This is a genomic window from Pseudomonas sp. CCI3.1 (genome assembly GCF_034313985.1).
Lineage (GTDB): Bacteria > Pseudomonadota > Gammaproteobacteria > Pseudomonadales > Pseudomonadaceae > Aquipseudomonas > Aquipseudomonas psychrophila.
Map to the genome: position 1 here is coordinate 4329521 of NZ_JAVIWO010000001.1, position 115343 is coordinate 4444863.

Sequence of the window (115343 nt, forward strand, 5' to 3'; positions counted from 1 at the left end):
CACCAGTATTTTGCGCAGTTCGTTGCTCAGTACTTGGGGGTAATGAATGTCGTAGTCGCTGATGCTGGTCTGGGCGTTAGGTTGATCACGTACGAACGCAGCGCTCGGGTCGTCAGGGTTGTCGTTCCAGGCCACCAGCCAGTTGCCGTGGGCAGTGGTTTTCGGAACGGGCAGGGCACAGCCCGGCTCTTCGAGCTTGAAGCCCACCGACACGGCTTGTGCCTTGTCGTTTGTTTGCTCGGCCAGCCAGCGCCAGGCCAGGGTTGCCCCCGGACCGATGCCGCTGACCAGCGTCGCAGGACCCTTGAGTTGTTGCAGAGCGCTTTGCAGGGCTTGCTGCTGCAGGGTGCAAGCCTCCTTGGGCAGTATCACTTGCACCAGCTGCGCTTTGCCGCCACGGCTCAAGGCCAGTAGCTGCTTGTCGTTGAGCGCTTCTTCGGCCGGGGTGGCGATCACCACCCGGGCCTGGGCTTTTTGGCCGGGAGTGACTCTGGTCAGGGTCGAGCCATCAGTTTGGCTCAGGTGTTCAATTGTTGGCTCAGGCGCGGGGCGATTCCAGAACCAATAGCCGCCTGCTGCCAGTGCGACCAAAACTATCAAGGCAAGCAACAAAAACCGCCAGGAACGATGTTTCATTAACGTTTCACCAATCCAGTCAAGCCGCCTGCAATCAGGGCGGCGGTATCAGCCAGGGCTACGAGCGGATCAAGTCCGGCTGGCACGGCCATATAACGAGGTTCCCAGTCGGGCTGGAATTTATCTTTAAAGCGGCGCAAACCCTGAAAGTTGTACAGGTGCTCGCCGCGCTGGAACAGCATCGACCCTAAACGCTGGGTCAACGGTGCGCCGCGACGGGGTTGCAGGCCGGACAGAGGTACCATTCCCAGGCTAAAACGTGCGTATCCATGCTTTTTATAATGCTGAATCAAACCCACCATCATGAATTCCATGGTCAGTTTTGGCGCTTGCGGGTGGGCGCGCATCAAGTCGAGGCTCGACAGTTCGTGGCTGTGGGTCTCAAGCAGGTTGGCGAAGGCCACCGGTTTGCCTTCGAAGCGAATGATCGCCACGCGGAAGTGTTTGATGTAGTCCTCGCTGAAACGACCCAGCGAGAAGCCTTTTTCACGCACGTTTTTACCGGTAAGCCAGGCATCCGAAATGACCTTTAGCTCGTCCATCGGGGCTTCACCCGGTTCGTGGATCTCCAGTGACAAACCGTCACGGGTGCCGCGGTTCCAGGTGTAGCGCAGGTCTTTCATCTCCTTGCCCTTGGCTTCGAGATCAAAGCGGTGCAAGTCCACTCGGGCTTCTTCGCCAAGCTTGATCGCGGTCAGGCCAATGTCCATGTAGAACGGCAAGTTCTCGGCACGAACCTGATAGAACACGGGGCGGGCGTGGACGGTGTCGCACAGGTCACGAAACTGCCAGATCAACTCGGCCCGCTGCTGGGGTGGGCCGATCGGGTCGTAGAGCGCCACCAGGCTGCGCCCGCGCCGGGCGTACATCAGGAAGGCGTTCTCGTCCGGATGAAACAGCAGGGCCTTGTCACCTGTGAGCGCCAGGCCGCCGTCGGGCTGATCGGAGGCCAGGATGATTTTCCCGGCTCTTTGCAGCTCGGTGGCATCGGGTAAATGGATCACCGGACGTGCGGTTCGCAGCAGCCAGGTCAGCGACACGATCACCAGCAGCACGGCAGCGCCCAGCAATGAACGCAGGCCCCGTGGGGCGTCCGAGTCGAGGGTGAACTGCCACCACAGTTGATGGCTGTAAGGGACGTCTTGATAGGCAAACAGCAATAACCAGATCGAGGCGCCCAGCACGCAGACACTGGCCACCAGATAGAGCGGCGAAAACGGCAACTCGGTCAGACGGCTAGGGCGGTAGAACGAGCGCCGGAACAGGCCCAGCAGGCTGGCGGTCATGACCAGGACAGTTGCTTCCTCCCAGTCAAAGCCTTTAAGCAGGGAAAGCACGGCGCCAACCAGCAGCAGAATCGTGGTTAGCATCCAGGCAGCAGACAGGCGTCGGCGCAGGCCTTGTGCGAGCAATAAGCACAGCACGCCGATCAGGCTGGCGCCAAAGTGCGATGCGTCAATCAGGCGATGGGGGATCAGAAAACCAATGTGCTCGAGGCGCGTGTCAATCTCAGGGGTGGCCCCGGAAAACAGCAGGACCACGCCGGACATAAACACCAGTATCGCCAGAACCGGAGCGGCCAGCCCGGAGGCAACCCGCAGGCTTTGTCGCGTGTGAATCAGGCGCTGGGCTTCGTTGATCAACAGCATCAGGCAGGCAATCAGCAGCGGCACAATCACATAAATCATGCGATACAGCAGCAGGGCAGCAGCCAAGGGGGCTGCGCCGAGTTTGTCGGCAAAGGCGGCCAGCAAGATGGCTTCAAAAACCCCTACGCCGCCGGGCACATGGCTGAGTACGCCCGCAGCCAGTGCCAACAGATAAACCAGCATAAAGGCGCCCAAGGGCGGTGCTTCGGGCAACAACAAATACAGCACGGTGGCCGCAGCCGCGACGTCCAGGGCTGTAATGACCAATTGCAGGAAGGTCAGGCGCGGACTTGGCAGGCGTAACGTACGACGCCCGGCCTTTACCAGCAGGTTGTCCGGTATGGGTTGTTCAGGCAGGCGTCGACGATAGATGCCCAGCGCCAGTAACCCGAACAGCGCCAGAACCGCAAAAGCAATCGCGCCCAATAGATAGGTGGGGATATGCAGGGCCGCGGAGGCGGCAGGTAAATTACTCAACGTGGCCAGCGCTGCCAGCGGTGGCAGTGCACAACCCAGTGACAGGCTGGCGAACAACGTCATATGGGCAACTTCTGATGCGCCTACGCCATGTCGTGCATACAGGCGATATCGCACCGAGCCGCCGGAGAGCAGCGACAGGCCGATAGCATTGCCGATGGCAAAGGCGGTGAAGCCGCCCAGCGCCAGGGTTTTGGGTGGCAGCTTGACCCCGGCATACCGGCTGGCGGACCACTCATACCCAAGCAGGATCACAAAGCCCACGGCAGTCGCGGCCAATGCGCCGAAGAGGGCTGGCTTGGGGACTTCCAGGATCGAGTCTTGCAGGGCGTACAGGTCAAGTTCGCTGAGTAGGTGGCGACACGCAATCAGTGCTATCGCAAACAGCAGCAGCGTAAGTGCCAGGCCAATGGGTTGACGATACTTGCTCAGCAAATCCAGCCAGCGCAATCGAGTTGCGGCAATGGGGTGGGCTGCTGTGACGGCTTCTTTAGGTTCTGGCGAGTTATCGGGCATCAATCACCTCGTGGATCGTGCGCGATAGGATGGCGGCATAGGCTCAAGTTACCAATCCTTTTGGTGAAAATATTTCTAAATGTGTGCAATCGTTTGCCTGAGGTTCAGGTTTGGCCCTGACAAAAAGGGTAATTGTTGCCAGAGAGCATAGACGACGGGGCTTTCGGAAATATGACGCTCGGGGTCGATAAGCGCTTGGCGCAGACTTTTCGAGCGCGCACAAAAAAGGCCACTCTTTCGAGTAGCCTTTTTTGATGTTTGGTTGCGGGAGCCGGATTTGAACCGACGACCTTCGGGTTATGAGCCCGACGAGCTACCAGACTGCTCCATCCCGCGTCTGTGTGGGCGCATTCTACAGAGGAACGCGCAGGTGTCAACCTTAAATGTCGTAAGCGGTTGAAATAACCGGCTTTAATTCCTTTGGTGCCTGAATGTCAGGAGGAGGGGAAAACACTCAGGCACAAAAAAGGCCACTCTTTCGAGTAGCCTTTTAATGTTTGGTTGCGGGAGCCGGATTTGAACCGACGACCTTCGGGTTATGAGCCCGACGAGCTACCAGACTGCTCCATCCCGCGTCTGTGGAGCGCACTCTACAGTGATGCGGGAGCGAGTCAACCTTTAATGTATAAATGACCCGAATAAGATCAAAACAGGCCTTTTTTTGGGTTGGGGTAGTTCGGTCTGTAGCAGCTGCCGATGAACGAAGGCTGCGTTCGGCGGCGAAGCCGTCGCAAGTCAGGCGCCTTGGTGTGTCAGGTTTGTTGGGTGCTCAGGTTTACGGCAGCTTCGCCGCCGAACGCCGCCTCGTTCCTTCGGCAGCGGCTACAAGTAAGGCGAGCTACAAAACAGGCGCGCACAAAAAAGGCCACTCTTTCGAGTAGCCTTTTAATGTTTGGTTGCGGGAGCCGGATTTGAACCGACGACCTTCGGGTTATGAGCCCGACGAGCTACCAGACTGCTCCATCCCGCGTCTGTGGGGTGGATTCTACAGCGATACGCGGGGCTGTCAAACGTTAATTTAGAAAAAAACGTTCTGCTTCAACTGCTTAGATAGAAGAAGCAGTTGTAAAAGTGGCTGCAGGCCATGTTCTATAAGGGGTGTGGCTCTATTGGTAGGTTGGATTCGATTGAAAAAAACAATTCAGCATCAAAAATGCCCACGCCTGTCGGGCAAAAACCAGAGTACTGGTGCTATATACAGTTCGCAGTGACATACTGGCGATCCGCATTGCCTACTCCCTTGAAGAACGTCGCCTTACATGACGCAGCGCAAAATCATCCACGTCGATTGTGACTGTTTCTATGCCGCTATTGAGATGCGCGATGACCCGAGCCTGGCAAACAAGCCGATGGCGGTCGGCGGCTCCGCCGACCGGCGAGGGGTGATTTCGACCTGTAACTATGAAGCGCGGGCTTATGGTGTGCGTTCGGCGATGGCGTCCCGGCATGCGCTCAAGCTGTGCCCGGACCTGATCATCGTTAACGGCAGGATGGACGCTTATAAAGAAGCGTCGAAAGAAATCCACGGCATCCTGCGCGATTACACCGACTTGATAGAGCCGCTGTCATTGGATGAGGCGTATCTGGACGTATCTGAAAGCCCGCATTTTTCGGGCAGTGCCACGCGCATTGCCCAGGAGATTCGGCGCAGGGTCTCCAATCAGCTGCACATCACCGTATCGGCGGGCGTGGCCCCTAACAAGTTTCTGGCCAAGATCGCCAGTGACTGGAAGAAACCCAATGGGCTGTTCGTCATTACTCCGGATCAAGTCGAAGACTTCGTGTCCGCGTTGCCCGTCAACAAGTTGCACGGAGTGGGCAAAGTGACTGCGGACAGGCTCGGGCGATTGGGAATTGAGACCTGCCTGCAATTGCGTGACTGGAACAAATTGGCACTTGTGCGTGAGTTCGGCAGTTTTGGTGAGCGCTTATGGGGTTTGGCTCGAGGGATTGATGACCGTTTGGTGCAGAGCGACAGTCGACGTCAGTCTGTTAGCGTGGAAAACACCTACGATACCGACTTGCCGGATCTGGCCAGTTGCCTTGAAAAAGTCCCTGAATTGCTTGAGACGCTGACTCGCCGCATTGCGCGTATAGACAGCAGTTATCGGCCAGGCAAGCCGTTCGTCAAAGTAAAATTCCACGACTTTACCCAGACCACGCTGGAGCAGTCCGGTGCCGGGCGTGATCTAGAGAGTTATGAGGGGTTGTTGAGCCAGGCGTTTGCCCGCGGCGCCAAACCCGTTCGATTGCTCGGGCTTGGCGTACGTTTGCAGGATTTGAACAGCGGGTTTGAGCAACTGGAGCTGTTCAAGGGGTAGGGCATGCCTTTTGTGGACGTTATGTCAGCTAACGCCCGGATCTGCCACCAGTCGTCCGGCATTCTTGGTCAGGGAATGAAGGAACTCGCGTTGCAGCTCGGGATCGTTGCGGGTGAGTTCGATCAGGCTTTGTTCCAGTTCGCTGGCTTCTTCTTCCAGTCCCAGTTCCGACAAGCGCTTGACTCGATGTACCCATTGGTTGACGTCGTCACCCTCTAGGTCGTCGTAGATCAGGTTGTGGGCTTCGAGCAACTTGCCGCGCAGGTTACTGCTGATCGACAGGGTTGTGTTCGAATGGGTTTCGTCCTGAGCGTCTTCAACCATGATGGTCAGTTTGCCGATGTGATTGAGGTCTTGCTCGGCAAAAGGACTGTCCAGCAGGTTGAGGCGCAGTACGCCGTGGCGATCAGTGGTCAGCTCATGCGTCTGTTTACCAGCCTTGACCACAACCGGGCGTTCGGCCCAAGGCAAGCTTGAATACTCCAGGCGCTTGTCGCGCTGAATATCATCAATACCTGCCAGGTTCTGTTCGGCGCGGCCATGGGACTGCACGTTCATCGCTGGGTTTACACCGGCAAAGCCGTAGTTGATCCAGTCTTTGGTCACGCTGTCAGGAAGCTGCCCGAACATGAACACGTTAAGCACATTGGCACCCACCCCCGCGACGATAGCCACCGCACCCAGCGGAATCTCATAGACTTCGCGCCAGGGTTGGTAAGGGGTGTAGCGGTCGTAATGTCGTGTGACATCGAACTCGGTGACCTCGAAGGTCTTTTGTTCATTGATGCGTACACGGCGTTGCGGCAACTCAAGCACTGCTGGCGAGCCAACATCGATCAGAAGGCTATGGGCGAGAAGTTTTCGCTCGATGCGTTCCTCGTGCTCGCTGCGTTGCGACATGTGGTTGGCACAGCCGCTCAGCAGCAAGGCGCCGCTCATGGCGGCACCTGCGAGGGTTAAGGTACTTCGCTTGAACATGACGCCTCTATCTGGTTTCAGCGAGCGATACGGGCTTGAAGGAAGGCAAGCACATCAGCAACGGGCAGGGCTTGTGGCTCTGCTTCGGTGCGGCTCTTGTATTCCAGATTGCCTTCTGCAAGGCCACGGTCACTGACTACGATCCGGTGAGGGATGCCGATCAGTTCCATGTCGGCGAACTTGATACCTGGGCTGGTTTTCTTGTCGCGATCGTCCAGCAACACTTCAAAGCCTGCGGCCGTCAGTTCGGCGTAGAGCTTGTCGGTGGCTTCACGTACGGCTTCGGTTTCGTAGCGCAGAGGTACAAGTGCCACCTGGAACGGAGCCAGAGCGTCACTCCAGATAATGCCGCGCTCGTCGTTGTTCTGCTCGATGGCTGCTGCCACGACGCGGGAAACACCGATGCCGTAGCAACCCATTGCCAGCGTTACCGGCTTGCCGTTTTCGCCCAGCACTTGGCACTTCATCGCTTCGCTGTATTTGGTGCCCAGCTGGAAGATGTGACCCACTTCGATACCACGCTTGATTTCCAGCGTGCCCTTGCCATCCGGGCTTGGGTCGCCAGCGACTACGTTGCGCAGGTCGGCAACGGCAGGAACCGGCAGATCGCGCTCCCAGTTCACGCCGAAGTAGTGCTTGTCATCGATGTTGGCACCCACGCCGAAGTCGCTCATCAATTCGACCGAACGGTCGATGATGCACGGCAGTGGCAGGTTCAGCGGGCCCAGGGAGCCCGCGCCGGCGCCGATGGCGTCACGCAGTTCTGCATCCGAAGCCATGACCAGCGGACTTGCTACCAATGGGTGGTTGCCGGCCTTGATTTCGTTGAGTTCGTGATCACCGCGAATAACCAGTGCGATCAGCTTGCCTTCTTCGGCGGCGTGAACGATCAGGGTCTTGACGGTTTTTTCGATGGGCAGGTCATAGCCTTCGACCAGTTGGGCGATGGTTTTGGCATCTGGCGTGTCGACCAGGCGTAGTTCCTGGGTGGCCGCAGGGCGCGACGTTTCGACAGGAACTGCTTCGGCTTTTTCGATGTTGGCTGCGTAGTCGGAACCATTGCTGAACACGATGTCGTCTTCGCCAGACTCTGCCAGAACGTGGAACTCGTGGGAGCCGGCACCGCCGATGGAGCCGTTGTCCGCTTCAACCGGGCGGAAGTTCAGGCCCAGACGGGTGAATATCTTGCAGTAGGCTTCGTGCATGCGGTCATAAGTGACCTGCAGCGAAGCGTTGTCGACGTGGAACGAATAGGCGTCCTTCATGATGAACTCGCGGCCGCGCATCAAACCGAAGCGCGGGCGTGTTTCGTCACGGAATTTGGTCTGGATCTGATACAGATTGATCGGCAACTGCTTGTAGCTGTTCAGCTCGTTGCGGCACAGATCGGTGATGACTTCTTCGTGGGTCGGGCCTACGCAGAACTCGCGACCGTGGCGATCTTTCAGGCGCAGCAGTTCGGCGCCGTACTCTTCCCAGCGACCGGACTCTTGCCACAGCTCAGCCGGCTGGATGCTCGGCATCAGCACTTCCAGAGCGCCAGCAGCGTTCATTTCTTCGCGAACAATGGCTTCAGCCTTGCGCATGATCCGCAGGCCCATGGGCAGCCAGGTGTACAGGCCGGAAGCAAGTTTGCGAATCATGCCGGCGCGCAGCATCAGCTGGTGGCTGATAACGACCGCATCGGAAGGCGTTTCTTTCTGTGTGGCGAGCAAATATTGGCTGGTGCGCATGGTTAGTCGTTGCCGTTGCTGATGACTAGAAATGACTGGGCATTGTACGGGCGAGACGTGGCTGCGTACAGGGTGGGAGGGGGAGGTGGGCTCCCCCTGGGTTTTACGGAGTTTTTTCGAGGTTTACTGGCGGGTTGAGGCGTGCCCGGCGGCTTTCCTGAAACCAGTGCAGGCTGATCAGCAGCAAAGTGGGGATGCCCATCAGAGCCGTAATTATAAAGAAGTTGTGGTAGCCGAACTTCTCGACCAGCACCCCTGAATAGCCGCCCATCAAACGTGGCAGCAACAGCATGATGGAACTGAGCAGAGCGTACTGGGTAGCGGAAAACTTGAGGTTGGTCAGGCTGGACAGGTAGGCAACGAACGCAGAGGTGGCGAGGCCGGAGCTGAAGTTGTCGAGTGAAATAGTGACAATCAGCATGTCCAGGTTCGGGCCCATGTCCGCCAGCAACATAAACAGCAGGTTGGTACTTGCCGATGCCGCCCCGCCAATCAGCAGGATCGGCAAAATGCCGAAGCGCACGATGAGCAAGCCGCCCATGCCGGCGCCGACAAGGGTCATGATCAAGCCGAAGATCTTGCTGACACCGGCGATCTGATCCTTGGTGAAACCCTGGTCGATGTAGAACACGTTGGCCATGACACCCATGACCGTGTCAGACATGCGATAGGTGGCAATCAGGCCAAGCAGTAGAAGGGCTTGCCAGCGATAACGCAGGATAAAGTCATTAACCGGTGTCAGTACTGGGGCCAGCCCGCGTCGCCCAATGGTCGACAGGCACAACACCGTAAGCAGGGTGTACAGGATGGCCCGCAGAAAGGCCCGATCCTCCAGCACCAGTGTCATTGGGCTGACGCCTTCAAACAGCACACCTGCAAAATCGGTGTTGTAGAGCTGGGTGAACATGGCCGGAACTGAAACCAGCAATACGATCAGTACAAATACAGACGCCAACTGGTGACCAAAGCTGTAGCGACCGGCCGACAGTTGGGTACGCAGCGGTACCGGCGGCTCACGCATGAACAAGGTGGTCAGCAGCGCAGGCACCATCAGCAGGCCGAACAGCACATAGGTGCCGGTCCAGGCCGAGTGCTTATAGTTAAAGCCTGTCGAGCCGAAGCCTTCGGCAAAAAACAGGGCACCCGCGGTGGCCAGCAGGGCAGCCACGCGATACCCGGACATATAACTGGCCGCAAGCGCGGCCTGGCGATTGTCTTCTGCAATTTCCAGGCGATAGGCATCGACAGCAATGTCCTGGGTCGCCGAAGCGAAAGACACAACAACCGCAATGGCAATCAGCCAGGAAAGGTGTTTTTGCGGGTCGCAAAAGCCCATGCCGATCAGGCCCAGGATCACCAGCGACTGCGACAGCACCAGCCATGAACGACGCCTGCCCAGTTTTCCGAGCAGCGGTAAACGCCATTGGTCCAGGAGCGGGGACCACACCCATTTAAAGGCGTAGGCCAACCCGATCAAGCTCGCATAGCCAATGGTTTCACGAGCCACACCGGCTTCGCGCAGCCACACGGAGAGCGTTGAAAAAACCAGCATGTACGGTAAACCGGCGGCAAAACCGAGCAGTAACAGCACAAGGGTTGAGGGGCTGGAATAGGCAGCTAGCGCTTCGCGCCAGGTTTTACGGGGCATGGACTGGAGTCTGCCTCTGGTTGCGGAAACAAAGGGCGCACTCTAACCGCAGTGCTCTATCGGGCGCCAGCCATGACGTCGCATATCCACACGATTATTCATGATGCTCAAGCCTTCGGCCCGTAAACGTGCGCGCTGTTCGTCACCGGACGGGCTGCCTGCCGGTAAGCTGATACGTCCACCCGCGGCGAGAACCCTGTGCCAGGGCAGGCGCGTGCCTTCGGGGAGTTGGCTGAGCGTTCGCCCGACCCAGCGTGCAGCCCGGCCCAGTCCGGCAAATTCGGCAAGCTGGCCGTAGGACACCACGTAACCTTCGGGCACCATCATTAACGTTGAATACAGTGCAGTACGGCGAATGTCGGCTGGGGTTTGAGGGGCGTCGATAGGTGTGCTCACGGCGGACTTCTGGTCATAGGGTGGGGGGCTTGTTCTGTTAACTGAACTATAGAAGGAACTCCAGCACAATGAGCCGGTCTTTCTTTCTCAAGGGCGTGTCCATGGGGATAATGCCGGCATCCTTTCGCAATCCTGAGTTTCGCATTTGCTTATGCTGTCCAAAACCCTGTTGTGCCTTGCTGTCCTGAGTGTTTCCGCGCCCGTGCTTGCCGATACGGTGTGGTTGAAAAATGGCGACCGTCTGACTGGCAAGATCAAAGTATTCGATGGTGGCAAGTTACTGATCCAGACCGAATACGCCGGTGCCGTCCCCATTGACTGGAAACAGGTCAAAACCCTTGAAAGCGATCAGGAGTTGTTGGTCAAGCAGGATGCCTACACCGGAGAAAAAGCCAAGTCATTGCAGGCAGCCGAAGATGGCAGCGTGACCTTGGCCAATGGTGAAGCGCCGAAAACCGTAGAACTGGCTAGCATCCAGCAAATCCTCAAGCCCAAGCCGGTGATCGAAGACCTGGTCTGGAAGGGCAATGTCGATGTTGCGCTGGACTACAAGCGGGCCGACAAGGATACCGACGATTACGACATCGATTTCAAAACCACCGCTCGTCATGGGGCCTGGCGTCATAACGCCGAAGGCGAATACAACCGCGAGTTTCAGAACGATGTAGTAACCACGGACAACTGGACCGCCGAATACGCACTTGACCACTTCATCGATGACAAGTGGTATTGGCAAGGTCGACTGGCCTATAACCGTGACAAGGTCGAAGACGTTTCCCGCCAGCGCACCATCGGTACGGGGCCGGGCTATCAGTTTTGGGATGACGAACTGGGTGCATTCTCCCTGGGTTCGCTGATCAACCGCACGGACTATGAGTATTCAGACGGCAAGAAAGATAACTTCTACTCGCTGGCCATGAAGTGGGATTACAACCGCTACTTGATGGGCAAGACCGTTTCGATCTTCACCAACGGTGAGTTGGGCAAATCACTGGAGAGTACGTCGGACTACAGCCTCGATTCCGAAATCGGCTTGCGTTACAAGGTGACGGAATGGGCATCGCTCAATCTCAAGGCCGAGAAAGACCTGATTGGTGGTTCAAGCGGCTCTGATAACTCCCTCAACAAGACTCGCTACACCATGGGGTTTGGCGTGACCTGGTAATAGCTCATACATCTGTAGCCGCTGCGCCGCCCATCGCAGCCTGCGGCAGCGGCTACAGTGTTTGGGCCTAGATCCGCAAGCCGCCATCAAGCTCCAAAATCCGCCCGGTGTAGTAGTCGTTCTCAAAAATGTAGGCCGCGGAATGGGCGATTTCTTCAACTTTGCCCATGCGCTTCAACGGGATGCCGGAAGTCATCTTTTCGAGGGCTTCGGGTTTCATGCCCAGGGTCATTTCGGTTTCGATAAAACCCGGGGCAATCCCGGCCACTCGAATGCCGTAGCGTGACAACTCTTTGGCCCAGGTCACCGTGGCTGCGGCAACGCCGGCCTTGGCTGCCGAGTAGTTGGTCTGGCCGACGTTACCTGCGCGCGAGATCGACGAAATGTTGATAATCGCGCCCTGACTGTTGAGCTCGATCATTTTCGCCGCGACCTCACGGGTGCACAGGAAAACGCCGGTCAGGTTGACGTCGATTACCGCCTGCCATTGCGCCAGGCTCATCTTGGTCATCACCCCGTCCTTGACCTTGAGCAGCAGCCCGTCACGCAAAATACCGGCGTTGTTTACGAGACCGTTAATCGCACCAAAATCTTCTGCAATCTGGGCAACGGTTTGCGTAACCTGTTCTTCGTCAGCAACGTTACACAGGTAGGCTCGGGCTTCGACACCGTGCGCCTGACAGGCTGCGACTGCCAATTCGAGCTTTTCCGGATTGAGGTCGACCAGTGCCAGCCTGGCGCCCTTGGCAGCCAGATACTCAGCCATGGCACGACCCAGCCCTTGGCAGCCGCCAGTGATAATGATTATTTTGTCTTTAAGTTGCATGAGTGCCCTGATCTCGACCGTTATCGACGGATTTTTTATTAAGGAGTCATAAGTTGAGCGTTGAAGCTGCCAAGCATGCCCGAGAATTACTGCTCAAGGAATACCGTGGCGCCCTGTCGACCCAGTCAAAGGCCATGCCGGGTTTTCCGTTTGGCTCCGTGGTGCCTTACTGCCTGGATGACCAGGGGCGGCCGCTGATTTTGATCAGCCGTATTGCCCAGCACACCCATAATCTGCGCAAGGATCCCAAGTGCTCCTTGATGGTCGGCGAGCGTGGGGCTGAAGATGTCCAGGCCGTTGGGCGCCTGACGTACCTGGCCGAAGCCGAGCAGTTGACCGAGGCTGCAGCCATTACAGCTGCCGCTGAGCGTTACTACCGCTACTTCCCTGAAGCCAGGGGCTATGACACTGCCCATGATTTCGATTTTTGGGTGCTTAACCCGGTCAGGCACCGTTATATAGGTGGCTTCGGGGCGATTCACTGGCTGGATCAAGTCACGCTGGCCAATCCCTTTGCCGGGCAGGTCGAGGTGCGCATGGTGGACCACATGAACAGCGACCACGCCAACGCCATCGAGCATTACGTCACATTGACCGGGCTACCGCATACAGCGCCAGCTACGCTGGTGGGTATCGACAGCGAAGGCATGCATTTGCGTATAGGTGAAGGCCTGCATTGGTTGGGCTTTCCCGAGCCATGCAATACTTCGACACAGGTGCGCGAAGCATTGGTTTTATTGGCACGTGCAAGCGAGTGGCCGAAAAAACAGACGGCATAGCCTTGAATTTGGCGAGGCGCGCCGTCATCTATATTGGGTTGGAAGATATTCTTCCGGAGAGGAATCATTTGATGCGCGCTTTTCTATTGCTCTTTCTGTTGTTTCCAGTGCTAGAGCTGTACGTCTTTTTCAAGGTCAGCACCGCTATCGGGTTTTTCCCTGCGTTGCTGCTGATCATTGCCGGCTCGATGCTGGGTGTTCTGGTGGTTCGTGTTGCAGGTCTGGCCACGGCGCTTCGAGCGCGTGAAAGCCTCAATCGCGGCGAACTGCCTGCTCAGCAAATGCTTGAAGGCCTGATGCTGGCCTTGGGTGGCGGTCTTCTGGTACTTCCGGGCTTTATTAGCGATGCAGCCGGTCTGCTGTTGCTATTTCCGCCGGTTCGTCGTTTTCTGGTCAACCGTCTGCGCAAGCGTGCAGAAGAACAAGCCATTCGCCAGCGTGCGTTTGCGGATGATTTCGAGGCCGCAGCCCGTCCACGCTCCCAGCAGCCTTTGGGGCGTGAGCCCAATGTGATCGAAGGCGAGTTCGAACACCGCGACAAATAAGGCATTGGCGTTATCAACACGGCACCTTGGGTGCCGTGTTTGTTTTTGGGCCAGGCAACAGTTTAAAAATTTCATGGGTGTGCCCTTGTAATAAGTGGATGCGCCCTTATGTAACGGACACCGCAGGGTTTTACTGGCAACAGCACAACCCCTTCAGCGAATCGCACCCGGCATTTCCGGACTTGCAAACCCCGCCGGTATTGACACCGGCCGATGAACACCACAATTAGGAGAGATCGACAATGAAGCTTCGTCCTCTGCATGACCGCGTCGTAATCCGTCGCAGCGAAGAAGAAAAGAAAACCGCTGGCGGTATCGTTCTGCCGGGTTCTGCTGCCGAAAAAGCCAACAGCGGTGAGATTCTCGCTGTCGGTACTGGCCGAGTTCTGGACAACGGTGAAGTACGTGCGCTGGCCGTGAAAGTGGGTGACAAGGTTGTGTTCGGCCCTTACTCCGGCAGCAACACTGTGAAAGTCGACGGCGAAGACCTGCTGGTTATGGCTGAGAACGAGATTCTCGCTGTAATCGAAGGCTGATCTCCCGCTCCTTTTCCCGTTACTACAAAGTATTTAAGGAAGAACGAACATGGCTGCTAAAGAAGTTAAATTCGGCGACTCCGCCCGTAAAAAAATGCTGGCCGGTGTTAACGTCCTGGCTGACGCAGTAAAAGCGACCCTGGGCCCTAAAGGCCGTAACGTGATCATCGAGAAGAGCTTCGGCGCTCCGACCATCACCAAGGACGGCGTCTCCGTTGCTAAAGAAATCGAGCTGAAAGATCGCTTCGAAAACATGGGCGCGCAGCTGGTTAAAGACGTTGCCTCCCGTGCCAACGATGACGCTGGTGACGGTACTACCACTGCAACCGTTCTGGCTCAATCGATCGTCAACGAAGGCCTGAAAGCCGTCGCTGCCGGCATGAACCCGATGGACCTGAAGCGCGGTATCGACAAAGCGACCATCGCCATTGTCAAAGAGCTGAAATCCCTGGCCAAGCCATGCGCTGACAGCAAGGCAATCGCTCAGGTAGGTACCATCTCTGCCAACTCCGACAGCTCCATCGGCGACATCATTGCCGAAGCCATGGAAAAAGTCGGTAAAGAAGGCGTGATCACCGTTGAAGAAGGCTCGGGCCTGGAAAACGAACTGTCGGTTGTTGAAGGCATGCAGTTTGACCGTGGCTACCTGTCCCCGTACTTCGTCAACAAACCAGAAACCATGACTGCCGAACTCGACGGTCCGCTGATCCTTCTGGTCGACAAAAAGATTTCCAACATCCGTGAACTGCTGCCAGTTCTGGAAGCTGTTGCCAAGGCCGGTCGCCCACTGCTGATCGTATCCGAAGACGTTGAAGGCGAAGCCCTGGCGACTCTGGTTGTGAACAACATGCGCGGTATCGTGAAAGTCGTTGCTGTTAAAGCACCTGGTTTTGGCGATCGTCGCAAGGCAATGCTGCAGGACATCGCTGTTCTGACTGGCGGTACCGTTATCTCCGAAGAGATCGGTCTGAGCCTGGAAAGCGCTACCCTGGAACACCTGGGTAATGCCAAACGCGTCACCGTAACCAAAGAAAACACCACCGTTATCGACGGTGCTGGCGTTGAAGCTGACATCCAGGCTCGTGTGACTCAGATCCGTGCCCAGGTAGCTGATACCACTTCGGACTACGACCGTGAAAAACTGCAAGAGCGTCTGGCCAAGCTGTCTGGCGGCGTTGCAGTGATCAAGGTGGGTGCTGGTTCCGAAGTAGAAATGAAAGAGAAGAAAGCCCGCGTTGAAGACGCCCTGCACGCAACCCGTGCAGCCGTTGAAGAAGGCGTGGTACCTGGCGGTGGCGTGGCACTGGTTCGCGCTCTGCAAGCAATCGCTGATCTGAAAGGCGACAACGCTGATCAGAACGTGGGTATCGCATTGCTGCGTCGTGCTGTTGAAGCACCTCTGCGCCAGATCGTTGCCAACTCCGGCGACGAGCCAAGCGTAGTTGTCGACAAAGTGAAGCAGGGTTCGGGTAACTACGGTTACAACGCAGCCACTGGCGAATACGGCGACATGATCGAAATGGGTATCCTTGACCCGGCTAAAGTGACTCGTTCGGCTCTGCAAGCGGCTTCGTCGATTGCCAGCCTGATGATCACCACTGAGGCGATGATCGCTGAGATCCAGGACGACAAGGCAGCTGGCGGCGGTATGCCAGACATGGGCGGCATGGGTGGTATGGGCGGCATGATGTAAGCCAGCCTTACCCCGATACGCAAAAGCCCCGCCTGAGTAATCAGGCGGGGCTTTTTTGTGCGGGCTAACCGCGTTTGGCTATTTGTCTCAACGGCTACGAAATGCCTTCACCGTGAAGCCGCTGCCGAGCGGGGAGAGGCTGCGATCGGCGACGTAGCCGTCGTGAAATCACGGATCACGGGTATTCAATCAAATCACCTTGGCTGATTCAGCGATCGCTTCGCAATCGATCTCAGCCTTCGGCAGGCGGCTACAGCATTATTGCGCCGGCTTCCAGCCCAGCAATTGCTTTTTATAGTCATGACTGGCGGCCTGGTAGTAAGTGATCGCCCGCTCAATCAACGGATCGGTCGCCGTTACGCGGGACTCAATACTGGTTGTCAGCGCTTCGTCGTGGCGGCGCAGCCCCTCACGCGGGCTGAGAATGGCCAGGTCTTTACCGTCAAACAAACCCAGGTGCTGATAGTTGCCCACGACCACGCGCGGCGGTAGCGGATTGTCCTGCAGCAGGTTGCGACCAAAGAAGGTCGACTGGTAATCCAGGTTCAGCAAACCGAGCAAGGTTGGCGCCAGATCGATCTGGCTGGCCAGTTGCGAGTTCTCCCGCGCTTCGATCAGTTTGGGCGCATAGATAAACAGCGGGATCTGATAGTTGGTGATCGGCAAGTCTTCCTTACCGGCACTACCCGCCGTGTGATCGGCCACGAACACAAAGATCGTGTTGTCGAACCAGGGTTTTTTCGCGCATGCTCAAGGAACTGGCCGATAGCGTAGTCGGTGTACTTCACTGCGCCGTCACGGCCATTGCCCGACTTGATGTCGATCCGGCCTTCAGGGTAGGTGTAGGGGCGGTGGTTCGAGGTGGTCATCAGTTGCAGTAAAAACGGTTTTTGTTGCGCGTAATTGATATCGGCCAGCTTCAGCGTTTCACGGTACAGATCTTCGTCGGCCATGCCCCACGCGTTTTTGAAATGGATATCGGCTTCATTCACGCTGCTTTGGTCAACGACGCGGTAACCGTTGCCGCTGAAAAAGGCGTTCATGTTGTCAAAGTAACCGCGTCCGCCATAGACGAACACGCTGTCATAACCCACGGCGTTCAGCTGCTGGCCCAGGCTGGCAAAGCCGCTTTCACGGCCGATGCGCTTGACGATGGAGCGCCCCGGCGTCGGCGGAATGGCCAGGGTTATGGCTTCCAGGCCACGGTCGGTACGGGTCCCGGTGGCATAAAAGTTATTGAAGTACAGGCTCTCCTTGCGCAGTTGATCCAGGTGTGGCGTGAGATTGCGGCCATCACCGTTGCTGCCCAAATATTTGGCGCTGAAGCTTTCAATTGTCACCAGCACAATGTTGGGCTGACGCGAAGTTCCAGGGTTGTCGATATTGCGACGAATATCCAGCGGGTCCTGGCCTACAAAAGTCGCGTTGGGCTCAGTCAACTCCTTGCGCAATTGTTTGGCCACCACGTCGGTCGGCAGGCTGGTGTAGAACTGCTGGTAATCCAGCTCGTTATTACGGAACGCGGCAAAGAACTGATACGGGCCGTTGCTTGCCAGTTCATGCTGATAGGCATTGCCTCCTTGACCACGAGGCCCGTCCTGATCGAGCAGTTGCAGGCTCAGGCCGGCTACCAGCAACAGGCCGGCAAAGGTGGCGATACGTGTGCCAAAGGTCGGCAAAGGAGCATTCATGGCAGCGTTGAACGGTTTGCGCAGAACAAGGCTCAACACAATGGCACTCAGGGCTATGCCGCTGAGCAGTATGCCAATGGGGTAGGATTCCAGTACGTTATTTAGTACTTCATCGGAATAGACCAAGTAGTCCACGGCGATAAAGTTAAAGCGCACGCCGAATTCATCCCAGAACAGCCACTCGGCGACGCCCGTGAACAACATGGCAAACAGACTGAGGGTCAACAGGCCCTGCAAAAACCACTGATGACCACGACGACGCCACAGGCCGGGCGGACACAGGAGCAGGTACAGGCCCAGCGGCAGGGCTGCATAGGCCAGAAAACCGAGGTCGTACAGCAAGCCAATGCCAAACACCGGTAGCCAGTTGTGACCCGCCTCACCCAGATGGGTGACCAGCAGAACGCCCCGGGTAATGAGAAAGGTCGCCAGCCAACAGCCAGTCAACAGCAGGAGATAGCGCATTGGCGCAGTGTGCAGCAGACGCATCGTTGTTTTCCTTGAACGCGAGGGTGCGCGAGTGTGCGGGTGCCTCTGTATTGACTGTGTGAACCGAGAGTAAAAAAAGTGTCATTTTGGCAAGAGCTGCAACTAAATCGTTGATGCGCCCTGCGGTGCTGGCCCTGTACGGTTCTTGGCCTTAAGCTGCGCGGGCCAAGACGGCTGTAACTGTGAGCGGAGAGAGGACCCATGCGAATTCTATTGGTTGAAGACAACCGCGATATCCTCGCCAACCTGGCGGATTATTTGGGGCTCAAGGGCTATACCGTTGACTGCGCACAGGATGGTTTGTCAGGTCTGCACCTGGCGGCCACCGAGCACTACGACCTGATTGTGCTCGACATCATGTTGCCCGGTATCGACGGCTACACCTTGTGCAAACGCCTGCGTGAAGACGCCCGTCGAGATACGCCGGTGATCATGCTGACTGCCCGCGACCAACTGGACGATCGCCTGCAAGGTTTCAAGTCCGGCGCTGATGACTACCTGCTCAAGCCGTTTGCCCTCTCGGAACTGGCGGCGCGGATCGAGGCCGTGTTGCGTCGCGCACAAGGCGGAGGCCGACGCGAGTTGCAGGTTGCCGAGCTGCGTTACGACCTAGATACCCTCGAAGTTACCCGCGAAGGGCGTTTGCTCAAGCTCAACCCGGTGGGCCTCAAGCTGCTCGCGGTATTGATGCAAAAAAGCCCGCACGTACTGCGCCGCGAAGTTCTGGAAGAGGCCCTTTGGGGCGACGATTGCCCGGACAGCGACAGCCTGCGCAGCCATGTGCACCAACTACGTCAGGTGATCGACAAGCCGTTCGACAAGCCTCTGTTGCAAACCGTACATGGTGTTGGCTACCGCCTCGCCGAGCTTCGCGATGGAGTTTAAGCAAAGCCTTTCCCAGCGGATCATCATTGCCTTTGCCCTGATGAGCGCGTTAGTGGCCGGTACATTCGCCGTGGGCATTATTGCCACCGTGCACTTGGTCGAAGAAAAGCTCATCTCGGCAGGCCTGGGCGGTGATTTGCAACGTCTGTTGCTGATGGACAACGGTGCCGACTGGAACCATCGGCCCAAGCCCAGCCAGTTGTTTTACTTCAGCGGCGGGCGAGGTGACTTTGCCCTGCCCAAGGACCTGCGCCACCTGGATCCGGGTTTTCATGAAGTGTTTCGTGACCAGCTGTCGTATCACGCGATGGTTGAAGTGGTCGATGGACGGCGTTATGTCCTGCTGCAAGACCAGAGCGATTTTGAAGAGCGTGAGCGCGTGCTGTTTGCCGTGGTCGTGGTCGGTTTTGTACTGGCCCTGGCTTTGGCCGTCTTTTTAGGCTGGACCCTGGCTCGTCGCGTAATGGCTCCCGTGGTGCGTCTGGCGCGTCAAGTTCGTCATCGCGATCAGTTGCTGGGGTTGGCACCGCCCCTGGCGCCGGACTACGCGGCCGATGAAGTGGGTGAGCTGGCAGTGGCGTTCGATGCCACGTTGGGCCGTTTACGCGACACCCTGACCCGCGAACGGCTGTTTACCAGTGATGTAAGCCACGAGTTGCGAACGCCGTTGATGGTGCTTGCCAGTTCCTGCGAGCTCCTGCTGGAAAACCCATCGCTTGATCAGCGCAGCCGTTCACAGGTCGAGCGCATTTCCCGCGCTTGTGAAGAGATGCGTGAACTGGTGCAAACCTTCCTGATGTTGGCCCGTGCGCAGCATGAAGATGCCAGCATGTCGCCTACGGTCACCCTTACCACTGTGGCCGAAGGCCTGATCAGCCTGTGGCGTGAGCCCATTGAAAACAAAGGCCTTGAGCTGATTTATGAGCCGGGTAGCCCGCTGGATACCCGCTATAACGCGACCTTCCTGCACGCGGTCATGGGCAACTTGCTTCGCAATGCGTTGCACTACACCGACAAGGGCTTTATCCGACTGACCCTTGAGCCCAGCGGCTTTGTGGTGGAAGACAGCGGCGTCGGCATCCCGGAAGAAAAACGCCAGGCTATGTTCCAACCCTTCGTTCGCGGCAGTGAAAAACGAGGTGAAGGGCTGGGCCTGGGGTTGTCGCTGGTGCAGCGAATCTGTGAAAGCCAGGGTTGGCGCGTGACCCTCACCACCATGGAGCCCAATGGTTGTCGTTTTCGCGTAGAGCTTGGTCCGACCGACGTGTGAAGCTCCTCCCGCGGCCTGCCTTCAGCAGGCCGCTTTATATGAAAGTTGATCCGTAAGTGGCCCTGCGCCAGCATTTCCGCGATGTAAAACCCTGCAACATTTGTGTAGGACGCATAGACGGAATTTTCACCTGTTGATGACCTGACGCTTACGTTCTCCTGACTAAGGTGGCGGTTATATGCTTCAGGAGCACCGTCATGAATCCCATCATCAAACTCAAGTTCTCAGAAAAGTACGACCAGCAGCACGCTACCCAGTACCTGGCCAAACACCAGGACGGGCTGGCTCGCCGCCTCTCGCACAAGCGCGACGAGCAACTGGCGCGCCGCGCGTTGCAGTTAGCCGGTGAGCCTCAGGTGGTTCTGGATTTACCATGTGGTGCAGGGCGTTTTTGGCCGTTATTGGCGCAAATGCCAAACCGCGAAATCATTGGCGCCGACAATTCTGCGTCCATGTTGGAGGTGGCGGCGCTGGCGCAACCGGCCGAAGTGGTGAAACGGGTACGGCGCTTGCAGACCTCAGCATTTGAAATAGATATGCCCGATAACTCCGTTGACAGTGTTTTTTGCATGCGCCTCCTGCACCACATTGGTGATGCAAGTCACCGGATGGCTCTACTGCGGGAGCTTCATCGCGTCAGCCGGGACAGTTTGATCATCTCCCTCTGGGTAGATGGCAATTTTAAAGCCTGGAAACGCAAGCGTCTTGAGCGTGAACGTATTGTAGAAAGAGAGCAAATAGGTTACCAAAACCGCTTCGTGTTACCAGCTGTTACAGTGGAGTCGGAGTTTAAAAAGGCTGGTTTCGTCATTCAGGATCATTTGGACTTTATTCCGCTTTACGCGATGTGGCGGGTTTACGTACTAAGAAAGAGATAACTCATGACCGTTGATTTTGTACAGCAATCCCCCTCTGCGACTGAAGACCGATTTGAATTTTACTGGAATCAAAAAGGTGAATGGGTTGAAGAGCCCAATCAGCGTCGTGGTGGAGAGAGTGGTGTACAACGCATTCACGATGCCAACGAGCGTTTGCTCTATGTAAAGCGTCAAGTGGGGCATACCTACCGCAGCTGGCGCTACCCATTGGGTCGCCCGACGGTGTTGCGTGAGCGCGATGCATTGGTTGCGATGAACCGGTTATCGGTTGGCGTGCCAGAGCTGGTGTACTGCGGGGCCCGGCAAGGGGCAGACAAGCAATGGCGAGCACTGCTGGTGACAGTCGCCCTGGACGGCTTTGTTGAAATCGACAACTGGTATGCCGCTGGCGAACGTGAGCGTTGGGGTGAGGCGGTGCATGACCGTGTACTCGAGGCGATTGGCCAAACCCTTGCGCGCATGCACCTGGGGCGCTGGCAACATGGCTGTCTGTACGCCAAGCATGTGTTTGTCCGCGTTGCAGGGCAGGGTGAGAACGTAGACGTAAACGTGGCTTTGCTGGACCTTGAAAAAAGCCGGCAACGCCTGACGACCCATAAAGCAGCCTCGCACGACCTGAAGCAGCTACGCCGCCATTCGTCGTGGAACGCCACGGAATGGGACAGACTGATCTACTTTTATAAGACGGTGTTTGGCAGCGCCATCAAAGGTTTACGGTGATGAAGCGAGAAATAGCACGAAGTTTGTTTCTGCTGGGAGCTCTGGTCATTGCTGGTGTGGCTCTGGCCGCGTGGGAACAGCCTGTGACTCAAGTGTTAAGTGGGCCCCCGGCTGGGGCTCATTGCCCACTGCCGCGGGTAGTGAAAGTGGCAGTAGCGACAAAGCCCGATCACGACCTGCTGTTGTTCATGTTTGGAATGAGCCAAGGGATGAAGAAGTAGGACGGCGGATAAAATCCCTGTAGCAGCTGCCGAAGGAACGAGGCTGCTGCTACACAGATTTTTGTCATCTGCTACATCACATGCAGATGGTTATCCCATAGCCCCGACGGTAGATCTAATGGCTTGGCGTTCAGATCGCTCTGACGGCAGTCATAGAATCGGCAACGGCCCTGGCCGGACGTAACCACAAACCCATCCTTTACCGCACCCACCCCTGCACAATCCGGCAATGGCGCATCCAGACGCAAAGCCCCGCTGTCCAGATCCCACACAAAGAATCGATTGCCCCGTGGAGCGGTCAGCGCGACAAGCCTTAACTCACTGTGTACCGCGACACTGGCCGTGTAATGACCCATGGCACGCAGCTGTGGCTCGGCCACCGGGAAGGGCTCAAATGGCTGGCCAGGTCGCTTGATGGCCAACAATTCGGAAAGCTCATGGGCGTCACCCATGAATTGCTGACAGGCCAGGATCGTGCCATCGCTGGCGATACCCAAGTGGCGAACGCTGTTCATTTGCTGGCTCAGGGTTTCCTTGCTGAGCAAGGTGCCATCGCGTTGCATCAGTACCAGGCTGGGCTCCATCGCATTCAGGTTCATCTCGACCCGGCTTTCGGCCTCTGTCCGAATGCCGCCGTTAGCTACCACCAGGGTTTCGCCATCAGGCATCCACGAGACTTGATGCGGGCCTACGCCGTGGGTAGGGATTTCGCCACTGTGGATCAGGCGCTCGCCCTCAAAGCGGTAAACCCCCAACAAGCCACGGCCCGGGTCAGTGATGTCGTTTTCGGTGGTGTACAGCCACTCGCCGTCTTTATGGATGACTGCGTGACCATAAAAATGGCGGTTGGGCAGGGAGGTCAGTGTTTGCAGCAACTGCCCGTCTGCAAGGTTGATCAGGTAGCTTTCGGTACCGGGACGCCGAGCTACAAACAGTGCAATGGGTAGCGTGGGGTGGTTGATGATGTCGTGGCAGCGCTGGCCTACCTGCGTGCTGAATACCCGAGTGCCATCCAGGCGATAACCGACAGCAAAGTGATTGCCGTCCACATCGTCACGGGCACTCATCAGCAGTGGGCTACGGTCTTTTTGCTTGAACAGTGACCAACCACCCAACGTGACGGCGCTAAGCAGTAAACCGCCGAGCTTGAGAGCTTGCCTGCGCATCATCGAACCCCCTTCATCAATCGCCGTCGTTGGCGTTAAAGCCCAGCTGGACGCCCAGCGCTTTGGCCAGTTCGCCTTCATGCAGACGGTGAACGACGTTCAGGCTGTCGTAGATAGCGTTCAACTGGGTGCGGCCGGCGTCGTCTGCCAGCAGCTCATTAAGTGTGCGTTGGTTGTCATTGAACAGCTTGAGCGAAGCTGCATAGGCCGCATCGATCTTGTCAGCCAATGGTTTTTGCTCGGCAGGCAACAGGCTGCGCAATCCTTTGTTATCGACACCTGCCCATACGCTCTGAGCAGCAGAAAGGCTGGCAGCCAGGCTTTTGAGCGACGACTCGCTGCGCCATGCATCAGCCTGGAATGGCTGTGGGATGCCCTTGCTCTGACGGCCCATGGGGGTGCCGAGTTTTTTCTTCAGGGTGTCGAGTGCCGTGACCTGCACGCGCAGCACGTCAGCGATGGCTTCGTGGGAGTCGGCATAACGCTGGTTCGGGAACTTGCTCATCTGCGCGAGCATGCCGTCTGTGCTGTTCCAGCTGGCCAGGATTTCTTCAGCCAGTTGCTTCTGACGTTCGCCGATGGCGGTCAGCAGCGGGCAGTAACGGGCTTTTTGCGAATCGTCAGCGAGGTTGATGTTGCTGTCGAACAGAATGTATTCGTAAGCAGACAGGCCTTGCACCACAACGCTGGATTTGGTCAGGGCGGCTGCATCGATCTGTGGCTGGGCAACCACCAGTTGCTCAACCTGACGGCCGACCAGGTTCTTCTTGTCTGGCCAGAACTGTACCTGCCACGAGCGATTGCCTTCGGCCAATGGCCCGATCAGCAGCGGTTGCAGCTCGGCCCAGGCTTTTTGCGCGTGCAGGAAGTCAGCTCTGGCAGTCTCCAGGTTTTCCTTGCCTTGGCAGTACGCCAGAGCGCTGACGGCCAATTGGCGGTCGGCTTCAACCCAGCGGCTGTAGGTCGGCAAGATCACTTGCTTGGCGATGGCTGCCGAGGTGACGGCCTGCGGGTCTTGTGGCGAGCATGCGGCCAGGGCGATAGCCGCGAGGCTGGTGAACAACAGCTTGGGTCGAAACATGTCGGGGTCCCCGATCTTGTAAAGCGTTAAAGAGAGTTCAGGAACGCCAGCAACGCAGCGCGCTGCTCGGCATTAAAGCGTAAAACCTGCTGCTTGGCCGGTTCGGCTTCGCCACCATGCCAGAGCACGGCTTCAAGCAAATTGCGAGCACGTCCATCGTGCAAAAACTGAGTGTGACCGCTCACTTCCTGAGTCAAGCCGATGCCCCACAGCGGTGGCGTGCGCCAGTCTCGGCCGGTGGCAGCGAACTCGGTACGGTTGTCGGCAAGGCCAGGGCCCATATCGTGGAGCAACAAGTCGCTGTACGGGCGAATGACCTGATTGGCCAGTTCGGGCTCGGCGGCATTGGCGGATGTAGTGAACGCAGGCGTATGACATGAGGCGCAGCCTGCCTGGTGGAACAGGTTTTTACCGGCCAGCACCTGGGGGGCGCCGACATCACGTCGGGCAGGTACGGCCAGGTTGCGGGTGTAGAACTCCACCAGGCGCAGAATGTTGTCGCTGACCTCGGGTTCGCCATCAGGGCCGTTGCCGTTGGGCGCTTCGAGGCAGGCAGTTTGAGCCTTGGTGCAATCATCGAAGGGTCTCAGGGAGGTAGTGAGCCCCATATCACCAGAAAAGGCGTGAACATTTTGTTGATTGAGATTGGGTTGGCCGGCTTTCCAGCCAAATCGACCCAAAACCGTCTTTTGCTGGGCGTCATCCCACACCCAGTTGGGACGTCCGGCGATGCCGTCACGGTTTTTGCCCTGAGCATCGGCATTGGCCAGAATCGCCTCGTTCGGGATGGCTTCGAGCAGTCCCAGGCCAATCATCGGCGGCGCGATACGAGCCGAAAAACGTGTGTCGGGGTGCATCGGGCCATAACCCAGCTGGGTTATTTGTAGCGTGGGTTTGCGCAATTCGACTTCAGTGCCGTCTTTGAATCGTACGGTCACGGGTTCGTAGTCGACCCGTACCTTGCCCTCGGGGGCAACGCCAGGTACGGACATGTCCTGCAACTGGCCGCCATAGACTGGCTCGGGCACGATGCCGGCTTGTTCTATCAGCGTGGTGTAAGCGGGGTCGTTGGGGATCGATAACCGAACCAGCATCGACACGGAGTTCTTGGCGTCGGGAGCTGGCGGATGGCCACGGCCGTCCTTGATATGGCAGTTCTGACAGCCATTGGTATTGAACAGCGGGCCCAGGCCATCGCGCGCGGTGGTGGTGGACGGGGCAATGACCCACGGGCTGCGAAAGAAACTGTTACCGACGCTGAAATCCAGTCGCCGGGTGGGCGAAAGGTTGGCTGAGGGCATGGAAAACGCATTTTTATCGGTTTTGCGCACTGTTGTAGCCCCGCCGGAGCGGGCTTCGCCGGGTTCGGGTTTGGTGAAACGCGGGGCATCATCACAACCGCCAAGGCTCATGGCCAACAGCAGCAGGGACAGGCGAAGAGGCAACGAAGGCATCAAACGTCCAGATCAGTGAGCTAAATCGAGGGCGCAAAGTTTATCAGGGAAGGTGAATTGAAATAAGAGGGATTAGCGTTTGCTGTGACTTGTGGCAGCAGATCTGTGGGGAATCATATGGGAGTGGGCAGGGTGGGCCCACAAAAAAGGCGACCCGAAGGCCGCCTTATTGTTCATTCAAACGCTACAGATCAAAATTCGTGATCGGCGGTGTCCGGGTTCAGGTCGCTGATGCCCAGCTTGCCAGCGGCTTGCTCGATGGCACCGGTCTGCTTGACCAGAGCGGCGATGGCATCACGTACTACCTGATTGCCTGCAGCGTTATCTGCTGCGATCAACTGATCGTAGTGCTCGCCCTTGTTGGCGCGGTCAACCATGACCTGGATCTTGGCTTCTGTGTCGGCCAGATCGGATTTCAGGGTGGCGTCTGCAGCCGGATCAATCACGACCACCAACGACGACAGGCTAGGACCGGTCATTTTGGTGCCATCAGCACGCAGGTACTCGCCCAGGTACACGTTACGAATGCCCTTGGCATCGTAGAAGTGCGAGTAGTGGGTGTTGTCGCTGAAGCAGTCCTGCTCGTCTTCAGGCGAGTTGGCTTCCAGTGACACTTTCATGCGCTCGCCGGCCAGTTCGCCCAGCGACAGGCTGCCCATGCCGAACAGCATTTTGCGCAGGCCGTTTTGTACCGGCTCGGCTTCAAGCGTCGCGCGGTAGTTGTCGGCCACGTTTGGTGCCCAGTTGCCGACCATTTCGTCGAGGTCGTTAACCAGCAGTTGGGTCACGGCTTTCAAGTAAGCGCGACGGCGATCGTTGTGACCTCCGGTAGCACCTTCGCCTTCCAGGTAATCAGAAGCAGGACGGTTGCCAGCTCCAGGGCCTGTACCGTTGAGGTCCTGGCCCCACAGCAGGAATTCGATGGCGTGATAACCGGTAGCCACGTTGGCTTCGGAACCGCCCAGCTCGTTCAGGCTGGCCAGAGTTTCCGGAGTGATTTCGGTGACGTCGACCTTGTCTTCGCCGATCTGAATCTGGGTGTTGGCGATGATGTTGGCGTTGGCACCCGGGTTGCCCAGTGCGCCTGCATAGTTGGCGTCAACGTAGTCGATCAGGCCTTCGTCCAGCGGCCAGGCGTTAACTTGGCCTTCCCAGTCATCAATGATGGTGTTGCCGAAGCGGAATACTTCGCTCTGCAGGTAAGGTACGCGGGCTTCAACCCAGGCAGCGCGAGCGGCTTTCAGGGTGTCGTCGTTCGGCTTGGCCAGGAACGCATCGATAGCGGTTTGCAGCTTTAAAGCAGTGCTTTGAGCATCGCTGTAAACGGCGTGAACCATGTCGGCGTAATGCGCAACGACGGCCTTGGCGGCAGCTTCGTCGACTTTTGCCGCGGTGATGTCAGTGGCTGGCGTCGCAGTGCTGGTGGCGGCTGCTGGAGCAGGAGTTGCAGCGGTTTTTTCCTTGTCCTTGTCGCCACAACCGGCGAGTGAGATAGCAATGGCCAGCAGACTGGCGGTTGCCAGAGGCATACGAATCATGGCGAAAATCCTGCTTCGAGAGGTGGGACAAGCGTGCGGCTGCACGCGAAACTGCCACATAATGCGAAAGATATGCATTTTGTGTAAAGAGTTACTGTTGGAAATATTTCTTATTTACCACCGGCCTGTACCGGATCTTTCCCGAATCTCGAAATATGGATTTACATATTGACGGTCTCGTCACGTTTGGCCTGCTTGAGATAAGCGACCAACTCCCGCGAGCCAAGGGGTTTGCTGTACAGATAGCCCTGGCCCTCATGGCAGCCCTCGCCAATGACGTAGGCTTCCTGATCAACGGTTTCAACACCTTCGGCAATAACCTGCATGCCCAGACTTTTGCCCAGCTGGATGATGGCGCGCACGATAGTGGCGTCGTCGCCGTCGTCAATCAGGTCCTGAACAAAGCTTTTATCGATCTTGATTTTGTCCAACGGCAAGCTTTTGAGGTAACTCAATGACGAATAGCCGGTACCGAAATCATCAATCGCAATCAACGCGCCGGAGCGGCGAAGGCTCAGCAAGTGCTGGGCGGCGGTGCTGATGTCTTTCATCAGGCTGGTTTCGGTGACTTCCAGTTCCAGGCTGCGCGGCGGCAAGCGGTAACGCTGCAGCAGGTTGTTAACCACACGCGGCAGTTCGACGTGGTGCAACTGCACCGTGGACAGATTGACCGCCATGCGCAGCTCACTGAAGCCTTGATCATGCCATTCGCGCAACTGGCGGCAGGCTTCGTCCATTGCCCATTCGCCAATGGCAATGATGCTGCCGTTTTTCTCGGCCAGCGGGATAAACAGATCGGGCGGGACCATGCCGTGGACCGGGTGCTGCCAGCGCAACAGGGCTTCGACACCGACCACGCGATGGTCGCTGTAACGGATCTGGGGCTGATAGACGAGGTAGAGCTGATTGCATAGCAGGGCATCACGCAGGTCTTTTTCCAGCTCTCGCATCCGCCGCATTTCGCGGTCCACGCTGGCGATATAAAACTGATAACGGCTGCGCGAGTAACTCTTGGCCAGGGTCATGGTTTGCTCGGCTTTTTGTAGCAACTGCTCGGTGGTGTCTCCATCCTCGGGAAACAGCGTGATGCCGATAGTGGCGCGCAAGCGGATGTTTTGCTGGTCAAGGCAAAACGGTGATTCCAGGTCATCCAGAATGCTCTGGGCCAGCTCGGCAGCTTCGTAGGGCTGATCGATCTGGGCCTGAATCAGCGCAAACTGATCGCCACCCAGGCGCCCCAACGCGCCGAGGCTTCCGCTGTGGGCGCGCAAGCGATCGGCCAGAGCCTGCAGCAACTGGTCGCCGGTCTGATAGCCAAACTGCTCGTTGATGCCTTTGAAGTCGTCCAGCCCCACGCAGAGCACCGCCACGCGGCGCTGCAAGCGGCCAGCATCGGTAAGGATCTTGTCCAGTTGACCCTGCAGTTGCTGGCGATTGGGCAGGCCGGTCAGGAAGTCATACTGAGCCATGCGCAGCAAGGAGCTTTCTGCCTCGTGACGCAAACGGTTATTGCGTTCAATCGAAGCGAGCAACTGATTGGAAGTATTGACCCATACGCCCAGCTCGTTGTGCTCGTGACCTTTGAGCAGAGGGATTACATGCTCGCTGGGACGGTCCGGGTTAATGCTGGTCAAGTGCCCGATGACTTTGGACAGCGGCTTGGTCAGCAACCATTGATACACCGAGTACAGCACCAGCCCCATGAGCAGGGCGCGCAACAGTCCCGAGAGCAGCATGACGGCTGAGTCGGCCAATAAACCTTCACCGTAGCTGGCGGTGTCGAGGGTAATGCTCAGGTCGCCGTAGTACTCGCTGTACGGACCCTTGCCCACCAAAGGAATACTGTAAGTGTGCTCTTTGCCCAAGATCAGATCGGTCACCCAGCGGCTCGATGAGTCTTGCAGCGGCCGTGATTTTTCGGCGAGGGCGGGTTCATTGGGATGGCCGATAGAAGCCTTGCGCACGGCCCCATCCTGGAACATGCCTTCGATGACCTGCAAGGCCATTTCACGGTCCAGGCTATACAGCGCCTGGGTCGAAGGGTCGCGAAACATGTCGAGGATACGTTCGGCATCTAGTGTGACAGCCTGCCGGACTCTGTAGGCGTCAAAGACAATTTGCGCGCAGCTCAGTACCCCTCCTACGACGACTGCCGACAGCAGTGCGATGCGGAGCAACTTCAGTGACAAGCTGTTCTTGAATTGCAGCTTCAAAGCACTTTTCCCTGTTCCTTGCCGATGTTGCCTGTGGCCTTGTAGATGGACGATTTATTACAGGTGTAGAAGCAATAAATACGCAGTGCTCACGATCGCTACTGTGTCGGTATTTTCACTTCGAACTTGAGGTGCTCATTTAAAAAACACAACGCTTTCATACTAGCTGGCCCGAACTCGGCGGGCGGCTCTTTTGGAACTTTAAATCGGACCAAAAAAAACCCGGCAATGCCGGGTTTTTTTACCTGGAGTCAGGCTTAGGCAGTGAAGGCTTTACCTTCGAACTGCTCAGCAACAAACTTCCAGTTAACGAGGTTCCAGAACGCTTCAACATACTTCGGACGTACGTTGCGGTAGTCGATGTAGTAAGCGTGTTCCCAAACGTCGCAGGTCAGCAGCGGGGTGTCGCCGCTGGTCAGCGGGTTGCCGGCGCCGATGGTGCTGGCCAGGGCCAGGGAACCGTCTGCTTTCTTCACCAGCCAGCCCCAGCCGGAGCCGAAGGTGCCGATGGAGGTTTTGCTGAATTCTTCCTTGAACTTGTCGAACGAGCCAAAGGCAGCGTTGATGGCATCAGCCAGCGCGCCGGTTGGTTCGCCGCCGGCGTTTGGCGCCAGGCAGTTCCAGTAGAACGTGTGGTTCCAGACCTGAGCGGCGTTGTTGAAGATACCGCCCGAAGAGGTTTTAACGATCTCTTCCAGTGTTTTGCCTTCGAACTCGGTGCCTGGCACCAGGTTGTTCAGGTTCACGACGTAGGTGTTGTGGTGCTTGTCGTGGTGAAACTCCAGGGTTTCTTTGGAGATGTGCGGCTGCAGGGCATCGTGTGCGTACGGCAGCGGCGGCAATTCGAAAGCCATGATGATTCTCCTAATCAGGTCAGTTGCGATGAGCGCAAGGCCGATCACGGGCGGCCAAACACGCGCCGATGAGTTTTTACTCTTTGCGGCGCAGGGGCTGGATCATAGCACCGGGGTGAAGGCATAACCACGCGACAACTGTGTGGGATAGACGTTTCAGCACTTCTGGCGATTTTTTTGTGACCTGCGCAAGCCCGGCTCCCGCAGGTTCTTGTCTTAGCCCGAAACGATCAATTGCACCGCCACGGCATACATCATCACCGCCACCAGCAGGTCCAGTACGCGCCAGGTATTTGGCCGTGCCAGCCACGGCGCAAGCCATGCGGCGCCCAGAGCCAAGGTGAAAAACCACATCAGCGAAGCACTGGCCGCGCCCACCACATAGGCACCGGGCACACTCTGCTGTGCGCCGAGTGAGCCAATCAGCAAAACGGTATCGAGGTAGACGTGAGGATTGAGCAGTGTGACAGCCAGTGCGCTGAGCATCACCGCCTTGAGTGAGCGGGCGGTCTGGCCGGCGGACTGTTCAAGGCTGGATTTGGAGAACGCACGACGCAATGCTTGCGTGCCGTACCACAGCAAAAACACCGCGCCACCCCATCGTGCAACGCCGAGCAACACCGGGTTTTGCGCCAGAAGGGTCGCCAGACCAAAGACCCCGGCCGCCACCAGCAAGGCATCGCACACCACACAAAACGCCGCCACGGGCAGATGGTGTTCACGACGCAGGCTTTGTGCGAGCACGAAGGCATTTTGGGTGCCAATGGCCATGATCAGGCCGAACGCGACCAACAGGCCATTGAGGTAGCTTTGCCACATAAGGATTACTCGTCGAATTGCAGGCGGGGGGAAGGTTGCTGCTGGCTATTGTCCGGCCCTTGGATGTATAAGAAAAACCAATATTGCTGATCGCTCATTAGGAAAACTGATGTTCGACTATAAATTGCTCTCGGCCCTGGCCGCGGTAGTAGAACAAGCCGGATTTGAACGGGCCGCGCAGGTACTGGGTTTGTCACAATCGGCCATTTCCCAGCGCATCAAGTTGCTGGAAGCGCGCATCGGTCAGCCGGTGCTGATCCGCGCCACGCCGCCGACTCCGACCGAGATTGGCCGGCGCTTGCTCAACCATGTGCAGCAAGTACGCTTGCTGGAGCGTGACCTGCAAAGTGCCGTGCCGGCGCTGGACGATGAAGGCTTGCCCGAACGCCTGCGCATCGCCTTGAATGCCGACAGCCTGGCCACCTGGTGGGCACCGGCGGTGGGTGATTTTTGTGCCGAGCAGCACCTCTTGCTGGACCTGGTGGTTGAGGATCAGACCGTTGGCCTCAAACGCATGCGCGCCGGTGAAGTGGCTGCCTGCCTGTGTGCCAGTGAACGGCCGGTGGCCGGAGCCCGCAGCGTACTGCTGGGGGCCATGCGCTATCGGGCATTGGCGAGCCCGGCTTTTATTGCACGGCATTTTCCTGATGGCGTGAGTGCAGCGTTGCTGTCAAAAACCCCCGCGCTGGTGTTCGGCCCGGATGACTTTCTGCAGCATCGTTACCTGGCCGCACTGGGCGTAGACGGTGGATTTGAGCACCATTTGTGCCCGTCCTCCGAAGGATTTATCCGCCTGGCCGAGGCAGGTCTGGGGTGGGGGCTGGTGCCTGAGCTGCAGGTACGCGAACAGCTTGAACGTGGAATGCTGGTAGAGCTTTTGCCAGATAAACCCATCGACGTGCCACTGTACTGGCATCATTGGCGTAATGGCGGACAACTGCTGAGTCAACTGACTGAACATTTATCTCGTTCGGCGTCCCGCTGGTTAGGGCCTGTTGACGTTTCATTGCGGCCGCGACGCTAGTCCACGTGGTGCAGGGCAAGGCGCGAGTAGCGTAGTTTGGTTGTTCCAAATAAGCTGCGAGCAACGCTGCCCTGCGCCACGTGGAGTAGCGTCCCTTCGGGTCGCGTGTCAAATTTCGCCAGGCTGCGTTGCAGGGCTTGAGAAGGGAACAACCATTCTCGGCGCCCTGCGCCTTGCCTGGCAAAATTTTACCCAGCGACGCGGTTCGCAATGAAACGTCAACAGGCCCTATGCCTTTGGCCTGATAACCGACGTTTAAAGAGCAAGCAGCAAGAATTACAGCATTTGGAGTGATTGATGAAGATTCTGGTCACCGGCGCGAGCGGCTTTATCGGCGGGCGCTTTGCGCGTTTTGCCCTGGAGCAGGGCTTTGACGTACGGGTCAGCGGGCGACGGGCTGAGGGTGTTGAACACCTGGTGCGGCGTGGGGCTGAATTTATCCCGGGTGATTTGACCGATGGCTTGCTGGTGCGTGACCTGTGCGTCGATGTCGACGCTGTGGTGCATTGTGCGGGCCATATGGGCGCTTGGGGGCGTTATCAGGACTTCCACCGCGACAACGTGCTGGTGACCGAGAACGTAGTCGAGGCCTGCTTGAAGCAGCGGGTGCGGCGCTTGGTGCATTTATCCTCTGCGTCCCTGTACTTCGATGGCCGTTCCCGCACCGACCTCACTGAAGAGCAGTTGCCCCGGCGTTTTCGGCACCCTTATGCCGCGACCAAAAATCTGGCGGAGCAAAAGGTATTTGGTGCCCAGGAGTTCGGTCTTGAAGTGATTGCCCTGCGGCCGCGCTTTGTCACGGGGGCAGGGGATATGAGCCTGTTCCCGCGCTTGTTGAAGCTGCAACGTAAAGGTCGCCTGGCCATCGTGGGCAACGGACTGAACAAGGTCGACTTCACCAGTGTGCAAAACCTCAACGAGGCGTTGATGAGCAGTTTGCTGAACACGGGATCGGCATTGGGCAGGGCTTACAACATCAGTAACGGCACGCCAATTCCGTTTTGGGATGTGGTCAATTATGTGATGCGCCAGATGAACGTGCCGCAAGTCACCCGTTATCGCGGCTACGGCCTGGCCTACAGTCTGGGAGCCCTTAACGAAGTCGGCTGCAAGCTGTGGCCGGGTCAGCCCGCACCATCACGTTCGCGTTTGGGCGTGCAGATCATGGACAAAGACTTTACCCTCGACATCAGCCGTGCCCGGCATTACCTCGACTACGACCCCAAGGTCAGTCTGTGGGCCGCACTGGATGAGTTCTGCGGCTGGTGGAAAGCTCAGGAATCGCCGTACCGATAAATGCTTGTAACTGAGCGCTATTTTTGAAGGTTTACCATGCGTAACGATGCCCGCGACGACTTTGAACATGTCCCGACCTTGCGCGCTGAAGCCCATGATCATGATGAGCTGGCGCCCACTGACGGTGCTCGTGAGCGCACCACGGTTTATTCACGAAATACCCCGGTGATCAAGGTCAAAGGCCCGAGTACCGGGCCTTTGTGGACGTTGATCTGTGCCTTGCTGTTTGCCGTGGGCGGGCTTGCCTGGTGGAGCTTTCAGCAGATCTCACTGATGGAGCAGCAACTGGTGGCGACCCAGGAAAGTTTTGCCCGCATCAGTGAAGATGCGGCGGGGCGGTTACAGGCGATTTCCGGCAAGGTGGTGGCCAGCGAGTCGAGCATCAACAATGGCAGTGAAGCCTTGAAGTTGCAGATCAAGCAGCTTGAAGAGCAGCTCCTTGAGCAGAGCAAGCGTCAGCAGGGCGTTGTGGCGGGCCAGCAGGGCGAGCTGGATCAGCGCTTTGAGCAGATCAATGCGGCGATGGTGCTTCAGGTGACGGCGCAGAAAGAAACCCAGGCCAGACTCGAAGCCGAGTTGAAAGGTTTAGGTACTGAATTGTCGACGCTTAAAGCAAGTGTCGCGCAACAGGCTGTGGACGTGGCAGCCCTGAAAAAACAAGGCAACCCGAGCGCTGCGGTAGAGCGCCTTGAACAAGACATGATCGTGCTCAAAAGTGAGCTGGAAAACCGACCAGCACCTGCCCAGGGCGCCAATGCCGCTGAGTTTGATGTGTTCCGTGCCCAGATGACGCGCAACATCAATACCCTGCAAAGCCAGATTCAGAACTTGCAGAAGCAGATCAGCGCGCGGCCGTAAGTTTCCACACGCCCCCTACAGCGCCTTGTCTTCACGCCCGCGCAGTATCTGATTGGGCATCGCCAGCGCCGCTGTCAGCCCCAGCAGTGAAACCGCTGCGCTGATGGTCAGCAGGTGGCGGAAGGTCACCAGCAGTTCTGCTCGCAGGTCATCCAGGGCCGGGCCTTGTACGGCGTTCAAGCCGTCCAGCAACACATTGCCCGAGCTGCCTTCTCCCAGTAGTGGCTGGCCCCCAGCAGGTGCCAGCAGTGAGTCATGCAGCAACGCCAGCAGCAGGGCCGACATCAAGGCTACCCCCATCGCACCGCCCAGCGCGCGAAACAGGTTGGTGGTGCTGGTCGCCACGCCAATGTCGTGTTGTTGCACCGAGTTCTGCGCCCCCACCAGCGAGGTCGGAAATTGCATGCCACCAGCGATCCCGCTCAAAAGCATGAACACGCCACTCAACAACTCGGCGCTCGGCGGGCTGAAAGCCATCCCGAGGATGGACAGGGGCATCAGCACCGCACCGCTTAAAATCATCGGTTTGTAGCGCCCGGTTACCGAGGTCATGCGTCCTGCAAAATACGCTCCCATCGGCAAACCTATGGCCAGAGGCAGCAGGTGCAGGGCCGCGCTGTCGGCACCCGCGCCGGTGATGCTCTGATAACGCAACGGCATCAGCACAATCAGGGAAATGGCCTGGAAACTGGTGAAAAACACTGTGCACCAGCACAGCACTGCATTGCGATTGGCAAACAGGTGCATGGGCAACAAGGGTTCTTTCGTGCGGCGTTCGTGCCACACAAACAGCCCAAGCGCGATCAGCGCAACGGCCAGAAACCCGGCCACCTGATCATCGCGCCAGCTGTGTCCCTGGCCGATAAACGTGATGCTCAGCAACAATGACGTCAGGCCTACGATCATCAGCATCGTGCCCAGGTAGTCAATAATCGGTTTGCGTTGCGGGACAGGCAACCCAACCAGCGTGCGATGGGAGATCCACAAGGCCGCCAGCCCCAGTGGCAAATTGATTAAAAATACCCAGCGCCATGACAGATACTCGGTCATGTAGCCGCCCAGCACGGGGCCGGCAACGCTGGCCAGCGCATACATGCTGCTGAAATAACCCTGATAGCGTCCGCGTTCGCGAGGGGGCACGATATCGCCAATGATCGCCTGGCTCACCGAGATCATCCCGCCAGCACCAATGCCCTGAATGATCCGCGCCAGTACCAGTTGCTCCATGTTCTGCGCGAGCCCGCAAAACAGCGAGGCCAGGGTAAACAGTCCCATGCCAAACAGCATCAGGCGCCTGCGGCCGTACAAGTCACCGAGTTTGCCGTAGATCGGCACGGCCACGGTCATAGCCACCATATAGCCCGAGATCACCCACGCGAGTTGGCTGACATCCTTGAATTGGGCGGAAATGGCGGGCATGGAGACGGCGACAATGGTTTGATCCAGCGCCCCCAGGAAAATCGCCAGCATCAGGGCGATCAGAATGCTACGAATGGCGGGCTTTGTCTGAGGGGGAGGATTCAGGCTGGTCACGAAAACACCTTTGGGCGGCAAACCTGTGGCGGAGTGCCGCTAGTCTACTCGATAGCCTGCTATTCGATAGCCTCGTAAGGGAGTCCCACGTAATTTTCTGCAATGGTGGTACGCCCCGCCTCGGAGTCGACGAAATACGCCAGTTCACTGTCAGCAATACGCTGGCTAAATCCGTCGTTGTCGGGAAAACGGTGCAGCATTGACGTCATCCACCACGAGAACCGTTCAGCCTTCCAGATGCGCCGCAGGCACACCTCGGAATAGCGTTCCAGCAGATCGGTACGACCCTCGCCGTAGACCTTGAGCAAGATATTGAACAGTGTGCTGACATCGCTGGCTGCCAGGTTCAAACCTTTGGCCCCGGTCGGCGGCACGATATGCGCGGCGTCGCCCACCAGAAACAGGCGCCCGAACTGCATCGGCTCGACCACAAAACTGCGTAGAGGCGCGATGCTTTTTTCGATGGAAGGCCCGGTGATCAAACGCTCAGCCAGCGCCTTGGGCAGGCGGGTTTTCAGTTCGTCCCAAAACCGCTGATCAGACCAGTCCTCGACCTTTTCCTGTACCGGGACCTGCAGGTAATAACGGCTTCGGGTAGCCGAGCGCTGGCTGCACAGGGCAAAGCCACGCTCGTGTTTGGCATAGACCAGTTCGTCGTTGACCGGCGGTGTATCGGCCAGTACGCCGAGCCAGCCGAAGGGATAAACACGTTCGAAGATATTCAGGGCATCACTGGGAATCGACTGACGCGCCACGCCGTGAAAACCATCGCAGCCGGCAATGTAATCGCAGTCCAGGCGCCAGCTTTCGCCATCTTTGTCGAACGTGACGTAAGGCGCATCGGTTTTCATTCCGTGGGGCTGAACGTTGCTGGCGCTGTACAGGGTCTGTGCCCCGGCTTCTTCGCGCGCGGCCATCAGATCGCGTGTCACTTCGGTCTGGCCGTAGACCATCACCGTTCTGCCGCCGGTCAGACCCTTGAGGTCGATATGCACCTGGCGGTCATCCAGAGCCAGTTCAAAACCATCATGGACAAGCCCTTCAGCGTCCATACGCTGACTTACCCCAGCCTGGCGCAGCAGATCGACCATGCCTTGCTCCAGTACCCCGGCGCGAATCCGCCCCAGGACGTATTCACCGGTCTGGCGCTCGATGATGACGTTGTCGATTCCGGCGTTATGCAACAGTTGACCCAGCAGCAGGCCCGAAGGTCCAGCGCCGATAATAGCGACTTGAGTTCTCATTATTGTTCTCTCGAGCAGCCTCGACCCTGTGGGACGAGAGGGTTCTTATTCATTTGTGCCTGTATTTTTCGCTTGCGAGAGAAGCAATAGAAGGTGATAACCACGTCATTACCGGTACTTTTCGCTAATCGGTGCGATTATCGGCTTTCAGAAAGAACTTCAGACCTGGCGCCCATGAATCCTTCAATTCCGGTGTTCAAACTCTACGGCGAGCAGCAAGACTGGCTTGGCCCCGACCTGTTGCACTGCGAAACCATCTCGCTGCGCAGCCGCGTCCACGACTGGGAAATCCGCCCTCATCGGCATGCCGATCTGTGCCAGTTACTCTATGTACACACGGGTCGTGCGCAGGTTGAGGTCGAAGGTCAGCGTCATATCCTGGAGCAATCGGCCATTCAGATAATCCCGCCACTGTCCGTGCACGGGTTTCAGTTTTCGCCGAACGTCGAAGGGTTTGTACTGACGCTGGCGGCTCCGTTGGTGGCTCAACTGCAAGCGCAGCTGGGAGGCTCAGTCAGCTTGTTGCAACGAGTCGCCAGTTACCCGGCAGGCAAGGATCGTGATTACCTCAATAATCTGTTCAGCGAACTGCAAAGCGAGTACGTCGGCGCACAGCCCGCCCGCGACATGCTTTTGCAATCGCTGATCAGCGTGCTGCTGGTGTGGGTCGCCCGTCAGGTGATTCAGCGCCGTGAAGCCCAGCAGCTGCCATCACGGGGGCGTGAGTACCTGAGCGTGTTCAACCAACGGGTCGAGGCACTGTTTCGCGAGCAACCGAGTGTTGAGCAACTGGCGCATCAGGTGGGTATTTCTGTGGCGCACTTGAACAGCATCTGTCGCGAACTGGCGGGGCAGTCGGCATTGCAGATCATCCATCAACGCATTTTATTGGAAGCCAAGCGGCATTTGATTTACACGCCAATGACCATCAGCGAGGTGGCTGACAGTCTGGGGTTTGTTGATCCGGCCTATTTTGCGCGGTTTTTCCGGCGTCTGAGCGGAACTTCCCCTAGTGCCTTTCGAACAGGTCGGGCTGACGGCATCAGCCCGACCTGATGCTCCGGGGCTTCCTTACCTCAGAGCGCTGAACAGAGCATTGCAGTGCGCGCCATTGCAACTGGCGATCAATCCGGATGCTTGCCGGGTTTGCTCAGCGCGGTAACAAGCGCCTGCAAACAGTACAGCGGCAGCAAAAACGACAAACACGGTCATACATCTTGTTTTTGTTTTAGTAGTCATGGCATTGGCTCCCTGACGTCATAGCTTTGAGGCTAGTTCAGACCTAGGTTCTTGCCATGTCAGTTGTACGAGTGGTTCTCCTCGGCTTCATCCCTCAAATGGACTAGGCGACTGATGTTTGCACTCCCGCAGCTACAGATCCCGGTCCCACGCGGGTTCGTCGCTAAAACGTTCAGCGAGAAAGTCGAGCATGCTGCGCAATGTGGCCGGCATGTGTTTGCGCGAGGCATACACCGCGTAAATGTTCATCAGGCGCGGTTCTGCGTCAGGCAGCAAGCGCACCAGTTCACCCCGTTGCACATACACCCCGGCCTGGTAGCTGGGCAGCAACGAAATCCCTGCGCCAGACAGTGTGGCGCTCAATAAAGTGCTGGCTTCGTTGGCGCTGATATTGCCTTGTACGGGTACTGAGACCTCCTCACCGAGGCAGGTAAAATGCCACAGGCTTTTGCCGTAATAAGTATGGGTCAGGCAGTTATGCCGGCTTAGCTCGTCGACCAGCTGCGGCGCCGGGTGTTCGCGTAAATACGTCGGGGATGCACAGAGCACCGAACGACAAACGGTCAGCTTGCGGGCGATCAGGCTCGGGTCCAGATCATTGCTGGTGCGAATTGCCAGGTCGATGCGCTCGTCCACCAGGTTTACGGTGCGGTCGAGCATTTGCAGGTCAATGCTGACCTGCGGATAAAGCCGCACATAGTCAGTCACTGCCGCCGCCAGTTGCGCCTGTCCGAACGACGTACTGACGCTGATGCGCAGCAGCCCCCGGGGGGCGTCGGTGGGTACATCCACCGCGGCCTGCATGTCATCAGCCAGCTCCAGCAGTTGTCGGCAGCGGGGCAGGGTCTCATTGCCCGCAGCGGTCAGGCTCAACTTGCGCGTGGTGCGGTGCATCAAGCGTGCGCCCACCCATTCTTCCAGCTCCGCCAGATAGCGCGACACCACCGGGCGTGACAGATCCAGGTGATCGGCCGCCGCCGACTGGCTGCCGAGGTCGACGACAGTCACAAACACCCGCATTGCAATAAGACGATCCATGATCTGCCCGATATCTGAAACAAACTATGTTCAAGCATCGCATTTTTAGTTAGCGATCGTGCAACTAAGCTCTGTCCATTGCCGACCTTGGCCACTGACTCAGGAATTACCCATGACTGGATTTTCGACCCTTCGCCGTTTTGTCCTCAGCGCTGTCGTGCTGGGCTTTGCAGCCCATGCCGCGGCTCAGGCTCCGTTGACCCTGGACGTCTACAACCCTGGAGAGGCGGCGATTTTCCCGGTGTCTTCGGTGCTGATCAGCGGTGACAAAGACGCCATTCTGGTTGACGCCCAGTTCGGCAAGGCCCAGGCACAGCAGGTGGTCGACAAGGTTCGCGCCAGCGGCAAAAACCTCACCACTATCTACATCAGCCACGGCGACCCTGATTACTACTTTGGCCTTGAAACCCTGACCCAGGCATTTCCCGACGCCAAGGTCGTGGCCTCGGCGCCGACCGTTGCACATATCAACGAAACCAAAGACGCCAAGCTGGCGTTCTGGGGCCCGAAAATGGGCACCGATGTACCGGGCAACGTGATCGTGCCGCAGGTCCTCAAGGGCAATACTCTGGACCTAGAAGGGCGTGAACTGGATGTGGTTGGCCTCACCGGGCGCCAGCCAGATCGCACTTTCGTATGGATTCCATCGCTTAAAGCCGTGGTTGGTGGCGTTGTAGTGGCCGACAACCTCCACGTGTGGATGGCCGACACCCAGACCCCGCAATCGCACAAGCAGTGGTTGGCCACCCTCAAGCGTATCGACAGCCTGCAGCCGAAAATCGTGGTGCCGGGTCATTATCTGGGCGAAAGCGATCGTTCGTTGAAGGCCGTGCATTTCACCCGTGACTACATCAAGGCGTTTGACGAAGAGACTCTCAAGGCCAAGAACTCGGGCGAGTTGATTGCGGCAATGAAAAAACGCTTCCCGGATCTGGGCGAAGAATCGTCGCTGGAACTCAGTGCCAAAGTGGCCAAAGGCGAAATGAAGTGGTGAAACTGCTTGCGTGTCCAACGGTAAAACCTACTCACTGGAGAGCGTCATGAGCAAAATTGCAATTATTGGAGCGACGGGGCGTGCCGGCAGCCAACTGTTGGAAGAGGCCCTGCGTCGCGGTCACAGCGTGACGGCCATTGCCCGCAACGCTACCAAATTGGGTGAGCGCGCCGGTGTCGCTACCCAAAATGTCGACCTCAACAACGCCCAGGCCCTGCAAGACGCAGTGGCGGGGCATGACGTGGTGCTCAGCGCAGCGCATTTTTCGACTCAGCCAGCTTCGGTGATTATCGAGCCGGTGAAAAAAGCCGGCGTCAAACGCCTGCTGTTTGTGGGCGGGGCGGGCTCCTTGCTGTTGCCAGATGGCAGCAAAGTCATCGACAGCCCTGGCTTTCCCGAGGAGTACCGTCCTGAAGCCTCGGCGGGCTGTGTTTACCTCGACACCCTGCGTGCCGAAAAAGATCTGGACTGGAGCTTCCTGTCACCGTCTGCCGAGTTTGTCGATGGTGAACGCACAGGCAAGTTCCGCTTGGGTGCAGACCACCTGCTGATCAGCGCTGAAGGCAAAAGCTGGATCAGCTTTGCTGACTTCGCCATCGCCATGCTGGATGAAGTCGAACAACCCAAGCATTCCCGCCAGCGGTTTACGGTGGGGTATTGATCTACGGCTGATCAGCATCCCCTGCCTGTTTCACCAGCCAATCCAGCAATTCGCGCAACGGCGCGGACGGTTCGTTGCGCGATGAACACACCAGCCGGTAGACGGCGCCGGTCCGTACTTTGAAGTCAAAGGGCATGGCCAGTCGGCCAGCCTTCAGATCATCCCCGATCAGTGACCAGTCTCCGATGGCGACTCCGTTGCCTTGAGCGGCAACGGTCATGGCCAGGTCCAGGGTGTCGAAGTACTGGCTCTTGCGAATCATCGACACATCTCCCCCCGCCGCAGCCAGCCAGTTGATCCAGTCCTGTTGATCGCGACTGGGGTGCAGCAGGGTGTGTTGTGCAAGGTCGTTCAAGTGGTTGATGGCGTTATTGCCGTCCAGCAGGTGCGGGGCGCAGACCGGGGTCAACTGTTCGTCAAACAGGTGCCGGCCTTCGCGCTTTGGCCCTGGCTGCGGGCTGTAGACCACGGCGGCATCGAAAGCCTCGCGCCGAAAATCCACACCGTGTTGCACGCTGCTGGTCAGTTCTACCGGCACGTCCGGACGCAGTTTTTGCCACTGGAGCAACTTGGGCAGCAGCCAGCGCAGCATGCAGGTAGGCGCCTTGATTTGCAGCGGGGTACGACGAATGCTGGCGTGCTCGACCGCCTCGCCGATCATGTCGAAGACCTGCTCAATGCGGGGGTAAAACGCCTGGCCTTGCTCGGTCAGACTCAGGCCGCGAGCCTGGCGATGGAACAGCGCATACCCCAGATGCTCCTCAAGCCCGGCAATTTGCCGACTCACCGCCCCCTGGGTGATGTGCAACTGCTCACCGGCACGGGTGAAGTTGCAACATTGAGCCGTGATCAGAAAAGTATGCAGCGCAGGCAGTGGCGGTAGGCGTTTCATCAGTGGTCAGCCATGAGTCAAGGACATGGCTAGTATGAGCACGTTTGCGTTGTGCGCACCACAGCCGACCGCTTCAATGGTTCATTCCCGAACAAGAAGAGGAGCAGGACACATGGCGACGTGCGGCGAAGTATTGGTCAAGTTGCTGGAGGCGTATGGGGTCGAGCAGGTGTTCGGCATCCCCGGTGTACACACCGTTGAGCTGTATCGCGGGTTGGCAGGTTCCAGGATCAACCATGTAACCCCGCGTCACGAGCAAGGCGCAGGGTTTATGGCTGATGGCTATGCCCGCACCAGCGGTAAGCCGGGCGTGTGCTTCATCATCACCGGCCCCGGCATGACCAATATCACCACTGCGATGGGCCAGGCGTATGCGGACTCGATTCCGATGCTGGTGATTTCCAGTGTGCAGTCGCGCAGCCAATTGGGTGGTGGGCGTGGCAAGTTGCATGAGTTGCCGAATCAGGGGGCCTTGGTCGCTGGCGTGGCGGCGTTTTCCCACACCCTGATGTCGGCGGCGGAGTTGCCGGGCGTGTTGGCGCGGGCATTTGCGCTGTTTCAGGCCGGGCGGCCACGGCCCGTACACATCGAGATCCCCTTGGACGTGCTGGTGGAAAACGCCGATGCACTGCTTGCCAGTCTCCCCGTCAGTATTGCCCGGCCGGGGGCCTCACCGGCTGCCATCGAACAGATGAGCCAGCGGTTGGCCCACGCTAAACGGCCGTTGATTCTGGCGGGTGGTGGCGCGATAGAGGCGGCGCCCGCGTTGCAGAAGCTGGCTGAGCGACTGTGCGCGCCAGTGGCTCTGACTATAAATGCCAAGGGCATGCTGCCTTCTGATCACCCGCTGTTGATTGGCTCGACCCAATCGCTGGTTGCGACGCGGGCCCTGGTGGCCGAAGCCGACGTAGTGCTGGCCATTGGCACCGAGCTGGCCGAAACCGATTACGACGTGACCTTTGCTGGCGGCTTTGAGATCCCCGGTGCCTTGTTGCGCATCGATATCGACCCGGATCAGACCGTGCGCAACTACTCGCCGACCCTCGCTCTGGTGGCGGATGCGAGCCTGGCAGCCCAGGCTTTGCTGTCGAGCCTTGCTCAAGTGCCGTCCCGGGAGACGGGCTGGGGTACAGAGCGGGTCAGTCGCCTGAAGGCCCGGCTGGAAACTGAATGGGATGCGCCGACCCGGGCGCAAACCCATTTTTTGCAGGCGGTGTTTGATGTGCTGCCAGATGCGGTGTGCGTAGGCGATTCGACCCAGCCGGTGTACACCGGCAACCTGACTTTCAACCCCGTGCAGCCGCGTCGCTGGTTTAACTCATCAACCGGCTACGGCACCCTCGGCTATGCACTGCCAGCGGCAATCGGGGCCTGGCTGGGGCGCCGGGCAGAGGGGAGCGGGGGTGGCCCGGTGCTGTGTCTGATCGGGGACGGGGGGTTGCAATTCACCCTGGCTGAACTGGCCAGTGCGGTTGAAGCTCGCACACCGATCATCGTGTTGCTGTGGAATAACCAGGGTTACGGCGAAATCAAAAAGTACATGCTTAATCGCGCCATCGAGCCGGTGGGTGTCGACATTTATACCCCGGACTTTATCGGTGTAGCCAAGGCGTTGGGGTGCACCGCGCAGGCGGTGGATGGCGAGGCGCAATTGCGCGCTGCCCTGGCCAGTGCCGCCGACCGCAAGGGGCCCAGCGTGATTGAAATCGATGAGCTGCGCTGGCAGCAATCCCTCGGGCTATAGGCTCATTCGCAGGCGCGCCAGATCCCGCACCGGTGGCGCGCCAAACTGACGGCTGTACTCGCGGCTGAATTGCGAGGGGCTCTCGTAGCCCACGCGATAGCCGGCGGCCGATGCATCCAGGCCCTCGCTGAGCATCAGCCGTCGCGCTTCGTTGAGGCGCAATTGCTTTTGGTACTGCAGTGGGCTCATGGCGGTCATGGCCTTGAACCGATGGTGCAATGTCGACACGCTAAGATTGGCCTCCCGCGCGAGGCTATCGATGCGCAGCGGTTGTTCGAAGTTGCCGTTAAGCCAGGAAATCGCCCGGCTGACGCGATGGTTTTGACTGTTCTCGCTGGCGATTTCATACAGTCTGTGGCCAAGAGGGCTACGCAATAGTCGGTACAAAATCTCCCGGCGAATCAGTGGCGCCAGCATTGCGATATCTTTGGGTGTGTCGAGCAAGCGTGTCAGGCGCAGCAACGCGTCGAGCATTGGCTGGTCAATGGGCTCGACGTACAACCCGCGCCCGGTTGGTCTCGATGGCACGCCCATGGGCCCCGCATCGCTGATCAGCGTGGTGATCTCCGCCGGGTCAATATCCAGACGCAAGGCCAGCACCGGCCGCTCGGAGGATATCTCCAGCACCCGGCCGCTAATCGGCATCGACACAGAAACCACCAGGTAATTGAGCGGGTCGTAGGCGAAGTACTCATCCGCCAGGCGCACCTCTTTACGGCCTTGAGCCATGATGCATAGCGCTGGTTTTGGCAGGCTGGGGGCAAAATCGCTGGGTTGGCTGTATCGGGACACAAACAGCGCCTCGACGCCCGTGTTGAACGAGCCGTCTTCAGGGGTGTGGCGCAAAATCAGGTCAGCCAGTTCCGCGCGCTGAGTTTCAAGCGCGGGGTCGAGCGCCGGGCGCGGCGGTTCCAGCAGTGACATAGGTTGCATCCTCATTAAAGCAACAGGGCAGGCACAGCTTAAGTTTGTGCAAGGCCAAGGGGTAGCTGATTTCTGTCGTTGTCTTGCCTGATCCTGTCATTACTCTGCATAAAGCACCTGTCAAACCCGTTGCAGACGCTCAACCTTGCTCGAAAGGCCTATGACGAAGCAGGTGATTCACTTGTGTAATCAGGAGGGTAGCAGGCGAGGTTTTGCAGAATCGTGCAAGCCAGGGGCAGGAATCGACTAACGGTCACGGGTGCTGGCCTTTAAGCTTTGAACCTCTCCCTAACACCACTTTCCTTTGTGGAGGCCAGCATGCCCCAGTCCAATGCCGTCAGTCACATGACCCTGGTTCGCGCCCGCGCAGGGTGCTCGGTTCAGGTCGAGGCGTGCCTGAGCCAACTGATCGAACCGACGCTCAAGACGCCCGGTTGCCTGCACTTTGTCTTGCAGCATTGTCAGACCGACCCGCTACTGTGGCAGGTCGCGGGTTATTGGCAGGATGAACCCTCGATGCAGGCGTATTTCAACTCATCGCTCATGGATGTTTACGGCGTGCTGGTTCACCAGCAAGTGGTAGATAGTCTTGATTTTCAGACCTTCAACGATGCGAACGGGCTGAACAGGTAGAATGCCGGTTTTTCCATTGGCCGGGAGTTGAAGCATGGCGCGTAAAGAGTTTGCACAGTTTGAAGCGGTATCAGCCGTGGTTCCGGTTGAACCCGGGATTTACCATGCCGCGATTGCAGTCAAAGCCTTGTACGAAGGTGGAGCGCCGCGCTTTCACAAAGTACTGATCGAGCAAACCTTCAAAACAGCCACGGCCGCCGATGCCGCTGCTGCTGAGCAACTTGAAGCCCTGCAAGGCGTCACCGAAGACGCCGAGCTGGTTTGGTAGTTGTAGGGTCTGTTGACGTTTGGGTGTGGCTCACAACTAAGCGTCAACAGGCCTTAACGCGGGCGATGCATTTTGAACAGTGCTTCGGGGCCCAGCTGGAAGTAATCCGCCGGGCCGCCACCGCGTAAGATCGGTTCGGCGGCTGCGGTGTCGTAAATCCCGTCTTTAAGCAGGTGTCTGGCGATATGTACGGCCACCACCTCGCCCAGAATCAGCCAGCTTGGCACCAACGCCTTGTCTGCACGTTGCAGCTGGATGATTTGCGTGACCTTGCATTCAAACGATACCGGCGTTTCGGCCACTCTCGGCACACTGATCACCCGCGAGGGTGCAGTCGTCAGGCCTGCCAACTCGAACTCATTCACCTCGGGGCCGACCATGGCGCAGCTTTGGTTCATCGCTTCGGCCAAGGGGCGTGTGGCCAGGTTCCAGACGAATTCGCCGGTTTGCTCGATGTTATTGAGGCTGTCTTTGCGGCCCACACTGCAAAACCCGATGATCGGCGGGATGTAGTTAAAGGCATTGAAAAAGCTGTAGGGCGCAAGGTTCAGTCGGCCTTGGGTATCCTGAGACGAAATCCAGCCAATCGGACGCGGACCGACGATGGCGTTGAACGGATCGTGGGGCAGGCCGTGGCCTTGGGAGGGTTCATAAAAATGAATATCGTCATGCATGGGAGTAGTCCGCAAACGGCTGATATAGAGCCCCTATAGTGCAAGGCATTGGGGGTGATTACAAAAGCGGCTACGGGTTCGCGCAATTTCCGTTCCCCCAAAAACGACTAAGCCCGGCCAGGGCCGGGCTGAAGTGCCTCCCTTCAGGTGTTAGCTGAAAAGGGCGCCATTGGTGCGATCGTAACCATCCGAGGCAAAGGTATCCGAATGGGTACGGCTGAAGCCGTCTTCTGCGAAGGTGGCCGAGTTAGTTTTGTCGAAGCCGTCTTCAGCGAAGGTAGCCGAGTTGGTTTTGTCGAAACCGTCTTCGGCGAAGGTGGCCGAGTTGGTTTTATCGAAGCCGTCTTCAGCGAAGGTAGCCGAGTTGGTTTTGTCGAAACCGTCTTCAGCGAAGGTAGCCGAGTTGGTTTTATCGAAGCCGTCTTCAGCAAAAGTGGCCGAGCCTGTGCGGTCAAAACCGTCAGCGGCAATTGCGGCGGAGCCTGTGCGGCTGAAACCATCTTCAGCAAAGCTCGACGAGTGAGTACGGTCGAAACCATCAGCGGCAAAAGCGTTGAAGGCCAGGGCGGAGAAGGCTGCTGCAATGATCAATTTGGTTTTCATGTTTAAGTTCCTTGTTTCGTGTCTGGGATGTTCAGTGGCTATGGGTTTAATGCTACGCCGATTAATTTGATTAAAAAGCGCAAAAAATAGCGTTAAACAATCGATTATTTCGATCCATTGGCCCGCGCAAAAATTGCGTCACGCGTGTCTGCTCTTCCATTGGGTGGCTGATCGCTACAGCCAGCGTTTGATTTCTTGCTGAGATTGATAGTGCACTAACAGAATTAACTGACTATTAAGTCAGATTAATCTGGTGCTCTGAAAGAAGGGGGCTTCGAAGGGGGTAGTGCGGGAGGGTGTGGCGGGTACAACCAGCCCCGTGCGGGGCTGGTTGGGGGCGAGGGGTTAGTCTGTTTCGATCCGCGAGTGCTTGCGGGTGTCTTTCATGGTGGCGTACACCGCCAACGAGCAGGCGATGCAGGCCGTCACATACCAGTAGTAACCGGTCTCCATACCTGCACTCTTGAACCACAGGGCAATGTATTCAGCCGTACCGCCGAAGATCGAAACGGTCAGCGCGTAAGGCAAGCCTACGCCCAATGCGCGGATCTCTGTCGGGAACAGTTCAGCCTTCACCACAGCGTTGATTGAGGTGTAGCCGCTGACAATAATCAGTGCTGCCATGATCAGGAAGAACGCGCCCCACCAGGTGGTGATGGTGTGCAAGGTGGTGAGGATCGGGACAGTGAACAGGGTGCCCAGAACGCCGAAGGCGATCAGGATTGGGCGACGCCCGATCTTGTCAGACAGTGCACCTACCAGCGGCTGGATACACATGAACAGGAACAGTGTGGCGGCCGAAATGGTGGTGGAGTCCGAGATGCTCATGCCCACCGTGTTCACCAGGTATTTCTGCATGTACGTGGTGTAGGTGTAGAACGCCAGCGTACCGCCCATGGTCAGGCCGACGACGGTCATCAGCTCTTTAGGGTGGCGCATCAAGGTGCGCATGGCGCTTTCTTTAGGCTTGACCTTGGCCTTTTTGAACGACTCGGTTTCTTCCATGCCGCGACGCAAATACAGCGCGACCACGGCGCACAGGGCACCGATTACAAACGGAACGCGCCAGCCCCAGCTGTACAGCTGTTCTTCGGTCAGGGTTTGTTGCAGAACGATCAATACGCCCAAAGCGATGAGCTGACCCGAGATCAGGGTCACGTACTGGAAGCTCGAGAAAAAGCCGCGACGTTCCTTGGTTGCCATCTCGCTCAGGTAAGTGGCCGAGGTGCCGTACTCGCCACCCACGGACAAGCCTTGCAGCAGGCGGGCGAAGACCAGCAGGACGGGCGCCCACACGCCAATGGTTTCATAACCTGGCGACAGGGCGATGACCAGCGAGCCGAAGCACATCAGTAGCACGGAGGCCATCAGTGCGGCTTTACGGCCCTTGCGGTCAGCGTACAGGCCCATTAGCCAGCCACCGATCGGGCGCATCAAAAAGCCCACGGCGAAAATGGCGGCGGTGTTGAGCAGTTGTGCGGTGGTGTCGCCTTTCGGGAAGAAGGCCTTGGCGAAGTACAGCGAGAACGCGGCGTAGACGTACCAGTCGTACCACTCGACCATGTTGCCGACGGAGCCACTGAAAATTGATTTGATACGGCTGGAGGTGGTCTTTTCTTTAGGGGCCGCAGACACGGACCCGGCAGGCAGAGTGCTGGAGTTATCCATTGAATGGATCCTTCTTTCATTGTTTTTTTATAGCGCGTCAAAACGCGAGCTTGCAGGGCTATAGCAGGAGTTGTGCCAAGGCTGGAGAGCCCGGTTTACAAGGGGAGGAGGCTGGTAGTGAGCGGAAATCCGCTGGTTTTCGGGTGCGTCATAGGCAAGAATCCGCCTATCTGACAAGCGTTGCAGGCCCTGACTCTTGTGGGAGCGGGCTTGCTCGCGATGGCATCACCCCGGTTTACCTGAACAACCGCGCCGTCCGAATCGCGAGCAAGCCCGCTCCCACAGAGGCAGGAATCGCTTAACTGCTCCCCAAAAACACTTCGCGCACCAACCCGTGGCGTTGCATTTTTTCATTCAGGGTACGGCGCGGCAGCTGCAATTCGTTCAGCACCGCCTTGATGTCGCCTTTATGCCGGGTCAGCGCGGCACGCAGGCATTGCGCCTCAAAGGCTTCCTGTTGCGCCACCAGCGATTGCCCAGCGCCGGGGTCGTCCAGTTGTGGTTCGCTCAAGCCCAGTACGTCCCGTTCGGCAACGTTGGCCAGCTCGCGCACGTTGCCCGGCCAGTCGTGGCTCAGCAGATGCGACAGTTGTGGCCCGCTTAGCGGCTGTGCGTTGCGCCCCAGGCGTTCACCGGCATTGCGTGAAAAGGCGTCGTACAGCAAAGGAATATCTTCCCGCCGCTCGCGCAGGGGGGCCAGGCGCAGTTCCGCCACGGTCAGGCGGTAGGCCAGGTCTTCGCGAAAACGCCCGGCCCGGGCTTCATCGAGCAAGTCGGGTTTGGTGGCGGCAATCACCCGCAGGTTCACGCTGATGCTCTGGTTGGAGCCCAGGCGCTCCAGCTTTTGTTCCTGCAGCACTCTAAGCAATTTGGCTTGCTGGGCGAGTGGCATGCTTTCGATTTCATCCAGAAACAAGGTCCCGCCATCGGCGTACTCAAGCTTGCCGATACGCTTGCCCATGGCCCCGGTAAATGCACCGCTTTCGTGGCCGAACAGCTCGGCTTCAAATAACTGCTCCGGGATCGCTGCACAGTTCAGTGCCACGAAAGGTTTGTCGGCGCGCGGGCCAAAATCATGCAGGCAGCGGGCGACCAGTTCCTTGCCGCTGCCGGTCTCGCCCCGGATCAATACATTGACCGGTAATGGCGCCAGTTCCAGCACCTGGCGGCGCAAGGTCTGCAAGCTTCGCGACACACCCAGCAATCGCCCGTCGATCAGCTCGCGCAGATCGGCCTGTTCGTGCAAACGGCGGTTTTCCAGTACCAGTTGGCGTTTTTCCAGGGCTCGGCGCAGGCTGCTGAGCAGTGCTTCGGGGCTGAAGGGTTTTTCGAGAAAGTCGTAGGCGCCATCCCGCATGGCTTCGACGGCCATCGGCACATCACCGTGACCTGTCAGCAAAATCACCGGCAGATCCGCATCCAGTTGTTGCAGGCGGGTCAGCAAGGCCAGGCCGCCCATGCCCGGCATACGCACATCACTGACAATCACCCCGGCAAAATGCGCGGGCAATTGACTCAGGCAGTCTTCGGCGCAGCTGAACAACTGCACCTCAAAGCCGCTCAGGCTTAGCCATTGCTCCACGGCATTACGAATACTGGCCTCATCATCGACCACGATCACCGAGTTGAGCATGTTTCACATTTCCTGTGCGATGGGCAGCGTCAGCGTGAATTGCGCGCCATCGGCCTGATTGCAGGCGGTCAAGCGACCGCCGATTTCGTGAACAATGGCGTAAGACACCGCCAGGCCCAAGCCTAATCCGTCACCCACAGGTTTGGTGGTGAAGAACGGATCAAAGATTTTACCCAGATGTTCTTCCTTGATGCCGCCTGCGCTGTCGCTCACCGTCAAGTGCCAGAGTTGTTGATTGGCCTCGATGCGGATTTCCAGACGCTTGCGCGGTTTGTCGCGCAGGGCGTCAAGGGCGTTGCGCAGCAGGTTGATCAAGACTTGCTCCAGACGGATCGCATCGCCGCGTACCCAGGCGGGGCGAACCAGATTGATAGTCAGGTCGACCGTTTCTTCCTGCAGGCGTGGTTCCAGCAGTTGCAGGGCCTGATCGACAACACGTGCCAGATCCAGACGTTCGCGCAAACCGCTGGGGCTTTGGCGAGCGTAGGTTTTTAGATGGCCAGTGAGTGCGGCCATGCGCGTCAGCATCTGCTCAAGCGGGTCAAGGGCTTTGTAAGCGTCGTCGATACGGCCGTGATCGAGCAACAGGCGCAAGGTTGCCAGTTGCATGCGCTGGGCAGTCAGGGGCTGGTTGATCTCGTGAGCCAGCGCCGCCGACATTTGCCCCAGTGCCGCGAGCTTGGCTGACTGCACCAGGCCATCTTGAGCGGTGCGCAAGTCCCGGGTGCGGGCCTCGACCAGTTGCTCAAGTTCTTCGCGATTGCGCTGGCGCATGCGCGCCAGGCGCCAGCGCTGGAATAGAAACAACCCCAAAAATACCAGCGTCAACCACAGCCCAATCGCCGCCAGCGCGGCATTGCGGCTGTCTTCAGTAGACGCCAGCGGGCGGCGCAACAGGTGTAGCGTCCAGCCTTCGGCATTGAGGGGTAAGGTGCCCCACAGGTAATCCGCCGGGCCATCGGGGCCGTCGACGCGGCTCAGGTAGCTGTTTTCACCAAAGCTTTGTAGCGTGCGGGTTTTTATGAGCGTCAGCGGTTGGTTGTGGTACTGGCGGGTGGTGGAAATTTCGCTTCGATCGCTGTCATTCAAAGGGAGGAGCATGCGATAGCGCCAGTTGGGCTGGTTGGCAATAAATACAATGCCCCGCGCATCGCTGACGAGCAGCGTGTCTTTGCCCTGGCTCCATTCGCGTTCCAGTTGCGGGAACTCCAGCTTGACCACCATCGCGCCCAAAAACTGGCCTTCGGGGCCGAGTACCGCGCTGGATAAAAAGTAGCCCGGGATACCGCTGGTCACGCCCACCGCATAGAAACTGCCGGCACCCTGGCTACGGGTCTGCTTGAAGTACGGCCTGAAGCCATAGTTGTGGCCAACGTAACTGTTGGAGGTATTCCAGTTACTGGCGGCGACGGCCAGCCCGGTGCTGTCGAGCAACTCCAGGGTGGAGGATTGCGCTGCGCCGTTGATGCGTTCCAGTTTCAGGTTGAGCTCGGCTTGTACCTGAGGCGTGACGGGGCTGCTCAGGGCGTTCACCAGTTCGGAGTCCAGCGCCAGCACGGCGGGCAGTGCGCGATAGCGTTCGATTAACGTGTGCAGTGAGTTGGCATACAGATTGAGCTGCTCAGGCCCGCGTTTGGCGCTTTCTTCCAGCGCATGGCGATCGGCCTGAAGCATCGCCCAGCTCCCCGCAACGACGGCTCCTGCCAAAATCAACACGCAATACAGCGCCAATCGCAGATGGCGAGAAGTCATGGCCATGTTTACAGGCTGCTCTATAAAGGACAAAAACCCTAGCATGGTGCCACTGGGGGCCCATAAAGCCCATGTGATTCGGGTATTTATCTACAGCATGCCGAGGTTTGCCCATGGCTATGTTGGGGCTATTACTCAACGGAATCATGAAGATGACAACCCTGTCCCCCCCAGTGAGCGGTAGAGCACCTGTACTCCTGAGCAAAACCCAATGGGCGCAAAATGAAGCGCTGTCTTTTATCGCCTCCATCGTGCAGTCCAACTTTGCCCTTCTTGATGATGAGCAGAAAAACAGCTATCCCCAACTCCATCGCAAGGCCCAGGCAGACCTCGAAGCGGTCGAAACGGAGATCAAACGGATCAAGGACACCTTTAAATCCAGCCAGATCGCCGCGCTCAAACGAGAACTGAAAACCCTGACGGGCGTTGATATCAACCCCGAGCAAGCCCGCATCTACACGCGCTATCGTGAAAATATCCACGAAGACCTCAATGAATACCTCTCACGCATCAGTGGCGACAAACCTGCACGCGAACCCCGGTTCACCTTCAGCCCCCCTCGCACGACTCGCGCGCTGGATAAATCAAGATTTATCGAGCGCGTTCACTCGGTCACGCTGTGGGACGCCGCTTGCGAGAACTTCAGCTATCGAACCGATTCCAGGCTGCTCAAGCCCTACAGCTATGAGCAGGCCAGTCACATCGATTATGCCGAGGGCTTGAATGGGCAAGCGGCAGGGCCGTTTATCGCGATCGCGCGCAGACTGGATTTTGGCGTGCAGTTGAACCGCTTGCTGGAGCAGGCAGCCGGGCCGGCTGGATCCTTGATGCGGCTGGCAGTAGACGCAGCCAAATCCAGCATTGAATTCGAGTTGTTGGAGGCATTGCGAAATAACACCGTCTCGAAAGTTCAGCGCAGGGACCATGAGTTATTGCTCGGCATGTTGAAGGGGGACTCGACACCCCACCTATGGCCCGTCTCGATGGGGCTTGCCAGGAAGCACAGGTTTATCCATCCGCCTGTGGACACGGGTGCCGACGGCAGGCTGCTGTTCGGTTCGCAAAGTGGCTATGACTTCATCGGAAAAGGCAGCGTGGCGCTGCCGCTTTTCATCATCAAGGTGCCCGAAGTCATGGGTGTCTTCAGCTACTTTCCTAATCGGCTGGGGGGTGCAGTTTTATGGCATACGAACGTAGGTGCCGTGTTCCAGCAGTTCGTGCAACAACTCAAGCAGGATCACAGCAAGGGGCAGCTGGGCTGGTTTGTCAGGCAACTGGCGCTCAAAGACCTGGGGTTCTTTAACAAACTGTTGGGGGCTGAGCCAAGGCCCGAAGGGCTGTCGTGGCTGGCGGGGGTGTTGTATGACAGTTTTCGCAGCACGTTCCCCGAACCTGACCTGGACAGTTTGCAACTGTCTGTCGAAATGTCTGCGGCTGGATCGCCACTGATGGCGCACGCAATGGCCGAGCGGCACATGCAGCGCTACCGCTCCAACCTGAACATGCTGGCCACCCCCAAGTCCGAACAGGACTGGCAGGCGTTCAAGGAGGCATTGACCGATATCGGCAGTGAGGTGTTGAGCCTGCTCACCACTCCCATGCCCGGAGGCGTGTTGGGGCTCAATAAAATCATGCAGGGTGCCATCTTCGGATCGCTGGCCTACAGCGTTGTGCAGGGGGTCAAAGAAGCCGGAAAAGGGGAGGCCAGCACCTTCGCCGGGGCATTGGCGGACTCGATGGATATGCTCATCAGCGGGCGGTTGACTGGCGTTGCAAGCAAGGCTCATCGACAACGCATGAACGCACTCTGGAACCATGTGGGGCAGCCGATCAAGGTCATTCACCAGGACGGCAGGACCGAGTTGTGGGATCGGCAGTTAAGTCCCTATTCGCAAGTGGACGCCACCCTGCTGGACACGTTGACGCCCAACCATGAAGGTATTTATCCGCACATGGGCAAGGCGTATGCCAAGGTCCAGGAGGGCGACAAGACCCTGGCCATCGAAGTCATCCTTGACCCCGTCCACAAGCATTACGTGCTCAAGGCCGTTGATGCTCAGGTGTACCGGCCGCCTGTGGTATTCGATACCGTGACCAAGGTCTGGCGTCTGGCGCTCGATGATGTTCAGAGCCTGAGCGACGTTCAGTTGTTGCAGCGCATGCTGGTGGTCGATACCCAGAGCGCTGCGCGTGGGGATATCGAGCGGATGCTGAGCATTACCGCGACTTCTCGCCAGCAGTTGCAGGACACCTGGCAAGGCCAGCCCATACCGGGCCCGCTGGCCGACGGGGTACGTCGGCTGATGGCTGATCGACTCATCGAGCACATCGTTACCGACTTGCCACTGCGCGTGGCATTACCGGTCAGCGCCCACCGCGCGGTACTGAGTGTCTTGACCCAATTGGACCACTGGCCGGTGGAGGCAGTGCTGGATGTACTCGATCCACAAGGGACGGTGATTGAATCCTACGGCAAGGATTACCGCCCTGGAACGCCGTTGAATCGTATTCAGGTCAAGCGTCTGGATCATGGTGCCTATGCGGCCAAGGACGATCTCGGCCAAGGCAGTACGCAGGTGCATCAATTGCTCGCCTTGGTGCTCGACCAATTACCCGAAACATCAATGCTGGGGCGCGAAGACAGTCCTGGTCGTGACAGGGCCACGCGGATTACAGCCATTGGCGAGCAAGTTTGCGATCTGGCCCGAGAGGACAAAACGCTTTTATTCAAGGCCCTCACCGGGCTCGAAGGGCATGCGCGCAACGACCCGATTGCCAGCGCAGATGCAGGCCGCAAGTACTTGCCGCTGGTGTGCCCGCCGATCTCGGAAAGCACTACGCCACTGCTCGCCAAACTTCATGAGCTAAACCCCTCGTTGTCTATCGAGAGTCTGGAGTCACTGCTGGTTGCGCATCCATTCAATACGTACCAGGTGAGCCGTGCCCTTGAGCACAACGCCCAGCCCTTGCCGTTTGCCAGCGCGGTGGATCAACTGGAGATAAAACTGCGTGTCGATCAGGCTCTGGATGGTATTTATCACCCGCGGGCCCATACCCGGGATATGGATGGCTGGGCGCGGGAGTTTGCGCGCGGTGCCCTGCACGACAAGCTCAATCGCAGGCTGGTGGTCACCGATGCTGCGAGCGCCTATAGAGCCACCGGGGCTGACGACACCAGTGTCGTGCTGCGTCATCACGGCAATGGCTCTTACGGAGCGTTTGATTACCGTCGTCAAGAGAACATCACGTTCAGCTCAACCCCTGACAGTTTTTATCTGGCGCTGGGTTGGTTGCTCAAGCCTCACGAACGCTCACAGCTGGGCATGCAGGGCATCAGCATCACGGGTCTGCGCAAGACCTTGGGCGATGCAATGCTGGCCAGTCGTCAGGCAGATGGGCGCGTCAGCCTTTGGGACAAATCCACGGCCCAATACCAGAGGGCGGTGGCGTTACCCCTTGATCAGCCGCCGGGGGAGTTGGGGCTTTACGAGATAGAGGGTAAACACCATCTGTCGCTTTACGGCGTGGTGTATCAGGTTGAACTCGATGCCACGCTGCACAAGTGGCGACTCAAGCATCCGGATAAAGTCGGGGTCAATACGCCGCTGCTGGAGCACAACGGCGATGGCGCATGGCGACTGAAAAGCGAGAATCCGCTGCACTGGTCCAGGCTCCAGCTCTTGCGAAGACTGCGCGCCGAGCCTCAGTCCGTGAGCGATGAGACAGCGCAGGCAATCATGGCCGTGAGCAACACCGATGAAGGGGTGTTGCGCCAGGTACACATGAACAACCTGACCCCGCCACCCTTGCTGATCGACACCTGGAAACGCTTCGGGATTGAACGGGACATCCGCGGTTTTGTGAAAAAAATGCAGGCAGCTCACACCCTGCCGGATGCCCGTACCGACCTGCAGCTGTTATTGATGCAAAGTATGCCCGGCTGGCCACGGGACAAAGTACTGCAAGTGGTGGACGCGCAAGGTAATACCCTGCAGCAGTACGGCACTGATCTTGGGAGTCACGTGCCACGCATCAGAATCTTGCGCGATGACACCCACAACGGAAGCTTTTTGCGTGCCTTGCTTTCGCAGATGAATGAGGGCGATACCCGGGTTTTACTGGGGGATTACACCCCGGTGATCGAAGCGCGAATGCTGGTATTGGCTAAAAAAATCGCCGCTCATGCCCTGGAGCGCGAAGTTGATGTGTTCAACACGCTGTACCAGAGCCTGGAGCAGAGCACTGATACCCATGTAGTTGTGGTTCAATACAAATACCCGCAGCTCCCCAAAAGCGTCATCAACAATCTGCTCAGGCACACCACAGGCCGCGAAAAAGCTCACTTCCTTGATCAAGGGCTAATCCCGCCACGGCTGGCCGAGCAAATTACCTGGACCTCCAGAGAGGTACGCCTGGCCCGGGCTTATGAGGGCTTGTTCATGGAGGCTACGGCAACTCCCGACAGCGAAAGGCTCATGTTGCATATGCTTGAGTCCCTGTCGGGCTGGCCCGCAAATGTGAGAATCGAGGTGCGCCGCAATGACGTGAACGGTCAGTTGCTCGACAGCATTGGATCAGCCGGTGGGCGCTCACCCCGCAGGCTGGTCAGGCGTGACGGTCGCTACCGGGCTTATGATCAGGATGGCCAGGCACTCAATGCCCCATCAACGACGGATAACAATCTGCTCGCGTCGATCTTGCATGTGTTGAACGAGGCCGAGCGTGGGGGCATCGCGATCAAGGATGTAAACGATACCCGGGTCCTGGCCAAAAAAATCAGCGACCTGGCCATCGCCCACAGAAGCCAGGTCAAGACCCTGTTGGGGCTGGAGCCGCCTAACCACCGGATTGAGCCGCCGATGAAAGTCGATACCTCGTTTGTCGCCTATCCCTTCTTTCTCAATCAAGGGCAGTCAAACCATCCTCTGGACCTGGTCCGTCAGGTGAGAAGCCTGTACCCGCGGATGAATTACGTTGAAAACCTGCGTTTTCTGGACGCGCTGGGCGGCACCGATGCGAGCAGGCGGGCAGAGGTCGAGCGGTTGCGGGTGGAACTTGAGACGCTGCTAGGGCAATTGGCGAGTTGGGAGCGCATCCAGCTTTACCCTACGGCGGGAACCCATGTTGCAATGGCACTTCCCGGGGAGCGGCGTAGGGTGTGTGAGCTGATCGAACGCGCCTGGCGCAGAGATACAGAGACTGTTTCGGCGCAAGCAAGCCTTGATGGCGGCTACTTACTGGTGTTCAACGGTATTCAGGCTGGCGACCTGCCGGCGCTGACAGGAGATTTCAGCCATATCAGGGGGCTGCACATGGATAACATGAACCTGCACCGAGGATCGAATGAGTTTTTGAACAGTTTCAGCCAACTGCATGTGCTGACGATGTCTGACAATCGATTGAGAAGCCTGCCACCTGCGATTGCCAACATGCCCCGGCTGACGACGCTCAACCTGTCCTACAACAACATTGTGCTGAGCCCTGAAAGTGCGCAACAGCTGGCGGGTTGCACAGCGCTTCAAGCGCTTCGCCTTGATAACAACTCGTTAGGCATCACGCCGGACGTAAGCCGGATGACGGCGTTACGCTATTTGAACTTATCGCATACCGGAATTACGAGCTGGCCTGCAGGGTTGCAGGGGCTGACGCACCTTGAAGAAGTCAATCTGCGGCATAACAATATTGTCACTATCGAGCAGACGCTGTTTGAGGCCCCCGGTGCCAACGCGGTCAACAGCGTGACCCGGATTCACGGTAACCCTATATCCGCCGAGAGCCGTGACCGATTGATCGACTACTGGGGCAGAACCGGCATCCATATGGGCTACATCCCGGCGGTTGACCATGCCCATGCCTTTCACGAGGCCCGCTACCCGACAGGTGACATCAGTCCGTGGTTATCCTCGGGCCTGAGCGCTGTGCAACGGCAGCAAAAACTCCAGCAGTGGGCCTTGCTCAAGGGATTTGAGGGCAAGGCAAACGACTTGCTCAAATTGCTGTCGGGTCTGGCGCAGGCTCAAGCGGATATGTCGGCTCATAGCCGGTTGGCGCTGCACGACCGTGTGTGGACATTGATCGATCGCCTGCTGGCGGACACAGCCTTGCGCGACCTGCTGTTTCAGGGCGTTCACTATGATGCAACGTGCCGGGACGGTGTCATGGTGCTCCTCGACAACCTGGAGGTGCAGGTGCTCATTCATCAGGCTGAAAACCTGATCGGTGCGAACGTGCGCGAGACACAGCATTTAAATCTGGCCAAGGGGTTGTTTCGTCTCAGGCAAGTCGACCAGATCGCAGACGCCGTTATCGCCGAGCGCTTAAGGCTGGGAGGCCATCCCGATGTGGCTGAAATACAGCTGTTTTACCGAATCCAACTGGCCGAAGCCCTTGGCTTGCCGATTCAGACCCGGTCGATGTTTTCTGCGCCGATAGCAGGTATTTCTGCGGCGCAAATCACCGAGGCCAAAGACAGCATTCTGGCCATGGACGCTGGCCCCGCGCTCAAACACTCGATCATGCAGGAGGTTTTGTGGCGCAACTTTCTTCACGCCAAGCATACCGCCCGGTTCGAGGCCATTGAGGAGCAATACCAGAAGGACTACACAAAGCTCTCAGAGGACAGCGAACTGTCTGACGACTTGCAGTTACTCCGGGGGGCAGAACTGACCGATAGCAGAGATCAGAAGCTCAATCTATTGGTTGAAGAACTGACAGACGCGGCACTCCAGGGCGCTGATCAAACCCCTGGCGGGCCTCTGTAACCCGTTGGGGATCAGGGAGCCGCAGGCGTCTGAGCCTTGATCGCCACCACACTCAATACTTGATTTTCAAGCAGGCAAAACTGCGCATCCAGCTCGCGGCCGTGTTGCCATTCAGGCGACAGGTCGGTGAGCAGGCGCAGGCGCACATGGCCGTCCGTTGTCCAGTCGAGCACTTCGGCGTGTTCAAAATAAAAGCGTTTGTGCACCAAGGGAAACAGGGCCTTGAACAGGCTTTCCTTGACCGAGAAGGTCAGGGTGACCAGCAGCGCTATCTGCTCTTCAGGCCCGGCAGCCATGCGTTGCAATTCATCGGGGGTGAGGATTTCATTGGCCAGGCGCTTGGCGCGCTCGGTGCTGAGCAGATTCTCCAGATCCATGCCCAGCCCTTGCCATTCACTTTTCAGTGCCACCAGCGCTGCAGCGCGCCCATTGCTGTGGGTGATGGTTCCGCTGATATGAGCTGGCCATACGGGGGCGCGGTCTTTACCCATGGTGGGAACGTTACAGGTGCCGTCCAGTTGCAGCAGGGCGGCGCGGGCGCACAGGCGGCCGGCCAAAAATTCGGCTTGGCGTTTGGCCACTGAGCGTTGAATACTCGCAGGCATCTCAATGGCGCTTTGGGCAAAATCATCCACTGCAAGCTGTGCGGGGATAAAGTCGGTGCTGAACCACACACTGGCGGGCAGTTGTTGCGGCAGGGGCCAGTCAGTACGCAACGGCGTGCAGCAGGCAGGCAGGGCGGGGAGTCGGTTCATGGCGGGCATTGTGCAGGGGCTTGGCCCGGCTGTGCAATTGTTCAGAGTCTGTTCAGGGCGCACGACTTACTGTGTGTGGCTAGGCTGTAGGGGACACACGTCCTTCGAGACGCGGATTTTGCTTGGGAGAGCGCGATGAAATTGTTGGTGGTTGAAGATGAGGCGTTGCTGCGCCATCACTTGCAAACCCGACTGAGCGAAAACGGCCATGTGGTCGAGGCCGTCGCCAATGCCGAAGAGGCGTTGTATCAGAGCGAACAGTTCAACCATGACTTGGCCATGATTGATCTGGGTTTGCCGGGAATGAGCGGGCTGGAACTGATTCGTCAGTTGCGCGCGCGGGGCAAGACGTTTCCGATCCTGATTCTGACGGCTCGTGGCAACTGGCAGGACAAGGTCGAAGGGCTGGCTGCCGGCGCCGACGATTATGTGGTCAAGCCGTTTCAGTTCGAAGAGCTGGAGGCGCGGCTCAATGCGTTGCTGCGCCGTTCCTGTGGTTTTACCCAGTCGACGATCGTGGCGGGAGCGCTGGTGCTGGACATCAATCGCAAGCAAGCGCTGCTCGATGATGAGCCGCTGGCGTTGACAGCGTATGAGTACCGTATTCTTGAGTACCTGATGCGCCATCACCAGCAAGTGGTGGCCAAGGACCGCCTGATGGAACAGTTGTACCCGGATGACGAGGAGCGTGATCCGAATGTGATCGAGGTGCTGGTAGGGCGCCTGCGTCGCAAGCTTGAGGGGGCAAATGGCTTTAAACCGATCGATACCGTGCGTGGGCTGGGTTACCTGTTCACTGAGCGCTGTCGATGATTCGTTCGCTTCGCGTTCGATTGATGTTAGCGGCCACGTTGTTGGCCGTGCTGTTTATGCTGGCGCTGTTACCGGCCATGCAGGGGGCGTTCAGTCTGGCCCTCAAGGACGCCATCGAGCAGCGCCTGGCGTCTGATGTCACCACGTTGATTTCGGCGGCCAAGGTCGAAAAAAACCATCTCAAAATGCCCGTCCTGTTACCGGACGAGCAGTTTGACCTGCCGGACAGTCGCGTTCTCGGCTATGTCTTTGACCGCGAGGGCCATCTGGTGTGGCGCTCGCGGGCTACGCAAGAAGAAACCATCAACTACAAACCGCGCTATGACGGGCGTGGCAACGAATTTGCGAGTATTCGCGAAGACAACGGCGAAGAGTTTTTTGTCTACGACGTCGAGGTGAAGTTGCTCGGCGGCAAGAATGCGGCCTTCAGCTTTGTTGCCTTGCAACCGATGCGTGAATACAACCTGACGTTGGCAGGCTTGCGCGAAAACCTTTACCTGGGGTTTGGCGCGGCGTTGATTGTGCTGCTGGCATTGCTATGGATTGGTCTGACGTGGGGGTTACGCGCCTTGCGACGTTTGAGTCAGGAACTGGATGAAATTGAAACCGGCGAGCGGGAAAGCCTCAGCGAGCAGCACCCTCGGGAGTTGCTGCGTCTGACCGGCTCGTTGAACCGTTTGCTGCAAAGCGAGCGCGAGCAGCGTACGCGTTATCGCGATTCACTTGATGACCTGGCCCACAGCCTGAAAACCCCCTTGGCGGTGTTGCAGGGTGTGAGTGAAAGCATGGCCCAGCGCCCTGCAGAGCGCGAGCAGGCCTGGGTGCTGCAAAGCCAGATTGAGCGCATGAACCAGCAAATTGGCTATCAGTTGCAGCGTGCCAGTTTGCGCAAAAGCGGCCTGGTCCGCCATCAGGTCGAACTGCTGCCGGTGGTGCGCAGCCTGTGTGACACGCTGGACAAGGTGTACCGGGATAAAGGGGTGAAGGTCAGCTACGACATTCCGGAGTTGAGCCATGTACCGATCGAGCAGAACGCCTTGCTGGAATTGCTCGGCAACCTGTTGGAAAACGCCTACCGGCTGTGTCTGAGTCAGGTACGCATCAGCCTGCATCGCAATGTGCATGGCATTGAGGTCTGCGTTGAAGACGATGGCCCGGGCGTGCCGGCCGATCAACGCGCAAGAATTCTGCAACGCGGGGAGCGCCTGGACCGTCAGCATCCGGGGCAGGGCATTGGCCTGGCAGTGGTCAAGGACATCATCGAAAGCTATGACGCCACCCTGACGCTGGACGACTCGTCACTGGGCGGGGCCGCCTTCCGGATTCACTTCCCGGCGTAGTGAGCGACGAACCCCTCTAGCAGCAGCCTCGTTCCTTCGGCAGCTGCTACAGGAGTCCGTGGGATTCAGGCGGATATCCGCCATCTTGTCCGTCTCAACAGGCTCGATGGGCGGAATCCCGCCAAGTCCTGTCCTTGAAAATCAAACTGTAATTTCCTGCAGGTGCTGGTGCCATGGGCCTTTGAGAGGGTTTTGCCCAATGTGGCCCACGGCTTGCAATAAGTGCGAGAGGTCTGCCGGTAGAGCAGCTCCAACAACAAATCCCTCCAAGAAGGAGGGTTCGCGCTTTGGGTATCGCCAGTCTCAGACGGAATGATGACTGAGTGATGCACTTGAGGAACTTTGCAATGACGACTCGTCAGCCACTGTACAAATCCCTGTATGTGCAAGTGATCTTAGCTATCGCTATCGGCATCTTGTTGGGCCATTTCTACCCTGAAACCGGTGTTGCCCTTAAACCGCTGGGTGATGGTTTTATCAAACTGATCAAGATGGTCATCGCGCCCATTATTTTCTGTACGGTGGTGAGCGGTATTGCCGGCATGCAGAGCATGAAGTCGGTCGGCAAGACCGGTGGCTATGCGTTGCTCTACTTTGAAGTGGTATCGACCATTGCCCTGCTGATTGGCCTGATTGTGGTCAACGTGGTTCAGCCTGGCGCGGGTATGCACATTGACGTGTCGACTCTGGATGCCAGCAAAATTGCCGGTTACGTGTCGGCAGGCGCAGACCAGAGCATCGTAGGCTTTATCCTCAACGTGATCCCGTCGACCATTGTTGGCGCCTTCGCCAATGGGGACATCCTGCAAGTGCTGATGTTCTCGGTGATCTTCGGTTTCGCCCTGCATCGCCTGGGTGCTTACGGCAAACCGGTACTGGACTTCATCGATCGCTTCGCCCACGTGATGTTCAACATCATCAACATGATCATGAAGCTGGCGCCCATTGGTGCGCTGGGTGCGATGGCCTTCACCATCGGCGCTTACGGCGTAGGCTCGCTGGTTCAGTTGGGCCAGTTGATGATCTGCTTCTACATCACCTGCGTGTTGTTCGTGCTGATCGTGCTGGGCGGTATTGCCCGCGCTCACGGCTTCAGCGTTTTGAAGCTGATCCGCTACATCCGTGAAGAGCTGCTGATCGTACTGGGTACGTCCTCGTCGGAATCGGCCCTGCCACGCATGCTGGTGAAAATGGAGCGTCTGGGCGCGCAGAAGTCGGTGGTGGGTCTGGTGATCCCGACCGGCTACTCGTTCAACCTCGACGGCACTTCGATCTACCTGACCATGGCTGCTGTGTTTATCGCTCAGGCGACAGACACTCATATGGACATCACACACCAGATCACGCTGCTGCTGGTGTTGTTGCTGTCGTCTAAAGGTGCTGCAGGCGTAACCGGTAGTGGTTTTATCGTACTGGCGGCAACCCTATCGGCTGTAGGTCACTTGCCGGTTGCTGGTCTGGCGCTGATTCTGGGTATCGACCGCTTCATGTCCGAAGCCCGTGCCCTGACCAACCTGATCGGTAACGCGGTGGCAACCTTGGTTGTGGCCAAGTGGGTGAAAGAGCTGGACACTGACAAGTTGCAAGCAGAGCTGAACTCTGGTGGTCGCCCGCTGGACGACACGCGTCCGCAAGATGACCTGGGTGTGGCTGAAGGCCCGGCCCCGGTGTTGCTCAAGTAAGCTTGAGTGAATAAAAAACCCATCTTCGGATGGGTTTTTTTATGCCTGCCTATTCGACCCGGGTTTGGCCGCTGAAGACCAACGTCTGGCGGCAGCGTCTGCACAGGTAACTGCGCCCCTGGTTGACCAGGGCATGACGCTGGGCCGAGAACGCAAAGTCGCTCTGCGGACAAGGGCAGCGGTAGATGTAGCGCGTGGCGCTACGGCGCTTGATGGCGTAGGTATGGCAGCGATTGGGCGGCAGTTCGTACACCCCGCGCATGATCAACTGCCATTCCTCACCATGGGGTGCGATGCGGTCGCCAAACAGTTGGTGGGCAATCAGGTGGGCGACTTCGTGGGGGACAGTCTGCTTGAGAAAGTCTTCACTGTTTTCGCGGTACAGCTGCGGATTGAAGCGCAGCAGGTTTTCGTGCAGATGGGCGACACCTGCTTTTTGCCCGCGCAGCTTGAAGCTGACGACGGGGCGTTTAAAAGGGCGTTTGAAAAATACTTCGGCCTGTTGGAAACAGTCTTCGACGCGGGTATTGAGTGACTCGGGCATTCGGTTCGGTTCTCCAGAGCTGGCGATTATGCCGCAAGCGGTGGGGGTTCCGAACCTGTTGGCGCCCAATGGTCTATATCAGCCTGTGGGAGCGAGCCTGCTCGCGAAAGCTCAAGTGCATCAGGCCTTCGCGAGCAGGCTCGCTCCCACAGGTTTTAGGGGGACGTTTAGTTGGTATACACCGGCCCTACGCCCAGCCCCCAGACAATCACGGTAAATGCCATGATCGCCACCAGTACCACCAGGCCGACCGCCAGTACCGAACTTGAAAATAGAAAGCCTTCGTCGGGGTCAATGTTCATGAAGGTCGGCAGGCCCACGTAGAGTAAATACACGGTGTAGCAAATGGCTGCAGTGCCCACCATCATGCCCAGCCACATGTGCGGATACAGCGCCGCCAGCCCGCCGATAAACAGCGGTGTAGCCGTGTAGGTGGCAAAGGCCACGCAGCGCGGCAGGCTGGGTTGTGCATCGTAAGTGCGGGCCATCCAGTGAACAAACGCGCCCATCACACCCACGCCCGCAAGCATTGCGACGTAGGACATCAGGGTCATCCACAACGCGCTGTCCAGGGTCAGCATCACCGGCGCTCGAGCACCGATCACCCAGCCCACCTGAGTGGTACCAATAAATGCGGAAATGGCCGGGATCGCAGCCAGAATCAATGTATGAGTGAGGTACATATGGCCGATGCTTTCTTCTGCATCGCCACGGATTTCGCGCCACTCTTTATCGGGGTGGGTGAAAAGGCCCACAACGTGATGGATCATGGCTGTCGCTCCTGTATAAGACGCATCGCCCCCAGTGGGACGCGTGCCGGTCGCGCAGCCAATACGTTTCAATGCGGTGGGCGTGCGGCCTTAGATCAAGTATAGGGAACCTGCCGACCCATATAACCGGCCCTTTAGAGCATATTGTGCTGTCAGACGCAGGCTTATCGCATTGACGTCTTTAGGGGGCAAAGGGGTGCGTCGTTTGAGGTTTTTTCGGTAAAATCCCCGACTTTTCGTCTTAACTCGCGGATTTCAAGCGCTATGGGCACTCATTCGGTCTCTCAAATCAAACTCCAGAAACGCCTGCGTCGCTTGACCGGTGAGGCTGTGGCCGACTTCAAAATGATTGAACACGGCGACAAGGTGATGGTTTGCCTGTCGGGTGGCAAAGACAGCTACACCTTGCTCGATGTGCTGCTGCACCTGCAAAAAGTCGCGCCCATCCAGTTCGAAATCGTGGCCGTGAACATGGACCAGAAGCAGCCGGGCTTCCCCGAAGACGTACTCCCGACCTACCTCAAGTCATTGGGCGTGGAGTACCACATCGTTGAAAAAGATACCTACTCGCTGGTCAAGGAACTGATCCCCGAAGGCAAGACCACCTGTTCACTGTGTTCGCGCTTGCGCCGGGGCACCTTGTACACCTTTGCCGACAAGATCGGCGCGACCAAGATGGCCTTGGGGCATCATCGCGATGACATCGTTGAAACCTTCTTTCTCAACATGTTCTTCAACGGAACCCTCAAGGCGATGCCGCCCAAGCTGCGCTCCGATGACGGGCGCAATGTGGTGATCCGGCCTCTGGCGTACTGCAACGAGAAGGACATTCAGGCCTACTCGGACCTGCGGCAGTTCCCGATCATTCCATGCAACCTGTGTGGCTCGCAGGAGAACCTGCAGCGCCAGGTCGTCAAGGACATGCTTCAGGACTGGGACCGCAAGACGCCAGGGCGCACCGAGAGTATCTTTCGCAGTTTGCAGAACGTTATCCCGTCGCAATTGGCGGACCGTAACCTGTATGACTTTGCCAGCCTGAAGATCGACGACACTGCTGCGTCGCGGTTCGTTAACCTGCTTAACCTGTAAATTGCCGAGAGGAGAGGGCATGCGCGACTACAAATGGCTGCACGAATATTGTTTGAACCGTTTTGGTTCGTCAGCCGCACTGGAAGCTCAATTGCCCGTCCCGAGAAGCCCGGAACAATTGCGCCGGATCAGCGATGATCGCTACCTTTCGACCCTGGCTCTGCGTGTTTTTCGTGCCGGGCTCAAGCACAGCGTGGTGGATGCCAAGTGGCCGGTGTTTGAGGAAGTGTTCTTCGGATTTGACCCGGAGAAAGTGGTGCTGATGGGCGCCGAGCATCTGGAGCGGCTGATGCAGGATGCGCGGATCATTCGCCATCTGGGCAAGCTTAAAAGCGTACCGCGCAATGCGCAGATGGTGCTCGATATCGCTCACGAACACGGCAGTTTTGGCGCGTTTATCGCGGATTGGCCGGTGACCGATATCGTCGGGTTGTGGAAATACCTGGCCAAGCACGGGCATCAGTTGGGCGGATTATCGGCTCCACGCTTTTTACGTATGGTCGGCAAGGACACCTTTGTGCCCAGCGATGACGTGGTAGCTGCTTTGAACGCGCAAAAGCTGGTGGACAAAGCACCTACCAGCCTGCGGGACCTGGCGATTGTGCAAAACGCATTTAACCAGTGGCACGCCGAAAGTGGCCGGCCGATGTGCCAGCTGTCACAGATGCTGGCGTTTACGGTGAACCATTAAGCAGGTTTTGCGAGCGGCATAAAACCTGTGGGAGCGAGGCTTGCCCGCGATGGCAGCGCCTCGATTTGCCTGGTAAACCGAGTCGACTGCATCGCGAGCAAGCCCGCTCCCACACGCTCTTACGCGCCTTCACCCGCCAATCGCCGATCCAGCTGGTAACGCCAGCGCACAAACAGCATGGCGCTGATGAACACGGCCACACTGGCGGCGATTTCCAGCAGGCCGAACACTTGGCGATTCGGATCGAACGCTGCCAATGCCCCCTTGATCAAGTACAGGTTGACCACGTAGCAGGTGAACGAGTGCCCGCGCGGGCTGCCTTTGAGCATTCCTGGGACCAGAAACATCAACGGCACCAGCTCGATCAGCAGAATCACCCACGGGCGTGCGCCATGCAGGTCAGCAAAGATCAGGTAGTAAACGCACAGCAGGCCGATCAGGCCAAAAAAACACACCAGGCTCAGTACGCGCATCAGCCGCACCCGCGGCTCCAGCCATTCGATGGGAGGCAGCACTTTTGGCTTTTTAGCCACGGGTGGTCTCCAGTTTCAGGGCGATGGTGGCCAAGCGTTGACCCAAGGCCCGGCACAGGGTGACTTCGTGTTCGTCCAGCCCGCGCTTGCCGTCGGCGCCCGCGTGATGGCTCGGGCCATACGGAGTTCCGCCGGCCGTGGTGTGCAGCAAGGACGACTCGCTGTAAGGCAGGCCGGTGACCAGCATGCCGTGGTGCATCAGCGGCAAGAGCATCGACAGCAGAGTGCTTTCCTGGCCACCGTGCAGGCTGGCGGTTGATGTGAAAACACCAGCCGGTTTGCCGACCAGTGCGCCCGTCAGCCAGAGATTGCTGGTGCCATCCAGAAAATATTTCAGCGCAGCAGCCATGTTGCCGAAGCGGGTAGGGCTGCCCAGGGCCAGACCCGAGCAGTTTTTCAGGTCGTCGAGGCTGGCGTAAAGGGCGCCTTCTTCCGGAATGCCGGGGGCCACGGCTTCGCACTCGGTGGAGATGGCGGGCACCGTACGCAAGCGTGCCTCAAGGCCGCCTTGCTCGATGCCGCGGGCGATTTGCCGGGCCATCTCACTGGTCGAACCATTACGGCTGTAATAAAGAACCAGAATATAGGGTGCGCTCACGGCAGGATCTCCAGGACTTTTTCAGGTGGACGGCCAATCACCGCTTTGTTGCCCACGACCAGGATCGGCCGTTCGATCAGCTTGGGATGCGCAGCCATCGCGTCGATCAGTTGCGCCTCGCTGAGGCTTGCATCCGCCAGGTTGAGGGCCTTGAACTCGTCTTCGCCGGTGCGCAACAGTTGGCGTGCGCTGATCTTCAGCTTGGCCAGCAGGTCGCGCAGTTGGGAGGCGTCCAGGGGCGTGTCGAGGTAGCGTACTACGGTGGGAGTCAGGCCCCGGGCTTCGAGGAGTTCGAGCGCACCGCGGGATTTCGAGCAGCGCGGGTTGTGATAAAGCGTCAGATCGGTCATGTGCGGGTCGCATCTTGCGTAAGGTGGCGGCTATTCTACCCGCCTGACGGGCGCGCCTGAACCGTATGCGGTAAATGGCCGCTCGCTGATGGCTTTTTGTATGTATTCACCAAGAAGGATCAACACATGTTAAAGCGACTCATGGCAGTAGCTGCCGTCTCTGCCACGTTATTGTTGGCCGGCTGCGGAAATGATTATGGGGTCGATCAGCACGGACAGAAGATCGCATCGGAGCGTCTGGACAAACAATGGAAGGTCATCAATTACTGGGCTGAATGGTGCGGGCCATGCCGGATTGAAATTCCTGAACTCAACTCCCTGGAAAAACAGCTGCAGGGGCAGTCCGTGGGGGTGTTCGGGGTCAACTTCGATGGTTTGCAGGGCAAGGAACTGAGCGAAGCGAGTACCGCGCTGGGCATCACGTTTACCGTGCTGGCGCAGGATCCGGCTGAAGTCTTCGATCTGCCACGTAGCGAGGCATTGCCAGTGACCTACATCATCGATGACAAAGGCAAGGTGCGTGCGACGTTGATGGGCGAGCAGACGGCGGCCGGCGTGTTGGCCAAGATCAAGGAATTGCGCGGCTAAGCGAGGCCAGCTTCTGTGGGAGCTGGCCTGCCAGCGAAAACATCAGCGCGGTGAGTCAGGCAGGCCGGGTTGTTTGCATCGCCAGCAGGCTGGCTCCCACAGGTTTTTAGTCCTATTCAGGCCACAGCCGTAGCGGCTTGCCTTCAGCTGGCCAGAACCGCACTTGTTCAATCGGCGAGATGTCCCAGCTCTGTACGGTTTGCAGGGCCTCGAAGAATCGGTGCTCCTGCTCCATCAGTGCCGGGGCACAGGCTTTGCGGGTGCTGCCCACGCCACCAAAGGTCAGCGTGTTGCCGTCCAGGGTGTACGGCGCGAACCAGTGATTACAACCGCCACTGCCATAGGCCCGGCCAGCATCGTCCAGGGTCACGGTCAGGTGGCTGTTATCGATCAGCGGCCGTTCGCCGATCCACTCCAGTACATAGGTGTGGTTCTGCTGCAACTTGACCGGATCACCTGCGCAGCCGACCAGGCTTGCGCCGAGCAAGGCGAGCAGGGTCAGGTGTTTCATGGCGCAACCTTTTGGCATTGAGGGCACACGTGTTTGCTGCCTTCAGTGCTCCAGCCCAGCTCTGCGATACGTGCCGAGGCTGCAGGTTTTTGCGCCTTGGTGCCGAGTTTGGCGTCGACCGCGAACTCGAACTTCAACTCTTTAGCGCATGTGTCGCAGTTGACCTGCCATTCATGAATCGCCAGCTCGCCGAAAACCGGCCCTTTGGTGACGGCAACCCACTGGCCGCGCGGATTGATCAGGTGACGGACCTTGTCGACGGTCAGGCGCATGGACAAGTCCTTGCTGCCTTTGAGGGTCACAATCAGTACGTCGCCGGTTTGAATCGAGCCACCGTTGCCGGTGACCTGATACAGACCTGGCGCCAGGGCGCGGCATTCAATCAGGGTGTGCTGCGGGTTAAGCAGGCTGTAGCGAAAATCGTGTTCGACCATGGGTCCTCCAAATAAGTCGCTATGCTAGCACGCAGGCATCAAAGCCCAAGATCAACCTTCGATCAGGTTTTGCGGTGTACCGTTTTTCCAGGCCGCGATGTTGCTCAATGTCGTGGAGGCAATCGCACTCAGGGCCTCACGGGTCAGAAACGCCTGATGGGCGGTGATGATCACATTGGGAAAGGTCAGCAGCCGCGCCAGCACATCATCTTGCAGGGGCAGGTCGGAGCGGTCTTCGAAGAACAGTTGGGCCTCCTCCTCATAGACATCCAGCCCCAGGTAACCCAACTGGCCATTTTTCAGCGCTTCGATCAGCGCCGGCGTATCGACCAATGCGCCGCGTCCGGTGTTGATCAGCATGGCGCCATGTTTGAGGGTGGCCAGGCTGGTGCTGTTGATCAGGTGTTTGTTGTCTGAAGTCAGCGGGCAGTGCAGGGAAATGATGTGCGACTCGGCCAGCAGTTCGGGCAGGCTTACATACTTCGCGCCCAGAGCCAGCAGCTCGGCGTTTGAGTACGGGTCAAAGCACAGCAGTTTGCAGCCGAAACCGGCCATGATTTTGCCGAACGTAGCGCCGATCTGACCGGTGCCGACCACGCCCACGGTTTTTCCCACCAGATCGAAGCCGGTCAGCCCGTGCAAGGTGAAGTCGCCTTCGCGGGTGCGGTTGTAGGCCCGGTGCAAGCGCCGGTTAAGCGCCAGGATCAAGGCCACGGCATGTTCGGCCACGGCGTGCGGGGAGTAGGCTGGTACGCGCACCACGCTCAAGCCCAGGCGTTTGGCAGCCGGCAGATCAACGTGGTTATAGCCGGCCGAGCGCAGGGCAATAAGCCGCGTGCGGCCTGCGGCCAGTTGCTCCAGCACCGGGGCGCTCAGGTCGTCATTGATAAACGGGCAGACCACCTCGTAGTCATGGGCCAGCGCTGCAGTGTCGAGGGTCAGGCGCGCCGGCTGGAAGTGCAGTTCATTGCCGTCAGGTTGCTCGGCTGCGGTGAAACTGTCGCTGTCGTAGGTCTGGCTGCTGAAAAGAATCGTGCGCATGGGTCTTCCTTGGTGGGTGGGCCTGAACTGTGTAGCTCGTCAGCGGCTACAGCTTCTCGGTTTTATGCGCGACTGCGCGCCTCTTTGGCCAGGCGGATGATGGCCCTGTCCAGTTCTTCGAGGGCAGCGCCGGCATTGGGACTTGTTTGCTTGAGCAGGGTTTCGCTGCGCTGGCAGGCGGCTCGCAATTGCGGAACACCGCAGTAGCGCGTGGCACCGTGCAAACGGTGGACCCGTTCGATCAGCGCATTGTTGTCCTTGGCGGTGCGGGCCTGCTGGATGGCCTCGCGGTCAGCTTCCAGTGAGGCCAGCAACATGGCCAGCATGTCGATGGCCAGGTCAGCCTTGCCGGCCGCCAGCCGCAGGCCTTCCTCGTGATCGAGTACCGGTAACTGGGCGTTGTGGCGGATGGGTTCGTGGTGGTTGTCGCTGATTTGATTGCGCAAGGCCAGCCCTGTCCATTTCAACACCACCTGCGCCAATTGACGCTCGCTGATGGGCTTGGTCAGGTAATCGTCCATGCCGCTTTGCAGCAGGGCACGTTTTTCGTTGGCCATTGCGTGGGCTGTCAGCGCGACAATCGGCAGCGGCGTGCAGTGGCGCTCGCTTTCCCATTGGCGCAGGACTTCGGTGGTTTCCCGTCCGTCCATGCCGGGCATCTGCACATCCATCAGCACCAGATCAAAGTCTTCGGTCTTGACCGCTTCGATGGCGGCATAGCCGCTGTCCACGGCAGTCACTTTGGCGCCCATGCCTTCGAGCAGGGTTTGCACCAGCAACAGATTGGCCGGGTTGTCATCGACACACAGCAGTCTCGGTGCGCGACTGGCCAGTGGCTCACCGGGCTCGGCACGGGGTTGCTTCGGGCTGATCAGGTCGGCCAGGGCACGGCGCAGTTTACGGGTACAGGCGGGTTTGGCCTGAAGCTGGCCGTGGGGGTTAGTCACCACGGTATTAAACAGCCCCTGCTCGGTGGTCGGGCACAGCACCAGCACTTTGCAACCCATGTGTTCCAGGTCCCAGATGTGCTGGGTAAGACGCTCGGGCGGCGTGTCATTGGCCGTGACCCCGAGTACCGCCAGATCTATAGCCTGCGAAGTCTGATGGGCGCCGGTCACGCAATTGGTGAGATTTTCAAGGGTGGTACACGGCGTGACTTCCAGGCCGCAGTCTTCCAGTTGATGGTGCAGGGCCTGGCGAGCCAGGTCATGCTTCTCCAGGATCGCCACGCGCCGGCCCAGCAATGGCGCAGAGGGCAGGTCCTCGACGTCATCGCGGGCCTTGGGCAGTTTGACGCTGATCCAGAACACCGAGCCTTCGCCGGGGGTGCTTTCTACGCCGATTTCGCCACCCATTTGCTCTACCAGTCGCTTGGAAATCACCAGCCCAAGCCCGGTGCCGCCAGGTTGGCGCGACAGTGAGTTGTCAGCCTGGCTGAAGGCCTGGAACAGCGCCCGGATATCCTGGGCGGTCAGGCCTATGCCGGTGTCCTGCACGCTGATGCGCAGTTGTACGCTGCCATCGGTTTCGTTTTCGTCCTGGTCTTCAAGCATGGCGCGCACGGCAATGGTGCCTTCGCGAGTGAACTTGATGGCGTTGTTGACCAGGTTGGTGAGGATTTGCTTGAGTCGCAGCGGGTCGCCAATCAGCGACAGCGGTGTGTCTCGGTACACCAGACTGACCAACTCCAGTCCTTTGTCATGGGCCGAGGGTCCTAGGATGGTCAGGGTGTCTTGCAACAAATCGCGCAGATTGAACGGGATAGTGTCGAGTACCAGCTTGCCGGCTTCGATTTTCGAAAAGTCGAGAATCTCATTGATGATTCCGAGCAAGTTGTCGGCTGATTTTTCGATGGTGTTCAGGTAGTCGAACTGACGTGGGGTCAGCTCGCTTTTCTGAAGCAAGTGGGTAAAACCAAGAATGCCATTGAGCGGAGTGCGGATCTCGTGGCTCATATTGGCCAGAAACTCTGACTTTATCCGGCTGGCTTCCAGGGCTTCCTTACGGGCCAGGTCGAGCTCCAGGTTCTGGATCTCAATGGTTTCGAGGTTTTGGCGCACATCTTCAGTGGCTTGGTCGACGCTGTGTTGCAGTTCTTCCTGGGCATTGTGCAGGGTTTCGGCCATGCGGTTGATGCCCGAGGCCAGCTCGTCCAGCTCGTGGCTGCCCAATGGCGGCAAACGGGTTTCAAGGTGCCCGTCCTTGAGCTGCGCCACGGCTTGCTTGATTTGGCCCAACGGGGCATTGATCGTTCGGCTCATGCGCAGTGCCAGCAAGGTGGTCAGCACCAGCCCGGTCACTATCAGCAGCAAACTGGCAAACAGGTTGCGGTAGCTGCGCAGCAGCATGCCGTTGTGGGAGAGCTCGAGCTCGACCCAGCCCAGCAGGCGGTGGGCCTCGTTGGGGATCACGTCACCGGCCAGATTGCGATGGCGGCCAAACACCGGCAGTAAATAGCGGGTGGCGTCGTTATCCGTCCGTTGCTGCAGTTGGGTGCTGCTGCCCAGAGGGGCCTGATTGAGCATGATCGGCCCGGCATGGGCGAGGGGTTCGTGGTTGGCGTTGAGGAACGCAACGGCCCGTACATCCTGTTGCTCAAGGGATTCGGTGGCGATACGTGCCAGGAGTGCGGTGTCATGCCGGCCCATGGCAGGGGCCACCAGAGGGGCAAGTTGTTCGGCGATCATTTCTCCGCGCTGTAACAACTGCGATTGCAGCTCTGATTGCTGCAGCCAGGTGAAGTAGCCGCCCAGTACGGTTGCCATCAAGCTGACGGGCAATAACGTAAGCAGCAATACGCGGCCTTTGATACCGAGGTTTTTAAGCACGCAACTCTCCAGCCCTGCATTCTTTTTAAGAGTGACCTGTGCATCCCGCTCAGGCCAGAACGCAGTGTAGCCACATGGTGCCTGGCAAATCTTTGAAAATTTGCCCTCAATTCCGATTGTCGGACCCGCTATAAAGCCCATGCCGGTTGCCCGTAGTGGCTCAATCTTGAATAATCGCCGATTGAGAATTACTTGCAGACGCTAATGAATCCCGTAGCTGTTAGCCCTTCGCGCCTTCTGACCATTGAAGACGATCCCATTCTGGGCGCCTATCTGCACGAGCAGTTGCTGCGCTGCGGGTTTGACGTTATCTGGTGCCAGAACGGCCAGGAGGGGTTGGCCCGTGCCCGGCAAGAGCACTTTGATGTGGTGCTGATGGACATCCTGCTGCCCGGCATGAATGGTTTGCAGGTGCTCACGCAATTGCGCCAGACCCACGCCTTGCCGGTGATCCTGATGTCCGCCCTGGGCGCCGAGGCTGACCGTATCAGCGGGTTTCAGCTGGGGGCAGACGACTACTTGCCCAAGCCGTTCAGCATGGCCGAGCTGCGGGTACGGATCCAGGCCATCTTGCGCCGCGTCGCCCTGGACCGTATGCCTGAAACCCGCCTGACACAGGATCCGCCACCGGCCGAGAGCGGCTTGCTGTTCGACGAAGACACCTGCGACGTACGCCACGGCGAGCAGTGGGCCGGGTTAACCCGCAGCGAGTTCCGTTTGCTCGATACCTTGCAGCGCAATGCCGACGAGGTCTTGAGCAAGGCATTTCTCTATCAACAAGTGCTGCAGCGCGGTTATGCGGCCCATGACCGAAGTCTGGACATGCACATCAGCCAGATCCGGCGAAAACTCAAAACGGTCGGCTACCATCAGCGCGAAGTGCGCACGGTGTGGGGCAAGGGTTATGTCTTGAGCGCCAGCGATGCCTTGTAAAGTGCCGGGCAAGAACTCTGTCTTCTGGAAGCTGGCCTGTTTGCTGGTGGTGTTCTGTTTGCTGATGATCTGGCTCAGTTGGTCTTGGGGCCGCTACATGGACAAGCGCACCGGCTTTCTTTCCGAACAGGCCCACAACACGCTGGTGCGCTACGCCGGTGAGGCCGAGCGCGCCTGGGAGACCGCCCAGCAAACCGGTGTCGACCAGTGGCTGCAGACGATGGGCAGCAGGGAGCCCGGCTGGGTCGGGGTTATTGGTCAGGATTTGCAATCGCTGAGCAGCTATCCGCTCAATGACCACGAAGCTCAGCGCCTGACCTTTTTACGCGGCCTTGACTGGCCGATCAGCCATGTCAAGACGGCACGCCCGTGGATCAAGGTGCCCTTTCCCAAGGACCCTTCAGCGGGCAGCCTGGTGATCGAGTTGCCGCAACGCTTTATGCCGGGCCGCTCCCAGGTGATCTGGCGCATTGTCACCAACGGCGTGATTCCGGGTTTGTTGACGTTGTTGCTGTGCGTGGGCCTTTACCGCGTGCTGATCGTGCCGCTGAATCATTTGCGTGAGCAGGCCAACGCATGGCGTGCAGATCAGTTGGGTGCCCGGCTGTCTAGCCAGACCACGGCGCGTCAGGATGAGCTGGGTGAACTGGCCCGCGCCTTCGATCAAATGTCCGAGCGCCTGCAAAGCACCGTCTCGCAACAGCAGCAGTTGCTCCGGGACTTGTCCCATGAACTGCGTACGCCCTTGAGCCGCTTGCGGGTGGCGTGTGAGAGCGAGCAGGGGGTTGAGGCCTTGCGCGAGCGCTTGAGCCGAGAAGTCGACGGCATGCAGCGGCTGGTTGAAGACACCCTGCAACTGGCCTGGCTGGATGCCGAGCGCGGGCCCTTGCCGGTGGAAGATATTCAGGTTCAAGCGTTGTGGGAGATGTTGACTGAAAACGCCCGCTTTGAAAGCGGCTGGCCACAATCGCGGTTGCCCTGCCTTGTGGATGAACACTGCTGGGTGCGCGGGCACCTCAACAGCCTGGCCCAGGCCCTGGAAAACATCCTGCGTAATGCCATTCGGCATTCACCGATTGACGGTATTGTCAGCTTGAGCGGCCAGCGTGAAGGCGACGAATGGCACTTATGGATGGACGATCAGGGCGGCGGCGTGGCGCCTCAAGAGCTGGAACGGATATTCGCGCCTTTTACCCGCCTGGATGGCTCTCGGCCAGGGGACGGCGGTTTCGGTCTGGGCCTGAGCATTGCGCGCAATGCCTTGCGGTTGCAGGGCGGCAGCTTGTGGGCAGAGAATCATGGGGGCGGGTTACGAGTGCATGTTCGTTTACCAGCCAAATAGCTTGCGCTTGCACCACGTAGCAGCTGACGAGCAGCGCGAGGCTGATACGGGTTCGAGTGTGCCTCAAAGCCTGGCTTATAGCCTTTAGCCATAAGCACCGCACTTTGCGTGATATGGGCTGTCGGCGTTTGTCGGTATGATGTGCGGCCCCGCGGTCTGGATTGCGAATACGCCATGACATTGCAGTACCCAACTATCGCCGATTGCGTCGGCAACACTCCTCTGGTGCGCTTGCAGCGCCTGGCTGGAAACACCACCAACACCTTGTTGCTCAAGCTCGAAGGGAACAACCCTGCAGGCTCGGTCAAGGACCGTCCGGCTCTGTCGATGATTGCACGCGCTGAAGGGCGCGGGCAGATCCAGGCCGGCGATACCCTGATCGAAGCCACCTCGGGCAATACCGGGATTGCACTGGCCATGGCTGCTGCGATCAAGGGCTACAAGATGATCCTGATCATGCCTGACAACTCCAGCGCCGAGCGCAAGGCGGCCATGACCGCCTACGGCGCCGAGCTGATCCTGGTCAGCCAGGAGGAGGGTATGGAAGGTGCCCGCGATCTGGCCGACAAGATGCAGGCCCAGGGCCTGGGCAAGGTCCTCGACCAGTTCGCCAACGGTGACAATCCCGAAGCGCACTACACGGGCACCGGCCCCGAGATCTGGCGTCAGACCAACGGTACGATCACCCACTTCATCAGTTCGATGGGCACCACCGGTACCATCATGGGTGTGTCGCGCTACCTCAAGGAGCAGAACCAGGGCGTGCAGATCGTCGGCTTGCAGCCGATGGAAGGCGCCGCCATTCCGGGTATCCGTCGCTGGCCGACCGAGTACCTGCCGAAAATTTATCAGGCTGACCGCGTTGACCGCATCGTCGACATGGCCCAGCGCGAAGCTGAAGACGTAACCCGTCGTCTGGCCCGTGAAGAAGGCATTTTTTGTGGCGTGTCCTCGGGCGGGGCGGTGGCAGCCATGCTGCGTCTGAACCAGGAAGTCGAAAACGCGGTGATGGTCGCGATCATTTGCGACCGGGGCGATCGTTACTTGTCGACTGGCATTTACGATGAGCCTAATTGATGGCTAAGCAAGAAAGAGGTCTGCGCTTCCAGCCTGCTGGCGGGACCAAGGCCCCGCAAGTGCCTGCGGGCAAGAAACAGCGTTTGAACATCGAGCGCCTGGCCAACGACGGACGGGGTATTGCCTTTATCGAAGGGCGTACCTGGTTTGTGTCGGGCGCCCTGGCCGGTGAAGAAGTCGAAGCCCGGGTGCTGGGGGCTCACGGCAAGATCGTTGAAGCCCGCACCGAGCGTGTTTTCAAGGCCAGCGACATCCGTCGTGTGGCGCCTTGTGCCCACGCGGGAAAATGCGGCGGTTGCAGCGTGCAGCATTTGCCCCATGAAGAGCAGCTTGCACTGAAACAGCGCATGTTGACCGAGCAACTGTCCCGTGTGGCAGGTGTCGAACCTGAAGAGTGGGCGACTCCGCTCACAGGTCCTGAGTTTGGCTATCGGCGCCGTGCACGCATCGCCGTGCGCTGGGATGCGCGGGCCAAGCGTCTGGACGTCGGTTTTCGGGCGGCCGGTAGTCAGGATATCGTCGCCATTGATCACTGTTTGGTTCTGGTACAGGCATTGCAACCTATCATGTCGGGGCTGCCCGCTATGTTGCGCCAGTTGAGCAATCCCAAGGCCCTTGGCCACGTCGAGTTGTTCAGCGGTTCGGCGATTGCGGTTTTGCTGCGGCACATGGCGCCGCTCAATGATGCGGACATGAACGTCCTGCAGGATTTTTGCCTTACCCATAACGCCCAATTGTGGCTGCAGGGTGAAGGCGAGCCACAACCGGTCGATTTGACCCAGTCCTTGGGCTACCGTTTGGAACAGTGGGGGCTGGAGCTGGCGTATCGCCCTGGTGATTTTGTCCAGGTCAATGCTGGCGTCAATGAAGCGATGGTGGCTCAAGCAATTAAGTGGCTTGCTCCACAAGCTGACGAACGGATTCTTGACTTGTTCTGTGGGCTGGGTAACTTCGCGTTACCACTTGCGCGTCAGGTACGCGAGGTGGTTGCCGTTGAAGGTGTTGCGACCATGGTCGAACGCGCAGCGCAAAATGCGGTCAGTAACAACCTGCACAACGTGGCCTTCTTTCAGGCTGACTTGTCGCAGCCGCTGGTGGATGCAGTCTGGGCCAAAGACGGTTTTTGTGCCGTACTGCTCGATCCGCCTCGCGATGGCGCTTATGAAGTGGTGCGCAAGCTGTCAGGCCTTGGCGCCAAGCGTTTGGTGTATGTGTCGTGTAACCCGGCCACGCTGGCACGGGACACGGTTGAGTTGATGAAGCAGGGTTACCGGTTAAAACGTGCCGCAATCCTCGATATGTTTCCGCAAACAGCGCATGTCGAGGCGATGGCGTTATTTGAAGCAGACTAGGACGGTCTGTCTATTTCGACGGGCCCGCAACCCGCGCAGTGACGCCCTGTAGCGCGCGGTTGGGATTAGGGCCTGTGATTTCGGCGCATTGAATCTGCGCTGTAGGGAAGGTAAGCAAGATGGTACAGGTCAGAGCACACCAGCCGATCAACACCGACGGCAGTCTCAACCTCGAGGCATGGCTCGATCATGCGGTGAGTGTCGATGTGGCGCTTGACCGTGAAGCCTTGAAAGAAGCGTGCGAGTTTGCGCGCGAGGCCGAGCAGCAAGCCAACGCGGCAAAAAACCTGTGGGCCGAGGGCACATCGAGCTTTCGCACCGGCCTTGAAATCGCCGAGATCTTGGCCGATCTAAAACTGGATCAAGACTCTCTGGTTGCCGCCATCCTCTATCGCTGCGTGCGCGAAGGGCAGGTCTTGTTGCCTGCCGTCAGCCAGCGCTTCGGGCCGGTGGTTGCCAAGCTGATTGATGGCGTGCTGCGCATGGCGGCCATCAGCGCCAGCCTCAGTCCCCGTCAGTCCATGGTTCTGGGTACCCAGGGCCAGGTCGAAAACCTGCGCAAGATGCTGGTCGCGATGGTTGATGACGTGCGCGTTGCACTGATCAAACTGGCCGAGCGGACCTGCGCGATTCGTGCGGTTAAGAATGCCCCGGACGAGAAGCGCAACCGCGTCGCCCGTGAGGTGTTCGATATTTATGCGCCATTGGCGCACCGCCTGGGTATCGGTCATATCAAGTGGGAGCTGGAGGACTTGTCCTTCCGCTACCTGGAGCCCGAGCAGTACAAACAGATTGCCACCTTGCTGCACGAGCGCCGCCTTGATCGCGAGCGTTTTATCAGTGATGTGATGAACCAGTTGCGTACCGAGCTGGTGGCCACCGGAGTTGATGCAGACATCAGCGGCCGGGCCAAACACATCTATTCCATCTGGCGAAAAATGCAGCGTAAGGGCTTGGCTTTCAGCCAGATCTACGACGTGCGTGCGGTACGGGTACTGGTCCCGGAAATGCGCGACTGCTACACCGCGCTGGGGATCGTCCATACCCTGTGGCGGCACATTCCCAAAGAGTTCGACGATTACATCGCCAACCCTAAAGAGAACGGCTACCGCTCGCTGCACACCGCCGTGATCGGGCCTGAAGGCAAGGTGCTGGAGGTGCAGATCCGCACCCACGCCATGCACGAAGAGGCCGAGCTGGGGGTGTGTGCGCACTGGCGCTACAAGGGCACGGACGTCAAGGCCGGTTCCAACCAGTACGAAGAGAAAATCTCGTGGCTGCGCCAGGTGCTGGAATGGCACGAAGAACTCGGCGATATCGGTGGTCTGGCCGATCAACTGCGGGTCGATATCGAACCGGACCGGGTGTACATCTTTACTCCGGACGGTCATGCCATCGACCTGCCCAAGGGCGCAACACCGCTGGACTTTGCATACCGGGTGCACACCGAAATCGGCCATAACTGCCGCGGTGCCAAGATCAACGGGCGCATCGTGCCGCTCAACTACAGCCTGCAAACCGGTGAGCAGGTCGAGATCATCACCAGCAAGCACGGCACGCCGAGCCGCGACTGGCTGAACCCGAACCTGGGCTACATCACCACGTCGCGGGCGCGGGCCAAGATCGTTCACTGGTTCAAGCTGCAGGCGCGTGACCAGAACGTCGCGGCTGGCAAAACCATGCTTGAGCGTGAGCTGAGTCGTTTGGGCCTGCCGGCGGTGGACTTCGAGAAGCTCGCCGACAAAGCCAACATGAGAACCGCCGAGGATATGTACGCGGCGCTCGGGGCCGGTGACTTGCGCCTGGCGCAGTTGATCAATCTGGCGCAGCAGCAGGTCGAGCCGGAGCGCGGCAGCGAACAGATGGAGCTGATTCCGCGCAAGGCTACGGGCTACAAGCCGGGCAAGCGCGGGGACATCCAGATCGAAGGCGTCGGCAACCTGCTTACCCAGATGGCCGGGTGCTGCCAACCGCTGCCGGGTGATGCGATTGTCGGTTACATCACCCAGGGGCGTGGCGTGAGCATTCACCGTCAGGACTGTGCCTCGGTGTTGCAACTGGGCAGTCGTGAGCCTGAGCGGATCATTCAGGTCAACTGGGGGCCGATCCCGGTGTCCACGTACCCGGTCGATATCGAAATTCGTGCCTACGACCGTTCGGGTTTGCTGCGTGACGTATCTCAGGTGCTGCTCAACGAGCGGATCAACGTGCTGGCGGTCAATACCCGCTCGAACAAGGAAAACAACACAGCATTGATGACCTTGACCATCGAGATCCCGGGTCTGGACGCGCTGGGGCGTTTGCTGGGGCGTATTTCGCAACTGCCGAACATCATCGAAACCCGTCGGATCGGGCGCAGCGAAGCAAGATAACCTGTAGTCGCTGACGAGGTATGAGGCTGCGATAAGGGCCGAACGACCTTCGCTTTGTAAAGCGGGGTCGCTACGCAACCCATTGCAGCCTGCGGCAGCGACTACAGGTTTGGGCCAAAGGATTACAGATGTACAACCTCGACGACCTGCTACACCTCATGGCCCGTCTGCGTGACCCGCAGTACGGCTGCCCGTGGGATATCAAGCAAACCTGGGCCACCATCGTGCCTTACACCCTTGAGGAAGCTTACGAAGTTGCCGATGCCATTGAGCAAGGCGACTTTGAACACCTGCAAGGCGAACTGGGCGATTTGCTGTTTCAGGTGGTGTATTACAGCCAGCTGGCCCGTGAAGAAGGCCGATTTGAGTTTGCCGGAGTGATCGACAGCATCACCCGCAAGCTGATCCGCCGACATCCCCATGTGTTCCCCACTGGCGATCTGTACGCGCCGCTGGATGTGCCACGCCTGACTGAAGAGCAGGTCAAGCAGCGCTGGGATGAAATCAAGGCGCAGGAGCGGGCAGAAAAGTCCAGGGTCCCCGAGCAGCTCTCCTTGCTGGATGACGTACCGGTGGCGCTGCCAGCGCTGTCCCGTGCGGCCAAATTGCAAAAGCGTGCGGCCCAGGTCGGTTTTGACTGGCCGGCGGCATTGCCGGTGCTGGACAAGGTCCGTGAAGAGCTGGACGAGGTGCTGGAAGCCATGGCCGATAACGACACGGCGGCAATCCATGACGAGATTGGCGACCTGCTGTTTTCGGTGGTCAACCTGGCCCGCCATCTCAAAGTTGACCCTGAAACGGCCCTGCGTGGCGCCAATGCAAAATTTGATCGACGTTTCCGGTTTATTGAGCAGGCATTGCGCGATACCCTGCGTCCCATTGAAAGTTGCACCCTTGAAGACCTGGACGCCCTGTGGGGCGAAGCCAAGCGCCAGGAAAAGAATTTGCCCAGCTGCGGCTGAGTTTGCCTAAGTGAGTAAGTAGATGAGCATTTCCCTACGCGACCAGTTGCTCAAAGCCGGACTGGTCAACGAGAAGCAGGCCAAGCAGGCCGGCAAAGAAAAGCAGAAGCAACAGCGCCTGGCCCACAAGGGTCAGATTGAACTGGACGACACCCAGCAGCGTCTGGCTGCTGAAGCGAAGGCCGAGAAGGTCAAGCGCGATCAGGAGCTGAACCGTCAGCAACAGGAGAAAGTCGAGCAAAAGGCCCGCGCCGCCCAGATCAAGCAATTGATCGAAGTCTCGCGTCTGCCGAAGCTGACGACCGAGGACTACTACAACTTCGTCGATGACAAAAAGGTCAAGCGCCTGTCGGTCAACACCCTGATGCGCAACAAGCTGGCCAATGGTTCGCTGGCGATCGTGCAGCACCAGGGCGGCTACGAAGTCATCCCTCGCGAGGCGGCGCTTAAGATCCAGGAGCGCGACCCGCGCCGGATTGTGCAATTGAACATCCTGGTCGAGCCGAAAACACCGGAAGAAGATGATCCGTACGCGGCTTATCAGATCCCTGATGATCTGATGTGGTAACACTCACAACCCGTGGGAGCGAGCCTGCTCGCGAACGCTTTCCCGAGCAGGCTCGCTCCCACAGAGTTTTGCGTTAGCGCATAACAAAACAAACCCCGCTTCGGCGGGGTTTGTGTTTTTCAAGTCTGTAGTTACTGTCGTTCAGGCCTGGCGTTTTTGCGCTTCCAGCTTTTCCAGCTCAGCCTTGTAGCTGTGAGCGTCGCTTTCGCGGTGGAACATGCCGACCAATACGTCTTCTTGATGAACATCCCACAGGTGTACACCGTGGGCTACCAGTTGGTGGAACATACGTGAATCGTCGCGCTCAGTTACTTTGATAGTCATCTGCTTGCTCCAAATTCTGATGAGGTTCTGCGGCAAGTCGTCGCAGGACTTCTTTATAGAATCTGTTAGCTTCCTAAGTAAATAGCTGATTGTCGCGCTGTCATGTTGTAAAAAAGCGCATAACCCTGGAGCCCTTGTAATACGTGGTGTTTACGGTTTTGCTCATAAGTTTTATGAATAAAGTTTCATGTTCATGTCGTTCAGCGGGCCAAAAAAAACCTCGCCGAAGCGAGGTTTTCTGAGGCTTGCGGTTTAGTTGCCTTTGACCGTTTTGCCATTCACCGTGCCGTCCAGCAGCATGATGTTGTATTCCTTGCCGTCTTTTTCGACCTGACGCAGCTTGACCAGCAGCGAATCCCAGTTCTTGGCGAACCACATTTCTGTGATGCGCTTGTTCTGTGTTGGATCGCGTACGCGCTCAACCTTGATTGCGTCTACCTTGCCCGCCTTGGTTTCGACCACTTCAGGGCCGATCACGCGGAAGTCATAGGTGTCGACGTCGTTACCATCAACCACTTGGTAACTCATGGATTTTTTACCCGCTTCTACATCACGTTGAAGCGCGAGCTGGTAGGTGGACTTGTCGAGCATGCCGGTAAGCAGCGGCACTTTGACTGCGTCGCCCTGGTCGGTGCCGGTGACCATTTTGGTCGCCCAGTCGAAGTCCAGATCGATCTTTTTCGCTTTACCCAGGCCGCCACGTTCGAAGTGGTAGGTCAGCGGGATCAGCGTATTTTTCTCAATCTTGAGGGTGCTTTCTTCGTTAAGGCTGGCCACCAGCATCGACGCCTTGAAGTTCAAGGTCCAGATGCCGTTGTCACTCTTGGTCAGGCTGCGCTCGGCGGAACCGCTCATGGGCAACTGTTTCCAGTCAGCGGTGTAGCTGGCCTTGAAAGGCTGAAGTTCGGCTGCATGCACTGCTGGAATAGCCAGCAGGCTGAAGGCGAGAAGCAGGGCACGACGCATAAGTTCTCCTAGGTTCGTATCAAGTGGCCGCTGGCCGCAAGTAATTGACCGTCCAATAATGCGCCTTGCTCGTCAAGTGACAAGCGACCTTCGGCAAACCAGCGCACTGCAAGCGGATATATCCGGTGTTCCTGGGTGTGAACCCGTTGCGCCAGAGCGTGCGCAGAGTCATTGGACTCTACCGGTATCACTGCCTGTACGACCAGAGGTCCGCCGTCGAGTTCCTCGGTCACAAAGTGAACACTGCAGCCGTGTTCGCGATCGCCCGCTTCCAGCGCGCGCTGATGCGTATGCAAGCCTTTGTATTTAGGCAGCAGCGAAGGGTGGATGTTGAGCAGGCGACCCTGATAGTGACGCACAAAATCTGCGCTGAGAATGCGCATGAATCCGGCCAGAACCACCAGTTGCGGTTTGAATTCGTCGATGATCTTGATCAATGCAGCATCGAAGGCCTCGCGGCCCTCGAATGCTTTGTGATCCAGTACGCGGGTATCGATACCCGCGTCTTTGGCGCGTTGCAAGCCGTAGGCATCTGCGCGGTTGGAGATGACCGCACGGATTCTTGCCGGGCTGTCCTTGATGTCATTGCTGTCGATCAAGGCTTGCAAGTTGCTACCGGTGCCGGAAAGCAGCACCACTACATCACAGGTATCAGGCATTAGTGCGCCTTGAGGTTTTGCAGCTCAACTTGTGGTGCGCCTTCGGCGGCCGTTGCGATCTGGCCGATAACCCAAGGTTGCTCGCCTGCTTCACGCAGTACGTTCAGCGCAGTTTCAACGTCAGCCTGTGCCACGCAGATCACCATGCCAACGCCGCAGTTCAGCACGCGGTGCATTTCGTTTTCGTCCACGTTGCCTTTTTCTTGCAGCCAGTCGAATACGGCAGGGCGCTGCCAGCTGGCAACGTCCACAACCGCCTGGGCGCCTTTTGGCAGAACGCGCGGGATGTTGTCGAGCAGGCCACCACCGGTGATGTGGGCCATGGCTTTAACAACGCCGGTTTCTTTGATCAGCTTGAGCAGCGGCTTGACGTAGATGCGGGTTGGCGCCATCAGCAGGTCGGTCAGCGGCTTGCCGTCGAGCTGGATGTTTTCGATGTCGGCACCGGATACTTCGATGATCTTGCGGATCAGCGAGTAACCGTTGGAGTGCGGGCCCGAAGACGGCAGGGCGAGCAGGGCGTCGCCGGCAGCAACCTTGGAGCCGTCGATGATTTCGGATTTCTCTACAACGCCCACGCAGAAGCCGGCCAGGTCGTAGTCTTCGCCTTCGTACATGCCAGGCATTTCAGCGGTTTCGCCGCCTACCAGCGAGCAGCCGGACAGTTCGCAGCCAGCGCCGATACCGGTAACCACTTGGGTCGCGGTTTCTACGTTGAGCTTGCCGGTAGCGTAGTAGTCGAGGAAGAACAGAGGCTCGGCGCCGCATACGATCAGGTCGTTAACGCACATGGCAACCAGGTCGATACCGATGCTGTCGTGTTTGTTCAGGTTCAGTGCCAGGCGCAGCTTGGTGCCAACGCCGTCAGTGCCGGAAACCAGAACAGGCTGCTTGTAGCCAGCCGGGATTTCGCAGAGGGCGCCAAAACCGCCGAGGCCGCCCATCACTTCCGGGCGTGCAGTGCGCTTGGCCACGCTCTTGATGCGTTCGACCAATGCTTCACCGGCGTCGATGTCTACACCGGCGTCTTTGTAGCTCAGGGATGGTTGCTTGCTCATAATCCAGGCCTTTAGGGGGGATTCGGGGGTATCGACCGAGTTCAGGGGGCAAGCTTGCAAGTGCTCGTCAAGTGCATCAGAGCATTTACAGGGTGCCCGGCTGTTGGCGGTCTGCGAAGGCGCGCGATTTTATCAGGCTTGAAGGGCAGCGGCCATCCTCGGGCCGACAGGCAGGGTTATATCTGTCGAAAAAAACCTTTTTTAGTCGTACTTGGGTCTGTGTGCGGGCCTGTATAAGGTATAGCGAATTACTTTTGAGTTTTTATGACCGAATGAAAACTGCGATACGGGCGTGAATGATTTGGCAGCAGCCGTGTCAGAAGTCTGTTCGAGTGTTTTTATGGCGTCCTTTTAGGCTGCTTTTTGTGATCGGGAATCTTTCATGCGTCTGAGCCAATTTTTAGCCGTGGGCTGTTTGTCCTTTTTTAGCCTGGCAAGTCATGCCGAAATCCTGACCGACCTTTATCAAGTGCGTGAGCCGGTGGCCAGCCAGTCACCCGATGAACGCACCCAGGCCACGCAAAAGGCACTGGAAACCCTGGTACTGCGTTTGACGGGTGATGCCAAGGCGGTTCAAAACCTCGGGCTTGAGGCGATTCGCAAGGACCCGCAGCAGATCATCAGTCGGTATGGTTATGACGCTGGCCCGCCAGAAAGCCTGCAGGTGGATTTCGACCCGGTGAGTACTGATCGGGCGTTGCGCCAGGCCGGTTTGTCGCTGTGGGGCAGTAATCGTCCCGCCTTGCTCGGCTGGTGGTTGAACGATTCGGTCGATGGGTCGAGCCTGGTCGGGGACGGTCAATCTGTGGCTGAACCCTTGCGCCGTGCAGCGCAGCACCGCGGGTTGCCATTGCGCTTGCCGCTGGCAGATCTCAGTGAACAGCTGGTGGGTACGGCTGAAAACCTTGAGGGCAGTAATCCCGCACCGTTGAAGGAGGCTTCAGAGCGCTACGGCGCGGATGCCTTGCTGGCTGTACATGCCCGTGAAGACGATGGGCAGTGGAGTGCCAAGTGGCGTTTGTGGGTAGGCGACCAGCAGGAGCAGGGCAGTGCGCAGGCACCGGATCAGGCGGCACTGGCCGATGCCGTGATGCTTGCGGTGAGCCAGCGTCTGGCCCCGCGTTATGCGGTCAAGCCCGGGGTCTCCACGGAGCAATTGCTTGAAGTGCAAGGCATGACGCTGCCGCGCTATGCGCAACTGTGGCATCTGCTCGAGCCTTTCGGCGCGCAACTAAAGAGTGTCGACGGTGATCGTATTGTGTATCTGGTAAATGGCAGTGCCGAGCAGTTGCGTTCGCAACTTGGACTGGCGCAGCTACAGGAAGTACCGGCAGAGCAGGTGCCTGCTGCGGCGGGCGCAGGGCAAGCGGCCGGTGCTGCTTCTACACCAACGGCGCAGCTTCGGTTTCGCTGGTAGGTTGTTGTCTTCTTTATATAGGGATGGGGTGGCTCATGGCTGATTCGCGACAGTGGGTGTGGTGGGGCGTAGGGTTGGGCTTGGCCCTGTTTTTATATTTTTTGCATCCGATACTCACGCCTTTTCTGGTCGCAATCGTCCTGGCCTATATGTTCGACCCTGTGGTTGATCGGCTGGAAAAAGCCGGGCTTTCAAGAACCTGGGGCACGGTCGCGGTCTTTGCACTGTTCACGGTCATCATGATGACGTTGATATTGGTGTTGGTGCCGTTGCTGGCCAAGCAGCTCTTGAAGCTTTATCAGTTGGCACCCCTGGTACTCGACTGGTTGCAGCACACGGCGATGCCGTGGGTGCAGGCCAAGCTTGGTTTGAGCGACAGCTTTTGGAAGTTCGACAAGATCAAGGCCGCAATCACTGAGCACATGGGGCAGGCCACCGACATTGTCGGCATAGTTTTGTCCCAGGCCACGGCTTCCAGTCTGGCGTTGATCGGCTTCCTGGCCAACCTGGTGCTGATTCCAGTCGTAGCGTTTTACCTGCTGCGAGACTGGAACATCATGCTGGCCAAGATTCGCAACTTGTTGCCGCGTGCACGGGCCGATCAAATTGTGTCTCTGGCCAAGGAGTGTCACGACGTGCTCGGCGCTTTTGTGAAAGGCCAGTTGCTGGTGATGCTGGCGTTGGGGGTGATTTACTCTGCCGGTCTGATGCTGGTCGGGCTTGAGCTGGGGCTGTTGATCGGCTTGATGGCAGGGCTGGCGGCTATCGTGCCGTATATGGGCTTTATCGTCGGTATTGGTGCCGCCCTGATCGCCGGACTGTTCCAGTTTGGCGGGGACCTGTACCCGATGCTCGGAATCGTGGCTGTGTTTATGGTCGGTCAGGCGCTGGAGGGTACGGTACTTACACCCTTGCTGGTGGGTGACAAGATCGGTATGCATCCGGTGGCCGTGATCTTCGCGATTCTTGCGGGTGGCGAGCTGTTTGGTTTTACCGGAGTGTTACTGGCATTGCCGGTAGCGGCGGTGATCATGGTGCTGGTGCGTCATGTGCAGGAGTTGTACAAGGACTCTCATGCCTATAAAGGCAGTGAAGACCCGGAGCTGTAACGGCAAGGTGCTATGAAGGGCGGGCTCACCGGGTAGGTGATCCCGCCTTTTTCATGTGCGCTTGAAGCGCCTGAAATGTCAGAAAAAGATCAAACAATCCAAGACCTTAACGCAAACCTTTGATTTTGCTCGTGGTCTGTTACATTGTGTGCCCGGTTACACGGGTATAAACTTTTAATACTTTACACAGAGGCCACTAACAGTTCGCTTGAACTGTTCAGTCAGCATGAAACCGATTCAGCTGCCCCTAGGTGTGCGTCTGCGTGATGACGCAACCTTCATAAATTACTATCCAGGCGCCAATGCCGCTGCACTCGGCTATGTCGAGCGACTGTGCGAAGCCGACGCCGGCTGGACAGAAAGCCTGATCTATCTCTGGGGCAAGCAGGGTGTAGGCCGCACGCACTTGCTACAGGCCGCCTGCCTGCGCTTTGAGCAAATGGGTGAGCCGGCGGTGTACTTGCCTCTGGCCGAGTTGCTGGATCGCGGTATTGAAATCCTCGATAACCTTGAGCAGTACGAACTGGTCTGCCTGGATGATCTTCAGGCGGTGGCCGGGCGTGCTGACTGGGAAGAGGCGCTGTTTCACCTGTTCAATCGCCTGCGCGACAGCGGGCGCCGTCTACTGATTGCGGCGTCTACCTCGCCACGCGAGCTGCCAATCAAACTGGCTGACCTCAAGTCCCGCCTGACCCTTGCGCTGGTGTTTCAGATGCGCCCCTTGTCTGATGAAGACAAGCTGCGTGCCTTGCAGTTGCGCGCATCACGTCGCGGTCTGCATCTGACCGACGAAGTCGGACATTTCATCCTCACGCGAGGCACTCGCAGCATGAGTGCTTTGTTCGATCTGCTAGAACGGCTCGATCAAGCGTCCCTGCAGGCACAGCGCAAGCTGACGATTCCTTTCCTGAAAGAAACCCTGGGCTGGTAGCTCACCCCTTTAAAACTGCGGTCTTCAGCCATTTTTGACGTTTTTAAGGCGTCAGAAAACCCGCGCGGCTCAAGAGCTGTGGGCGCAAAATCTGTCGTCAGGGGTGTAAAGCCTTAGATGTCACGATAAAACCAACAAGTCACATTTAGATCGATTGAATTTGCAAATGAGGATCATAGAAGGCATAGTCGCGGCTACTTTTCTTACAAGCCACGGTCGTGCCCATGCTAAAGCGCTTCGCACCCCTCGTGCCTCTCGCACTCGTTACCCTGTTGTTTGGCTGCGCTGCCCACACGCCAGTGTCGCAGCAAGTTGTCGATCAACAGGTTCAAAAGCCATCGTCGGTATCGCAATCTTCCGCTCTTTATCAGGAAGAACTGGCCACCGAAAAAGAACTGGCTGAGTTTTCCGTCAACAGCAAGCCTTACCAATTGCCCGCCCTGGCTGACAGCATCCTTGAGCGCGGCATGTCCCTGATCGGTACGCGTTACCGTTTTGGCGGCACCTCTGAGGCAGGTTTCGATTGCAGCGGCTTTATCGGTTACCTTTTCAAGGAAGAAGCTGGCATGCAGTTGCCGCGCTCAACCCGTGAAATGATCAACGTAAAAGCACCGCTGGTCGCACGAAACAACCTTAAACCTGGTGACTTGTTGTTCTTCAGCACCAATGGTCGTGGCCGTGTCAGTCATGCCGGTATTTACCTGGGGGATGACCAGTTTATTCACTCCAGCAGCCGCCGCAGCGGTGGTGTACGGATTGATAACCTGGGTGACAGCTACTGGAGCAAGACCTTTATTGAGGCCAAGCGCGCCCTGGCGATGGCACCGGCGAGCGTAGTAGCCCGCAAGTAAAGTTAATGTCTTACTTGAAGTTTGGCTGCTAAGGGCTAGAATTCAGTCGCATTGTTAAATTCTTGAAGCCGCGAAGGTGTCCCCTCTCGCTGCTTCAGGTTTCGCGGCCAGAGTTGCCGTATCCAGAATCAGGAACATTCTGTTTATGTCGACCATGGCCCGTGTTGCCCTCTTGACCTTAGCAGCACTGCTTAGTGCTTGCGCCAGCCCCCCGCCCCCTGCCCCGGTGGTCAAAAAGCCTGTTGTGTTTGCCAACCCTTATGAAGAAACCTCGCCGGTAGCCGCCGACGTGCTGTTTCGCGCCTTGGGTCTGGTGGGCACGCCTTATCGCTGGGGTGGTAATACTCCGGATTCCGGCTTCGATTGCAGTGGTCTGATCAAGTACGTGTACAACGACGCGGCGGGCATTTCATTGCCGCGCACCACCCGCGAAATGATCGTGATGCAGGCGCAAAGTGTCGGTCAGGACAAATTGCAAACCGGTGACTTGCTGTTTTTTGCCACCAATGGCGGTTCTCAGGTCAGCCATGCCGGGATCTACGTAGGCGAAGGCCGTTTTGTGCACGCACCGGCCACAGGCGGTACGGTCAAGCTGGACAGTCTCAACAAAGCCTACTGGCAGAAAGCCTATCTGAATGCCAAGCGCGTGTTGCCGACCGAGCAGCATCTGGCGCGTCTGCCGTAAACCCGAACCTGCATCACGCTGGGTGGGAGCGGGCTTGCTCGCGATGGATACAACGCGGTGTAACTGCCACGCCGCGGTGATCCAATCGCGAGTAAGCCCGCTCCCACTGTTTCATTTGCTGGTAGGCTTTGCCGACACCCGCCAAACCTTGTTGCCGACATCATCGGCCACCAGCAAATCCCCTTGCTTATCGATGACCACGCCTACCGGCCGGCCCATGGCTTTTTCGTCCGCGTTGAGAAAACCGCTCAGTACATCAACTGGCATGCCTGTGGGCTTTCCGTCAGCAAAAGGTACAAAAATCACTTTGTAACCACTGTGCGGTTTGCGGTTCCAGGAGCCGTGCTGGCCAATGAACGCGCCTTGGGTGAAGTCGGGCAGTTTGCTGCCTTCGGCAAAACTCAGCCCCAGGGATGCAGTGTGCGGGCCGACGGCATAGTCCGGTGCAATGGCTTTGGCGACCAGTTCCGGATTTTGCGGGTTGACCCGTACATCCACGTGCTGGCCGTAATAGCTGTAGGGCCAGCCATAGAAACCACCATCCTTGACTGAGGTGATGTAATCGGGGACCAGATCGCTGCCGATTTCGTCACGTTCGTTAACTGCTGTCCAGAGTGTGCCGGTTTTGGGTTCCCAGTCCAGGCCGTTGGGGTTGCGCAGGCCAGAAGCGAAAATCCGGTGATTGCCGGTAGCGCGATCAACCTCCCAGATCGCGGCGCGGCCTTCTTCCTTGTCCATGCCGTTCTCGCCCACGTTGCTGTTGGAGCCAACGGTGACATACAGCTTGGTGCCATCAGGGCTGGCGATGACGTTTTTAGTCCAGTGATGGTTCAGCGGGCCGCCTGGCAAATCGAGGACCTTGACCGGCTTCGCCTTGATGCTGTTTTCGCCCGCCTGATAGGGGAAGCGCAGCAGCTTGTCGGCGTCGGCGACATACAGATCGTTGCCTACGAGGGTCATGCCAAAGGGGGAGTTCAGATTGTCGAGAAAAACCGTGCGAGTTTCAGCCACTCCGTCGTGGTCTGCATCGCGCAACAAGGTGATCCTGTTCGCGCTCGGCACACCGGCGCCTGCGCGGCTCATGACTTTGTCCGCGATCCAGCCCTTGATACCCTTGCTGTCATCCGGCTTGGGCGGTGCATTGGTTTCCGCGACCAGCACATCGCCGTTGGGCAATACGTAGAGCCAGCGCGGATGGTCCAGGCCTTCGGCGAAAGCGGCGACCTTCAAACCTTGGGCGGCAATCGGTGTGGAGCCCTCAGCCCAACCGACCGCCGGGGCGATATTGACGGTGGGTATAAGCGTCTTGTTCGGTTCAGGCAGCTTCGGCGACGGGCCGGTGCCATCACTCACTTGCAGGGTCGAAGTCTCGCCGCAGGCAGCCAATCCTGCCGCAAGTACGATGACAATAGCGTGCTGGCGCTTGAGCATGAAGAACTCCATTAAGTTTGGTCTTGTAGGTCATAGAGAAGCGTAGCCCCTCAAAGGTTCAGCCCGCAGCTTTGTATAAACCCTTTTGGTGCCACCTTTAATTGACGCTCCACCCCCAACCCTCTAACCTTCGCGGCTTGTTTCAGGTGCTCGGCAACGTAAGGTTGGCCGAGTGAAACAGGGAAGCCGGTGAGGGCGTGTTTGACCCACACAACCGCCATGATCCCGGCGCTGCCCCCGCAACGGTAAATGAGTCAATGCCACGCTGAGTGCCACTGTGTTTCTTCACGGGAAGGCGCGTGGTCAGGGTGTGTCCCGCAGGGGGCTAAACCGCTTATGAGCCCGGAGACCGGCCTGATCCATCCAGCATCCTCGCGGCGGGCGAGGACGTGCCGATTATTTGACTATCCCCCCGCCTCCCGTTTGCATCATTGAGCCCCAACGGAGAGCTGCCATGAACGAATCCCCCGAACGCGACGAACGTCATCAGGCGCGCATGCTGCGCAAAAAAGCCGTCATGGATGAGCGCATTGCCAGCTCGCCCAATGAGTGCGGGCTACTGCTGGTGTTGACCGGCAATGGTAAAGGCAAAAGCAGTTCCGCTTTTGGCATGCTGGCCCGGGCCATGGGCCACGGCATGCAGTGCGGCGTGGTGCAGTTCATCAAGGGACGCAACAGCACCGGCGAAGAGATCTTCTTTCGCCGCTTCCCCGAGCAGGTGCGCTACCACGTGATGGGCGAAGGCTTTACCTGGGAAACCCAGGATCGCCAACGCGATATCGCCGCTGCCGAAGCCGCGTGGGAAGTGTCCCGAGAAATGCTGCGTGACCCGTCCATCGGGCTGGTGGTACTGGATGAGCTGAACATCGCACTCAAGCATGGCTACCTGGACCTTGAGCAGATCCTCGCCGACCTGCAGGCCCGTCCTTTGATGCAGCATGTACTGGTCACCGGACGTGGCGCCAAACCTGAACTGATAGACCTGGCCGATACCGTGACCGAAATGGGTGTGGTCAAACACGCCTTTCAGGCCGGGATCAAAGCTCAGAAAGGCATCGAATTGTGAGTGTTCCAGCATGAGAGAGTCGCGTCATTGCCCGGCGGTGTTGATCGCCGCGCCGGCTTCCGGTCAGGGCAAGACCACCGTAACCGCTGCCTTGGCCCGATTGCATCGCAATCAGGGGCGCAAAGTGCGGGTGTTTAAATGTGGCCCGGATTTTCTCGACCCGATGATTCTGGAGCGTGCCAGCGGTGCGCCGGTGTATCAGGTGGATTTGTGGATGGTGGGTGCGGATGAAAGTCGCCGCCTGCTGTGGGAGGCCGCCGGTGAAGCAGACCTGATCCTGATCGAAGGCGTCATGGGGTTGTTCGACGGTACGCCGTCCAGCGCCGATCTGGCGCGGCATTTTGGCGTCCCGGTATTGGGTGTGATTGATGGCACTGCAATGGCCCAGACGTTCGGTGCCCTGGCCTTGGGACTGGCGCGCTACCAGCCGGATCTGCCGTTCGCCGGGGTGCTGGCCAACCGGGTCGGCACGGTGCGTCATGCCCAGTTGCTCGAAGGCAGCCTGACCGAAGGCTTGCGCTGGTACGGGGCGTTGTCCCGTGAGACCGGTATCGAGTTGCCGAGTCGGCATTTGGGGCTGGTGCAGGCCAGTGAGCTCAACGACCTGGATGCGCGTCTCGACGCGGCAGCCAATGCTTTGGCCAGTACCTGTGAGGTAGCGCTGCCACCCGCCGTTGAATTTGCCGCGCCTGAGCCCGTGACGGTCGAGCCATTGTTGGCTGGGGTTCGAATTGCTGTAGCCCGGGATGAAGCCTTTGCCTTCACCTATGGAGCGAGTCTGGACCTGTTGCGGACGATGGGAGCCGAGCTGGTGTTTTTTTCGCCGATTCGCGATGTCCGCCTGCCAGAAGCTGACAGCCTTTATTTGCCGGGCGGTTATCCCGAGTTGCATCACCTTGAGCTGTCGCGCAATGCACCGATGCTTGAGGCGATCCGCACCCATCACGCCGCCGGTAAACCGCTGCTGGCCGAATGTGGTGGCATGCTTTATCTGCTCGATGCCTTGACCGATGTTGACGGTCAGCGAGCCGAGCTGGTGGGTTTGCTGACGGGGGAGGCGACGATGCAAAAGCGTCTGGCGGCGTTGGCATTGCAATCGGTGGACATGCCCGAAGGGCTGCTGCGTGGTCACACTTACCATCACTCGCTGACCAGCACTGAGCTTGAACCTGTTGCCCGTGGCCTGAGCCCCAATGGCGGGCGCGGTGCCGAAGCGGTGTATCGCGAAGGGCGGATGACCGCCTCTTACGTGCACTTCTACTTTCCGTCCAATCCTCAAGCCATTGCTGCGCTGTTTGCGCCGTGTACTGTGAAGGCGTCATGACCGACAACGCCTTTAGCCCTGAAGAGCGCGCAGCCGTGTACCGCGCCATTGCCGAGCGCCGCGACATGCGGCACTTCAGTGGTGGCAGCGTGGCACCCGAACTGTTATCGCGTTTGCTGGAAGCGGCGCACCAGGCTCCGAGCGTGGGACTGATGCAGCCGTGGCGGTTTATCCGCATTACTGACCGGGCACTGCGGGGCAAGATCCAGGGATTGGTCGAAGCTGAGCGGGTACGTACCGCCGAGGCGTTGGGCCAGCGCTCCGATGAGTTCATGACGCTCAAGGTCGAAGGTATACAGGACTGCGCCGAGGTGCTGGTGGCGGCGTTGATGGATGACCGTGAAAAGCATATTTTTGGCCGACGCACCCTGCCGGAAATGGACATGGCGTCGTTGTCGTGTGCGATTCAAAACCTGTGGTTGGCGGCGCGTGTCGAAGGCTTGGGCATGGGCTGGGTGTCGTTGTTCGAGCCTGAAGCCCTGGCCGATTTACTGGGTTTACCTGCGGGAGCCAAACCTCTGGCCGTGTTGTGTCTGGGCCCGGTCGAGGCCTTTTATCCGGCACCCATGCTGGTGCTGGAAGGGTGGGCGCAAGCGCGTCCGCTGAGTGAACTGGTGTATGAGAATTATTGGGGAGTGAGTCCATGAGTGTGGCGTTGCTGTGCGTCGCCGGTGTGGCGCTTGATGCGCTGTTTGGCGAGCCCAAGCGCTGGCATCCGCTGGTCGCGTTTGGCCGCATGGCCGAGCGTATCGAGCAGCGGTTCAATTCTGGCGGACGTGGCTGGCGCAGTCATGGGGTGACGGCCTGGGTGCTGGCGGTGCTGCCGTTGACGATCCTTGCAACGGCTCTTTCATGGCTGCCGTATATCGGCTGGCTGGTGGAAATTCTGGCACTGTATTGCGCGTTGGGCATGCGCAGCCTTGGCGAGCACGTTCAGCCGGTTGCCGAGGCCTTGCGCGCCAATGACCTGGACGAGGCGCGGACCCGGGTCGGTTATCTGGTCAGTCGCCAAACCAGCGAGCTGGATTCGACTGAAGTTGCCCGCGCTGCCACTGAGTCTGTGCTCGAAAATGGCAGTGATGCGGTCTTCGCCACTATTTTCTGGTTTGTCGTGGCGGGAGCGCCGGGTGTGGTGCTCTATCGTTTAAGTAATACGCTGGACGCGATGTGGGGTTATCGCAACGAGCGCTTTGAGCGTTTTGGTTGGGCTGCTGCCCGTATCGACGATGTTCTTAACTATATTCCTGCAAGGTTGGTGGCGTTGACTTACGCCGTGCTGGGTAAAACCCGACTGGCCTTGAAGTGCTGGCGCAAGCAGGCACCTCAGTGGGACAGCCCCAATGCAGGCCCGGTAATGGCCGCAGGCGCAGGTGCCCTGGGTGTTGAGCTGGGTGGCCCGGCGATTTATCACGGCGAACTGCATGAGCGCCCGCAGTTGGGCGAAGGCGTGCCAGCGGATGCCGACTCGATTGGTCGTGGTTGGCAGTTGGTGCAACGTGGCGTATGGCTGTGGCTATTGGTTCTGTGTGCGTGGAGTGAATTCTATGCTTGAGCACGGCGGACGTTTACGCAGGGCGGCGCAGCATTACGGTATTGCCGAGGCTGACTGGCTGGATTTGTCCACTGGACTGGCGCCCTGGCCCTTTGATATTCCCCCTGTACCCGAGCGTGCCTGGGCGCGTTTGCCTGAAACCGACGATGGTCTTGAGCAAGCCGCCTGTGCCTATTACGGCGCGTTGAGTGTCTTGCCGGTGCCGGGCTCGCAGTGCGCGATCCAGCTGCTGCCGCGCCTGCGTCGCAGTGGCAAGGTGGGTGTGCTGTCGCCGTGTTACGCCGAACATGCACATGCCTGGAGGCACAGCGGGCATATCGTGCGTGAAATCATGGAACAGGAAGTCGATTTCTACCTCGACACGCTGGACGTGCTGGTGGTGGTCAATCCCAACAACCCTACCGGGTTGAAGCTGTCGCCGGAGCGTTTGCTGGAATGGCATGCGCGGCTGGTGCAGCGCGGTGGCTGGCTGGTGGTGGACGAAGCCTTTATGGACAACACTCCAGAACTTAGTCTGGCCGAGCACACACAGCGTACCGGGCTGATCGTGTTGCGTTCTTTCGGCAAGTTTTTTGGTCTGGCCGGGGTACGGTTGGGTTTTGTGCTGGCCGAGCAAAAATTACTCAAGTTGCTGGCCGAGCAAGTTGGGCCCTGGGCCGTTAGCGGTCCCACGCGTATCGTCGGTCAGGCCTGCCTGCTCGACACCGACGGCCATGCTCGCCAGCGCGAGCGCAGTGAGCTGGCCAGCGGGCGGCTTGAGCGATTGCTGGGGTTGCATGATTTGCCGCCGTACGGCGGCTGTGCATTGTTCCAGTGGTTAATCACGCCTCACGCCGATCGCCTGTACGAATTTATGGCGCACCGCGGCATTTTGCTGCGCCTGTTTGCCCACAACAGCAGCGTACGTTTTGGCCTGCCTGCCGATGAGGCTGACTGGGTGCGCCTGGAGCAGGCATTGGCAGCGTATACCAAGGAAACCACATGAGTACGTTGATGGTGCAAGGCACCACATCCGATGCCGGCAAGAGCACGCTGGTGACGGCCCTGTGCCGCTGGCTGACCCGCCAGGGCGTCGCTGTGGTGCCGTTCAAACCGCAAAACATGGCGCTCAACAGCGCAGTGACCGCCGAGGGTGGCGAGATCGGTCGTGCCCAGGCAGTGCAGGCCCAGGCGGCTGGATTGGCGCCGCACACGGACATGAATCCGGTGCTGCTCAAGCCCAATAGCGACACCGGTGCCCAAGTGATTATTCACGGGCGTGCCGTCACCAGCATGAATGCGGTGGCGTATCACGACTACAAGGCCATTGCCATGCAAGCGGTATTGGCCTCGCATCAGCGTTTGAGTGCCGCATATCCGGTGGTCATGGTCGAGGGCGCGGGTTCGCCGGCCGAGATCAATTTGCGGGCCGGTGATATCGCCAACATGGGCTTTGCCGAAGCGGTTGATTGCCCGGTGGTGTTGATTGCCGATATCAATCGCGGCGGGGTGTTTGCCCATCTGGTCGGCACTCTGGAGTTGCTGTCCGAGACCGAACAGGCACGGGTCAAGGGGTTCATCATCAACCGTTTTCGTGGCGATATCGCGTTGCTCCAGCCCGGCCTCGACTGGCTGGAACAACGCACCGGCAAACCGGTGATCGGCGTGTTGCCCTATGTGATGGACCTGCATCTTGAGGCCGAAGACGGCATTGATCAGCGCCAGACTGACAAGGTCGAACAGGTGCTCAACGTGGTGGTGCCGGTATTGCCGCGTATCAGCAATCACACCGACTTCGATCCATTGCGCCTGCACCCGCAAGTAAACCTGCAGTTTGTGGGGCCGGGGCAACCGATCCCGCCCGCAGACTTGATCATCCTGCCTGGCTCCAAGAGCGTGCGCAGCGATCTGGCGTACTTGCGCGCCAATGGCTGGGATGCGGCCATCAGCCGTCATTTGCGTTACGGCGGAAAACTGCTTGGAATTTGCGGCGGTTTGCAGATGCTCGGTGAGCAGGTCCACGACCCGCTGGGCCTTGAAGGGCCAGCCGGTTCAAGTGCCGGGTTGGGCTTGCTGGCGTTTAGCACCGAGCTTGCAGCCGAGAAGCAGTTGCGCAATGTGCGCGGGCATTTGACTCTTGAGAACGCACTCGTCAGCGGCTATGAAATCCACGCCGGCGTGACCACGGGCGTAGCGCTGGAGCTACCAGTGGTGCACCTGGATGACGGGCGCTGTGATGGCGCGCAAAGTGCGGACGGGCAAATCCTCGGCACTTATCTGCATGGTGTGTTCGAGTCGCCTGCGGCTTGCAGTGCGTTGCTGCGTTGGGCCGGTTTGCAGGATGTGCAAGAAGTGGACTACCACGCCCTGCGCGAGCGAGATATCGAACGGCTGGCGGATCTGGTGGAAAACCATCTGGATACCGCGTACTTGCGAGCGTTGTGCAGAATTTAAATCTGTGGGAGCGAGCCTGCTCGCGAAGCCGCATTGGAGTTTTCGCGAGCAGGCTCGCTCCCACAGTTCCAGAGGTTTATTGACATGCTGCAACTGATTTTGGGTGGTGCCCGCTCGGGTAAAAGCCGTCTGGCTGAAAAGCTGGCGACCGAGTCCGGCTGTGCCGTCACCTACATAGCCACCAGTCAGCCGCTGGACGGTGAGATGAACGAGCGCGTGCGCCATCATCGCGAACGTCGTCCCGGGCATTGGGCGCTCATCGAGGAGCCGATTGAGCTGGCCCGGGTGCTGCGTGACAACGCTCGCGCCGATGCTTGTTTGCTGGTGGATTGCCTGACGCTGTGGCTGACCAATCTGCTGATGCTCGAAGACCCGCAGCGCTTGAATGCCGAGCGTGACGCGCTGTTGGAATGCCTGGCTGATCTGCCGGGCGAAATTGTGTTTGTCAGCAACGAAACCGGAATGGGTGTCGTGCCGCTGGGCGAATTGACTCGCCGCTATGTCGATGAAGCCGGTTGGTTGCATCAAGCCCTGGCCGAACGCTGTCAGCGAGTCGTGCTGACAGTGGCGGGCCTGCCCCTGACGTTGAAAGGAACTGCATTATGAGCACCCCTTGGTGGCTGAACCCCTGCAAGCCCGTTGACCGTGACATGCAAGCGGCCGCGGCCGAGCGTCAGCAGCAACTGACCAAGCCCGCAGGCTCCCTGGGTCAGCTTGAGGCGTTGGCGGTGCAACTGGCTGGTTTGCAAGGGCGACTCAAGCCCCGTGTCGATCAGGTATGGATCGGGATTTTTGCAGGTGATCACGGCGTAGTCGCTGAAGGTGTGTCGGCCTATCCGCAAGCGGTCACCGGGCAAATGCTGCACAACTTTGTCAGTGGTGGTGCGGCAATCAGTGTGCTGGCCCGCCAATTGGGCGCGCAACTGGATGTGGTGGACCTGGGTACGGTGACGCCGATGCTTGATCTGCCGGGTGTGCGTCACTTGCAGTTGGGCGCGGGTACGGCCAATTTTGCGACGGGTCCTGCGATGTCCGACGCTCTGGGTTTGAAAGCTCTGCACGCTGGGCGCGACAGTATTTTGCGGGCACAGGCTGCAGGCAGCGAGGTGTTTATCGGCGGTGAAATGGGGATCGGCAATACCGCGTCTGCCAGTGCCGTGGCCAGTGCGCTGCTTGATTGCCCGGCCTCACTGTTGACCGGGCCAGGCACGGGGCTGGATGCAGCCGGTGTAAGCCACAAGGCACGGGTGATTGACCGTGCGCTGGCGTTGCATGCCGGTCACCTCGACGATCCGCTGCAGACTCTGTTTCGCTTGGGGGGCTTTGAAATTGCTGCCTTGGTCGGCGCCTATGTGGCCTGTGCCCAGGAAGGCATCGTGGCGGTGGTCGATGGATTTATCTGCACCGTCGCGGCCATGGTCGCCGTGCGCTTGAATCCGCTGTGTCGCGATTGGTTGATCTTCAGTCATCGAGGGGCTGAGCAGGGCCATCGCCATGTGCTGGAAAGCTTGCAGGCTGAGCCGTTGCTTGATCTGGGCTTGCGTCTGGGCGAGGGCAGCGGTGCAGCGTTGGTGGTGCCGTTGATGCGTTTGGCGTGCGACCTGCACGGGCAGATGGCGACCTTTGCCGAAGCCGCCGTGGCAGATCGTCCGGCATGACCGTGCAGCTGGATTTGCTGCGTCATGGCGAGACCGAGCTGGGTGGCGGTTTGCGCGGCAGCCTTGACGACGCCTTGACGACATTGGGCTGGACGCAAATGCGAGATACCGTGACAGGCCAAGGACCGTGGGATCGAATCGTCAGCTCGCCGTTGCAACGCTGCGCATTGTTTGCCCGGGAACTGAGCGAGCAGCTCGATCTGCCTGTGTCGTTCGACAAGGATCTGCAAGAACTTCATTTTGGTGCTTGGGAAGGGCAGAGCGCTGCGGCGCTGATGGAAGTCGATGAGCAAGCCTTGGGCTTGTTCTGGGCCGACCCTTACGCCTTTACCCCGCCCGACGGAGAGCCAGTGCTTGAGTTCTCGGCGCGGGTGCTATCGGCCGTCAGCCGTTTGCAGCGGGATTTTGCAGGCCAGCGGGTGCTGGTGGTATGCCATGGCGGGGTGATGAAGTTGTTGTTGGCCCAGGCTCGCGGTATGCCTCGCGAGCAGTTGCTGCAAGTACCGGTAATCCACGGCGCGCTGTTCGGGTTGCAGGTCGGCCCCGATGGAGAACTCGCCGAGGTCGATCAGTGATGTTGCCGTTCTGGATTGCCTTGCAGTTTTTGAGCAGCTTGCCAATTCGCCTGCCGGGTATGCCCCAGCCTCAGGAAATGGGGCGTTCACTGCTGTTTTATCCGCTGGTGGGCTTGCTGTTCGGTTTGCTGTTGTGGGGCCTCAATGCACTGCTGACAGATGCGCCGCTGATGTTGCACGCCGCTTTACTGTTGACGGCTTGGGTGTTGCTCAGCGGCGGGCTGCATCTGGATGGCCTGGCTGACAGTGCCGATGCCTGGCTGGGTGGCTTTGGCGATCGCGAGCGCACGCTGACCATCATGAAAGACCCCCGCAGCGGACCGATCGCGGTGGTTACGCTGACGTTGGTGTTATTGCTCAAGTTCTGTGCGCTGCTGGCGTTGATAGAACAGCACAACGGAGCACTACTTCTGATCGCTCCCTTGATCGGGCGCAGCGCTTTGCTGGCCGTATTCCTGACCACCCCGTATGTACGGGCCGGTGGTTTGGGGCAGGCGCTGGCTGACCATTTGCCGCGCAAGGCGGGCTGGTGGATGTTGGGAGGCAGTGCCCTGGCGTGTGTGGTATTGGCCGGGTATGCCGGGTTGTGGGCATTGCTACTGGCAGCCGTGGGGTTTGAAGGGCTACGCCGGGTGATGATGCGCCGTCTGGGAGGCACCACGGGCGATACCGCTGGTGCGCTGCTGGAGTTGCTCGAAGTGCTGGTGTTGGTTGGGCTGGCGTTGATCGTTGCCTAACGTGCTGCCAGATTCACCAAGGTTGATCGCTCTGAGATAAATCTTGATTCTGTTTTATTGCGGGTATATACATACAAAATGTTACCAACTCAGTGTTTATGCACCAATCTGCGACGTGCTGCGCGTGGCGTGAGCAGGCATTACGACGGCGCTCTCGACGGCTTCGGGATCAACGTCGCCCAGTATTCTTTGCTGTGTAATCTCAAGCGGCTCGATCAACCCAGCATTTCCAGCCTGGCAGAAGCGATGGGGCTGGATCGCAGTACGTTGGGGCGTAATGTGCGGGTGCTTGAGGGCGCGGGTCTGTTGAAACTGATGGAGGGGGCTGATCAGCGTAATCGTCTGGTTTGCCTGACCCAGGCAGGGGACGAGTGCTTGACGGCTGCCCTGCCTGCCTGGGAGGACGCTCAGCAGCGCTTGATGGATCGTTTGGGTGAAGCCAAGCGCGCACAACTGTTACAGCTATTGGATGAGTTGGCAGGCACTGATTGAGAACACCCCCTAGGGGGCAGCGGTTCGATTATAAATGGGTATATACCCGCTCCCGGAGAACAACAATGACATCGGTGTGGCGCAACAGTGGATGGGTCCTTCTTGGCAGTGCGCTTATCCTGGCTCTGTCTTTGGGCGTAAGGCATGGGTTCGGTCTGTTTCTGCCTCCCATGAGCGCGCAATTTGGCTGGGGGCGTGAGGTGTTTGCCTTTGCTATTGCCTTGCAGAACCTGATCTGGGGCCTGGCTCAGCCTTTTACCGGGGCGCTGGCAGACCGCTTTGGCGCGGCCAGGGTGGTGATCGTCGGGGGTGTGTTGTATGCGGTGGGGTTGCTGTTGATGGGACTGTCGGATTCGCCGCTGTCACTGTCGTTGAGCGCGGGGCTGCTGATCGGGATCGGTCTGTCCGGTACTTCGTTCTCGGTAATCCTGGGTGTCGTCGGGCGCGCCTTGCCCGCAGAAAAACGCAGCATGGGCATGGGGATTGCCAGTGCGGCGGGGTCTTTTGGTCAGTTCGCGATGTTGCCCGGTACCTTGGGGTTGATTGGCTGGCTCGGCTGGTCGACGGCGCTATTGGTGTTGGGTGTGTTGGTGGCGCTGATTGTGCCGTTGGTCAGCATGCTCAAGGATCGGCCGTTACCCAATCTGGGTGGCGAGCAAACCCTCAAGGAGGCTCTGCGTGAGGCGTGCTCGCACTCGGGCTTCTGGCTATTGGCGTTTGGCTTTTTTGTCTGCGGCTTTCAGGTGGTGTTTATTGGCATCCACTTGCCGGCCTATCTGGTGGATCAGCACCTTCCTGCGACAGTGGGTACGACGGTGCTTGCGCTGATTGGCCTGTTCAATATTTTTGGTACCTACACCGCCGGTTGGCTAGGAGGGCGGATGTCCAAGCCCCGTTTGTTGACAGGTTTGTACCTGGCCCGGGCGGTGGTGATTGTGTTGTTTCTGTGGGCGCCAGTAACGCAGTTCAGTGCATATCTGTTCGGCATGGCCATGGGGTTTTTGTGGCTGTCGACAGTGCCATTGACCAACGGTACGGTGGCAACCATGTTTGGCGTCCGTAACTTGTCGATGCTGGGCGGGATCGTATTTTTGTTCCATCAGCTCGGGGCATTCCTGGGCGGCTGGTTGGGTGGCGTGGTCTATGATCAGACAGGTAGTTACGATCTGATCTGGCAGGTCTCGATCTTGTTAAGCCTGTTGGCTGCGGCCTTGAACTGGCCGGTGCGCGAGCGCCCGGTGGCCCGTTTGCAGGCGCAGGGGAGTATGGGGTGAATTCAACCTGGATATGGCTCGGTGCAGCCAGTATTGGTGTTTTGTTGCTGGCCCTTGTGTGGTGGGGCTGGCATCAAGGCGGACTGGCTTTAATGCAGTTAGGCATGGGCGCTTGCTAGTGTGGCGTCGGGTGAGTAAGTTCTGAGCCTGCCTCTTTTTAAAGGACACCGATGATGCTTAAGCGCTGGATTGCGATGCCTGTACTGCTGATAGCTTGTGCCGGCTCGGTTTGGGCGGCGGATTGTCCCCCTTTGCTGGAAGGCACATTGCCTAAATTGCGGGCCAAGGAATCGATTGATCTGTGCCAGCGCTTTGCAGGCAAGCCGCTGTTGATCGTCAATACGGCGAGCTTTTGCGGCTTTGCCCCTCAATTCAAGGGGCTTGAGGCTCTGAACCAGCGCTACAAGGGTCAGGGGCTGGAGTTGATTGGTGTGCCGTCGGATGACTTCAAGCAGGAATCCAAAGATGGCGAAGAGACGGCCAAGGTGTGTTACGTCAATTACGGTGTGACTTTCACCATGATCGATCCGCAGCATGTGCGTGGGCCTGATGCGACGCACCTGTTCAAGGTACTGGCCGAGCAGAGCAGCGCGCCGAAGTGGAATTTCTATAAGTACGTGGTTGATCGTCAGGGCAATGTGATTGCCAGCTTCTCTAGCCTGACCAAACCCGATAGCCCGGAATTGATCGAGGCGATCGACAAGGCCATTGCTTCAAAGCCCTGAAACGCACCCATTAAAAATCCCCGCCTCGGTAACGAGAGCGGGGATTTTTTTGATTCAGCAGGCGAGGCGGTTGGCCTCGCGGTGAATCAGAACTTGTAGGTTGCACCTACTGCAAAGCCGTTAGCGCTGTTTTCATATTTGGCGCTGTAGCGGTTGATGCCTTTCGAATCGTTGACCTTGACCGACTCTTCCTTCAGGTAGGAGTAAGCCGCATCAATGGTCAGGTTCTCGTTGACGGCATAACCGGCACCCAAACTGAAGATCGTCCGGTCACCGGTAGGAATGCGTGGCGAGCGATTTTCATTGTTGGTAGGCGATTGGTCCCAGGTCAGGCCGGTACGCAGTACCCACTGCTTGTTCAACTGATAAGACGTGCCAATGGCGTAAGCCCAGGTGTCGTGCCAGTTTTGATCTTCTTTGATGGTGGTGAAAGCTTGAGCGCCACCTGCGCCAGCGTTGGCAGCAGTAACGCCTTCGTTTTTGACGGTAATGTCTTTCAGACGGCTCCAGCGCGTCCATGTAGTACCGGCATAGAGCTTCCATGCATCAGACATATCTTGGGTGACGGACAGGTCCCAGGACTCTGGGGTGTCGATCGACAGCGAAGCGTCATAGCGATTGCTTTTCAGCAGTCCAGCTGGTGTTCCGGCGCCAGCCTCGATGTCAGTGTGACCCTTGAGCTTGTAGCTGACTTTGGAGTGGTAGGTCAGGCCAACGCGGGTGGTGTCTGTCGCTTGCACCAAAATACCGGCGTTGAACCCCAGAGCTGTATCGTCGCCTTTGATTTTGACGTGGGCTTCAGGGGTGCCCGGGACCAGCGCAAGATCAGATTCCAGCTTGCCAGCGATGCGGTTGATGGTTGGACCGAAGCCTACCGAAACCCGATCGTTGAATGCATAGCTGACAGTAGGCTGCAAGGTGACGACAGCAACGTCACTGGTGCTACCGAATGCACGGCCCTGGAAGTTTTTTTCATATTCTGTGGCAAGGCCGAATGGGGCATATACACCAAAGCCAACAGCCCACTGGTCGTTGAGTCGATTTGTATAGAAACCCATCGGTACGCCGGTGAAGGGCACCATATCGCCTTTGTTGGTACCTCTGGCGTTACCGCTGGCATCCTTGATGTTGGATGATGCATCAATTACAGCGACACCGCCGGTCACTTGCTGACCTTGAAGGCGGGACATACCGGCAGGGTTACCAAAAACAGTACTTGCATCGTCGGCAGAAGATGAACGACCTGCGAAACCGGTCCCCATACCGCTGACGCTTTGTTCGTTAAGTGCGAAGCCGCTGGCGAAAATCTGGCTGGAAGCCAAAGTGACAGCGAGGCCAAGTGTGGTCTTGAGCATTACTTTTTTCATTATTAGAACTCCTTATGATCACCGGACGAAAACTACCAACATTTTTGTTGAAGCGCTATAGGCTAAATCGCAGAAGATAGCGATGTTTTGTAGGACAATCCGACCGGTTTCAGGCTTTTTAGAGATTGTTGTAAGTGGCGGAAATCTCAAGCCACTTGGTTGAGAGGTAAAACGCAGGTACGCCAAGCATGGGCGAAATCCCGTAAACGTCCATGTGGTTCAAAGGCTTGGCGCCAAATTCTTGCCATGCCCAGCAGGTCATCGGCTGGTGGGATGGCGATCTTTTGCTGTTCGATCAACAACCAGGCAATGGCCGTGGCATACCGCAAATTAACGGTGAGCTCGAGGTGAGGGCTGCACAAGAATGCATGCTGGCTGGCCAGCCCCCGAACCAGGCTCGCCAGATCGGGGTCGTGGGCCAGGTACCCATCCCACAAGGCTGAATGACGAAGTTCGCGTATGCAGTAAAGGCCATGACCGTGACGATCATGCAGAGCCGAGCCTAAATGTGACTGGCTGGCTGCAATACCTAGCAACAAAGCTTCTGCGTCCGGGTTGTCCTGCCCCAGATACAGAAGCGTTGGTCGAATCACGTACTGGCTCAATTCCCTGGCGGCGATACCCATAAAGTCCTCGAGGCCCGAAATGACCAGCGATACCCTAGAGCTTGGCAGCTGTGGATCGAAAGGGTTCGCTGGAAGCGGAACATGCCGCTTAAGTTGAAGTGTAGTGTCATATCTTTGCTGTAAAGGACTGTTTTTAAAACATTTCAAGCTTCGGGTCGGTGGCTATATATCCGCAAGGACTTAAGCAATGCCGAATGTTTCTTAAATGGCAGGCAACAAAAAGCCCTGCGGATCAGGCAGGGCTTGTTGTGTAACGCTCAAGCTTTCAGGCAACAAGGGCCTGACGAGTACGCTCGATCACAGCTTGCAGAGGTTCTGCGCTGGAGTATTGGTCAGGGTACAAACGTTCGCTGTGACGTGCGATACCGTGTTCGTTGACCAGGGTGAAGCTGAAGCATCCTTTGCGAGCGGCCATAATCAGGCAGTTCATTGGAGCAAAGGCGTTGGTTAGGGTGCGAATGGCATCCTGAGTATGGATTTGAGTAGACATAGTTATTAGGTGTTCCTACAAATGACACGGATTCGATCCGTGCTGCGTTAAAACGTTCCAGTGACGCCGAGCCATTCTTTGGCTGGACGAAGAACCTGACTGGAACAAAGCCGCCAGTTGGAGCGCATTAATTATGTGGCGCTTGGGCTGGCAGGTAGGTACTTAGGAGGGCAGGCAATCACAACTGGAGCTAAGGTTCCGTGCTCCGGGTGAAGATCCTGATCAATTTGCAGGTTGGTTCGGTCAGAGTAAAAGAACTTCGCGATACCCTGTGCGTTTGTGCAGAGGCTGTATCGTCGCAAGTTTTACCTGGAAACCATCTAGGGGGTCGATCCCGCTTTGTCAGCGCTGCTTTGCATTACGCAAGGTGGCTGGGGGGATTTGTTCGGCCCGAATTGACTTTCAGCTTGGTACTAACGCTGCGGATACTAACGGGTTGAAATATTAAACGCAAGTGTGCTAGAAAAAATACTTTACGTAGTCGTGGCTCATGCAGTGAGAAATCCACTGGCGGCTCCGTACTTAGTCAGTGGTTTTGTTTGGTAATAGTACATATTTGGCCATTTACCAGGGACCGCCGAGCGGGTTTTATTGACTCAATACCTGCACAGCAGCGCTCTGTAGCGGTGCGCTGGCCTACAGATTATGCGCTGTAACGGCCCGGATTCCTGCTCTGAATGTGAACTTGTGCACATTTGCAGTGCTGCTCACAAAATCGGCGCAGATACCCGTGTGTTAGTCCGCCTAGCCTGTCTGGTAAATTTAAGTCAATGAAAAACATCGTTTTTTTTAATTGGTGAAAAAATCGACAGTTTGACCTGAGGCCCCGTAGGGTGGGCCTTTGCGGGGGTTAAACTGGGGTTGTCCACTGACTTATCCACAGGATCTGTGGATTGTCCCGTGCGCTTGCTCTAGATCAAGGGTGTAGACTTTTTTCGACTTTACCCAAAGAAAAAAAGGAGTAGAGTGGCGCGCCTTCTGTTCTGCCCACAGTGTCGTATGAAGTTCCGCACAGCTACTTCCTCTGTTACTCGCTCAAATACATCCAATGATGCCCCCAAACGCTTTTCTTTGCGGGTGGCCATCTGGTTGCTGGATAACCCGCGCCTGGGTGCCAACCCCAGCGTTCAGCACGTTGCCGGACATTTGCTCAAGCAGCCCGCGCGCCAGGGTGTAGTACTTGCGCAGAGTCGTTTGGGGCAATTGATGTGCCGTGAATGCGGCAGCGCCCGCGACCAGCGTATCGGCCATGAATTGTTGCGTCAGGCGGCCCGTGCTGGCGATCGTCTGGCACAGCAGGAATTGAGCAAGGCCGAAGACTGAACTGTCTTCGGCGCTGTCTGTTGGTTACCCTTGCTCTTTTACCTCGCGTGGAGGGGTTATGGCCCTGGATCTGAGCAGTCTGTTGCTTGGCCTGGCAGCAGCAAGCGTGCCATTACTGGCGTTTATCTGGCAGTTGCAGCGTCGTGCCAGTGGTCATCACGCTGAGCTTGCGTTGCTCAGCGAGCGTTTGAACACGGCGCAACTGGCCCAGGAAGGCTTGAGTGCCCAGCTGGATGCGTGCCGCGACGAAGTCAGTGATCTGGGGCAGGCCAATGCAGCCAAGCAGGCCGAACTGGCCGCGCTGCGTCGAGAGGTCGAGTTGTTGCAGGTGGAGCGCGATAATGGACGCGATGCTGCCCACGCCTGGAACCTGGAGCGCAATCATAAAGAAGTCGAGCTGCGTCGCCTGGATGCTCATGCGTCTGCGCTGGCTGCCGAGTTACGCGAACAGCAAGACAGCCATCAGCAGCGACTCAATGACCTGCAAGGTTCAAGGGATGAACTGCGGGCGCAATTTGCCGAGCTGGCGGGCAAGATCTTTGATGAGCGTGAGCAGCGCTTCGCCGAAACCAGCAATGAGCGCCTAGGGCAACTGCTCGATCCGCTGAAAGAACGTATCCAGTCGTTTGAAAAGCGCGTTGAGGAAAGCTATCAGCAGGAATCGCGTGAGCGTTTCTCCCTTGGCAAAGAGCTTGAGCGCTTGCAGCAATTGAACCTGCGCCTGAGTGATGAGGCGACCAACCTGACGCGGGCCTTGAAAGGCCAGAAAACCCAGGGTAACTGGGGTGAGTTGATTCTGGAGCGGGTTCTTGAGCATGCAGGGCTTGAGAAAGGTCGCGAATACCAGACCCAGGTGAACCTCAAGGGGCCCGACGGCGAGCGTTTCCAGCCCGACGTGCTGATCATGTTGCCGGGTGACAAGCAGGTTGTAGTCGACTCCAAGGTCAGCCTGACGGCGTATCAACAGTACGTCAGTGCAGAGGACGACGTGATTGGGCAAGCGGCACTCAAACAGCACGTGTTGTCCCTGCGCAATCATGTAAAGGGGCTTGCCGGCAAAGACTACAAACGCCTGGAAGGGCTTCACAGCCTGGATTTCGTGCTGTTGTTCGTACCAATCGAGGCCGCCTTTTCGGCGGCGTTGCAAGCCGAGCCAAACCTGTTTCAAGAGGCTTTCGATCGTCATATCGTGATCGTCAGCCCTACCACACTGCTTGCCACCTTGCGGGTGATTGACAGCCTCTGGAAGCAGGAGCGCCAAGGCCAGAATGCCCGTGAAATTGCCGAGCGCGCAGGCTGGCTCTACGACAAATTCGTACTGTTTATTCAGGATCTGGATGAGGTAGGCAATCGCCTTCAGCAGTTAGACAAGGCCTACAGTTCAGCCCGAAACAAGCTCACTGAAGGGCGAGGGAATCTGGTTAGTCGCAGCGAACAGCTCAAGTTGCTGGGCGCAAGGGCCAGTAAAAGCTTGCCTGCCGACTTGCTGGAGCGGGCCATGACCGACGTTGATGGCGTGGCCCATCCAGCGGAATAAGAGCTGGAGATGGGGTTTATGGGATCAAGCATGCTCCCACAAGTTTAGCCCCCTCCCTTCGCTGTCAGAGCGGCACATGCCTGCTCAGCAGCGCTCGCAGAACCGCAGGCTTAACCGGCTTAGGCAGGTATTCAAGGCCTGCGGCATGCACCTGTGCAATCATCTCCGGGCGGCCATCGGCGCTGATCACCACGCCCGGGACCGGTTCGCCCAACTGTGTTCGCAGCCAGCCCATCAGTTCTGTCCCGACCTCGCCATCATCCAGGTGATAGTCAACCAGTACCAGTTGCGGCCGCACGCCTTCGTTGAGCAGTGCGGCGCACTCTTCGCGGTTGCGTGCCGTCCACACGCGGCAGCCCCAGCGTGTGAGCAGGCTCTGCATGCCAATCAGGATGCTGTCTTCATTATCGACACACAGCACTTGAGCGCCTGCCAGTGGTTGTCCATTCTGCTCGGCAGCGACGGGCTGCGGCGCCGCCTGGCTCTTCGCCATCGGCACGCTGACGCTGAACACGCTGCCAAAGCCGGGCCATGAGCGTACTTGCAGGGTGTGGCCGAGCACCTGGCACAAGCCGTCGGCAATCGCCAAGCCCAGGCCCAAGCCTTTTTCGGCGCGGGTCTGGTGGCTATCGAGGCGTTTGAACTCTTCAAAAATGACCTGCAGTTTGTCTTCCGGGATACCCGGCCCGCGGTCCCACACCTCAAGGCACAGTTCGCCGCCGCGTCGTCGTACACCCAGCAATACGGGGCCTTTGGCGTAGCGAAAGGCGTTAGTCAGGAAGTTCTGCAAGATACGCCGCAGTAACTTGATGTCGCTGTTGACCCGCACACGGCTGCCCCGAACTCTAAAGTTCAAGCCCTGTTCCTGTGCCTGGGCGGTGAATTCATTGCCGAGGGTTTCAAACAGATCGTTAATGGCGAAAGGTTTGATGTCGGGGGTGATCTTGCCGTTTTCCAGGCGCGAAATATCCAGTAGGTCACTGATCAGGTCTTCTGCGGAGCGCAATGAACTGTCCAGATGCTGCACCAGTTTCTGAGCTTCCGCGCTCAAGCCCTCTTCCTGGTGAGAGAGAGCAGCGGAGAACAGCCGTGCAGCGTTCATTGGTTGCATCAGGTCATGGCTGACGGCAGCCAGGAACCGGGTTTTGGATTGGCTGGCTGTTTCGGCCACGCCTTTGGCTTCGGTCAGCGCCTGATTCAGTTGCGACAGTTCAAACGTGCGCTCGGCCACCCGTTGTTCCAGGCCTTCATTGGCCTCGGTGAGCGCCTGCTCGGCTTCGCGGAACGCGGTAATGTCGGTAAAACTCATCACGAAACCGCCGCCCGGCATGGGGTTGCCGATCAGCTCGATCACTCGGCCATTGGGGAACAGCCGTTCAGAGGTGTGCGCCCGGCCCTGACGCATCCAGTGCAGGCGGCGAGCCACATGCACTTCAGCTTCGCCGGGGCCGCACAGGCCGCGTTCAGCATTGTGACGAATGATGTCTGCAATCGGGCGGCCCACGCTGATAAGGCCGTCGGGGTAGTTGAACAGTTCCAGATAGCGGCGATTCCAGGCCACCAGTTTGAGTGACTGGTCAACCACGCTGATGCCCTGGGTGATGTTCTCAATCGCGCCCTGAAGCAAGGCACGGTTGAACTGCAGCACTTCCGACGCTTCATCGGCAATACGTACGACGTCTTCCAGCTGCATTTCGCGGCCTTCAATGGCCGCTTTTACTACTGCGCGGGTAGAAGACGCGCCGAGTACCCCGGCCAATAGCCGTTCGGTATGGGCGATCCACTCGCCATTGGCGTTTTGGTTGGGGTTAAAGCCCTTGCCCTGACGGTACGCGAAGCGAATAAAACTCTGATGGGCGCGTTCTTCACCGACAAAGCGCGCCGCGAGGGCAAGCAGGTCGTTGACCTGTACCGAGAGCATGGAGCGGCCGCTGGGGTGGCTACTCAGTTCCTGGCCGATAAAGCGCCCGGCCTGCCAGTGTTCTGATACTCGGGTACGCGACAACACCGAGACCCATGCAAACAGGGTGAAGTTGCCGGCCAGCGACAGCACCACACCTTGGGTCAGCGGGGTGATCGACAGGCCCAGCGGATTGCTGTGCAACCACGCCAGCCCCGGGAAGTGGCTCAAGTGCCAACCAAAGCTGTGGGCGATGATCGGCAGTACCAGGGTGTAAAACCAGATAAAGGTGCCCGTAGCCAAGCCGGCAAAAACCCCGCGACGGTTGGCCTGCTTCCAGTACAGGGCGCCGAGCATGGCCGGGGCCAGTTGAGTGACGGCAGCGAAGGCGATCTGGCCGATGGTGGCAAGGCTGGCGGTCGAACCCAACAGGCGGTAGCTGACATAAGCCAGCAACAAAATCACCACAATCGATACGCGACGAACCGAAAGCATCCAGTGACGGAACACTTCGAAAGGGCGCTCGGCGTTCTTATGCCGCAGTAGCCACGGCAGAAGCATGTCGTTGGAGACCATGGTCGACAGCGCGACACTGGCAACGATCACCATGCCGGTGGCCGCCGATGCCCCGCCAATAAAAGCCAGCAAGGCCAGCGCCGGATGAGCCTGAGCCAGGGGCAGGCTGATCACGAACGAGTCAGGCAAAACTGAGCTGGGCAGTAACATTTGACCTGCCAGAGCAATCGGTACGACGAACAGGCCCGCCAGAATCAGGTACGCCGGGAACACCCATTTGGCCAGTTGCAGGTCTTGGGGCTCGATGTTTTCAACCACCGTCACGTGGAACTGTCGGGGCAGGCATATGATCGCCATCATGGCCACGCCGGTCTGGACCACCATCGAAGGCCAATTGATAGTTTCCTTCCAGTACTGTTCGAGTCGCGGGGCGAGCATGGCCTGATTGAAGAGGTCGTCGAAACCGTCATACAGGCCATAGGTCACAAAGGCGCCCACGGCGAGAAATGCGAACAGTTTGACCAGCGACTCAAAGGCAATTGCCAGCACCATGCCCCGGTGGTGCTCGGTGGCGTCGAGGTTGCGCGTACCAAACAGTATGGTGAACAGTGCCAGTACCAGCGTCACGATCAGTGCCGTGTCCTCGACCCGTGAGCCGGTAGCGTCGGCGCCTGCTCCGATCAGCAGGTTAACCCCGAGCACAATGCCTTTGAGCTGCAGGGCGATATAAGGCAGTACACCCACCAGGCAGATCAGTGCCACCACAATCGCCAGCGACTGGGATTTGCCGTAGCGGGCGGCGATAAAGTCGGCAATCGATGTGATGTTCTCTTGCTTGCTGATCATCACCATCTTTTGCAGCACCCAGGGCGCGCATACCAGCAGCAGCACAGGCCCCAGGTAAATCGGCAGGAACGCCCAGAGCTGCTCGGCGGCCTGACCGACGGCGCCAAAGAACGTCCAGCTGGTGCAGTAAACCGCCAGCGACAGGCTATAGACCCACGCGCGAACCCGCGGCGGCAGCGGTTTGCTGCGCCGGTCACCATAGAAGGCAATGGCGAACATGATGGCCATATAGGCGAGGGCGACGGCGGCGATAAGCCCGCTGGACAACGACATGGACACTCCTGAGCGTGTAAGACCCGAGCAATCCGGCTGCGGGAAGCTAGTCTCGCATGATGTTCGGGGCGCGTCAGTGTCGACGATGGTCTGAGCGCGGCCTGGTGTCGCAGTTACAGGTTTGGCCTTTGTGCCGTCTGTGAGGCGGTGGGCGGTGGTAAAGAGTATTAATCGGGCGTGGTGTGCTTGAGTTCAGGATATTCTGCGTTATCTATTAAATAGATAACAGTTAGAGAAATTACCCGTTATATAGATATTCGATTTGGTTCTACTCTAGTCCTACCTCATATGAGGAACAGGAGGAACCCATGACTTGCCCTAACAAAGCCAATGCCGGTTTTCGGCCCTTTAGCCACTTGCAGCACCCGCGCGAAGTGATCCGCCAGTTCACACCCAACTGGTTTGCCGCGACCATGGGGACGGGGGTTTTGGCGCTGGCGCTGGCTCAGTTACCAGTGCATATCCCTGGCCTGCGTGCCTTTGCCGAGGGGCTATGGCTGTTCAATATCGGTTTGTTCATCCTGTTCAGCGTGCTGTATGGCGCGCGCTGGATGCTTTACTTCGACGAGGCCCGACGCATTTTCGGACACTCCACGGTGTCGATGTTCTTCGGCACCATCCCTATGGGTCTGGCGACCATTATTAACGGCTTTCTGGTGTTCGGCGTGCCCCGCTGGGGCGGCGAAATGGTGCAGGTGGCCGAGGTGCTGTGGTGGATTGATGTGGCCATGGCGCTGGGCTGCGGAGTGCTGATCCCTTATCTGATGTTCACCCGCCAGGATCACAGCATTGACCAGATGACCGCTGTCTGGCTGTTGCCGGTAGTCGCAGCAGAGGTCGCTGCGGCCAGTGGCGGGCTGTTGGCGCCCTATCTGACGGATACTGCCGCGCAGTTCCACGTGCTGATTACCAGCTATGTGCTGTGGGCATTTTCGGTGCCGGTGGCGTTCAGTATTTTGACCATTTTGATCCTGCGCATGGCGCTGCATAAGTTGCCCCACGAGAGCATGGCGGCTTCCAGCTGGTTGGCCTTGGGGCCTATTGGCACCGGCGCCCTGGGCTTGTTGTTGCTGGGGGCCGATGCGCCGGCGATTTTTGCCGCCAATGGCCTGGCGCGGATCGGTGAAATCGCGGAAGGTCTGGGGCTGATCTCCGGGGTTATTTTGTGGGGCGTTGGCTTGTGGTGGATCGTTATCGCGGCGCTGATCACGATTCGTTACTTCCGCTCGGGAATCCCGTTCAATCTGGGCTGGTGGGGCTTTACCTTCCCGCTGGGCGTGTACTCGCTGGCCACCTTGCGCCTGGGCAGCATGCTGCAGCTGACCTTCTTTGATGTGGCCGGTTGTGTGCTGGTGGTGGCGCTGGCGCTGATGTGGCTGCTGGTGGGGACTCGCACGGTGCAAGGCGCTTATCGTGGCGAGCTATTTGTGTCGCCGTGTATTGCAGGCTTGAAGAAGTAAAATTTGTGCTCGGGTTCTGTGGGAAAACGCCGAATTAGGTGTAACCGCAAACAGAACCCGAGCAAGGTTGTGTCCTGAGTGTTACAACGGCCCTCCAAAGAGAAAGCCTATCAGCGCAACGTGAGTACATGGACGATGAGCCACCCCTCGCAATTCAGTTTGCTAAGCAAGCGTCGCTTCCTGCCTTTTTTCGTGACCCAGTCCCTGGGCGCTCTCAATGACAACCTGTTCAAGCAATCTCTGATTCTGGCCATCCTTTATAAGTTGAACATCGAGGGTGATAGGGGGATTTGGGTCAACCTCTGTGCGCTGCTTTTCATCGTGCCGTTTTTTCTGTTCTCGGCGCTGGCTGGGCAGTTCGGTGAAAAATACCCCAAGGATCGCCTGATACGTCTGATCAAGTTGGGTGAAATCGCGATCATGATCGTCGCGGCCATAGGGTTTGCCTTTGATCATCTGGCCTTGATGCTGGTTGCCTTGTTTGCCATGGGCACACATTCGGCACTGTTCGGGCCGGTGAAATATTCGATCCTGCCGCAAACCCTGCGTGAGGAAGAGTTGGTCGGTGGTAATGGTCTGGTCGAAATGGGCACTTTTCTGTCAATTTTGGCGGGCACTATTGGTGCCGGAATCATGCTGTCGTCCAGTAATTACACAGTAATAGTCTCGGTAGTGATCATTGCGGTGGCAGTGTTGGGGTACCTGGCCAGCCGCGCCATTCCAGCCGCGCCTGCTGATACGCCGCAGCTTCGTTTGAACTGGAATATTTTCAGCGAGTCCTGGGCCACCCTGCGTATGGGGCTGAATCAGACGCCTGCCGTGTCGCGCTCTGTAGTGGGCAATTCGTGGTTCTGGTTTGTGGGCGCGATTTACCTGACGCAGATCCCGGCCTATGCCAAAGACTGGCTGTATGGCGACGAGACCGTGGTGACGCTGATACTCACTGTGTTTTCGGTGGGTATCGCCCTGGGATCGCTGCTGTGCGAGAAGCTTTCAGGGCGCAAGGTCGAGATTGGCCTGGTGCCCTTTGGCTCATTTGGGCTGACCGTGTTTGGCCTGCTGCTGTGGTGGCATTCGGGGCAGATGCCGCAAAACATTCAGACCAACGATTGGCTGGGCGTGCTGGGGTTCAGTCAGGCCTGGTGGGTGTTGTTCGATATTCTCGGACTGGGTGTGTTTGGTGGCTTCTATATAGTGCCGCTGTACGCACTGATTCAGTCCCGTACCTCCGAAAGTGAGCGGGCGCGGGTCATTGCCGCCAACAACATCCTCAATGCGCTGTTTATGGTGGTGTCGGCGCTCGTCACCATCCTGTTGCTGAGCGTGGCCAAGTTGACGATTCCCGAGTTGTTTCTCGTGGTGTCGTTGATGAACATCGCGGTCAACACTTACATCTTCAAAATCGTTCCTGAGTTCAGCATGCGCTTCATGATCTGGCTGCTCAGCCATTCCATGTACCGCGTGCAACACAAGCACCTGGATCTCATCCCGGATGAAGGCGCGGCGTTATTGGTGTGTAACCATGTATCGTTTGTGGATGCACTGCTGATTGGCGGCGCGGTACGCCGTCCGATTCGTTTTGTGATGTATTACAAAATCTACAACCTGCCAGTGCTGAACTTTATCTTCCGCACAGCGGGCACGATTCCGATTGCCGGACGTGGCGAAGACGAGGCGATCTACGAGCAGGCGTTCGACAGGATTGCCCGGTATCTGAACGATGGCGAGTTGGTGTGCATCTTCCCTGAGGGCAAACTCACCACCGATGGTCAGATCAATGAGTTCAAGGCGGGAGTGACGCGGATTCTGGAGCGCACGCCGGTGCCGGTGATTCCGATGGCGTTGCAGGGGTTGTGGGGCAGCTTCTTTAGTCGCGACCCGAACAAGGGTTACTTCAAGCGACTTTGGTCACGGGTGACGTTAGTCGCTGGCGAGCCGATGCCGGCCAC

Annotated in this window: 99 protein-coding genes, 3 tRNA genes, 1 pseudogene and 1 riboswitch (2 of these 104 running past the window's edge); of the genes and pseudogenes, 56 read left to right on the forward strand and 47 right to left on the reverse strand. The window is 58.2% G+C overall.

Annotated features, from left to right (window positions below; all coding sequences use genetic code 11):
• The 5 genes from RGV06_RS19855 to RGV06_RS19875 all read right to left on the reverse strand — a co-directional run.
• Window positions 1–636: the start of a virulence factor family protein gene (locus RGV06_RS19855; protein ID WP_322150997.1), read on the reverse strand. The gene continues 645 nt to the left of window position 1, outside the view; the window shows 636 of its 1281 coding nt (coding positions 1–636); the start codon lies at window positions 634–636; its stop codon lies beyond the left edge, outside the window.
• Window positions 636–3278, reverse strand: a complete 2643-nt coding sequence (gene mprF, locus RGV06_RS19860) for a bifunctional lysylphosphatidylglycerol flippase/synthetase MprF (protein ID WP_322150999.1) — start codon at window positions 3276–3278, stop codon at window positions 636–638. The genes RGV06_RS19855 and mprF overlap by 1 nt, the downstream gene beginning before the upstream one ends.
• 259 nt (window positions 3279–3537) lie before the next feature.
• Window positions 3538–3614, reverse strand: a tRNA-Met gene (locus tag RGV06_RS19865).
• Between the two features lie 162 nt (window positions 3615–3776).
• Window positions 3777–3853: transfer RNA gene (locus tag RGV06_RS19870), tRNA-Met, on the reverse strand.
• A 318-nt stretch (window positions 3854–4171) separates the two neighbouring features.
• Window positions 4172–4248, reverse strand: a tRNA-Met gene (locus tag RGV06_RS19875).
• A 289-nt stretch (window positions 4249–4537) separates the two neighbouring features.
• On the opposite strand from RGV06_RS19875, the gene dinB reads away from it, so the two are divergent.
• Window positions 4538–5599 carry a DNA polymerase IV gene (dinB, locus tag RGV06_RS19880; protein ID WP_198820893.1) on the forward strand — a complete coding sequence of 354 codons (1062 nt, stop codon included), beginning with the start codon at window positions 4538–4540 and terminating at the stop codon, window positions 5597–5599.
• Window positions 5600–5623: 24 nt separating this feature from the next.
• Here dinB and RGV06_RS19885 read toward each other — a convergent pair whose 3' ends face one another.
• The 4 genes from RGV06_RS19885 to RGV06_RS19900 all read right to left on the reverse strand — a co-directional run bounded on the left by RGV06_RS19885 (window position 5624) and on the right by RGV06_RS19900 (window position 10354).
• On the reverse strand, window positions 5624–6577 hold the full coding sequence (locus RGV06_RS19885; RefSeq protein WP_019827830.1) for a hypothetical protein: 954 nt from the start codon (window positions 6575–6577) through the stop codon (window positions 5624–5626).
• A gap of 17 nt (window positions 6578–6594) precedes the next feature.
• On the reverse strand, window positions 6595–8310 hold the full coding sequence (locus RGV06_RS19890) for a proline--tRNA ligase (RefSeq protein WP_046808919.1): 1716 nt from the start codon (window positions 8308–8310) through the stop codon (window positions 6595–6597).
• Between the two features lie 103 nt (window positions 8311–8413).
• Entirely contained in the window at window positions 8414–9958 is a 1545-nt protein-coding gene (locus tag RGV06_RS19895; protein WP_019827826.1) for an AmpG family muropeptide MFS transporter, read from the reverse strand.
• Window positions 9959–10000: 42 nt separating this feature from the next.
• Window positions 10001–10354, reverse strand: coding sequence for an MGMT family protein (locus RGV06_RS19900; protein WP_019827825.1), 354 nt, complete (start codon window positions 10352–10354; stop codon window positions 10001–10003).
• A gap of 151 nt (window positions 10355–10505) precedes the next feature.
• Between RGV06_RS19900 and RGV06_RS19905 the strand changes: the two genes are divergently transcribed.
• A complete protein-coding gene (locus RGV06_RS19905; RefSeq protein ID WP_019827824.1) occupies window positions 10506–11519 on the forward strand; it encodes a DUF481 domain-containing protein in 1014 nt (337 codons plus the stop codon).
• A 67-nt stretch (window positions 11520–11586) separates the two neighbouring features.
• On the opposite strand, the gene RGV06_RS19910 is transcribed toward RGV06_RS19905, so the two are convergent.
• The gene (locus RGV06_RS19910) at window positions 11587–12345 is read right to left on the reverse strand and encodes an SDR family oxidoreductase (protein WP_322151001.1); all 759 of its coding nucleotides are present in this window, start codon (window positions 12343–12345) and stop codon (window positions 11587–11589) included.
• A gap of 53 nt (window positions 12346–12398) precedes the next feature.
• Between RGV06_RS19910 and RGV06_RS19915 the strand changes: the two genes are divergently transcribed.
• From RGV06_RS19915 to groL, 4 genes are all read left to right on the forward strand, one after another.
• On the forward strand, window positions 12399–13124 hold the full coding sequence (locus RGV06_RS19915; protein ID WP_046808917.1) for a HugZ family protein: 726 nt from the start codon (window positions 12399–12401) through the stop codon (window positions 13122–13124).
• A 71-nt stretch (window positions 13125–13195) separates the two neighbouring features.
• Window positions 13196–13669, forward strand: a complete 474-nt coding sequence (locus tag RGV06_RS19920; protein ID WP_019827818.1) for an FxsA family protein — start codon at window positions 13196–13198, stop codon at window positions 13667–13669.
• A 242-nt stretch (window positions 13670–13911) separates the two neighbouring features.
• Window positions 13912–14205: a co-chaperone GroES gene (locus tag RGV06_RS19925; protein ID WP_019827816.1), complete on the forward strand. Its 294-nt coding sequence runs from the start codon at window positions 13912–13914 to the stop codon at window positions 14203–14205.
• Between the two features lie 49 nt (window positions 14206–14254).
• Window positions 14255–15898, forward strand: a complete 1644-nt coding sequence (gene groL, locus RGV06_RS19930; RefSeq protein WP_019827814.1) for a chaperonin GroEL — start codon at window positions 14255–14257, stop codon at window positions 15896–15898.
• Window positions 15899–16156: 258 nt separating this feature from the next.
• On the opposite strand, the pseudogene RGV06_RS19935 reads toward groL, so the two are convergent.
• A pseudogene (locus RGV06_RS19935) lies at window positions 16157–18078 on the reverse strand (LTA synthase family protein).
• 201 nt (window positions 18079–18279) lie between these two features.
• Between RGV06_RS19935 and colR the strand changes: the two are divergent.
• The 5 genes from colR to RGV06_RS19960 all read left to right on the forward strand — a co-directional run bounded on the left by colR (window position 18280) and on the right by RGV06_RS19960 (window position 22052).
• Window positions 18280–18963 (forward strand): two-component system response regulator ColR, encoded by a 684-nt coding sequence (gene colR, locus RGV06_RS19940; RefSeq protein WP_019827811.1) that lies wholly within the window; start codon window positions 18280–18282, stop codon window positions 18961–18963.
• Complete coding sequence (locus RGV06_RS19945; protein ID WP_019827810.1) at window positions 18953–20233, forward strand: sensor histidine kinase; 1281 nt, start codon at window positions 18953–18955, stop codon at window positions 20231–20233. Before colR ends, RGV06_RS19945 begins: the two co-directional genes overlap by 11 nt.
• A gap of 197 nt (window positions 20234–20430) precedes the next feature.
• Complete coding sequence (locus tag RGV06_RS19950; protein WP_048351065.1) at window positions 20431–21111, forward strand: class I SAM-dependent methyltransferase; 681 nt, start codon at window positions 20431–20433, stop codon at window positions 21109–21111.
• Between the two features lie 3 nt (window positions 21112–21114).
• Window positions 21115–21831 (forward strand): lipopolysaccharide kinase InaA family protein, encoded by a 717-nt coding sequence (locus RGV06_RS19955; protein ID WP_046808914.1) that lies wholly within the window; start codon window positions 21115–21117, stop codon window positions 21829–21831.
• Window positions 21831–22052 (forward strand): hypothetical protein, encoded by a 222-nt coding sequence (locus RGV06_RS19960; protein WP_019827805.1) that lies wholly within the window; start codon window positions 21831–21833, stop codon window positions 22050–22052. Before RGV06_RS19955 ends, RGV06_RS19960 begins: the two co-directional genes overlap by 1 nt.
• A 71-nt stretch (window positions 22053–22123) precedes the next feature.
• Here the strand turns inward: RGV06_RS19960 and RGV06_RS19965 are convergent, their stop codons facing one another.
• From RGV06_RS19965 to RGV06_RS19995, 7 genes are all read right to left on the reverse strand, one after another.
• On the reverse strand, window positions 22124–23221 hold the full coding sequence (locus RGV06_RS19965) for a DUF1513 domain-containing protein (RefSeq protein WP_322151006.1): 1098 nt from the start codon (window positions 23219–23221) through the stop codon (window positions 22124–22126).
• A 13-nt stretch (window positions 23222–23234) separates the two neighbouring features.
• Complete coding sequence (locus RGV06_RS19970) at window positions 23235–24299, reverse strand: imelysin family protein (protein ID WP_048351064.1); 1065 nt, start codon at window positions 24297–24299, stop codon at window positions 23235–23237.
• 26 nt (window positions 24300–24325) lie between these two features.
• On the reverse strand, window positions 24326–25753 hold the full coding sequence (locus RGV06_RS19975; RefSeq protein WP_019827799.1) for a di-heme oxidoredictase family protein: 1428 nt from the start codon (window positions 25751–25753) through the stop codon (window positions 24326–24328).
• A 191-nt stretch (window positions 25754–25944) separates the two neighbouring features.
• Window positions 25945–27291, reverse strand: a complete 1347-nt coding sequence (locus RGV06_RS19980; protein ID WP_019827798.1) for an imelysin family protein — start codon at window positions 27289–27291, stop codon at window positions 25945–25947.
• A gap of 161 nt (window positions 27292–27452) precedes the next feature.
• Window positions 27453–29504, reverse strand: a complete 2052-nt coding sequence (locus RGV06_RS19985) for a putative bifunctional diguanylate cyclase/phosphodiesterase (RefSeq protein WP_019827797.1) — start codon at window positions 29502–29504, stop codon at window positions 27453–27455.
• Between the two features lie 257 nt (window positions 29505–29761).
• A complete protein-coding gene (locus tag RGV06_RS19990; RefSeq protein ID WP_019827796.1) occupies window positions 29762–30358 on the reverse strand; it encodes a superoxide dismutase in 597 nt (198 codons plus the stop codon).
• A 216-nt stretch (window positions 30359–30574) separates the two neighbouring features.
• Window positions 30575–31177, reverse strand: a complete 603-nt coding sequence (locus RGV06_RS19995; protein ID WP_019827792.1) for a LysE/ArgO family amino acid transporter — start codon at window positions 31175–31177, stop codon at window positions 30575–30577.
• A 109-nt stretch (window positions 31178–31286) separates the two neighbouring features.
• Between RGV06_RS19995 and RGV06_RS20000 the strand changes: the two genes are divergently transcribed.
• The 3 genes from RGV06_RS20000 to RGV06_RS20010 all read left to right on the forward strand — a co-directional run bounded on the left by RGV06_RS20000 (window position 31287) and on the right by RGV06_RS20010 (window position 34355).
• Complete coding sequence (locus RGV06_RS20000) at window positions 31287–32201, forward strand: LysR family transcriptional regulator ArgP (RefSeq protein ID WP_019827791.1); 915 nt, start codon at window positions 31287–31289, stop codon at window positions 32199–32201.
• A gap of 297 nt (window positions 32202–32498) precedes the next feature.
• Entirely contained in the window at window positions 32499–33497 is a 999-nt protein-coding gene (locus RGV06_RS20005; protein ID WP_019827790.1) for an NAD-dependent epimerase/dehydratase family protein, read from the forward strand.
• 36 nt (window positions 33498–33533) lie between these two features.
• A complete protein-coding gene (locus RGV06_RS20010; RefSeq protein ID WP_019827789.1) occupies window positions 33534–34355 on the forward strand; it encodes a hypothetical protein in 822 nt (273 codons plus the stop codon).
• 15 nt (window positions 34356–34370) lie between these two features.
• Here the strand turns inward: RGV06_RS20010 and RGV06_RS20015 are convergent, their stop codons facing one another.
• A complete protein-coding gene (locus tag RGV06_RS20015) occupies window positions 34371–35888 on the reverse strand; it encodes an MDR family MFS transporter (RefSeq protein ID WP_322151011.1) in 1518 nt (505 codons plus the stop codon).
• Between the two features lie 59 nt (window positions 35889–35947).
• Window positions 35948–37132, reverse strand: a complete 1185-nt coding sequence (pobA, locus tag RGV06_RS20020; RefSeq protein WP_019827787.1) for a 4-hydroxybenzoate 3-monooxygenase — start codon at window positions 37130–37132, stop codon at window positions 35948–35950.
• 174 nt (window positions 37133–37306) lie between these two features.
• Here pobA and RGV06_RS20025 point away from each other — a divergent pair, with 174 nt between their 5' ends.
• Complete coding sequence (locus tag RGV06_RS20025; RefSeq protein ID WP_048351060.1) at window positions 37307–38188, forward strand: helix-turn-helix domain-containing protein; 882 nt, start codon at window positions 37307–37309, stop codon at window positions 38186–38188.
• 315 nt (window positions 38189–38503) lie between these two features.
• Here the strand turns inward: RGV06_RS20025 and RGV06_RS20030 are convergent, their stop codons facing one another.
• Window positions 38504–39409, reverse strand: coding sequence for a LysR family transcriptional regulator (locus RGV06_RS20030; RefSeq protein WP_322151013.1), 906 nt, complete (start codon window positions 39407–39409; stop codon window positions 38504–38506).
• 112 nt (window positions 39410–39521) lie between these two features.
• On the opposite strand from RGV06_RS20030, the gene RGV06_RS20035 reads away from it, so the two are divergent.
• On the forward strand, window positions 39522–40403 hold the full coding sequence (locus tag RGV06_RS20035) for an MBL fold metallo-hydrolase (protein ID WP_019827782.1): 882 nt from the start codon (window positions 39522–39524) through the stop codon (window positions 40401–40403).
• A 46-nt stretch (window positions 40404–40449) separates the two neighbouring features.
• Window positions 40450–41064: an NAD(P)-dependent oxidoreductase gene (locus RGV06_RS20040; protein ID WP_019827781.1), complete on the forward strand. Its 615-nt coding sequence runs from the start codon at window positions 40450–40452 to the stop codon at window positions 41062–41064.
• Window position 41065: 1 nt separating this feature from the next.
• Here the strand turns inward: RGV06_RS20040 and RGV06_RS20045 are convergent, their stop codons facing one another.
• Window positions 41066–41956: a LysR substrate-binding domain-containing protein gene (locus tag RGV06_RS20045; protein WP_322151015.1), complete on the reverse strand. Its 891-nt coding sequence runs from the start codon at window positions 41954–41956 to the stop codon at window positions 41066–41068.
• Window positions 41957–42068: 112 nt separating this feature from the next.
• On the opposite strand from RGV06_RS20045, the gene RGV06_RS20050 reads away from it, so the two are divergent.
• Window positions 42069–43700, forward strand: coding sequence for a 5-guanidino-2-oxopentanoate decarboxylase (locus RGV06_RS20050; RefSeq protein WP_322151017.1), 1632 nt, complete (start codon window positions 42069–42071; stop codon window positions 43698–43700).
• On the opposite strand, the gene RGV06_RS20055 is transcribed toward RGV06_RS20050, so the two are convergent.
• On the reverse strand, window positions 43695–44624 hold the full coding sequence (locus tag RGV06_RS20055; RefSeq protein ID WP_019827776.1) for an AraC family transcriptional regulator: 930 nt from the start codon (window positions 44622–44624) through the stop codon (window positions 43695–43697). The genes RGV06_RS20050 and RGV06_RS20055 overlap by 6 nt on opposite strands.
• Window positions 44625–44942: 318 nt before the next feature.
• Here RGV06_RS20055 and RGV06_RS20060 point away from each other — a divergent pair, with 318 nt between their 5' ends.
• Entirely contained in the window at window positions 44943–45257 is a 315-nt protein-coding gene (locus tag RGV06_RS20060; RefSeq protein ID WP_019827774.1) for an antibiotic biosynthesis monooxygenase family protein, read from the forward strand.
• Between the two features lie 34 nt (window positions 45258–45291).
• Complete coding sequence (locus RGV06_RS20065) at window positions 45292–45525, forward strand: hypothetical protein (RefSeq protein ID WP_019827772.1); 234 nt, start codon at window positions 45292–45294, stop codon at window positions 45523–45525.
• Between the two features lie 53 nt (window positions 45526–45578).
• On the opposite strand, the gene RGV06_RS20070 is transcribed toward RGV06_RS20065, so the two are convergent.
• The 5 genes from RGV06_RS20070 to RGV06_RS20090 form a co-directional block, all read right to left on the reverse strand.
• Window positions 45579–46199, reverse strand: coding sequence for a flavin reductase family protein (locus RGV06_RS20070; RefSeq protein ID WP_019827771.1), 621 nt, complete (start codon window positions 46197–46199; stop codon window positions 45579–45581).
• A gap of 150 nt (window positions 46200–46349) precedes the next feature.
• Entirely contained in the window at window positions 46350–46802 is a 453-nt protein-coding gene (locus RGV06_RS20075) for a hypothetical protein (protein ID WP_048351057.1), read from the reverse strand.
• Window positions 46803–47147: 345 nt separating this feature from the next.
• The gene (locus RGV06_RS20080) at window positions 47148–48470 is read right to left on the reverse strand and encodes an MFS transporter (RefSeq protein WP_019827769.1); all 1323 of its coding nucleotides are present in this window, start codon (window positions 48468–48470) and stop codon (window positions 47148–47150) included.
• A gap of 298 nt (window positions 48471–48768) precedes the next feature.
• Window positions 48769–50103 (reverse strand): sigma-54-dependent transcriptional regulator, encoded by a 1335-nt coding sequence (locus RGV06_RS20085; protein ID WP_322151021.1) that lies wholly within the window; start codon window positions 50101–50103, stop codon window positions 48769–48771.
• A 3-nt stretch (window positions 50104–50106) separates the two neighbouring features.
• Window positions 50107–51861 (reverse strand): sensor histidine kinase, encoded by a 1755-nt coding sequence (locus RGV06_RS20090; RefSeq protein WP_322151023.1) that lies wholly within the window; start codon window positions 51859–51861, stop codon window positions 50107–50109.
• A gap of 146 nt (window positions 51862–52007) precedes the next feature.
• Here RGV06_RS20090 and RGV06_RS20095 point away from each other — a divergent pair, with 146 nt between their 5' ends.
• On the forward strand, window positions 52008–58616 hold the full coding sequence (locus RGV06_RS20095) for an NEL-type E3 ubiquitin ligase domain-containing protein (RefSeq protein ID WP_322151024.1): 6609 nt from the start codon (window positions 52008–52010) through the stop codon (window positions 58614–58616).
• Window positions 58617–58627: 11 nt separating this feature from the next.
• Here the strand turns inward: RGV06_RS20095 and RGV06_RS20100 are convergent, their stop codons facing one another.
• Window positions 58628–59371, reverse strand: a complete 744-nt coding sequence (locus RGV06_RS20100; RefSeq protein ID WP_019827762.1) for a 4'-phosphopantetheinyl transferase family protein — start codon at window positions 59369–59371, stop codon at window positions 58628–58630.
• Window positions 59372–59506: 135 nt separating this feature from the next.
• Here RGV06_RS20100 and RGV06_RS20105 point away from each other — a divergent pair, with 135 nt between their 5' ends.
• The 3 genes from RGV06_RS20105 (at window position 59507) to RGV06_RS20115 (ending at window position 63206) form a co-directional block, all read left to right on the forward strand.
• On the forward strand, window positions 59507–60184 hold the full coding sequence (locus tag RGV06_RS20105; protein WP_019827760.1) for a response regulator: 678 nt from the start codon (window positions 59507–59509) through the stop codon (window positions 60182–60184).
• Window positions 60181–61524 (forward strand): ATP-binding protein, encoded by a 1344-nt coding sequence (locus tag RGV06_RS20110; protein ID WP_019827759.1) that lies wholly within the window; start codon window positions 60181–60183, stop codon window positions 61522–61524. Before RGV06_RS20105 ends, RGV06_RS20110 begins: the two co-directional genes overlap by 4 nt.
• A 347-nt stretch (window positions 61525–61871) precedes the next feature.
• Window positions 61872–63206 carry a dicarboxylate/amino acid:cation symporter gene (locus RGV06_RS20115; protein ID WP_019827758.1) on the forward strand — a complete coding sequence of 445 codons (1335 nt, stop codon included), beginning with the start codon at window positions 61872–61874 and terminating at the stop codon, window positions 63204–63206.
• A gap of 49 nt (window positions 63207–63255) precedes the next feature.
• Here the strand turns inward: RGV06_RS20115 and RGV06_RS20120 are convergent, their stop codons facing one another.
• Entirely contained in the window at window positions 63256–63750 is a 495-nt protein-coding gene (locus RGV06_RS20120; protein ID WP_046808898.1) for a SprT family zinc-dependent metalloprotease, read from the reverse strand.
• 167 nt (window positions 63751–63917) lie between these two features.
• Window positions 63918–64520 (reverse strand): Yip1 family protein, encoded by a 603-nt coding sequence (locus tag RGV06_RS20125; RefSeq protein ID WP_019827754.1) that lies wholly within the window; start codon window positions 64518–64520, stop codon window positions 63918–63920.
• A gap of 264 nt (window positions 64521–64784) precedes the next feature.
• Here RGV06_RS20125 and ttcA point away from each other — a divergent pair, with 264 nt between their 5' ends.
• The gene (gene ttcA, locus RGV06_RS20130; protein ID WP_019827753.1) at window positions 64785–65609 is read left to right on the forward strand and encodes a tRNA 2-thiocytidine(32) synthetase TtcA; all 825 of its coding nucleotides are present in this window, start codon (window positions 64785–64787) and stop codon (window positions 65607–65609) included.
• Window positions 65610–65628: 19 nt separating this feature from the next.
• On the forward strand, window positions 65629–66300 hold the full coding sequence (locus tag RGV06_RS20135) for a DNA-3-methyladenine glycosylase I (protein WP_019827751.1): 672 nt from the start codon (window positions 65629–65631) through the stop codon (window positions 66298–66300).
• 119 nt (window positions 66301–66419) lie between these two features.
• On the opposite strand, the gene RGV06_RS20140 is transcribed toward RGV06_RS20135, so the two are convergent.
• From RGV06_RS20140 to arsC, 3 genes are read right to left on the reverse strand one after another with little or no spacing between them, the layout of a single operon-like run.
• Window positions 66420–66833: a DUF2069 domain-containing protein gene (locus RGV06_RS20140; protein WP_019827750.1), complete on the reverse strand. Its 414-nt coding sequence runs from the start codon at window positions 66831–66833 to the stop codon at window positions 66420–66422.
• Window positions 66826–67431 (reverse strand): NAD(P)H:quinone oxidoreductase, encoded by a 606-nt coding sequence (gene wrbA, locus RGV06_RS20145; RefSeq protein WP_046808897.1) that lies wholly within the window; start codon window positions 67429–67431, stop codon window positions 66826–66828. Before wrbA ends, RGV06_RS20140 begins: the two co-directional genes overlap by 8 nt.
• The gene (gene arsC, locus RGV06_RS20150) at window positions 67428–67781 is read right to left on the reverse strand and encodes an arsenate reductase (glutaredoxin) (protein ID WP_019827748.1); all 354 of its coding nucleotides are present in this window, start codon (window positions 67779–67781) and stop codon (window positions 67428–67430) included. Before arsC ends, wrbA begins: the two co-directional genes overlap by 4 nt.
• 126 nt (window positions 67782–67907) lie before the next feature.
• Between arsC and RGV06_RS20155 the strand changes: the two genes are divergently transcribed.
• Window positions 67908–68369 (forward strand): TlpA disulfide reductase family protein, encoded by a 462-nt coding sequence (locus tag RGV06_RS20155; RefSeq protein ID WP_019827747.1) that lies wholly within the window; start codon window positions 67908–67910, stop codon window positions 68367–68369.
• Window positions 68370–68481: 112 nt separating this feature from the next.
• Here RGV06_RS20155 and RGV06_RS20160 read toward each other — a convergent pair whose 3' ends face one another.
• The 4 genes from RGV06_RS20160 to RGV06_RS20175 form a co-directional block, all read right to left on the reverse strand.
• Window positions 68482–68880 (reverse strand): META domain-containing protein, encoded by a 399-nt coding sequence (locus tag RGV06_RS20160; RefSeq protein WP_019827745.1) that lies wholly within the window; start codon window positions 68878–68880, stop codon window positions 68482–68484.
• The gene (locus RGV06_RS20165; RefSeq protein WP_019827744.1) at window positions 68877–69314 is read right to left on the reverse strand and encodes a hypothetical protein; all 438 of its coding nucleotides are present in this window, start codon (window positions 69312–69314) and stop codon (window positions 68877–68879) included. The genes RGV06_RS20160 and RGV06_RS20165 overlap by 4 nt, the downstream gene beginning before the upstream one ends.
• A 51-nt stretch (window positions 69315–69365) precedes the next feature.
• On the reverse strand, window positions 69366–70355 hold the full coding sequence (locus RGV06_RS20170; protein ID WP_322151031.1) for a 2-hydroxyacid dehydrogenase: 990 nt from the start codon (window positions 70353–70355) through the stop codon (window positions 69366–69368).
• A 62-nt stretch (window positions 70356–70417) separates the two neighbouring features.
• Window positions 70418–73183: a response regulator gene (locus tag RGV06_RS20175; protein ID WP_046808896.1), complete on the reverse strand. Its 2766-nt coding sequence runs from the start codon at window positions 73181–73183 to the stop codon at window positions 70418–70420.
• Between the two features lie 204 nt (window positions 73184–73387).
• Between RGV06_RS20175 and RGV06_RS20180 the strand changes: the two genes are divergently transcribed.
• The 7 genes from RGV06_RS20180 (at window position 73388) to RGV06_RS20210 (ending at window position 81789) form a co-directional block, all read left to right on the forward strand.
• Window positions 73388–74116, forward strand: a complete 729-nt coding sequence (locus RGV06_RS20180; RefSeq protein WP_019827741.1) for a response regulator transcription factor — start codon at window positions 73388–73390, stop codon at window positions 74114–74116.
• Complete coding sequence (locus RGV06_RS20185; protein ID WP_046808895.1) at window positions 74106–75458, forward strand: sensor histidine kinase; 1353 nt, start codon at window positions 74106–74108, stop codon at window positions 75456–75458. The genes RGV06_RS20180 and RGV06_RS20185 overlap by 11 nt, the downstream gene beginning before the upstream one ends.
• 174 nt (window positions 75459–75632) lie before the next feature.
• A complete protein-coding gene (gene cysM, locus RGV06_RS20190) occupies window positions 75633–76535 on the forward strand; it encodes a cysteine synthase CysM (RefSeq protein WP_019827739.1) in 903 nt (300 codons plus the stop codon).
• Window positions 76535–77887, forward strand: coding sequence for a 23S rRNA (uracil(1939)-C(5))-methyltransferase RlmD (gene rlmD, locus RGV06_RS20195; protein ID WP_019827738.1), 1353 nt, complete (start codon window positions 76535–76537; stop codon window positions 77885–77887). The genes cysM and rlmD overlap by 1 nt, the downstream gene beginning before the upstream one ends.
• A 119-nt stretch (window positions 77888–78006) precedes the next feature.
• On the forward strand, window positions 78007–80259 hold the full coding sequence (gene relA, locus RGV06_RS20200) for a GTP diphosphokinase (RefSeq protein ID WP_019827736.1): 2253 nt from the start codon (window positions 78007–78009) through the stop codon (window positions 80257–80259).
• Window positions 80260–80387: 128 nt separating this feature from the next.
• Window positions 80388–81221, forward strand: coding sequence for a nucleoside triphosphate pyrophosphohydrolase (mazG, locus tag RGV06_RS20205; RefSeq protein ID WP_198820924.1), 834 nt, complete (start codon window positions 80388–80390; stop codon window positions 81219–81221).
• 22 nt (window positions 81222–81243) lie between these two features.
• The gene (locus RGV06_RS20210; protein WP_019827734.1) at window positions 81244–81789 is read left to right on the forward strand and encodes a DUF2058 domain-containing protein; all 546 of its coding nucleotides are present in this window, start codon (window positions 81244–81246) and stop codon (window positions 81787–81789) included.
• A gap of 141 nt (window positions 81790–81930) precedes the next feature.
• On the opposite strand, the gene RGV06_RS20215 is transcribed toward RGV06_RS20210, so the two are convergent.
• The 4 genes from RGV06_RS20215 to purM all read right to left on the reverse strand — a co-directional run bounded on the left by RGV06_RS20215 (window position 81931) and on the right by purM (window position 84796).
• Window positions 81931–82113: a hypothetical protein gene (locus tag RGV06_RS20215; RefSeq protein WP_019827733.1), complete on the reverse strand. Its 183-nt coding sequence runs from the start codon at window positions 82111–82113 to the stop codon at window positions 81931–81933.
• A 252-nt stretch (window positions 82114–82365) separates the two neighbouring features.
• Window positions 82366–83079, reverse strand: a complete 714-nt coding sequence (locus RGV06_RS20220; protein WP_019827731.1) for a DUF3108 domain-containing protein — start codon at window positions 83077–83079, stop codon at window positions 82366–82368.
• An 8-nt stretch (window positions 83080–83087) separates the two neighbouring features.
• Window positions 83088–83738 (reverse strand): phosphoribosylglycinamide formyltransferase, encoded by a 651-nt coding sequence (gene purN, locus RGV06_RS20225; protein ID WP_019827730.1) that lies wholly within the window; start codon window positions 83736–83738, stop codon window positions 83088–83090.
• Window positions 83738–84796, reverse strand: a complete 1059-nt coding sequence (gene purM / locus RGV06_RS20230) for a phosphoribosylformylglycinamidine cyclo-ligase (RefSeq protein WP_019827729.1) — start codon at window positions 84794–84796, stop codon at window positions 83738–83740. Before purM ends, purN begins: the two co-directional genes overlap by 1 nt.
• A gap of 382 nt (window positions 84797–85178) precedes the next feature.
• On the opposite strand from purM, the gene RGV06_RS20235 reads away from it, so the two are divergent.
• The 5 genes from RGV06_RS20235 to RGV06_RS20255 all read left to right on the forward strand — a co-directional run bounded on the left by RGV06_RS20235 (window position 85179) and on the right by RGV06_RS20255 (window position 89789).
• The gene (locus tag RGV06_RS20235; RefSeq protein WP_322151036.1) at window positions 85179–86213 is read left to right on the forward strand and encodes a DUF2066 domain-containing protein; all 1035 of its coding nucleotides are present in this window, start codon (window positions 85179–85181) and stop codon (window positions 86211–86213) included.
• Between the two features lie 35 nt (window positions 86214–86248).
• Window positions 86249–87322, forward strand: a complete 1074-nt coding sequence (locus tag RGV06_RS20240) for an AI-2E family transporter (protein ID WP_019827726.1) — start codon at window positions 86249–86251, stop codon at window positions 87320–87322.
• A 226-nt stretch (window positions 87323–87548) separates the two neighbouring features.
• The gene (gene hda / locus RGV06_RS20245) at window positions 87549–88253 is read left to right on the forward strand and encodes a DnaA regulatory inactivator Hda (protein ID WP_019827725.1); all 705 of its coding nucleotides are present in this window, start codon (window positions 87549–87551) and stop codon (window positions 88251–88253) included.
• A gap of 224 nt (window positions 88254–88477) precedes the next feature.
• Window positions 88478–89104: a C40 family peptidase gene (locus RGV06_RS20250; RefSeq protein ID WP_322151038.1), complete on the forward strand. Its 627-nt coding sequence runs from the start codon at window positions 88478–88480 to the stop codon at window positions 89102–89104.
• A 145-nt stretch (window positions 89105–89249) separates the two neighbouring features.
• On the forward strand, window positions 89250–89789 hold the full coding sequence (locus RGV06_RS20255) for a C40 family peptidase (protein ID WP_019827723.1): 540 nt from the start codon (window positions 89250–89252) through the stop codon (window positions 89787–89789).
• Between the two features lie 111 nt (window positions 89790–89900).
• On the opposite strand, the gene RGV06_RS20260 is transcribed toward RGV06_RS20255, so the two are convergent.
• A complete protein-coding gene (locus RGV06_RS20260; RefSeq protein ID WP_037032654.1) occupies window positions 89901–91220 on the reverse strand; it encodes a PQQ-dependent sugar dehydrogenase in 1320 nt (439 codons plus the stop codon).
• Between the two features lie 127 nt (window positions 91221–91347).
• A riboswitch (cobalamin riboswitch) is annotated at window positions 91348–91593 on the forward strand.
• An 81-nt stretch (window positions 91594–91674) separates the two neighbouring features.
• Here RGV06_RS20260 and cobO point away from each other — a divergent pair.
• The 13 genes from cobO to RGV06_RS20325 all read left to right on the forward strand — a co-directional run bounded on the left by cobO (window position 91675) and on the right by RGV06_RS20325 (window position 103056).
• Window positions 91675–92286: a cob(I)yrinic acid a,c-diamide adenosyltransferase gene (gene cobO, locus RGV06_RS20265; protein ID WP_048351047.1), complete on the forward strand. Its 612-nt coding sequence runs from the start codon at window positions 91675–91677 to the stop codon at window positions 92284–92286.
• A 10-nt stretch (window positions 92287–92296) separates the two neighbouring features.
• Window positions 92297–93610: a cobyrinate a,c-diamide synthase gene (locus RGV06_RS20270; RefSeq protein ID WP_322151042.1), complete on the forward strand. Its 1314-nt coding sequence runs from the start codon at window positions 92297–92299 to the stop codon at window positions 93608–93610.
• Window positions 93607–94257 carry a 5,6-dimethylbenzimidazole synthase gene (gene bluB, locus RGV06_RS20275; protein WP_019827718.1) on the forward strand — a complete coding sequence of 217 codons (651 nt, stop codon included), beginning with the start codon at window positions 93607–93609 and terminating at the stop codon, window positions 94255–94257. Before RGV06_RS20270 ends, bluB begins: the two co-directional genes overlap by 4 nt.
• Window positions 94254–95162: an adenosylcobinamide-phosphate synthase CbiB gene (gene cbiB / locus RGV06_RS20280; RefSeq protein ID WP_046808889.1), complete on the forward strand. Its 909-nt coding sequence runs from the start codon at window positions 94254–94256 to the stop codon at window positions 95160–95162. The genes bluB and cbiB overlap by 4 nt, the downstream gene beginning before the upstream one ends.
• Window positions 95155–96147, forward strand: coding sequence for a threonine-phosphate decarboxylase CobD (gene cobD, locus RGV06_RS20285; RefSeq protein ID WP_019827714.1), 993 nt, complete (start codon window positions 95155–95157; stop codon window positions 96145–96147). The genes cbiB and cobD overlap by 8 nt, the downstream gene beginning before the upstream one ends.
• On the forward strand, window positions 96144–97595 hold the full coding sequence (locus tag RGV06_RS20290) for a cobyric acid synthase (RefSeq protein WP_019827712.1): 1452 nt from the start codon (window positions 96144–96146) through the stop codon (window positions 97593–97595). Before cobD ends, RGV06_RS20290 begins: the two co-directional genes overlap by 4 nt.
• Window positions 97596–97679: 84 nt before the next feature.
• Window positions 97680–98201 carry a bifunctional adenosylcobinamide kinase/adenosylcobinamide-phosphate guanylyltransferase gene (gene cobU, locus RGV06_RS20295; RefSeq protein ID WP_019827710.1) on the forward strand — a complete coding sequence of 174 codons (522 nt, stop codon included), beginning with the start codon at window positions 97680–97682 and terminating at the stop codon, window positions 98199–98201.
• Window positions 98198–99253, forward strand: coding sequence for a nicotinate-nucleotide--dimethylbenzimidazole phosphoribosyltransferase (gene cobT, locus RGV06_RS20300; RefSeq protein ID WP_322151046.1), 1056 nt, complete (start codon window positions 98198–98200; stop codon window positions 99251–99253). Before cobU ends, cobT begins: the two co-directional genes overlap by 4 nt.
• Window positions 99250–99828 carry an alpha-ribazole phosphatase family protein gene (gene cobC / locus RGV06_RS20305; protein ID WP_322151048.1) on the forward strand — a complete coding sequence of 193 codons (579 nt, stop codon included), beginning with the start codon at window positions 99250–99252 and terminating at the stop codon, window positions 99826–99828. Before cobT ends, cobC begins: the two co-directional genes overlap by 4 nt.
• The gene (locus tag RGV06_RS20310; RefSeq protein ID WP_019827706.1) at window positions 99828–100565 is read left to right on the forward strand and encodes an adenosylcobinamide-GDP ribazoletransferase; all 738 of its coding nucleotides are present in this window, start codon (window positions 99828–99830) and stop codon (window positions 100563–100565) included. Before cobC ends, RGV06_RS20310 begins: the two co-directional genes overlap by 1 nt.
• Before the next feature lie 78 nt (window positions 100566–100643).
• Window positions 100644–101057, forward strand: coding sequence for a MarR family winged helix-turn-helix transcriptional regulator (locus RGV06_RS20315; RefSeq protein ID WP_019827705.1), 414 nt, complete (start codon window positions 100644–100646; stop codon window positions 101055–101057).
• A 65-nt stretch (window positions 101058–101122) separates the two neighbouring features.
• Window positions 101123–102331, forward strand: a complete 1209-nt coding sequence (locus tag RGV06_RS20320; RefSeq protein WP_019827704.1) for an MFS transporter — start codon at window positions 101123–101125, stop codon at window positions 102329–102331.
• Between the two features lie 173 nt (window positions 102332–102504).
• On the forward strand, window positions 102505–103056 hold the full coding sequence (locus RGV06_RS20325; RefSeq protein ID WP_019827703.1) for a glutathione peroxidase: 552 nt from the start codon (window positions 102505–102507) through the stop codon (window positions 103054–103056).
• A gap of 86 nt (window positions 103057–103142) precedes the next feature.
• Here RGV06_RS20325 and RGV06_RS20330 read toward each other — a convergent pair whose 3' ends face one another.
• The 3 genes from RGV06_RS20330 to RGV06_RS20340 form a co-directional block, all read right to left on the reverse strand.
• Window positions 103143–104423, reverse strand: coding sequence for an OmpP1/FadL family transporter (locus RGV06_RS20330; RefSeq protein WP_019827702.1), 1281 nt, complete (start codon window positions 104421–104423; stop codon window positions 103143–103145).
• A 146-nt stretch (window positions 104424–104569) separates the two neighbouring features.
• Window positions 104570–105049 (reverse strand): hypothetical protein, encoded by a 480-nt coding sequence (locus RGV06_RS20335; RefSeq protein WP_019827701.1) that lies wholly within the window; start codon window positions 105047–105049, stop codon window positions 104570–104572.
• Window positions 105050–105314: 265 nt separating this feature from the next.
• Entirely contained in the window at window positions 105315–105539 is a 225-nt protein-coding gene (locus RGV06_RS20340; protein ID WP_007898912.1) for a hypothetical protein, read from the reverse strand.
• Between the two features lie 999 nt (window positions 105540–106538).
• Between RGV06_RS20340 and RGV06_RS20345 the strand changes: the two genes are divergently transcribed.
• Both RGV06_RS20345 and rmuC read left to right on the forward strand, forming a co-directional pair.
• Entirely contained in the window at window positions 106539–106862 is a 324-nt protein-coding gene (locus tag RGV06_RS20345; protein WP_037032656.1) for a hypothetical protein, read from the forward strand.
• 172 nt (window positions 106863–107034) lie between these two features.
• Window positions 107035–108399: a DNA recombination protein RmuC gene (gene rmuC, locus RGV06_RS20350; RefSeq protein WP_322151933.1), complete on the forward strand. Its 1365-nt coding sequence runs from the start codon at window positions 107035–107037 to the stop codon at window positions 108397–108399.
• Between the two features lie 64 nt (window positions 108400–108463).
• On the opposite strand, the gene RGV06_RS20355 is transcribed toward rmuC, so the two are convergent.
• The gene (locus RGV06_RS20355) at window positions 108464–111934 is read right to left on the reverse strand and encodes a PAS domain-containing hybrid sensor histidine kinase/response regulator (protein ID WP_019827698.1); all 3471 of its coding nucleotides are present in this window, start codon (window positions 111932–111934) and stop codon (window positions 108464–108466) included.
• 308 nt (window positions 111935–112242) lie between these two features.
• Between RGV06_RS20355 and RGV06_RS20360 the strand changes: the two genes are divergently transcribed.
• Together RGV06_RS20360 and RGV06_RS20365 are read left to right on the forward strand one after the other, a co-directional pair.
• Window positions 112243–113394, forward strand: a complete 1152-nt coding sequence (locus tag RGV06_RS20360; RefSeq protein WP_019827697.1) for a TDT family transporter — start codon at window positions 112243–112245, stop codon at window positions 113392–113394.
• A 135-nt stretch (window positions 113395–113529) separates the two neighbouring features.
• On the forward strand, window positions 113530–115343 hold the 5' portion of the coding sequence (locus RGV06_RS20365) for an MFS transporter (protein WP_322151064.1). 61 nt of this gene lie beyond the right edge of the window; 1814 of the gene's 1875 nt are visible here — the first part of the coding sequence; it begins with the start codon at window positions 113530–113532; its stop codon lies off the right edge, out of view.

Coding starts and splice junctions, on each gene's coding strand:
- RGV06_RS20025 (WP_048351060.1), top strand. CDS start 37,307: ATGAATCCTTCAATTCCGGTGTTCAAACTCTACGGCGAGCAGCAAGAC.
- hda (WP_019827725.1), top strand. CDS start 87,549: ATGAAACCGATTCAGCTGCCCCTAGGTGTGCGTCTGCGTGATGACGCA.
- RGV06_RS20240 (WP_019827726.1), top strand. CDS start 86,249: ATGGCTGATTCGCGACAGTGGGTGTGGTGGGGCGTAGGGTTGGGCTTG.
- RGV06_RS20320 (WP_019827704.1), top strand. CDS start 101,123: ATGACATCGGTGTGGCGCAACAGTGGATGGGTCCTTCTTGGCAGTGCG.
- RGV06_RS20185 (WP_046808895.1), top strand. CDS start 74,106: ATGCCTTGTAAAGTGCCGGGCAAGAACTCTGTCTTCTGGAAGCTGGCC.
- RGV06_RS20030 (WP_322151013.1), bottom strand. CDS start 39,409: ATGGATCGTCTTATTGCAATGCGGGTGTTTGTGACTGTCGTCGACCTC.
- RGV06_RS20040 (WP_019827781.1), top strand. CDS start 40,450: ATGAGCAAAATTGCAATTATTGGAGCGACGGGGCGTGCCGGCAGCCAA.
- RGV06_RS20220 (WP_019827731.1), bottom strand. CDS start 83,079: ATGCGTCGTGCCCTGCTTCTCGCCTTCAGCCTGCTGGCTATTCCAGCA.
- RGV06_RS20155 (WP_019827747.1), top strand. CDS start 67,908: ATGTTAAAGCGACTCATGGCAGTAGCTGCCGTCTCTGCCACGTTATTG.
- RGV06_RS20045 (WP_322151015.1), bottom strand. CDS start 41,956: ATGAAACGCCTACCGCCACTGCCTGCGCTGCATACTTTTCTGATCACG.
- RGV06_RS20260 (WP_037032654.1), bottom strand. CDS start 91,220: ATGCTCAAGCGCCAGCACGCTATTGTCATCGTACTTGCGGCAGGATTG.
- RGV06_RS20110 (WP_019827759.1), top strand. CDS start 60,181: ATGATTCGTTCGCTTCGCGTTCGATTGATGTTAGCGGCCACGTTGTTG.
- RGV06_RS20080 (WP_019827769.1), bottom strand. CDS start 48,470: ATGGATAACTCCAGCACTCTGCCTGCCGGGTCCGTGTCTGCGGCCCCT.
- RGV06_RS20005 (WP_019827790.1), top strand. CDS start 32,499: ATGAAGATTCTGGTCACCGGCGCGAGCGGCTTTATCGGCGGGCGCTTT.
- RGV06_RS20180 (WP_019827741.1), top strand. CDS start 73,388: ATGAATCCCGTAGCTGTTAGCCCTTCGCGCCTTCTGACCATTGAAGAC.
- cobC (WP_322151048.1), top strand. CDS start 99,250: ATGACCGTGCAGCTGGATTTGCTGCGTCATGGCGAGACCGAGCTGGGT.
- RGV06_RS20010 (WP_019827789.1), top strand. CDS start 33,534: ATGCGTAACGATGCCCGCGACGACTTTGAACATGTCCCGACCTTGCGC.
- RGV06_RS20290 (WP_019827712.1), top strand. CDS start 96,144: ATGAGTACGTTGATGGTGCAAGGCACCACATCCGATGCCGGCAAGAGC.
- RGV06_RS20095 (WP_322151024.1), top strand. CDS start 52,008: ATGACAACCCTGTCCCCCCCAGTGAGCGGTAGAGCACCTGTACTCCTG.
- cysM (WP_019827739.1), top strand. CDS start 75,633: ATGACATTGCAGTACCCAACTATCGCCGATTGCGTCGGCAACACTCCT.
- RGV06_RS20165 (WP_019827744.1), bottom strand. CDS start 69,314: ATGGTCGAACACGATTTTCGCTACAGCCTGCTTAACCCGCAGCACACC.
- RGV06_RS20210 (WP_019827734.1), top strand. CDS start 81,244: ATGAGCATTTCCCTACGCGACCAGTTGCTCAAAGCCGGACTGGTCAAC.
- RGV06_RS20055 (WP_019827776.1), bottom strand. CDS start 44,624: ATGTCACTGCTGGAACCGCCGCGCCCGGCGCTCGACCCCGCGCTTGAA.
- bluB (WP_019827718.1), top strand. CDS start 93,607: ATGACCGACAACGCCTTTAGCCCTGAAGAGCGCGCAGCCGTGTACCGC.
- RGV06_RS20160 (WP_019827745.1), bottom strand. CDS start 68,880: ATGAAACACCTGACCCTGCTCGCCTTGCTCGGCGCAAGCCTGGTCGGC.
- RGV06_RS19955 (WP_046808914.1), top strand. CDS start 21,115: ATGACCGTTGATTTTGTACAGCAATCCCCCTCTGCGACTGAAGACCGA.
- RGV06_RS20050 (WP_322151017.1), top strand. CDS start 42,069: ATGGCGACGTGCGGCGAAGTATTGGTCAAGTTGCTGGAGGCGTATGGG.
- ttcA (WP_019827753.1), top strand. CDS start 64,785: ATGGGCACTCATTCGGTCTCTCAAATCAAACTCCAGAAACGCCTGCGT.
- RGV06_RS19945 (WP_019827810.1), top strand. CDS start 18,953: ATGGAGTTTAAGCAAAGCCTTTCCCAGCGGATCATCATTGCCTTTGCC.
- RGV06_RS19950 (WP_048351065.1), top strand. CDS start 20,431: ATGAATCCCATCATCAAACTCAAGTTCTCAGAAAAGTACGACCAGCAG.
- RGV06_RS20090 (WP_322151023.1), bottom strand. CDS start 51,861: ATGGCCATGACTTCTCGCCATCTGCGATTGGCGCTGTATTGCGTGTTG.
- RGV06_RS20250 (WP_322151038.1), top strand. CDS start 88,478: ATGCTAAAGCGCTTCGCACCCCTCGTGCCTCTCGCACTCGTTACCCTG.
- RGV06_RS20035 (WP_019827782.1), top strand. CDS start 39,522: ATGACTGGATTTTCGACCCTTCGCCGTTTTGTCCTCAGCGCTGTCGTG.
- colR (WP_019827811.1), top strand. CDS start 18,280: ATGCGAATTCTATTGGTTGAAGACAACCGCGATATCCTCGCCAACCTG.
- RGV06_RS19895 (WP_019827826.1), bottom strand. CDS start 9,958: ATGCCCCGTAAAACCTGGCGCGAAGCGCTAGCTGCCTATTCCAGCCCC.
- RGV06_RS19890 (WP_046808919.1), bottom strand. CDS start 8,310: ATGCGCACCAGCCAATATTTGCTCGCCACACAGAAAGAAACGCCTTCC.
- RGV06_RS20125 (WP_019827754.1), bottom strand. CDS start 64,520: ATGATCCATCACGTTGTGGGCCTTTTCACCCACCCCGATAAAGAGTGG.
- RGV06_RS19995 (WP_019827792.1), bottom strand. CDS start 31,177: ATGTGGCAAAGCTACCTCAATGGCCTGTTGGTCGCGTTCGGCCTGATC.
- RGV06_RS20335 (WP_019827701.1), bottom strand. CDS start 105,049: ATGGGTATCGCCGCCAGGGAATTGAGCCAGTACGTGATTCGACCAACG.
- purN (WP_019827730.1), bottom strand. CDS start 83,738: ATGCCTGATACCTGTGATGTAGTGGTGCTGCTTTCCGGCACCGGTAGC.
- groL (WP_019827814.1), top strand. CDS start 14,255: ATGGCTGCTAAAGAAGTTAAATTCGGCGACTCCGCCCGTAAAAAAATG.
- RGV06_RS20065 (WP_019827772.1), top strand. CDS start 45,292: ATGGCGCGTAAAGAGTTTGCACAGTTTGAAGCGGTATCAGCCGTGGTT.
- RGV06_RS19980 (WP_019827798.1), bottom strand. CDS start 27,291: ATGATTCGTATGCCTCTGGCAACCGCCAGTCTGCTGGCCATTGCTATC.
- RGV06_RS19960 (WP_019827805.1), top strand. CDS start 21,831: ATGAAGCGAGAAATAGCACGAAGTTTGTTTCTGCTGGGAGCTCTGGTC.
- RGV06_RS20355 (WP_019827698.1), bottom strand. CDS start 111,934: ATGTCGTTGTCCAGCGGGCTTATCGCCGCCGTCGCCCTCGCCTATATG.
- rlmD (WP_019827738.1), top strand. CDS start 76,535: ATGGCTAAGCAAGAAAGAGGTCTGCGCTTCCAGCCTGCTGGCGGGACC.
- pobA (WP_019827787.1), bottom strand. CDS start 37,132: ATGAGAACTCAAGTCGCTATTATCGGCGCTGGACCTTCGGGCCTGCTG.
- RGV06_RS20255 (WP_019827723.1), top strand. CDS start 89,250: ATGTCGACCATGGCCCGTGTTGCCCTCTTGACCTTAGCAGCACTGCTT.
- RGV06_RS19925 (WP_019827816.1), top strand. CDS start 13,912: ATGAAGCTTCGTCCTCTGCATGACCGCGTCGTAATCCGTCGCAGCGAA.
- RGV06_RS20100 (WP_019827762.1), bottom strand. CDS start 59,371: ATGAACCGACTCCCCGCCCTGCCTGCCTGCTGCACGCCGTTGCGTACT.
- relA (WP_019827736.1), top strand. CDS start 78,007: ATGGTACAGGTCAGAGCACACCAGCCGATCAACACCGACGGCAGTCTC.
- RGV06_RS19970 (WP_048351064.1), bottom strand. CDS start 24,299: ATGTTTCGACCCAAGCTGTTGTTCACCAGCCTCGCGGCTATCGCCCTG.
- RGV06_RS19975 (WP_019827799.1), bottom strand. CDS start 25,753: ATGCCTTCGTTGCCTCTTCGCCTGTCCCTGCTGCTGTTGGCCATGAGC.
- RGV06_RS19990 (WP_019827796.1), bottom strand. CDS start 30,358: ATGGCTTTCGAATTGCCGCCGCTGCCGTACGCACACGATGCCCTGCAG.
- cobU (WP_019827710.1), top strand. CDS start 97,680: ATGCTGCAACTGATTTTGGGTGGTGCCCGCTCGGGTAAAAGCCGTCTG.
- RGV06_RS20310 (WP_019827706.1), top strand. CDS start 99,828: ATGTTGCCGTTCTGGATTGCCTTGCAGTTTTTGAGCAGCTTGCCAATT.
- RGV06_RS20315 (WP_019827705.1), top strand. CDS start 100,644: ATGTTACCAACTCAGTGTTTATGCACCAATCTGCGACGTGCTGCGCGT.
- RGV06_RS20270 (WP_322151042.1), top strand. CDS start 92,297: ATGAGAGAGTCGCGTCATTGCCCGGCGGTGTTGATCGCCGCGCCGGCT.
- RGV06_RS20325 (WP_019827703.1), top strand. CDS start 102,505: ATGCTTAAGCGCTGGATTGCGATGCCTGTACTGCTGATAGCTTGTGCC.
- RGV06_RS19910 (WP_322151001.1), bottom strand. CDS start 12,345: ATGCAACTTAAAGACAAAATAATCATTATCACTGGCGGCTGCCAAGGG.
- RGV06_RS20075 (WP_048351057.1), bottom strand. CDS start 46,802: ATGAAAACCAAATTGATCATTGCAGCAGCCTTCTCCGCCCTGGCCTTC.
- RGV06_RS20360 (WP_019827697.1), top strand. CDS start 112,243: ATGACTTGCCCTAACAAAGCCAATGCCGGTTTTCGGCCCTTTAGCCAC.
- cbiB (WP_046808889.1), top strand. CDS start 94,254: ATGAGTGTGGCGTTGCTGTGCGTCGCCGGTGTGGCGCTTGATGCGCTG.
- RGV06_RS20330 (WP_019827702.1), bottom strand. CDS start 104,423: ATGAAAAAAGTAATGCTCAAGACCACACTTGGCCTCGCTGTCACTTTG.
- dinB (WP_198820893.1), top strand. CDS start 4,538: ATGACGCAGCGCAAAATCATCCACGTCGATTGTGACTGTTTCTATGCC.
- RGV06_RS20000 (WP_019827791.1), top strand. CDS start 31,287: ATGTTCGACTATAAATTGCTCTCGGCCCTGGCCGCGGTAGTAGAACAA.
- RGV06_RS20235 (WP_322151036.1), top strand. CDS start 85,179: ATGCGTCTGAGCCAATTTTTAGCCGTGGGCTGTTTGTCCTTTTTTAGC.
- RGV06_RS20070 (WP_019827771.1), bottom strand. CDS start 46,199: ATGCATGACGATATTCATTTTTATGAACCCTCCCAAGGCCACGGCCTG.
- mazG (WP_198820924.1), top strand. CDS start 80,388: ATGTACAACCTCGACGACCTGCTACACCTCATGGCCCGTCTGCGTGAC.
- arsC (WP_019827748.1), bottom strand. CDS start 67,781: ATGACCGATCTGACGCTTTATCACAACCCGCGCTGCTCGAAATCCCGC.
- RGV06_RS19905 (WP_019827824.1), top strand. CDS start 10,506: ATGCTGTCCAAAACCCTGTTGTGCCTTGCTGTCCTGAGTGTTTCCGCG.
- RGV06_RS20085 (WP_322151021.1), bottom strand. CDS start 50,103: ATGCTCAACTCGGTGATCGTGGTCGATGATGAGGCCAGTATTCGTAAT.
- RGV06_RS19920 (WP_019827818.1), top strand. CDS start 13,196: ATGCGCGCTTTTCTATTGCTCTTTCTGTTGTTTCCAGTGCTAGAGCTG.
- RGV06_RS19885 (WP_019827830.1), bottom strand. CDS start 6,577: ATGTTCAAGCGAAGTACCTTAACCCTCGCAGGTGCCGCCATGAGCGGC.
- RGV06_RS20135 (WP_019827751.1), top strand. CDS start 65,629: ATGCGCGACTACAAATGGCTGCACGAATATTGTTTGAACCGTTTTGGT.
- RGV06_RS20120 (WP_046808898.1), bottom strand. CDS start 63,750: ATGCCCGAGTCACTCAATACCCGCGTCGAAGACTGTTTCCAACAGGCC.
- RGV06_RS20340 (WP_007898912.1), bottom strand. CDS start 105,539: ATGTCTACTCAAATCCATACTCAGGATGCCATTCGCACCCTAACCAAC.
- RGV06_RS20105 (WP_019827760.1), top strand. CDS start 59,507: ATGAAATTGTTGGTGGTTGAAGATGAGGCGTTGCTGCGCCATCACTTG.
- purM (WP_019827729.1), bottom strand. CDS start 84,796: ATGAGCAAGCAACCATCCCTGAGCTACAAAGACGCCGGTGTAGACATC.
- RGV06_RS20345 (WP_037032656.1), top strand. CDS start 106,539: ATGAAGTTCCGCACAGCTACTTCCTCTGTTACTCGCTCAAATACATCC.
- cobT (WP_322151046.1), top strand. CDS start 98,198: ATGAGCACCCCTTGGTGGCTGAACCCCTGCAAGCCCGTTGACCGTGAC.
- RGV06_RS20060 (WP_019827774.1), top strand. CDS start 44,943: ATGCCCCAGTCCAATGCCGTCAGTCACATGACCCTGGTTCGCGCCCGC.
- cobO (WP_048351047.1), top strand. CDS start 91,675: ATGAACGAATCCCCCGAACGCGACGAACGTCATCAGGCGCGCATGCTG.
- RGV06_RS20115 (WP_019827758.1), top strand. CDS start 61,872: ATGACGACTCGTCAGCCACTGTACAAATCCCTGTATGTGCAAGTGATC.
- mprF (WP_322150999.1), bottom strand. CDS start 3,278: ATGCCCGATAACTCGCCAGAACCTAAAGAAGCCGTCACAGCAGCCCAC.
- RGV06_RS20170 (WP_322151031.1), bottom strand. CDS start 70,355: ATGCGCACGATTCTTTTCAGCAGCCAGACCTACGACAGCGACAGTTTC.
- RGV06_RS19965 (WP_322151006.1), bottom strand. CDS start 23,221: ATGATGCGCAGGCAAGCTCTCAAGCTCGGCGGTTTACTGCTTAGCGCC.
- cobD (WP_019827714.1), top strand. CDS start 95,155: ATGCTTGAGCACGGCGGACGTTTACGCAGGGCGGCGCAGCATTACGGT.
- RGV06_RS20215 (WP_019827733.1), bottom strand. CDS start 82,113: ATGACTATCAAAGTAACTGAGCGCGACGATTCACGTATGTTCCACCAA.